Origin of the sequence: Catellatospora paridis, assembly GCF_009720365.1 — a bacterium.
Lineage (GTDB): Bacteria > Actinomycetota > Actinomycetes > Mycobacteriales > Micromonosporaceae > Catellatospora > Catellatospora paridis.
In genome coordinates, this window is the sequence record NZ_WBZD01000038.1 from 57,053 (window position 1) to 172,395 (window position 115,343).

Annotated in this window: 101 protein-coding genes, 1 tRNA gene and 1 pseudogene (1 of these 103 cut by a window edge); 63 read left to right on the plus strand and 40 right to left on the minus strand. The window is 71.6% G+C overall.

Features of this window, described 5'->3' with window-relative positions; all coding sequences use genetic code 11:
• Positions 1-41 precede the first annotated feature (41 nt).
• Both F9C41_RS36460 and F9C41_RS36465 read left to right on the plus strand, forming a co-directional pair.
• Positions 42-926 carry a hypothetical protein gene (locus F9C41_RS36460; protein ID WP_155391411.1) on the plus strand — a complete coding sequence of 295 codons (885 nt, stop codon included), beginning with the start codon at positions 42-44 and terminating at the stop codon, positions 924-926.
• 135 nt (positions 927-1,061) lie between these two features.
• Complete coding sequence (locus F9C41_RS36465) at positions 1,062-2,576, plus strand: sulfite oxidase (protein ID WP_155391412.1); 1,515 nt, start codon at positions 1,062-1,064, stop codon at positions 2,574-2,576.
• On the opposite strand, the gene F9C41_RS36470 is transcribed toward F9C41_RS36465, so the two are convergent.
• Complete coding sequence (locus tag F9C41_RS36470; protein ID WP_155391413.1) at positions 2,557-2,922, minus strand: WhiB family transcriptional regulator; 366 nt, start codon at positions 2,920-2,922, stop codon at positions 2,557-2,559. The two genes, F9C41_RS36465 and F9C41_RS36470, sit on opposite strands and share 20 nt — an antisense overlap.
• A gap of 200 nt (positions 2,923-3,122) precedes the next feature.
• On the opposite strand from F9C41_RS36470, the gene F9C41_RS36475 reads away from it, so the two are divergent.
• The gene (locus F9C41_RS36475; RefSeq protein ID WP_155391414.1) at positions 3,123-3,911 is read left to right on the plus strand and encodes a response regulator transcription factor; all 789 of its coding nucleotides are present in this window, start codon (positions 3,123-3,125) and stop codon (positions 3,909-3,911) included.
• A gap of 160 nt (positions 3,912-4,071) precedes the next feature.
• Here F9C41_RS36475 and F9C41_RS36480 read toward each other — a convergent pair whose 3' ends face one another.
• Positions 4,072-4,452 carry a DUF5319 domain-containing protein gene (locus F9C41_RS36480; RefSeq protein ID WP_120317068.1) on the minus strand — a complete coding sequence of 127 codons (381 nt, stop codon included), beginning with the start codon at positions 4,450-4,452 and terminating at the stop codon, positions 4,072-4,074.
• A gap of 184 nt (positions 4,453-4,636) precedes the next feature.
• On the opposite strand from F9C41_RS36480, the gene guaB reads away from it, so the two are divergent.
• The 3 genes from guaB to F9C41_RS36495 all read left to right on the plus strand — a co-directional run bounded on the left by guaB (position 4,637) and on the right by F9C41_RS36495 (position 8,866).
• Positions 4,637-6,127, plus strand: a complete 1,491-nt coding sequence (gene guaB, locus F9C41_RS36485) for an IMP dehydrogenase (protein WP_155391415.1) — start codon at positions 4,637-4,639, stop codon at positions 6,125-6,127.
• A 39-nt stretch (positions 6,128-6,166) separates the two neighbouring features.
• Positions 6,167-7,300, plus strand: a complete 1,134-nt coding sequence (locus tag F9C41_RS36490) for a GuaB3 family IMP dehydrogenase-related protein (protein WP_155391416.1) — start codon at positions 6,167-6,169, stop codon at positions 7,298-7,300.
• A gap of 135 nt (positions 7,301-7,435) precedes the next feature.
• Positions 7,436-8,866 (plus strand): M1 family metallopeptidase, encoded by a 1,431-nt coding sequence (locus F9C41_RS36495; RefSeq protein ID WP_155391417.1) that lies wholly within the window; start codon positions 7,436-7,438, stop codon positions 8,864-8,866.
• Positions 8,867-9,036: 170 nt separating this feature from the next.
• Here F9C41_RS36495 and F9C41_RS36500 read toward each other — a convergent pair whose 3' ends face one another.
• Positions 9,037-9,270: a hypothetical protein gene (locus tag F9C41_RS36500; RefSeq protein ID WP_155391418.1), complete on the minus strand. Its 234-nt coding sequence runs from the start codon at positions 9,268-9,270 to the stop codon at positions 9,037-9,039.
• 105 nt (positions 9,271-9,375) lie between these two features.
• Between F9C41_RS36500 and F9C41_RS36505 the strand changes: the two are divergent.
• The 9 genes and pseudogenes from F9C41_RS36505 to F9C41_RS36545 all read left to right on the plus strand — a co-directional run bounded on the left by F9C41_RS36505 (position 9,376) and on the right by F9C41_RS36545 (position 19,320).
• A pseudogene (locus F9C41_RS36505) lies at positions 9,376-10,128 on the plus strand (XRE family transcriptional regulator).
• 153 nt (positions 10,129-10,281) lie between these two features.
• Positions 10,282-11,931: an FAD-dependent oxidoreductase gene (locus F9C41_RS36510; RefSeq protein WP_155391420.1), complete on the plus strand. Its 1,650-nt coding sequence runs from the start codon at positions 10,282-10,284 to the stop codon at positions 11,929-11,931.
• 34 nt (positions 11,932-11,965) lie between these two features.
• The gene (locus F9C41_RS36515) at positions 11,966-12,451 is read left to right on the plus strand and encodes a hypothetical protein (RefSeq protein ID WP_155391421.1); all 486 of its coding nucleotides are present in this window, start codon (positions 11,966-11,968) and stop codon (positions 12,449-12,451) included.
• Complete coding sequence (locus F9C41_RS36520; RefSeq protein WP_155391422.1) at positions 12,448-13,626, plus strand: hypothetical protein; 1,179 nt, start codon at positions 12,448-12,450, stop codon at positions 13,624-13,626. Before F9C41_RS36515 ends, F9C41_RS36520 begins: the two co-directional genes overlap by 4 nt.
• A 10-nt stretch (positions 13,627-13,636) precedes the next feature.
• A complete protein-coding gene (locus F9C41_RS36525; protein ID WP_155391423.1) occupies positions 13,637-14,377 on the plus strand; it encodes a DUF3152 domain-containing protein in 741 nt (246 codons plus the stop codon).
• A 27-nt stretch (positions 14,378-14,404) separates the two neighbouring features.
• Complete coding sequence (gene guaA / locus F9C41_RS36530; protein WP_155391424.1) at positions 14,405-15,958, plus strand: glutamine-hydrolyzing GMP synthase; 1,554 nt, start codon at positions 14,405-14,407, stop codon at positions 15,956-15,958.
• A 164-nt stretch (positions 15,959-16,122) separates the two neighbouring features.
• Positions 16,123-17,082 (plus strand): NUDIX hydrolase, encoded by a 960-nt coding sequence (locus F9C41_RS36535; protein ID WP_155391425.1) that lies wholly within the window; start codon positions 16,123-16,125, stop codon positions 17,080-17,082.
• A 104-nt stretch (positions 17,083-17,186) separates the two neighbouring features.
• Positions 17,187-18,119, plus strand: coding sequence for an NUDIX hydrolase (locus F9C41_RS36540; RefSeq protein WP_155391426.1), 933 nt, complete (start codon positions 17,187-17,189; stop codon positions 18,117-18,119).
• A 295-nt stretch (positions 18,120-18,414) separates the two neighbouring features.
• Positions 18,415-19,320: a CDP-alcohol phosphatidyltransferase family protein gene (locus F9C41_RS36545; RefSeq protein WP_230690275.1), complete on the plus strand. Its 906-nt coding sequence runs from the start codon at positions 18,415-18,417 to the stop codon at positions 19,318-19,320.
• A 247-nt stretch (positions 19,321-19,567) separates the two neighbouring features.
• Here F9C41_RS36545 and F9C41_RS36550 read toward each other — a convergent pair whose 3' ends face one another.
• From F9C41_RS36550 to F9C41_RS36560, 3 genes are all read right to left on the minus strand, one after another.
• On the minus strand, positions 19,568-20,824 hold the full coding sequence (locus F9C41_RS36550) for a phosphatidylserine decarboxylase (RefSeq protein WP_155391428.1): 1,257 nt from the start codon (positions 20,822-20,824) through the stop codon (positions 19,568-19,570).
• A gap of 177 nt (positions 20,825-21,001) precedes the next feature.
• Positions 21,002-21,265 (minus strand): hypothetical protein, encoded by a 264-nt coding sequence (locus tag F9C41_RS36555; protein ID WP_155391429.1) that lies wholly within the window; start codon positions 21,263-21,265, stop codon positions 21,002-21,004.
• The gene (locus F9C41_RS36560; protein WP_155391430.1) at positions 21,262-22,575 is read right to left on the minus strand and encodes a PspC domain-containing protein; all 1,314 of its coding nucleotides are present in this window, start codon (positions 22,573-22,575) and stop codon (positions 21,262-21,264) included. Before F9C41_RS36560 ends, F9C41_RS36555 begins: the two co-directional genes overlap by 4 nt.
• Positions 22,576-22,723: 148 nt before the next feature.
• On the opposite strand from F9C41_RS36560, the gene F9C41_RS36565 reads away from it, so the two are divergent.
• The 7 genes from F9C41_RS36565 to F9C41_RS36595 all read left to right on the plus strand — a co-directional run bounded on the left by F9C41_RS36565 (position 22,724) and on the right by F9C41_RS36595 (position 30,688).
• Positions 22,724-23,959, plus strand: coding sequence for an ATP-binding protein (locus F9C41_RS36565; protein WP_155391431.1), 1,236 nt, complete (start codon positions 22,724-22,726; stop codon positions 23,957-23,959).
• Between the two features lie 106 nt (positions 23,960-24,065).
• Positions 24,066-24,725: a response regulator gene (locus F9C41_RS36570; protein WP_155391432.1), complete on the plus strand. Its 660-nt coding sequence runs from the start codon at positions 24,066-24,068 to the stop codon at positions 24,723-24,725.
• A gap of 274 nt (positions 24,726-24,999) precedes the next feature.
• On the plus strand, positions 25,000-26,616 hold the full coding sequence (locus F9C41_RS36575) for a peptide ABC transporter substrate-binding protein (protein ID WP_196280103.1): 1,617 nt from the start codon (positions 25,000-25,002) through the stop codon (positions 26,614-26,616).
• A 141-nt stretch (positions 26,617-26,757) separates the two neighbouring features.
• Complete coding sequence (locus tag F9C41_RS36580) at positions 26,758-27,666, plus strand: ABC transporter permease (RefSeq protein ID WP_155391434.1); 909 nt, start codon at positions 26,758-26,760, stop codon at positions 27,664-27,666.
• Complete coding sequence (locus tag F9C41_RS36585) at positions 27,659-28,642, plus strand: ABC transporter permease (RefSeq protein WP_230690276.1); 984 nt, start codon at positions 27,659-27,661, stop codon at positions 28,640-28,642. Before F9C41_RS36580 ends, F9C41_RS36585 begins: the two co-directional genes overlap by 8 nt.
• 8 nt (positions 28,643-28,650) lie before the next feature.
• The gene (locus F9C41_RS36590) at positions 28,651-29,688 is read left to right on the plus strand and encodes an ABC transporter ATP-binding protein (protein ID WP_155391435.1); all 1,038 of its coding nucleotides are present in this window, start codon (positions 28,651-28,653) and stop codon (positions 29,686-29,688) included.
• Positions 29,681-30,688, plus strand: coding sequence for an ABC transporter ATP-binding protein (locus F9C41_RS36595; protein ID WP_155391436.1), 1,008 nt, complete (start codon positions 29,681-29,683; stop codon positions 30,686-30,688). Before F9C41_RS36590 ends, F9C41_RS36595 begins: the two co-directional genes overlap by 8 nt.
• 236 nt (positions 30,689-30,924) lie before the next feature.
• On the opposite strand, the gene F9C41_RS36600 is transcribed toward F9C41_RS36595, so the two are convergent.
• Both F9C41_RS36600 and F9C41_RS36605 read right to left on the minus strand, forming a co-directional pair.
• Positions 30,925-31,242: a chorismate mutase gene (locus tag F9C41_RS36600; RefSeq protein ID WP_269059024.1), complete on the minus strand. Its 318-nt coding sequence runs from the start codon at positions 31,240-31,242 to the stop codon at positions 30,925-30,927.
• A 210-nt stretch (positions 31,243-31,452) separates the two neighbouring features.
• Positions 31,453-33,297, minus strand: coding sequence for a bifunctional metallophosphatase/5'-nucleotidase (locus F9C41_RS36605; protein ID WP_155391438.1), 1,845 nt, complete (start codon positions 33,295-33,297; stop codon positions 31,453-31,455).
• Positions 33,298-33,485: 188 nt separating this feature from the next.
• Here F9C41_RS36605 and pcrA point away from each other — a divergent pair, with 188 nt between their 5' ends.
• Complete coding sequence (pcrA, locus tag F9C41_RS36610; protein WP_407924772.1) at positions 33,486-35,948, plus strand: DNA helicase PcrA; 2,463 nt, start codon at positions 33,486-33,488, stop codon at positions 35,946-35,948.
• A 146-nt stretch (positions 35,949-36,094) separates the two neighbouring features.
• Here the strand turns inward: pcrA and F9C41_RS36615 are convergent, their stop codons facing one another.
• Together F9C41_RS36615 and F9C41_RS36620 are read right to left on the minus strand one after the other, a co-directional pair.
• Complete coding sequence (locus F9C41_RS36615) at positions 36,095-36,895, minus strand: M23 family metallopeptidase (protein WP_155391439.1); 801 nt, start codon at positions 36,893-36,895, stop codon at positions 36,095-36,097.
• Positions 36,896-37,169: 274 nt separating this feature from the next.
• Positions 37,170-37,877, minus strand: a complete 708-nt coding sequence (locus F9C41_RS36620) for a M23 family metallopeptidase (RefSeq protein WP_230690277.1) — start codon at positions 37,875-37,877, stop codon at positions 37,170-37,172.
• Between the two features lie 350 nt (positions 37,878-38,227).
• Here F9C41_RS36620 and F9C41_RS36625 point away from each other — a divergent pair, with 350 nt between their 5' ends.
• The 4 genes from F9C41_RS36625 (at position 38,228) to sucD (ending at position 41,933) form a co-directional block, all read left to right on the plus strand.
• Positions 38,228-38,635: a cobalamin B12-binding domain-containing protein gene (locus F9C41_RS36625; RefSeq protein WP_120317046.1), complete on the plus strand. Its 408-nt coding sequence runs from the start codon at positions 38,228-38,230 to the stop codon at positions 38,633-38,635.
• Between the two features lie 307 nt (positions 38,636-38,942).
• A complete protein-coding gene (locus F9C41_RS36630) occupies positions 38,943-39,626 on the plus strand; it encodes a hypothetical protein (RefSeq protein ID WP_155391440.1) in 684 nt (227 codons plus the stop codon).
• A 234-nt stretch (positions 39,627-39,860) separates the two neighbouring features.
• Positions 39,861-41,039 (plus strand): ADP-forming succinate--CoA ligase subunit beta, encoded by a 1,179-nt coding sequence (gene sucC / locus F9C41_RS36635; RefSeq protein ID WP_155391441.1) that lies wholly within the window; start codon positions 39,861-39,863, stop codon positions 41,037-41,039.
• A gap of 6 nt (positions 41,040-41,045) precedes the next feature.
• Complete coding sequence (gene sucD / locus F9C41_RS36640; RefSeq protein WP_120317043.1) at positions 41,046-41,933, plus strand: succinate--CoA ligase subunit alpha; 888 nt, start codon at positions 41,046-41,048, stop codon at positions 41,931-41,933.
• Between the two features lie 65 nt (positions 41,934-41,998).
• Here sucD and F9C41_RS36645 read toward each other — a convergent pair whose 3' ends face one another.
• Positions 41,999-42,232, minus strand: coding sequence for a hypothetical protein (locus F9C41_RS36645; protein ID WP_155391442.1), 234 nt, complete (start codon positions 42,230-42,232; stop codon positions 41,999-42,001).
• Positions 42,233-42,411: 179 nt separating this feature from the next.
• Entirely contained in the window at positions 42,412-42,750 is a 339-nt protein-coding gene (locus F9C41_RS36655) for a DUF4190 domain-containing protein (protein WP_269059023.1), read from the minus strand.
• 124 nt (positions 42,751-42,874) lie between these two features.
• Here F9C41_RS36655 and F9C41_RS36660 point away from each other — a divergent pair, with 124 nt between their 5' ends.
• The gene (locus tag F9C41_RS36660; RefSeq protein ID WP_155391443.1) at positions 42,875-44,602 is read left to right on the plus strand and encodes a cell division protein PerM; all 1,728 of its coding nucleotides are present in this window, start codon (positions 42,875-42,877) and stop codon (positions 44,600-44,602) included.
• A gap of 7 nt (positions 44,603-44,609) precedes the next feature.
• Here F9C41_RS36660 and F9C41_RS36665 read toward each other — a convergent pair whose 3' ends face one another.
• Together F9C41_RS36665 and F9C41_RS36670 are read right to left on the minus strand one after the other, a co-directional pair.
• A complete protein-coding gene (locus F9C41_RS36665; protein ID WP_155391444.1) occupies positions 44,610-44,894 on the minus strand; it encodes a CD225/dispanin family protein in 285 nt (94 codons plus the stop codon).
• A gap of 134 nt (positions 44,895-45,028) precedes the next feature.
• Positions 45,029-46,036, minus strand: a complete 1,008-nt coding sequence (locus F9C41_RS36670) for a hypothetical protein (RefSeq protein ID WP_155391445.1) — start codon at positions 46,034-46,036, stop codon at positions 45,029-45,031.
• Positions 46,037-46,225: 189 nt separating this feature from the next.
• Here F9C41_RS36670 and purN point away from each other — a divergent pair, with 189 nt between their 5' ends.
• A complete protein-coding gene (purN, locus tag F9C41_RS36675) occupies positions 46,226-46,831 on the plus strand; it encodes a phosphoribosylglycinamide formyltransferase (protein WP_155391446.1) in 606 nt (201 codons plus the stop codon).
• Positions 46,832-47,009: 178 nt separating this feature from the next.
• Positions 47,010-48,584 carry a bifunctional phosphoribosylaminoimidazolecarboxamide formyltransferase/IMP cyclohydrolase gene (gene purH, locus F9C41_RS36680; RefSeq protein WP_155391447.1) on the plus strand — a complete coding sequence of 525 codons (1,575 nt, stop codon included), beginning with the start codon at positions 47,010-47,012 and terminating at the stop codon, positions 48,582-48,584.
• 80 nt (positions 48,585-48,664) lie between these two features.
• Here purH and F9C41_RS36685 read toward each other — a convergent pair whose 3' ends face one another.
• The 5 genes from F9C41_RS36685 to F9C41_RS36710 all read right to left on the minus strand — a co-directional run bounded on the left by F9C41_RS36685 (position 48,665) and on the right by F9C41_RS36710 (position 54,477).
• Positions 48,665-49,705 carry an ABC transporter ATP-binding protein gene (locus F9C41_RS36685; RefSeq protein WP_155391448.1) on the minus strand — a complete coding sequence of 347 codons (1,041 nt, stop codon included), beginning with the start codon at positions 49,703-49,705 and terminating at the stop codon, positions 48,665-48,667.
• Entirely contained in the window at positions 49,689-50,720 is a 1,032-nt protein-coding gene (locus F9C41_RS36690) for an ABC transporter ATP-binding protein (protein ID WP_155391449.1), read from the minus strand. Before F9C41_RS36690 ends, F9C41_RS36685 begins: the two co-directional genes overlap by 17 nt.
• A 4-nt stretch (positions 50,721-50,724) precedes the next feature.
• A complete protein-coding gene (locus tag F9C41_RS36695) occupies positions 50,725-51,693 on the minus strand; it encodes an ABC transporter permease (RefSeq protein WP_155391450.1) in 969 nt (322 codons plus the stop codon).
• 12 nt (positions 51,694-51,705) lie between these two features.
• Entirely contained in the window at positions 51,706-52,632 is a 927-nt protein-coding gene (locus tag F9C41_RS36700) for an ABC transporter permease (RefSeq protein WP_155391451.1), read from the minus strand.
• 216 nt (positions 52,633-52,848) lie between these two features.
• Positions 52,849-54,477, minus strand: coding sequence for a peptide ABC transporter substrate-binding protein (locus F9C41_RS36710; protein WP_155391453.1), 1,629 nt, complete (start codon positions 54,475-54,477; stop codon positions 52,849-52,851).
• Between the two features lie 596 nt (positions 54,478-55,073).
• On the opposite strand from F9C41_RS36710, the gene F9C41_RS36715 reads away from it, so the two are divergent.
• The 3 genes from F9C41_RS36715 to F9C41_RS36725 all read left to right on the plus strand — a co-directional run bounded on the left by F9C41_RS36715 (position 55,074) and on the right by F9C41_RS36725 (position 57,878).
• On the plus strand, positions 55,074-55,937 hold the full coding sequence (locus F9C41_RS36715; RefSeq protein ID WP_155391454.1) for a bifunctional methylenetetrahydrofolate dehydrogenase/methenyltetrahydrofolate cyclohydrolase: 864 nt from the start codon (positions 55,074-55,076) through the stop codon (positions 55,935-55,937).
• A 124-nt stretch (positions 55,938-56,061) separates the two neighbouring features.
• Entirely contained in the window at positions 56,062-57,012 is a 951-nt protein-coding gene (mdh, locus tag F9C41_RS36720) for a malate dehydrogenase (protein ID WP_155391455.1), read from the plus strand.
• Positions 57,013-57,203: 191 nt separating this feature from the next.
• Entirely contained in the window at positions 57,204-57,878 is a 675-nt protein-coding gene (locus tag F9C41_RS36725; protein ID WP_155391456.1) for a uracil-DNA glycosylase, read from the plus strand.
• Between the two features lie 51 nt (positions 57,879-57,929).
• Here F9C41_RS36725 and F9C41_RS36730 read toward each other — a convergent pair whose 3' ends face one another.
• Positions 57,930-58,532, minus strand: a complete 603-nt coding sequence (locus tag F9C41_RS36730; protein ID WP_155391457.1) for a hypothetical protein — start codon at positions 58,530-58,532, stop codon at positions 57,930-57,932.
• 165 nt (positions 58,533-58,697) lie between these two features.
• On the opposite strand from F9C41_RS36730, the gene F9C41_RS36735 reads away from it, so the two are divergent.
• Positions 58,698-59,915: an NADP-dependent isocitrate dehydrogenase gene (locus F9C41_RS36735; protein WP_155374186.1), complete on the plus strand. Its 1,218-nt coding sequence runs from the start codon at positions 58,698-58,700 to the stop codon at positions 59,913-59,915.
• A 174-nt stretch (positions 59,916-60,089) separates the two neighbouring features.
• Here the strand turns inward: F9C41_RS36735 and F9C41_RS36740 are convergent, their stop codons facing one another.
• The 6 genes from F9C41_RS36740 to F9C41_RS36765 form a co-directional block, all read right to left on the minus strand.
• Positions 60,090-61,466 carry a CysS/YqeB C-terminal domain-containing protein gene (locus F9C41_RS36740; protein WP_155391458.1) on the minus strand — a complete coding sequence of 459 codons (1,377 nt, stop codon included), beginning with the start codon at positions 61,464-61,466 and terminating at the stop codon, positions 60,090-60,092.
• A gap of 166 nt (positions 61,467-61,632) precedes the next feature.
• Complete coding sequence (locus F9C41_RS36745) at positions 61,633-62,619, minus strand: alpha/beta fold hydrolase (protein WP_230690278.1); 987 nt, start codon at positions 62,617-62,619, stop codon at positions 61,633-61,635.
• Positions 62,620-62,629: 10 nt separating this feature from the next.
• Positions 62,630-63,658, minus strand: a complete 1,029-nt coding sequence (gene galT / locus F9C41_RS36750; RefSeq protein ID WP_155391459.1) for a galactose-1-phosphate uridylyltransferase — start codon at positions 63,656-63,658, stop codon at positions 62,630-62,632.
• On the minus strand, positions 63,655-64,410 hold the full coding sequence (locus F9C41_RS36755; RefSeq protein WP_155391460.1) for a DeoR/GlpR family DNA-binding transcription regulator: 756 nt from the start codon (positions 64,408-64,410) through the stop codon (positions 63,655-63,657). The genes galT and F9C41_RS36755 overlap by 4 nt, the downstream gene beginning before the upstream one ends.
• A 138-nt stretch (positions 64,411-64,548) precedes the next feature.
• On the minus strand, positions 64,549-65,640 hold the full coding sequence (locus F9C41_RS36760; RefSeq protein WP_155391461.1) for a glycosyltransferase family A protein: 1,092 nt from the start codon (positions 65,638-65,640) through the stop codon (positions 64,549-64,551).
• Positions 65,637-66,599 (minus strand): sulfotransferase domain-containing protein, encoded by a 963-nt coding sequence (locus F9C41_RS36765; RefSeq protein ID WP_155391462.1) that lies wholly within the window; start codon positions 66,597-66,599, stop codon positions 65,637-65,639. The genes F9C41_RS36760 and F9C41_RS36765 overlap by 4 nt, the downstream gene beginning before the upstream one ends.
• 88 nt (positions 66,600-66,687) lie before the next feature.
• On the opposite strand from F9C41_RS36765, the gene F9C41_RS36770 reads away from it, so the two are divergent.
• The gene (locus F9C41_RS36770) at positions 66,688-67,494 is read left to right on the plus strand and encodes a WecB/TagA/CpsF family glycosyltransferase (protein ID WP_155391463.1); all 807 of its coding nucleotides are present in this window, start codon (positions 66,688-66,690) and stop codon (positions 67,492-67,494) included.
• Positions 67,495-67,603: 109 nt separating this feature from the next.
• Here F9C41_RS36770 and F9C41_RS36775 read toward each other — a convergent pair whose 3' ends face one another.
• The 7 genes from F9C41_RS36775 to F9C41_RS36805 all read right to left on the minus strand — a co-directional run bounded on the left by F9C41_RS36775 (position 67,604) and on the right by F9C41_RS36805 (position 76,603).
• Entirely contained in the window at positions 67,604-68,611 is a 1,008-nt protein-coding gene (locus tag F9C41_RS36775; protein WP_155391464.1) for a glycoside hydrolase family 26 protein, read from the minus strand.
• A gap of 1 nt (position 68,612) precedes the next feature.
• Positions 68,613-69,365, minus strand: coding sequence for a class I SAM-dependent methyltransferase (locus F9C41_RS36780; protein ID WP_155391465.1), 753 nt, complete (start codon positions 69,363-69,365; stop codon positions 68,613-68,615).
• A 114-nt stretch (positions 69,366-69,479) separates the two neighbouring features.
• Positions 69,480-71,102: a lipopolysaccharide biosynthesis protein gene (locus F9C41_RS36785; protein WP_230690279.1), complete on the minus strand. Its 1,623-nt coding sequence runs from the start codon at positions 71,100-71,102 to the stop codon at positions 69,480-69,482.
• 97 nt (positions 71,103-71,199) lie between these two features.
• Positions 71,200-72,072, minus strand: coding sequence for a sulfotransferase family protein (locus F9C41_RS36790; RefSeq protein WP_230690280.1), 873 nt, complete (start codon positions 72,070-72,072; stop codon positions 71,200-71,202).
• 101 nt (positions 72,073-72,173) lie between these two features.
• On the minus strand, positions 72,174-73,430 hold the full coding sequence (locus tag F9C41_RS36795; protein ID WP_155391466.1) for a hypothetical protein: 1,257 nt from the start codon (positions 73,428-73,430) through the stop codon (positions 72,174-72,176).
• 36 nt (positions 73,431-73,466) lie between these two features.
• On the minus strand, positions 73,467-74,897 hold the full coding sequence (locus tag F9C41_RS36800; protein ID WP_196280104.1) for an O-antigen ligase family protein: 1,431 nt from the start codon (positions 74,895-74,897) through the stop codon (positions 73,467-73,469).
• Positions 74,894-76,603, minus strand: coding sequence for a Wzz/FepE/Etk N-terminal domain-containing protein (locus tag F9C41_RS36805; RefSeq protein WP_230690281.1), 1,710 nt, complete (start codon positions 76,601-76,603; stop codon positions 74,894-74,896). Before F9C41_RS36805 ends, F9C41_RS36800 begins: the two co-directional genes overlap by 4 nt.
• A gap of 257 nt (positions 76,604-76,860) precedes the next feature.
• On the opposite strand from F9C41_RS36805, the gene F9C41_RS41675 reads away from it, so the two are divergent.
• On the plus strand, positions 76,861-79,368 hold the full coding sequence (locus F9C41_RS41675; RefSeq protein WP_230690282.1) for a CBM96 family carbohydrate-binding protein: 2,508 nt from the start codon (positions 76,861-76,863) through the stop codon (positions 79,366-79,368).
• Between the two features lie 49 nt (positions 79,369-79,417).
• Here the strand turns inward: F9C41_RS41675 and cysC are convergent, their stop codons facing one another.
• The 3 genes from cysC to F9C41_RS36825 form a co-directional block, all read right to left on the minus strand.
• Positions 79,418-80,938 carry an adenylyl-sulfate kinase gene (gene cysC / locus F9C41_RS36815; protein WP_230690283.1) on the minus strand — a complete coding sequence of 507 codons (1,521 nt, stop codon included), beginning with the start codon at positions 80,936-80,938 and terminating at the stop codon, positions 79,418-79,420.
• 200 nt (positions 80,939-81,138) lie between these two features.
• Entirely contained in the window at positions 81,139-83,949 is a 2,811-nt protein-coding gene (ppc, locus tag F9C41_RS36820) for a phosphoenolpyruvate carboxylase (RefSeq protein ID WP_407924773.1), read from the minus strand.
• Between the two features lie 223 nt (positions 83,950-84,172).
• Positions 84,173-84,946, minus strand: coding sequence for an SDR family oxidoreductase (locus F9C41_RS36825; protein WP_155391467.1), 774 nt, complete (start codon positions 84,944-84,946; stop codon positions 84,173-84,175).
• Positions 84,947-85,175: 229 nt separating this feature from the next.
• On the opposite strand from F9C41_RS36825, the gene F9C41_RS36830 reads away from it, so the two are divergent.
• The 3 genes from F9C41_RS36830 (at position 85,176) to F9C41_RS36840 (ending at position 90,018) form a co-directional block, all read left to right on the plus strand.
• Positions 85,176-85,628 carry a hypothetical protein gene (locus F9C41_RS36830; protein WP_155391468.1) on the plus strand — a complete coding sequence of 151 codons (453 nt, stop codon included), beginning with the start codon at positions 85,176-85,178 and terminating at the stop codon, positions 85,626-85,628.
• Positions 85,629-85,832: 204 nt separating this feature from the next.
• Entirely contained in the window at positions 85,833-89,432 is a 3,600-nt protein-coding gene (gene mfd, locus F9C41_RS36835) for a transcription-repair coupling factor (RefSeq protein WP_155391469.1), read from the plus strand.
• 109 nt (positions 89,433-89,541) lie between these two features.
• Positions 89,542-90,018 (plus strand): methylated-DNA--[protein]-cysteine S-methyltransferase, encoded by a 477-nt coding sequence (locus tag F9C41_RS36840; RefSeq protein WP_155391507.1) that lies wholly within the window; start codon positions 89,542-89,544, stop codon positions 90,016-90,018.
• 78 nt (positions 90,019-90,096) lie between these two features.
• Here F9C41_RS36840 and F9C41_RS36845 read toward each other — a convergent pair whose 3' ends face one another.
• Positions 90,097-91,275 (minus strand): hypothetical protein, encoded by a 1,179-nt coding sequence (locus F9C41_RS36845; RefSeq protein WP_155391470.1) that lies wholly within the window; start codon positions 91,273-91,275, stop codon positions 90,097-90,099.
• 126 nt (positions 91,276-91,401) lie between these two features.
• Here F9C41_RS36845 and F9C41_RS36850 point away from each other — a divergent pair, with 126 nt between their 5' ends.
• The 21 genes from F9C41_RS36850 (at position 91,402) to F9C41_RS36950 (ending at position 109,843) form a co-directional block, all read left to right on the plus strand.
• Complete coding sequence (locus F9C41_RS36850) at positions 91,402-92,079, plus strand: hypothetical protein (protein WP_155391471.1); 678 nt, start codon at positions 91,402-91,404, stop codon at positions 92,077-92,079.
• Between the two features lie 41 nt (positions 92,080-92,120).
• A complete protein-coding gene (locus F9C41_RS36855) occupies positions 92,121-93,011 on the plus strand; it encodes a nucleoside triphosphate pyrophosphohydrolase (RefSeq protein WP_155391508.1) in 891 nt (296 codons plus the stop codon).
• A 144-nt stretch (positions 93,012-93,155) separates the two neighbouring features.
• Entirely contained in the window at positions 93,156-94,769 is a 1,614-nt protein-coding gene (locus F9C41_RS36860; RefSeq protein ID WP_155391509.1) for a DUF885 domain-containing protein, read from the plus strand.
• 89 nt (positions 94,770-94,858) lie between these two features.
• Positions 94,859-95,554, plus strand: a complete 696-nt coding sequence (locus F9C41_RS36865) for a hypothetical protein (protein ID WP_155391472.1) — start codon at positions 94,859-94,861, stop codon at positions 95,552-95,554.
• A gap of 99 nt (positions 95,555-95,653) precedes the next feature.
• Positions 95,654-96,940 carry a phosphopyruvate hydratase gene (gene eno / locus F9C41_RS36870; RefSeq protein WP_120316992.1) on the plus strand — a complete coding sequence of 429 codons (1,287 nt, stop codon included), beginning with the start codon at positions 95,654-95,656 and terminating at the stop codon, positions 96,938-96,940.
• Between the two features lie 170 nt (positions 96,941-97,110).
• A complete protein-coding gene (locus F9C41_RS36875) occupies positions 97,111-97,638 on the plus strand; it encodes an FtsB family cell division protein (RefSeq protein WP_230690284.1) in 528 nt (175 codons plus the stop codon).
• Positions 97,639-97,646: 8 nt separating this feature from the next.
• Positions 97,647-98,165 (plus strand): DUF501 domain-containing protein, encoded by a 519-nt coding sequence (locus tag F9C41_RS36880; protein WP_155391474.1) that lies wholly within the window; start codon positions 97,647-97,649, stop codon positions 98,163-98,165.
• A complete protein-coding gene (locus tag F9C41_RS36885; protein ID WP_120316989.1) occupies positions 98,158-98,661 on the plus strand; it encodes an amino-acid N-acetyltransferase in 504 nt (167 codons plus the stop codon). The genes F9C41_RS36880 and F9C41_RS36885 overlap by 8 nt, the downstream gene beginning before the upstream one ends.
• A 102-nt stretch (positions 98,662-98,763) precedes the next feature.
• On the plus strand, positions 98,764-99,663 hold the full coding sequence (locus tag F9C41_RS36890; RefSeq protein WP_230690285.1) for a Ppx/GppA phosphatase family protein: 900 nt from the start codon (positions 98,764-98,766) through the stop codon (positions 99,661-99,663).
• A gap of 70 nt (positions 99,664-99,733) precedes the next feature.
• Entirely contained in the window at positions 99,734-100,057 is a 324-nt protein-coding gene (locus tag F9C41_RS36895; RefSeq protein ID WP_155391475.1) for a PadR family transcriptional regulator, read from the plus strand.
• 90 nt (positions 100,058-100,147) lie between these two features.
• The gene (locus F9C41_RS36900; protein WP_155391476.1) at positions 100,148-101,173 is read left to right on the plus strand and encodes an HAAS signaling domain-containing protein; all 1,026 of its coding nucleotides are present in this window, start codon (positions 100,148-100,150) and stop codon (positions 101,171-101,173) included.
• Positions 101,174-101,248: 75 nt separating this feature from the next.
• A complete protein-coding gene (locus tag F9C41_RS36905; protein ID WP_155391477.1) occupies positions 101,249-101,701 on the plus strand; it encodes an LppU/SCO3897 family protein in 453 nt (150 codons plus the stop codon).
• Positions 101,702-101,922: 221 nt separating this feature from the next.
• Positions 101,923-102,327 (plus strand): LppU/SCO3897 family protein, encoded by a 405-nt coding sequence (locus F9C41_RS36910; RefSeq protein WP_155391478.1) that lies wholly within the window; start codon positions 101,923-101,925, stop codon positions 102,325-102,327.
• 195 nt (positions 102,328-102,522) lie between these two features.
• Positions 102,523-103,203, plus strand: coding sequence for a dienelactone hydrolase family protein (locus tag F9C41_RS36915; RefSeq protein ID WP_155391479.1), 681 nt, complete (start codon positions 102,523-102,525; stop codon positions 103,201-103,203).
• 47 nt (positions 103,204-103,250) lie between these two features.
• Entirely contained in the window at positions 103,251-103,976 is a 726-nt protein-coding gene (locus tag F9C41_RS36920; protein ID WP_155391511.1) for a uracil-DNA glycosylase, read from the plus strand.
• A gap of 69 nt (positions 103,977-104,045) precedes the next feature.
• Positions 104,046-104,756, plus strand: a complete 711-nt coding sequence (locus F9C41_RS36925; RefSeq protein WP_155391480.1) for a DUF4129 domain-containing protein — start codon at positions 104,046-104,048, stop codon at positions 104,754-104,756.
• 55 nt (positions 104,757-104,811) lie between these two features.
• Positions 104,812-105,429, plus strand: coding sequence for a hypothetical protein (locus tag F9C41_RS36930; RefSeq protein ID WP_155391481.1), 618 nt, complete (start codon positions 104,812-104,814; stop codon positions 105,427-105,429).
• A 2-nt stretch (positions 105,430-105,431) separates the two neighbouring features.
• Positions 105,432-106,505, plus strand: coding sequence for an AAA family ATPase (locus tag F9C41_RS36935; protein WP_155391482.1), 1,074 nt, complete (start codon positions 105,432-105,434; stop codon positions 106,503-106,505).
• 1 nt (position 106,506) lies between these two features.
• Positions 106,507-107,892, plus strand: a complete 1,386-nt coding sequence (locus tag F9C41_RS36940; RefSeq protein WP_407924774.1) for a DUF58 domain-containing protein — start codon at positions 106,507-106,509, stop codon at positions 107,890-107,892.
• On the plus strand, positions 107,889-108,434 hold the full coding sequence (locus F9C41_RS36945) for a hypothetical protein (protein ID WP_155391483.1): 546 nt from the start codon (positions 107,889-107,891) through the stop codon (positions 108,432-108,434). Before F9C41_RS36940 ends, F9C41_RS36945 begins: the two co-directional genes overlap by 4 nt.
• An 83-nt stretch (positions 108,435-108,517) precedes the next feature.
• Positions 108,518-109,843 carry an NAD(P)/FAD-dependent oxidoreductase gene (locus F9C41_RS36950; RefSeq protein ID WP_155391484.1) on the plus strand — a complete coding sequence of 442 codons (1,326 nt, stop codon included), beginning with the start codon at positions 108,518-108,520 and terminating at the stop codon, positions 109,841-109,843.
• A 144-nt stretch (positions 109,844-109,987) separates the two neighbouring features.
• On the opposite strand, the gene F9C41_RS36955 is transcribed toward F9C41_RS36950, so the two are convergent.
• Positions 109,988-111,811, minus strand: coding sequence for a hypothetical protein (locus tag F9C41_RS36955; RefSeq protein WP_155391485.1), 1,824 nt, complete (start codon positions 111,809-111,811; stop codon positions 109,988-109,990).
• Between the two features lie 135 nt (positions 111,812-111,946).
• Between F9C41_RS36955 and F9C41_RS36960 the strand changes: the two genes are divergently transcribed.
• The 3 genes from F9C41_RS36960 to F9C41_RS36970 all read left to right on the plus strand — a co-directional run bounded on the left by F9C41_RS36960 (position 111,947) and on the right by F9C41_RS36970 (position 113,763).
• A tRNA-Leu gene (locus F9C41_RS36960) sits at positions 111,947-112,030 on the plus strand.
• 541 nt (positions 112,031-112,571) lie between these two features.
• Positions 112,572-113,372, plus strand: coding sequence for a Bax inhibitor-1/YccA family protein (locus F9C41_RS36965; RefSeq protein WP_155391486.1), 801 nt, complete (start codon positions 112,572-112,574; stop codon positions 113,370-113,372).
• A 94-nt stretch (positions 113,373-113,466) separates the two neighbouring features.
• The gene (locus F9C41_RS36970; protein WP_155391487.1) at positions 113,467-113,763 is read left to right on the plus strand and encodes a hypothetical protein; all 297 of its coding nucleotides are present in this window, start codon (positions 113,467-113,469) and stop codon (positions 113,761-113,763) included.
• Between the two features lie 84 nt (positions 113,764-113,847).
• Here F9C41_RS36970 and F9C41_RS36975 read toward each other — a convergent pair whose 3' ends face one another.
• Both F9C41_RS36975 and F9C41_RS36980 read right to left on the minus strand, forming a co-directional pair.
• Positions 113,848-115,095 carry an acetyl-CoA C-acetyltransferase gene (locus F9C41_RS36975; protein ID WP_155391488.1) on the minus strand — a complete coding sequence of 416 codons (1,248 nt, stop codon included), beginning with the start codon at positions 115,093-115,095 and terminating at the stop codon, positions 113,848-113,850.
• An 82-nt stretch (positions 115,096-115,177) separates the two neighbouring features.
• Positions 115,178-115,343, minus strand: partial view of an SGNH/GDSL hydrolase family protein gene (locus F9C41_RS36980; protein WP_155391489.1) — the 3' portion only. It continues 638 nt past the right edge of the window; 166 of the gene's 804 nt are visible here — the last part of the coding sequence; the start codon falls outside the window, past its right edge — the gene reads right to left on this strand; its stop codon occupies positions 115,178-115,180.

Consider the following 115,343-nt stretch of genomic DNA (forward strand, 5'->3'; position numbering starts at 1 on the left):
CGTCCTTTGTGGCATGCATGTCGGTCGATAGGGTGCCTGGCATGACAGGGCGCGGCATGCTGCGGTACTTCGGCCTGGTGGGCCTGGCCTACCTGGTCGCGACGCTGGGCACCGGCCTGACCGACTACCTGACCGCGGCCGAGGTGAGCCGGACCAAGGCACTGGTCATCTCCGGCAGCGTCGGTCTGGTCGTGGCACTGCTGCTGGGCCTGATCGACCTGGCCAAGAGCGGCAAGTCCGGGAGCGTGGCCCCGGCGCCGGGAGGCGTCGCGACGGGCCGGGTCCCGCCGCCCGGCGGCTACACCATCCCGGCCCCGGCCGGCCGCTACCCGGTCGACGGCCCCGGTGCGGGCTATCCCGGCAACGTCGGCTACCCCCACCCCATCCCCGCCGGTGCGCCGGCGCGGCGGCGCAGCGGCCCGGGGCTGGTGCTCAGCGCGATCGTGCTGCTCGCCCTCTGCGCGGGCGGCGGCTACCTGGCGACCACGGCCGTGCAGGCCGGGGTGCAGAAGCTGAGCGAGTTGGCCACCCCGCCGTGGATCGCCAAGCGCGACGAGACTGGTCAGGAACGGCTCGCGTCGGAGGTGTCCGAGACCGGCGGGCCGCTGACCATCACCGTGCTGAGCGTCGAGGTCACCAGCCAGGCCACCAAGGTCAAGATCCGCGGCGAGAACACGGGCGGGGACGCCCTGACGCTGCCCACGTTCGGCCGGGCCCAGCTCACCGCCGCCGGGGAGACACTGCTGCCGGACCCGGGCGCGAGCACCTGGCCGGAGACCGTGCCCGCCGGCGGCGAGGCGACGGGCGTCATCGTGTTCGACGGCGTGCTCGGCCCGGACACCGACTCGGTACGCCTGTCCTTCAGCATCATCCACGGCAGCTTCGACGCCCCACCCAACATCGCCGTGGACATTCCCCTTCAGTGACCCCGCCCCGGCACAGGCAGCGCGCGTCGCGGGCGAGCGGGGCGCGCATCGGTAAGGCATCGGTAAGGCATCGGGTGATGTTGCTCGGGGTCCGATCGGAGCAGACTGGCGAGCGTGGTGAGTCGGAGCAGGGCGATGATCGCGGGAGTGGCCTCGGCTGCGGTGGCCGTGGGGCTGGGCGAGCTGGTCGCGGTGTGGACGGGGCCGCGCAGCGCGCCGCTGATCGCGGTCGGCGGCGCGGTGATCGACCTGGTGCCCGAGCCGGTCAAGGCCGCGGCGATCAGCGTCTTCGGGGTGTACGACAAGGTGGCCCTGCTGGTCGGCACGGCGCTGCTGCTCACGGTCTTCGCGGCGCTGGTGGGCCTGGCCGCGCGGCGCGACTTCCGCTGGGGCGTGGCAGGCGTCATGCTGTTCGGCCTGATCGGGGCCGCTGCGGCGCTGACCCGCCCGAACGCCGGGGCCGCCGCGTTCCTGCCCGCCGTGCTCGGCGCGGCGGCCGCGGTGGGCGTGCTGCACCTGCTGCTGGAGGTCGCCGCCCGTGTGGACCGGTTGCCCGACAGCCCGGCGACCGAGGCGTCGCGCGTGGCGGGGCGGCGGCGCTTCCTGCGGCTGAGTGTGGCCGGGTTCGGCGTGGCGCTGGTGTCCGGTTATGTCGGGCGCGCGCTGGCCTCCCGCAAGGACGTGCAGCAGGCCCGCGAGGCGATCACGCTGCCGAAGCCCGCGAGCCCCGCGCCCGCGCTGCCCGGCACGGTCGACCCGCCGGTGGCGGGCCTGTCCGAGTACGTGACTCCCGACGGGGACTTCTACCGCATCGACACGGCGCTGATCGTGCCGCAGGTCGATCCGGCGAGCTGGCAGCTGCGCATCCACGGCCGGGTGGCCCGGCCCATGACGCTGACCTACGAGCAGTTGCTGGCCCGCCCCATGATCGAGCGTTACGTCACGCTGGCCTGCGTCTCCAACGAGGTGGGCGGCGACCTCATCGGCAACGCCCGCTGGCTCGGCGTGCCGCTGAAGGACCTGCTGGACGAGGCGGGCCCGCTGGACGGCGCCGACCAGGTCGTCAGCCGTTCGGTGGACGGCTGGAACTGTGGCACGCCCACCGCGGCGCTGCGCGACGGCCGGGACGCGATGCTGGCCGTGGCGATGAACGGCGAGCCGCTGCCGGTGGAGCACGGCTTCCCGGTGCGCATGGTGGTGCCGGGCCTCTACGGCTACGTCAGCGCCACCAAGTGGGTCACCGAGCTGGAACTGAGCTCCTTCGCCGACTTCGACGCGTACTGGGTGCGGCGGGGCTGGTCGGCGGAGGGCCCGATCAAGACCGAGTCGCGGATCGACACGCCGCGCGAGGGCGGCACGGTCACCGCGGGCACGGTCACGGTCGCCGGGGTCGCCTGGGCCCAGCACCGCGGGGTCACCGCCGTGGAGGTACGCGTCGACGACGGCCCGTGGCAGCCCGCCGACCTGGCCGGCACGGTGTCACCGGACACCTGGCGGCAGTGGAGTCTCCGCTGGGACGCCGCGCCGGGCGAGCACACGCTCGCCGTGCGCGCGGCGGACACCAGCGGTCAGGTGCAGACGGAGGCCCGTGCCGATCCGGCCCCGGACGGGGCGACAGGCTGGCACACGATCAGCGTGCAGGTGCGCTGACGTCCTCGGACAGACGGGCTTCGAGCCGCTGCACGTCGACGCGGTCGCCGCGTCGGTCGGCGCATTCGCGCCAGCCCAGTTGCAACAGCTGGCTTCGCTCGTGCTCGGTGAACCCGCCCCATACGCCGTATGGCTCGCGGGTGGTCAACGCATGCGCGGCGCATTCAGAGCGGACCGGGCAGCGATTGCATACCTGTTTCGCCGCGCTTTCGCGGCGTCCCCGAGATGAGCCTCTTTCACCATCGGGGTGGAAGAACTGCAGGCTGTCACGGCCTTTGCACGCGCCGTGATGCTGCCAGTCCCAAACGTCGGCTATCGGACCGGGAAGTCTGCGGAAGTGAGCCATCTGACCTCCTAGGGGATGGGAGGCTTGAGTTCAAGCGAAGAGATTTAGGCAACGTCAGCACGTTACTCCGCGTACGTCCACTTGTCGCCATCCAGTGGATGATCAGGTAGTGCTGGACCGAGATTTCGACGGAATCCCCGGAAAGTGCGTAATGATCTGGGTGTCTCGTGGTCTTCTTCGCAGGAGAGAGGGGGATCACCGTGCAGACCGTTCTCGTATGCGTCCGCACCGCCGCGGCGGCCGCGACCATCGCCTCGTGTGCCGAGCGCCTGGGGGTGGCCGCGGGAGTGCGTACCGTGACCAGCGCCGCCGAGGCGATCGCGCAGCTCGCCGCGTTCCCGGCCGGGATCGTGCTGGCCGACACCGCGCTCACCCGGCCCGATACCGTGGGATTCACCCGAAAGGTGATGACCGCGGTGCCGCACGCCCAGCTGGTGCTGTTCGGCCCGGAGGAGCCTGCCGCCGCGCAGGCCGCCATCCGCGCCGGGGCCAGAGGGCTGATCGGCGGGACCGACCCTGATCCGGTGAGCACCGCCGCCAAGGCGCTGCTGCTGGTCAGCAGGCCTGCCACGCGCACCGCCGACGCCATCCGGCCCGCGGTCAGCGGGGTGATGGCCGGCGCCTCCCGTGCGCCTGCCGGACCCGGCCGGGCCATGCCGCCCGCCGGTCCGGGCATGTCGGTGCCGTACTCCAACCGCGGTTCGGGCACGGTGTCCTCCGCGGTGGTGCCCGCCCAGCGTGGCGACCTGCCGGGCGAGGCTCCGCCCGGTGGCGCGGTGCGCCCGGCCCGCTCGGTCACCCTGACCGAGCGCGAACTCCAGGTGCTCCGCGGGATGGCCGACGGCCAGAGCAACGCCGAGATCGGCCGCGACCTGTTCGTCTCCGAGGACACCGTGAAGACCCACGCCCGGCGGCTGTTCCGCAAGCTCGGCGCGCGCGACCGCGCGCACGCGGTGGCGGCCGGTTTCCGTGCCGGACTGGTCTTCTGAGTAGCGGCGGCGCCCGGCGCGAACCCCTCCCGCGCCGGGTGCCGCCGCCCCTCGGGCACCACGCAACAACCGCCGAGTCACGCCAGGCCGCGCTTCGGCGGCCCATCACACGAATCAGGCCGTGCCGCGGATGCGGCACGGCCTGATCGGCGTCGTTCGGTTACTCCTCGACCATGTCGTCCACGGCATCGGCGTAGCCGCGGGCGTACTCCCAGGTCACGTAGTGGTCCGGGTCGGGGTCGTAGGCGGGCTCGTGCACCCGCGGCCGGCCGGAGTCGAGCAGGTGGCGCAGGTTGCCCCGGAGCAGGTCCCAGTCGAAGTAGTGCGGCTCCCGGCAGTCCTCGCAGTCGACCACGAGGCCGCGGATGCCCTTCGGGGACAGCAGCACCTGGTAGACCTCGAGCTCGGCGAGGTCGGCGAGCAGATCGGCGCGCTCCTGGGTCGAGAGCTCGCCGTACGCGTCGCCCTCGGGGTCGTCCAGGCCGGCCGTGGGGTCGGTCGGGTCCCCGTGGAAGGGGTCAATGGGCTCGTCGTGCTGCACCCCTTCACGTTAGACCCCTGAGCGCGGGAGCGGGGGCATGAGTCCCCCGCGCGTCAGCGACAGATCTCCATGAGGTGGGCCACCCCACGCATGGGCGAATTCGGGCCAGGTGGAGCGCTGGGTACCATTCATTGGAGCCCGATCACACCCACATGCCGCGCTCCGGACCCAGGGGGACAAAAAGATGGATGCCGCCCGCGAGATTCCACTCGGCCTCACCTTCGACGACGTCCTGCTGGTGCCCGGCGAATCGGACCTGATCCCCAGCCAGGTGACCACTCAGACCCGGCTGACCAGGAACGTCACGCTGCAGATCCCGCTGGTGTCGAGCGCCATGGACACCGTCACCGAGGCCCGGATGGCGATCGCGATGGCCCGCCAGGGCGGCATCGGCGTGCTGCACCGCAACCTCTCCGTGGAAGACCAGGCGGCTCAGGTCGACCTGGTGAAGCGGTCCGAGTCCGGCATGATCACCAACCCGGTGACCTGCTCGCCCGACGACACGCTGCGCGACGTGGACGCCATGTGCGCGCGTTACCGCATCTCCGGCCTGCCGGTCACCAACGCCGACGGCACCCTGGTCGGCATCGTCACCAACCGTGACATGCGCTTCGTCACCGACATGTCGGTGAAGGCGCGCGAGGTGATGACCCCCATGCCGCTGATCACCGCGCCGGTGGGGGCGTCCAAGGAGCAGGCGCTGGCGCTGCTGCGCGAGCACAAGGTGGAGAAGCTGCCGCTGGTCGACGAGACCGGCCGGCTGCGCGGGCTCATCACCGTCAAGGACTTCGTCAAGACCGAGCAGTTCCCGCTGGCCACCAAGGACGGCGCGGGACGGCTGCGGGTCGCCGCCGCGGTGGGCGTCGGCGAGGACGGCTACAAGCGGGCCCGGGCGCTGATCGACGCGGGAGTGGACGTGATCATGGTGGACACCGCGCACGGCCACAACCGGGCGGTGCCGGAGCTGGTCGCGCTGCTCAAGAAGGAGGCCGGCGAGGTCGACATCGTCGGCGGCAACGTGGCCACCTACGCCGGCGCCAAGGCGCTCGTCGAGGCGGGCGCGGACGCGGTCAAGGTGGGTGTCGGGCCGGGCGCCATCTGCACCACCCGGATCGTGGCGGGCGTGGGCGTGCCGCAGATCACGGCCATCATGGAGGCCGCCCGGGCCTGCGGCCCCGCGGGCGTGCCGGTGATCGGCGACGGCGGCATCCAGTACTCCGGCGACATCGCCAAGGCGATCGTGGCCGGCGCGGAGACCGTCATGCTCGGACAGGCGCTGGCCGGCTGCGAGGAGAGCCCCGGCGACCTGGTCTTCATGAACGGCAAGCAGTTCAAGGCGTATCGCGGCATGGGCTCGCTCGGCGCGATGATGGCCCGCGGCCCGGCCGCGCAGTCCTACTCCAAGGACCGCTACTTCCAGGCCGACGTCACCCAGGCGGACAAGCTCATCCCCGAGGGCGTCGAGGGCCAGGTGCCCTACCGCGGCACCCTGGCCACGGTCGCCCACCAGCTCGTCGGCGGCCTGCGCCAGGCCCAGTTCTACTGCGGCGCGGCCGACATCGTGCAGCTGCGCGAGCGCGGCCAGCTGGTGCGCATCACCGCGGCGGGGCTCAAGGAGTCCCACCCGCACGACATCCAGATGACCGTGGAAGCGCCGAACTACCACTCGCGGTAGCGTCTGCGAAGCTGAAGAGAACCGCGGAGAGGATCCACTGTGCGTGACATCGTCGAGATCGGCATGGGGAAGACCGCCCAGCGCGGCTACCACCTGGATGACATCGCGATCGTGCCGAGCCGGCGTACCCGCGACGTGGACGACGTCTCGACGAACTGGCAGCTCGACGCGTACAAGTTCGGCATCCCGTGCGTGGCGCACCCGTCCGACGCGATCATGAGTCCGGCCAGCGCGGTCGCGCTGGGCCGGCTCGGCGGGCTGGGCGTGCTCAACGTCGAGGGCCTGTGGACCCGGTACGAGGACCCGCGCAAGCAGCTCGAAGCGCTGGCCGAGGCCGGCGAAGAGGAGAACCTGACCGCCCGGCTGCAGCAGCTCTACGCCGCCGAGCCGATCAAGCCGGAGCTGATCGCGGAGCGGGTGCGCGAGATGCGCGCGCTCGCGGGCGACGGCAACGTCACCGTGGCGGTGCGGGTGTCCCCGCAGCACACCCTGGCGCTGGCCCCGGTCATCCTCGACTCCGGGGTGGACCTGCTGGTCATCCAGGGCACCATCGTGTCGGCGGAGCACGTCTCCACGGTGGACGAGCCGCTGAACCTCAAGGAGTTCATCGCCGACCTGGACCTGCCGGTCATCGTCGGCGGCTGCACCAACTACCAGACGGCGCTGCACCTGATGCGCACCGGCGCGGCGGGCGTCATCGTCGGCATCGGCGCGGACCACCTGACCACCAGCGAGGCCGTGCTCGGCATCCGGGTGCCGATGGCCAGCGCGATCGCCGACGCGGCCGCGGCCCGCCGCGACTACCTGGACGAGACCGGCGGCCGGTACGTGCACCTGATCGCCGACGGCGACGTGCACACCTCCGGCGACATCGCCAAGGCGCTGGGCTGCGGCGCGGACGCGGTCATGCTCGGCGCGCCGCTGTCGCTGGCCGAGGGCATGCCCGGCAACGGCCTGTGGTGGCACCCGTCGGCCAGCCACCCGAAGCTGCCGCGCGGTTCGATCGGGCTGACCCCCGAGCCGCTCGGCTCGCTGGAGCAGCTGCTCTACGGCCCGGCCACCGATCCCGACGGCCTGCTGAACCTGTTCGGCGGCCTCAAGCGGGCGATGGCCAAGTGCGGCTACCGCGACCTGAAGGAGTTCCAGAAGGTCGGCCTGCTGCTCGACAACTGAGCACAGAAGTCTCCCGTCGAAGCCCCGCCGCTGCTGTTCTCGCAGCTCGGCGGGGCTTCGTGCGAGATGAGCGCCGAGTCGGCATCGGGCGTCGGCGACGGCGGTTAGGGTGGAGGCTCTACGGCGGGAGGTCGCATGGTCAGGCGTACGTGGGTCGCGGCGGCGGCGGTGACGGCCGCACTGCTGGCCGGATGCTCGGGCCCGGCCCGGCCCCTGTTCACCGGTGCGCAGGACCGGTTCCCCGAACCGGTGTCCGTGCCGGTCAACCTGTCGGGCGCCGGTGACCCGTACTTCCCCGGCTACGGCAACGGCGGCTACGACGTCTCCGCGTACGACCTGAAGATCAAGTATGACCCGGCGACCGACAAGCTCGCGGGCGTCGCGACGGTGACCGCCACCGCCACCACCGACCTGTCGAAGTTCCACCTCGACCTGCACGGCCTGGTCGTCGACAAGATCACTGTGGACGGCGCGGCGGCGACCTCGACCCGGCAGGGCGACGAGCTGATCATCACCCCGGCCGCCCCGGTCGGCACCGGCAAGCAGTTCGTCACCGTGGTCACCTACGGGGGCGTGCCCAAGGCGATCACCGCGGCCGACCTCGGCGTCACCGGCTTCCTGACCACTCCCGACGGCGCGTTCACCATCGGCGAGCCCGAATCGGCGACCACCTGGTTCCCGGTCAACGACCACCCCAAGGACAAGGCGCTGTACGCCATCGAGCTGACCGTGCCCGGCGACCTCGACGCCATCAGCAACGGCCTGCTCGAAGGCAAGTCCACCCAGGACGGCTGGACCAGCTGGCGCTGGAAGGTCACCTCGCCCATGGCGCCCTACCTGGCCACCTTCGTGATCGGCGACTACCGCACGGTCGAGGGCACGCACAAGGGCAAGCCGGTGCTGACCGCGGTCGCCGAGTCGCTGCCCAAGGGCAACATCGACGAGGCCATGGCGCAGACCACGGAGATCACCGACTTCCTGGAGCAGTACTTCGGGCCCTACCCGTTCGACGCCTACGGCGGCATCGTCATCGACGACGAGCGGGTGCGCTACGCGCTGGAGACGCAGACCCGTCCGGTCTACTCCGACGCCTTCTGGAGCCGCGGCCAGAACACCATCGTGGTGGCGCACGAGCTGGCCCACCAGTGGTTCGGCGACAGCGTGTCGGTGGACCGCTGGGAGCACATCTGGCTCAACGAGGGCTTCGCGACGTACGCCCAGTGGATGTGGGGCGAGAAGATCGGCGTGTCCACGATCCAGGAGGAGTTCGACTCCCGCTACCGCGACCCCGGCAGCCGGATCTGGGACATCGCCCCCGGCTCGCCCGGCGCGGACAACATCTTCTCCGGCAGCGTCTACGACCGCGGCGGGATGACCCTGCACGCGCTGCGCAAGCTCGTCGGCGACGACAAGTTCTTCGAGATCCTGAAGACCTGGGCCGCGGAGCAGCGCGACGGCAACGCCAACACCGCCGAGTTCATCACCCTCGCCGAGCGCATCAGCGGCCAGAACCTGGGTGACTTCTTCCAGAAGTGGCTCTTCGAAACCGGCCGCCCGCCGCGCTGACCCCGGCCCTCTTTCGCGGAGATCGCTGTTTCGTGTCGAAACCTCGGGTCTGACCCCAGGTCCCGACACGAAACAGCGATCTTTCGGTAGGTGAGGGAGTCTGCGGGCAGGTGGGACGGGCGCGGGTGGGCTGCGGGGTGCGAGCCATGGGCGCCACCCGCGCCCGCGTCTCATTCGGGTGTACGCCGACGGGCCTGCCTCGGGCCGGGCTCGTGGCCTCCCCAGTCCTGGTAGTGGACGATCAGTCGGCCGCCGTGCACGCGCCGGTCACAGGGATGGGGGCGGCCGCACGAGGTGCAGCAGCCTGTTCCGTCGCGCCGGTGCACCCCGAGCAGGTGGTGTCCGTAGGCGGCCTGGGCTTCGGCGTACCTGAGGAACTCCGGTTCGGCCATCGGCGTGTCCATGCGGGCACGGTATGGCGGGCCGGGCACGTCACGCGGCGTCCGCCGGGGCGTCCGTCCGGTGACATGCAGGGCGTCATTTCGGCGTCATGGGCGTATCGTGTCGGCATGACTGCTCCTAACGCGACACTGCGTGCCGTGCGCATGGGCATGCTCATGAGTCAGGACGACTTCGCCCGTGCCATCCGCGACGCCGGGCAGCGCGCCGGTGTGCCGAATGACGCCAACAAGCGGCTGGTCCAGCGCTGGGAGGCGGGGGTCATCATCACGCCCCGGCCGACGTACGCCCGTGCTTTGGAGGTGGTCACCGGGCTGCCGATCAGTGCCCTGGGCTTCTCCCTCTCGATGCCCCACCCACCCGCCGCGACCGATGGCGTGGACGCGGACGCGGAGCCCACGGTGCCGACGCAGGCACTGCCGAACCTGCCGCGCGCCTCGGCGGCGTCCGGGGTGAACCACTCCGGCATCTGGCTCAGCCGGTACGAGTACCACTCCAGCGGCCGCGAGGGCACCTTCACCGGCCTGCACCACGTGGTCTTGCTCCAGCACGGCGACCGGCTCACGGTGCGCAGCCTGCCGGGTTCTTCGGACTCCCCACTGACCATGGACCTCACCGTGGATGGCAACGTCGTCACCGGCACCTGGGTGGAGCAGACGGCGACCGACGGCTACTACCGGGGGGCCCGCTACCACGGCGCGATCCAGCTGCTGGTCGAGCCGACCGGGCGGCGGATGGCCGGCAAGTGGGTCGGCTTCGGCAAGGAGATGGACGTCAACACCGGCCCATGGGAACTGGTCTTCCAGGAGGCCTCAACCAACAAGGCCGCCATGGACCGCCACAACCGCCCCCCAGCCGCCTGACCACCTCCGCTCGCCGAGCCTTGCCGTGGAGATCGCTGTTCGCGGTCAGAACCTCGGGTCTGACCGCAGCTTTCGACCGTAAACAGCGATCATGGGCGCGCGGCGTGCGGGTGAGGGCTTCCGGGAAGTTAACTGGCCGGTAATAATCTCGGCATGCGGTACGACGTGGTGGTGATCGGCTCCGGGTTCGGCGGGAGCGTGGCGGCGCTGCGGCTGGCCGAGAAGGGCTACTCGGTGGCCGTGCTGGAGGCGGGGCGGCGCTTCGCCGACCAGGACTTCCCCAAGACCAGCTGGCGGCTGCGGCGGTTCCTGTGGGCCCCGGCGCTGGGCTGCTACGGCATCCAGCGGATCACCCTGCTGCGCCCGGACAAGGGGCACCAGGGCGCGGGCGTGCTGGTGCTGTCCGGCGCGGGCGTCGGCGGCGGCTCGCTGGTGTACGCCAACACGCTGTACCGCCCGCTGGACCCGTTCTACACCGACCCGCAGTGGCGCGACATCACCGACTGGAAGGCCGAGCTGGCCCCGCACTACGACACCGCGGAGCGCATGCTCGGGGTGACCGTCTACGACCGCACCACCCCCGCCGACGAGGCGATGCGCAAGGTCGCCGAGCGCATGGGGGTCGGCGACACGTTCCACCCCACCCCGGTCGGGGTCTTCCTCGGTATGCCCGGCCAGTCCGTGCCGGACCCGTACTTCGACGGCATGGGGCCCGAGCGGGCGGGCTGCCTGCACTGCGGCGAGTGCATGACGGGCTGCCGCCACAACGCGAAGAACACCCTGGTCAAGAACTACCTGTGGCTGGCCGAGCAGGCCGGTGCGCAGATCTTCCCGATGTCGACGGTCACCGCCGTCAAGCCGGTCGACGGGCCCGGCTACCGGGTCGAGCTGGTCAGGACCGGGGCGCGGTTCGGGCGTCGGCGTCGGGCGGCCGGCGGCGGGGTGATCGAGGCCGGTCAGGTGGTGTTCGCGGCCGGCGCGCTCGGCACCCAGCGGCTGCTGCACACCATGAAGGCCTCCGGCGATCTGCCCCGGCTGTCGGACCGGGTCGGCGCGCTGACCCGCACCAACTCCGAGTCGCTGGTCGGCGCGACGGTGCTGCCCGGGCAGGCCCGCAAGCGGGGGCTGAAGTACACCGAGGGCGTGGCGATCACGAGTTCGTTCCATCCGGACGAGCGGACCCACATCGAGCCGGTGCGCTACGGCAAGGGCTCCAACTCGATGGGGCTGCTGCAGTCGGCGCTGACCGACGGCGGGCCGGGGCGCGGGCGGCGCTGGGCGAAGGCGATGTTCCGGTGGCCGTTCGCCTACCTGCGGGCCATGTCGGTCCGTGACTGGTCCAATCGCACCATCATCGCGCTGGTCATGCAGTCGGCGGACAACTCGCTGACGGTGCGGCTGCGGCGCGGCGGGCTGCGCTCGACCCAGGGCCACGGCGCGCCGAACCCGACCTGGATCCCGGCGGGCAACGAGGCGGTGCGGCTGCTGGCGGAGGAGATCGGCGGGCTGCCGGGCGGAGCGCTGCCGGAGGTGCTCGACATCCCGCTGACCGCGCACATCCTCGGCGGGGCCGTGATCGGGGCGGATGCGGAACACGGGGTCGTGGACCCGTACCAGCGGGTGTTCGGGCATCCGGGGCTGCACGTCGCCGACGGCGCCGCGGTCGCGGCCAACCTGGGCGTGAACCCGTCGCTGACCATCACCGCGCAGGCCGAGCGGGCCTTCGCGGCGTGGCCGGTGAAGGGGGAGCCGGATCGGCGGCCGACGCTGGGCGAGCCGTACCGGAAAATCACCGCAGCGTGACCTGAACGCGATGCGCGCGCCGCAGCCTGATCGGGTGGACGAGACCGTGCGCGCGGCCCGGGGCGGGCGCGCCGACGTGGTGTATGTGCTGCTGCTGGTGCAGGTCGGCGCGGGGCTGCTGGCGATGCTTGGCGAGCTGCTGTTCATGGGCGGCAACCCGCTGTACGCACTCGCGCCGGTGACGAAGGCGGCGGTGACGCTGGTGTTCGCGGCGCTGCTGGTGCGCGGGCGGCGCGGCGCGCTGGTCGCCGTGGCGGCGCTGCAACTGCTGACGCTGACCGGTTTCGCGCTGAGTGCGCTGGCCGGGGCCCTGCCGCAGCTGGACTTCACACCGACGCTGACGGGCCTGATCACCGGGCTGGTGCTGCCGGTCGCGGTGACGATGACCTGTGTGCGCCTCCTGATCGAACCGGAGCCCGAACCGGCCGTGCCGGTGGGCCCGGCCGGGGCGGCGGTGCTTCCCCTCGCCGGACCACCGGCCATCGCCGGACCGGCCACAGCACCGGGGGTGGTCCGATGAACGCGGTGGAGTCGCTGCTCACCGGGATCGCGCCCGAGCACACCGCGGCGCTGGCCGCCGGGCTCGTGGCCTGCCTGTTCCTGCCGTTCCTGCGGGGTGGTCCGATCTCGCCGGTGTCGCGCTGGGCGTTCGTGCTGCTGGGGGCGGCGGGCGCGGTGCACCTGGCGCTGCCGCTGGGCCACCGGGACAGCGCTCTGCTGACCGTGGGTTTTCTCGGCAGTGGCCTGGTCTACGGGCTGCTGGCCTGGCTGGCCTTCACCGGCCGCCGGGGCTGGCGCACTGGAACCGTGCTGCTGGTGCCGCTGAACCTGCTCGGCTACGTGATCGTGCTGCTGCGCGGCGGCGAGGAGGCCGACCAGGTTGGCATCGCCGCGGCGCTGGTCGAGCTGGTCGCGTTCGGGCTGGCCGTGGTGCCGTCGCGGGCTCCGGCGCGACCACGCCGTCTGCTGCGGGCGCTGGGCTCGACGTCAACGGTCGCCGGGGTGCTGCTGACCGGCCTGGTGATCTGGCTGTCGACGCTCCAGGCGCACCAGTCGGCCGGGTCGGCGGCGAGCACCGAGCAGGCGCCCGCGGTCGGGCACAGCCACGCGGGTGGCCACGAACACCTGGCCCGCGCGCAGGCCGGGGTCATCATGCGGCCGCTCGGCGGCGACCATCACCCGACCGCCGCCCAGTCGGCGGCCGCCGCCCGGCTGGCGTCGGCGACGAAGGAGTCGATGCGCAGGTTCGCCCGCCTGGCCGACGCGCTGGCCGCCGGATACCGGCTGCCGATCACCGGCCGCAGCGGCACCGACGTGCACCTGGAGCACCCGGGGTTCAAGGCAGACGGAGCGGTGCTCGACCCGACTCGCCCGGAGATGCTGGTCTTCGCCATCGAGGAGGGCAAGGCGAGCCTGCTCGGCGTGGTGTTCGTGATGGAGCGCGCGGGCGCGCCGGGCCCGGAGCCGGGCGGCCCGGTCACCCGCTGGCACGCGCACAACCTGTGCCTGTCCGCGGCCCCGCCGGGCATCGGCGTCGTCTCCCCGTACGGCGGTTGCCCGGCCCTGTCCGTCGCGGTCACCGTGCCCGAGATGATGCACGTCTGGACGTCGGATCCGCCCGGTGGGGCGTTCGCCGAGGGCGTCGATCAGGTTTGGGCGCGGGACTACCTCCACAGGAGCGGTCTGCCCACATAAGGTGATCACCATGGGGAGGATCTTCGCCGCTCGTATGACGACGGTCGCCGTACTGGCGCTGGTGCTGGCCGGGTGTGGCACGGCCGAGCAGCCCGAGTTCCAGCAGGCGGCGTCACCGCAGCCGATGCCGTCGGCGGAGCCGTCGCCGTCCCCCTCGACGGTGCCGTCACCGAGGCCGACCAGGAACGCCACCGTGCTGGAGCGTGGCGAGGGCACCTTCACCACCGCCGCGGGCAGCTCGCCGGTGGTCGGCGACTCCGGCAGCCTGCGGCGGTATCAGGTGCAGGTGGAGGAGGGCATCACCGCGTTCGACCCGGACGGGTTCGCGTCCGTGGTGGAGCAGGTGCTGTCCGACGAGCACAGCTGGATCGCCTCGAAGAAGTGGCGCTTCCAGCGGGTCGCCCCGGGCGCGTCGGCCAACTTCAAGATCATGCTGTCCACGCCGGGCACCACGGACCGGCTCTGCGCCAAGGCCGGGCTGCAGACCAACGGCATCTTCTCCTGCCGGTACGGCGACAACGTCGTGATCAACCTGCGGCGCTGGACCAACGGCGCGGACGGGTTCACCGACATGGAGGTGTACCGCAACATGGTCATCAACCATGAGGTCGGTCACTTTCTCGGGCACGGGCACGTCAACTGCCCCGGCCGGGGCAGGCTCGCGCCGGTGATGCAGCAGCAGACCAAGGAGCTGCAGGGCTGCAAGCCCAACCCGTACCCGTACCCGGACGGGGTCCACTACGTGGGGTGACCTGCGTCGCACCCTAAGATTGACGTCATGACGACGCCTCGCCCCGTCCTGGTGGTTGACTACGGTGCCCAGTACGCCCAGCTGATCGCCCGTCGGGTGCGGGAGGCGCGGGTCTACTCCGAGATCGTGCCGCACTCCATGCCGGTCGAGGAGATGATGCGCAAGAACCCGGCCGCGATCATCCTGTCCGGCGGCCCGTCCAGCGTGTACGAGCAGGGCGCGCCGCAGGTCGACGCCGGTCTGTTCGAGCAGGGCGTGCCGGTGTTCGGCATCTGCTACGGCTTCCAGGCGATGGCCGCGGCGCTGGGCGGCACGGTCAGCCACACCGGCCTGCGCGAGTTCGGCGGCACCGTGGTCGACGCGCAGCCCGAGGCGGGCGTGCTGTTCGCCGGGCTGCCCGCGCGGCAGGACGTGTGGATGAGCCACGGCGACTGCGTCAGCGCCGCCCCGGCCGGCTTCACCGTCACCGCCGCCTCGGCGGGCGCGCCGGTGGCCGCGTTCGAGGACGTCAGCCGCGGTTTCGCCGGGGTGCAGTTCCACCCGGAGGTCGCGCACACCCCGTACGGCCAGCGCCTGCTGGAGAAGTTCCTGCACGAGGTCGCCGGCATCGAGCCGACGTGGACCATGGGCAACGTCATCGACGACCAGGTGGCCGCGATCCGCGCCCAGGTCGGCGATGCCGAGGTGATCTGCGGCCTGTCCGGCGGCGTCGACTCGGCGGTGGCCGCGGCGCTCGTGCACAAGGCCGTCGGCGACCAGCTGACCTGTGTCTTCGTCGACCACGGCCTGCTGCGCGCGGGCGAGGCCGAGCAGGTCGAGCGGGACTACGTCGCCGCGACCGGCATCAAGCTCAAGGTCGTCGACGCGACCGAGCGCTTCCTGACCGCGCTGGCCGGGGTCACCGACCCGGAGGCCAAGCGCAAGATCATCGGCCGGGAGTTCATCCGGGTCTTCGAGGCGGCGGCCCGCGAGATCGCCACCGCGGGCGACGTGCGCTTCCTGGTCCAGGGCACGCTCTACCCCGACGTGGTGGAGTCCGGCGGCGGCACCGGCACCGCCAACATCAAGAGCCACCACAACGTGGGCGGCCTGCCCGACGACCTCAAGTTCGACCTGGTCGAGCCGCTGCGCATGCTGTTCAAGGACGAGGTGCGGGCACTGGGCGCGAGCCTGGGCCTGCCCGAGGAGATGGTCTGGCGGCACCCGTTCCCGGGTCCGGGCCTGGCCATCCGCATCATCGGCGAGGTCAACCAGCACAACCTCGACATCCTGCGCGCCGCCGACCTGATCGCCCGCCAGGAACTCACCGCGTCGGGGCTGGACCGCGACGTGTGGCAGTTCCCGGTGGTGCTGCTGGCCGACGTGCGCTCGGTCGGTGTGCAGGGCGACGGCCGCACCTACGGCCACCCGGTGGTGCTGCGCCCGGTCTCCAGCGAGGACGCGATGACCGCCGACTGGTCGCGCCTGCCGTACGACCTCATCGCCCGGATCTCGACCCGGATCACCAACGAGGTGCGGGAGGTCAACCGGGTCACCCTGGACGTGACGAGCAAGCCGCCGGGCACCATCGAATGGGAGTGAATCCCGCTATCTGCTGATCGAGGCCTCGCCCCTACCGGGTGGGGCCTTTGATCACTTCTGGGGTAGGCCGAACGGCCGGTGCAAACCATCGCATAGTGGTGGAAACATGATCGTAAAATCGGACATCTTGTCGTGATCTTCTCGCCGGGGGAGAATGGTTTCTCGTGACCACCGCGCTGGAGCCGTTGCGGCGGATCGCCGCCTACGCCGTCATCACCAACGAGGCCGACCAGGTCCTTCTGGTCCGGGCCTCCATGCAGTCCGGTACGCCGGGCGTGTGGTCCCTGCCTGGCGGGGCAGTGGACCACGGCGAGCATCCCAATGACACCGTCGTCAGGGAGACCGCCGCAGAGACCGGGTTGAGCGTGGCCGTGACCGGGCTGCGCGACGTCCTTGCCGACATCCGGGCGCTGCCGCACCGTGGCGTCACCATCCACACCGACCGAGTGATCTACGCGGCCCGGGTCCGCGGCGGCGCGCTGCGGGAGCGCGTCGACCAGCCCACCGACCTGGTGCGCTGGCTCAGCCCCGACGAGGCGGCGAAACTGCCGCTGCGGCCCTTCACAGCGGGCGCGCTGGGCATCACCGAGGCGGCGATCGACCTGCTGCCCGACGAGGTGCCCGACTTCCCGTCCTTCTTCGCCGCACCGGGCCCGGACGGGCTGCACCGCGCGCAGCGCTTCGCGGCGTACGCCGTGGTCACCGACCGCCTGCAGCGGGTGCTGCTGACCCGGATCGCGGCCAACTATCCCGGCGCGGGCAAGTGGCACCTGCCCGGCGGCGGCACCGACTACGGCGAGCAGCCCGGCGTCGCCCTGATCCGCGAGCTGATCGAGGAGACGGGCCAGCGCGGCCGGCTCGGCGAGCTGCTCGGGGTGGCCAGCCACCGCGACCCGGCCTCGCTGGGTCCGGAGGGCTACCCCATCGACTGGCACGGCGTGCGGGCCTTCTACCGGGTCCGCGTCGACCGGGCCACCAAGCCCAAGGTGTACGACATCGGCGGCTCGACCGCCGAGGCCCGCTGGGTCACCAAGGACGAGCTGGGCGAACTCGGCCCGGAGGACGTCACCGAGGTCACCGCCGAGGCGCTGAAGGCAGCCCTGCTGGATCACCGGGCGGGCTGACCGACCGTGCCGTGGGCGCCCGATAGCCTGTCGTGGTGAGCGAGCGCAGCGAGCGAATCATGATGCTTGGTCATGCCGCCGACGAGCGCCGGCGAGGAGAAGGCATGCAGAAGCGGCGGCGCATCGGGGCCTACGGCATAGCGCACGACGAGCAGGGCCGGCTGCTGCTGGTCCGCTCGTCGGCCAGGTCCAACTTTCCGGGCGTGTGGTTCCTGCCCGGTGGCGGCCTGGAGCACGGCGAGGACCCGGCGGCGGCCGTGGTCCGCGAGTTCCGTGAGGAGACAGGGCTGACCGCCCGGATCGCGGGCCTGCGCGAGGTGACCTCTGACCTGGTCGAGTTCCCGTGGCGCGGGGTGCTGCTGCACCACGACCGGATCATCTACGACATGACCGTCACCGGCGGTGAGCTGACCGTGGAGACCGACGGCACCTCCGACCTGCCCGCCTGGATCGAGCCCGCACGGCTGGGCGCGCTGGACCTGATCCCGTTCGCCGCCCGCACGCTGGGGCTGGAAGCCACCGGCCCGGCCAGCGGGCAGCGCCCCGCGTCCCCCGATGAGGCGGGGGAGATGGGGCCGGACGGCCGCGACCTCGGCGGCGCACGCAAGGTCGCCCGCTTCGGGGCGTACGGCGTGGTCACCGACCCGGCCGGCCGGGTGCTGCTGTCGCTGATCGCGGAGAACTACCCGGGCGCGGGCAAGTGGCACCTGCCCGGCGGCGGCACCGACTTCGGCGAGACCCCGGCCATCGGCCTGGTCCGCGAGGTCTTCGAGGAGTCGGGGCAGGTCGGCGAGGTGACCGAGCTGATCCGGGTGAACTCGACGCACAACCCCGCCGCGATGGGCCCCGAGGGCGAGCCCTACGACTGGTACGTCGTGCGCGCCGTGTACCGGGTGGTGGTGCCGGAGCCCACAGTGCCGTCCGTCACCGAGGCGGTCGGCGGGTCCACCGCGCAGGCCCGCTGGTTCACCACCGCTGAGCTGGTCGATATTCCGCTGACCGAGTCGGCACACCGAGAATTGCGACATATTTCCTGATTGCCGCTGTCGGGTAGACTCGGACGCTGACAAGACGAACAGCCCCCGGAGCGCTGCTGCCCTCCGGCGGGCCGATTGCCCCCGTCAGCAGGGACGGCGCGTGAAGATCGCGCCGGGTATCGCCAAGGCACACGGACGTGTGCGATGGTGTAGGCCGCAAAAGCCGGTCGGTCCGCTGAGGCGGCGGAAAGGAACCGAAACCGGTATGGAGGGACGACACGTGCCGAGAGCCTTATGGCGTCGGCGTCGCTTGACGGACAGCCCGCGCCCTGCGGGCCGCCAGTGGACCGGCCGCTTGCGTGCCGGTGGCTCCTTCGCCCGGCAGATGCTGCTGGTGCCGGTGGGCCGCCTGCGCAAGGCTGATCACTCCGTTGCGACGAGCACCGCGCTGCCTGGCCTTGACCCGGTCGAACTGCGCGCCATCGAGCAGGCCGCCACGGCCGAGCCGGTGGAGCAGCCGACCCCGACGACGATCCCGCTGCTGCCGGGCGAGCGCACGCTCGACCGCCGCATCAAGTTCGCCCTGGTACAGGCCTGCACGCTGAGCAGCCTGCTGCTCGGCATGACCGCGATCTTCCTCGCGATCCTCGGCCGGCCCGACGGCCGCGCGCCCATGTACGGCGCGCTGTGCCTGCTGGCCTGCATCACCTTCGACGGCCTCGACGGCGCCCTGGCCCGCAAGTTCGGCGTGGCCAGCCCGTTCGGCGTGCAGATGGACTCGCTGGGCGACATGACGTCGTTCGGCATCGCCGCGCCCGTGGTCGTGTTCGCCACGCTGCGGGGCTCCGTGCCCACGCCGGTGCTGATCGCGGCCTGCGCCATGGTCGCCTGCTGCGCGGCGGTCCGGCTGGCCCGGTTCAACGTCTCGCCGAAGGACGGCCGCTTCTTCTGCGGCGTGCCGACCACCATGGCGGCGACCGTGCTGGCGGTGACCGTGCTGCTGAAGACCACGATGGGCAGCGCGCTGCCGGCCGGGGCGATGGTGTTCGGGGTGGTGCTGCTGGCCATCGCGATGGTCTCCAGCTTCCCGTACGCCAAGCTCGCGAAGGTGGTCAAGCTGCCGCCGACGCTGTTCCTGCTGCCGCTGGTCGGCCTGGTCTGGAACACGCAGGTCACCTTCGGCCTGCTGGTGCTGGTCTACCTGCTCAGCGGCCCGGTCATCTGGGCCCGGCAGCGCCGGACAGCCGCCCGCATCGCCTGACCATAGGATCCACAGAGCGCCACCCCGGTCCACTGGGGTGGCGCTTCTTGTGCCTCCACCCCGGCCGCTTCGCGCCTTGCGCGCCCCGCAGGGCGCTCGGCGGGGGCGCTCCGCCTTTAATAGACCTTGGCCTATCTGGTTGAGTTTGATCTCTTTTTTCTCATCCAGATAGGCCAACGTCTATTAAAAAACGGACCGGGGCCCGCGCCGCGAACGGCAGGGGCCCCGGTCCGGGAGGGTGGACGGGTCAGCGCAGGCGGGCGATGACCGTGGAGCCGCCCGAGACGCGGTCGCCGGGGGCGACCAGGGCCTCGGCCTTGTCGGCGGGCAGGTAGACGTCGGTGCGCGAGCCGAAGCGGATCAGGCCGAACCGCTCGCCCTTGGCCAGCAGCGCGCCGATCGGGGCCCGCTGCACGATGCGCCGGGCGATCAGGCCGGTCCGCTGGGCGACCACGACCCGGTTGCGGTCGGGCGTCTCCAGCACGGTGTACGCGGCCACGTTGTGCTCCGCCTCCGGCTTCATGGCGTTGGCGTACCCGCCGTCCTCGACGAAGTAGTCGACGACCTTGCCGGCCACCGGGGCCCGGTTGACGTGCACGTCGAACACGGACAGGAACACCGCGATGCGCAGGAACTCCTCGTCGGCGAAGCGCTCGTCGTAGATGTGCTCCACGCTGAGGACCCGGCCGTCGGCCGAGGCGACGACCGCGCTCGGGTCGGCGGGCACCTCGCGCTCGGGGTCGCGGAAGAAGGCGGCCACGGGGGCGGCCAGCAGCGCCGGGAGCACCCACGCCTTCGACTTCGGCCGGGTGGCCTTGAGGAACGCGGCCGCGCCCAGCGCGATGCCGGCCGCCGCGACGCCGTTGGAGTCGATGTTCATGGTGCCGTAGAGCGGCACGCTGGACGGGCGGAAGGCCGGGCCCAGCTTGGCAGCCACGGCCGGGTCGACGTCGGTGAAGCGCAGGCGGTGCACGCGTACCGGCGGGGTGTTGCGCAGCACCAGGTCGGAGCCGACGCCCTGACGGGCCGCGATGCGGTCGAGCTCGTCGGTCGCGCCACCGGACAGGCCGGGCAGCGCCACCGCGGCGATGATCAGCAGACCGCCCTCGGCGACGTACTTGCTCAGCTGCTCGACGGTGTTGCGCGCCTCCTCACCGGAGCCGACCACGGGCTCGGCGACGATGACCAGCTCGGCGGCCTCGGCGGCGGCGAGGTCGTCGACGACCTTGACCCGCTCGGCCAGGAAGCTGCCCAGGGTGGCCAGGTGGCCCGCGACGCTCGCGTCGGCCGCGACCACGGTGAGCTTGTCGCCGGGCAGCAGCGCGTCCAGCGCCTCGGCCAGCACCAGCGAGTCCGCGGACGCGCCGACCAGCAGGGCCGTCTTGGGGCCGGCGTGGCGGGCCAGTTCGGTGGTCAGGGTGCGGGCGGCGCGGTCGCCGATGCGGATCTGGCCGAGCGGGCCCAGCGCCGGTGTGCCGGGACGATCGGTCGGGTGTTGGCTCATGCCCGCTCCTCGCTGCGCTCGTCGCGTGCCCGAGCTGACCTGTGCTCCACGATTCGCTCGCTGCGCTCGCTCATCTGAGGTTGCTCCTCGTCGTCGTCGACCGGTGGTTCACCGGTCAGCATAGAGCGCCCCCCACCGCGGGCTCGCGCGGTGAGGGGCGCTTGGTGAGGTCGGTGCTCAGTCGGCGCGCTCGGGCTCCGGCTCGGCGGCGGCCGCGGCCGCCTCCGGGGCGGGCTCGACCGCGGCCGGGTCGCCGCCCCGCCGGGGTGACAGCGCCCCGAGCACGGCCAGCACCCCCAGGATGATCAGGCCACCGGCGATGAACCAGCCCAGCGAGGGCAGCTCCACGTCGGTCACCTCGCCGACCAGGAAGGCGCCCGCCACGAGCAGGAAGACGAGACCGAAGAACAGCGAGACCGAATCGGTGCGGTGGTTCTTCACCGGATCACCTCCGCGTGACCGAGATTGACGTCGAGTTCGAGGTGCAGCTTGCCGGGGCCCGGCTTGCCGTCGTCGCCGAGGCTGGTCTGGGTGTCGCGCTGCCCGGCCCCGCTGATGCTGCGGCCGAAGACGTCGGCGTCGGCGAGGTTGACCCGGGTGACGACGGTGACGTCGACGTCCGGCGGCACGATGACCTTGAGGCCGCCGCCGGTGATCTGCGCGGTCACCTGGACCTCCTGGCCGGTCAGGTCGAGCCCGGTCAGGTCGAGGGTGGCCTCGCCGAAGCGGTGCTCGTACCGGTCGTGCAGCTCCTCCATGGAGGTCGGCATCCAGGTCACGCTGCCGGCCTGGGTGCGCTCCCGGCTCCAGTCACCGGTCGCGGCGACCATCGGCAGCACCAGGGCGAGCACGATGCCGATCAGGATGTAGCCGCGGGCCCGGCCGAACCAGGCGCCGATGACCAGTCCGAGGCCGACCACGCCCAGCGCGGCGGCGACGTAGGTGCTGCCCGGCATCGAGATGCCCGCCATGTCGGCCATGGCCAGGCCGCCGAGCACGACCATGGCCAGCCCGAAGATCAGCCGACCGAGCCGGGACGGCTCCCGCTTCACCTTGGGCGCCTTAAGCGGAGGCGGCGGGGGCGGCGGGCCCGCGGGGGCGTACGGGCCGTGCGGGGCGAACGGCGGCCGGTAGCCGGTGGGCTCCACCGGCGGCACGGGCACGGTCACCGCGGTGGGCATCGGCGCGGCGGCCGGCACGGTGACCGGTGCTGCCGCGTAGTCCGGGGGCAGGTAGGTCGCGCCGGGCCGGCTGCGTGGCGGCTGGCCGCCGGCCGTGTTGCGGCTCACCACGAGCGCGGCGATGACCAGCCCGATCGCGGCGATGACGGCGACCTCGAAACTGTTGGTCACCGCACCGATCATGATCACCGTGAGTACGCCGATCACCAGCGTCAGCGTGGACGAAGTGCCCGAGTAGCCGCGGCCGAACAGCGCCTCGACCGGCGAGGAGCTGTCGCCCTCGGCCGGGGTGAGCAGCCAGGCCGCCAGGTAGATGACGATGCCCACGCCGAAGACGGAGAGCACGCCGATCAGCACCCGCCACAGCAGCGGGTCGGTCTTGGTGGCGCGGCCCAGCGCGCCGCACACGCCGGCCAGGTAGCGGCCGTGGCGCGGCCGGATCAGGCCGTACGGCGCCGCCCAGGAGACGTAGGGGGACGACTCGCCCGGGGGAGGGGGTGGAGCCTGTGCCGCGGGCGGGGCCTCCGCGGAGGGCGCCGCGCCGGGGGGCGTCGGGGTCTCATCGCTCATGCTGTCGATAGTCCCGCTGAGCAGGCCTGACCTGCCTCAGGCGGCGACCCTGAGCGGACCCTGAGAATGTGCGGCGGCCCATCTCCGGGGCCTCACCCGTGGGCGATGGCGTCCACCTCGTGAAACCATCGACCCTGTGCAGCCCTCCGTGCCCGAGTCCCCCCGCCTGACCCGCTCCCGCTCCGACCGCCTGGTCGCCGGGGTGGCCGGGGGCATCGCCGCGAACGTACGGCTGTCACCGACGCTGATCCGGATCGCCTTCGTCCTGCTGCTGCCCATCAACGGCCTCGGCGCGCTCCTCTATGCCGCCTTCTGGGCCGTGCTGCCGGCCGGGCCGGGGGAGACCCGTCCCCGCTCGCTGTGGCGGCTGGCCCCCTTCGTGCTGGCCGGGCTGGCGCTGATGACGGTCAGCACGCTGATCAACCACAACGGCGGGATCGGGATGACCGTCGGCTGGCTGGTGGCTCTGGTCGCCGTCGGCGCGGGCATCATCTGGCACCAGAGCGACCCGGACCGCCGCCAGCGCTGGTCCGACGAGTCGCCGTCGGCCCCCTGGCTGGCCGCCCTCTCCGACGGGGACCGCCGGATCTACCTGCTGCGCTTCCTGGCCGGCGGGGTGCTGGTCGCGGTGGGCATCCTCGGCCTGGTCTTCCTCTACTCCCCGGTCGCCAACGTCTCCTGGGCCGACATGTGGCGGGCGATCGCGTTCGCGCTGGTCGCACTCGCCGGCGTCGGCCTCGTGGCGGCGCCGGTGCTGTGGCGCACGCTGACCGCGCTGCGCGCCGAGCGCGAGGGCCGTATCCGCGAGCAGGAACGCGCCGAGCTCGCCGCGATGGTGCACGACCAGGTGCTGCACACGCTGGCGCTGATCCAGCGCAACGCGGCCGATCCGGCGGCCGTGCAGCGCATCGCCCGGGGCCAGGAGCGCAGCCTGCGCAACTGGCTCTACCAGCCCACCGGCTCACCGACCGAGCATTTCGCCGCGGCGCTCCAGCAGGCCGCCGCGGAGGTGGAGGACACCTACGGCATCGCCGTGGAGGCGGTGGTGGTCGGTGACCGCCTGGTGGACGACAAGGTGTCCGCGATCGTCGCCGCGGCGCGCGAGGCGCTGGTCAACGCGGCCCGCCATGCCAAGGTCAAGACCGTGTCGTTGTACGCCGAGGCGGAGCCGACCATGCTGAGCGTGTTCGTCCGCGACCGCGGCACCGGTTTCGACCTCAACGGTGTCGAGGAGCGGCGGCACGGCGTCCGTGGTTCGATCATCGGGCGCATGTCGCGGCACGGCGGCCACGCGGAGATTCGCAGCGAGGTCGGCGAGGGCACCGAGGTCAGGCTGACCATGACGGTCACCTCGCCGAAGGAGCCGAAGGAGACACCGGCATGAGCGGGCGACGGCACACACGGCAGACATCGGGCATGAGTGGACGGACCGGGAAAATCATGTTGCACGGTTCGGCTCAGGCACGTGACGAGCGCAGCGAGGAGCGGGCATGAGCGAGGACGTGGGCGGGCAGCGGTTGCGGGTGTTCCTGGTCGACGACCACGGGATGTTCCGGGCGGGCGTGCGGGCCGAGCTGGGGGGCCACGTCGACGTGGTCGGCGAGGCGGCGACGGTGGCCCAGGCCGTGTCGATGATCGGCTCGGTGGTCCCGGACGTGGTGCTGCTGGACGTGCACATGCCGGACGGCGGCGGCCGCGCGGTGCTCGACGCGGTGCGCAAGACCCAGCCGCAGGTGCGCTTCCTGGCGCTGTCGGTCTCCGACGCGGCCGAGGACGTGATCGGCCTGATCCGGGCGGGCGCGCGCGGCTACGTCACCAAGACGATCTCCCCGGACGACCTGGTGGACGCGATCCGGCGAGTGGCCGACGGGGACGCGGTCTTCTCACCCCGGCTGGCCGGATTCGTGCTGGACGCCTTCGCCGCGCGGCCGGACGCGCCGGTGGCCGACCCGGAGCTGGACCAGCTGACCAACCGGGAACGCGAGGTGCTGCGGCTGCTGGCGCGGGGGTACGCGTACAAGGAGATCGCCAAGGAGCTGTTCATCTCCATCAAGACGGTGGAGACCCACGTCTCCAATGTGCTCCGCAAGCTGCAGATGTCCAACAGATATGAATTGTCGCGTTGGGCCGCAGATCGACGCCTCGTGTGACTCTCGGTATCGCCCACAGGCTGGGATGCCAGTTACCATCGTGTTTCGTTCCTCGATCAACTTCATGATCAAACGGTGCTATATCCGCTGGTCAAAAAGCTACGTCGAGATGTGAAGGATTTCTTGACGGGATATCGGCGTCGTCCCGTCTCGGTAACGGGTTGGTATCAGGCCCTTCCGGCGCGTGCACACGGGGTGCGAAAGTGTGGCCACCTCACACCCCCTCGTGAGCGCCTGAGGAGGCACACGCATGCGTGGGATTACCCCATGGAAGGTGACAGTCGGTCTGACCGCTGTCGCCCTGGCCGCAGCTGGTTGCACCAGCACGCCTGAGCCGGAAGCACCCAAGAACGACGGCTCGTTCATCATCAGCTGGAGCGAGCCCCAGAACCCGCTGGTGCCGGCCGGTACCTCGGAGACCCAGGGCGGCGTGGTCATCGACGCGCTCTTCACCGGTCTGACGAACTACGCGGCTGCCGACGCCAAGACCGAGATGGCGAACGCCGAGTCGATCACCTCCGCTGACGGCGGCACGACCTGGACCGTCAAGCTCAAGTCGGGCTGGAAGTGGCACGACGGCACGCCGGTCACCGCGAAGAACTACGTGGACGCGTGGAACTACGCGGCGTACTCGCCGAACGGTCTGATCAACGGCACGTTCTTCGGTGACATCAAGGGCTACAGCGACGTTGTCAGCGAGGACCCGGACGGTCCGGACAAGCCTCAGGTGGCCCCGAAGCCGGCCAAGGACAAGCTCGACGGTCTGAAGGTCGTCGACGACAACACGTTCGAGGTGACCCTGGGCGGCCCGTCGAACCTGTGGCCGATCAAGGTCGGTTACTCGGCGTTCATGCCGCTGCCGGACGTGTTCTTCAAGGACCCGGCTGCCTTCGGCCAGAAGCCGATCGGCAACGGCCCCTTCAAGCTCGACTCGTGGACCAAGAACGTCGAGCTGAAGGTCACCCGTAACGACGACTACCAGGGCACCGACAAGCCGAAGGTGAAGGACGTCGTCTTCCGCGTCTACACCGACGACGCCGCCGCCTACGAGGACGTCAAGAACGGCACCATCGACTTCCAGCAGCAGGTTCCGTCGGCCAAGCTGGTCGGCGACCTGTACAAGACGGACTTCGGCGCGGACCGCTCGAGCAACAAGCCGGTCTCGTCGTCGGCCTTCATCGCGCTGCCGACCTGGCTGCCGGGTTACAACGACCCGAAGGTGCGCCAGGCGATCTCGATGGCGATCGACCGCAAGCTGATCGTCGAGAAGATCTTCAACAACACGCGCATCCCGATGAACGGCTGGGTCAACCCGAACATGGCCGGTTACAAGGACGGCTCGTGTGGCGAGTTCTGCACCTTCGACGCCGCCAAGGCCAAGGCGCTGTACGACTCGGCGACCACCAAGCCGAAGGAGATCTCGATCGCCTACAACGGTGACGCCTCGCACAAGCCGTGGGTCGACGCCGTCTGTAACAGCATCGCGACCGCCCTGTCGGTGACCTGCACCGGCAAGCCGTTCCCGACCTTCGGCGAGTTCCGGACCCTGGTCACCACCCAGAAGATGACGGGCATGTCCCGCGCCGGCTGGCAGGCTGACTACCCGCACATCGAGAACTGGCTGAACCCGCTGCTCAAGACGGGTGCCTCGTCCAACGACGGCAAGTTCTCGGACGCGGCGTTCGACGCCAAGCTGAAGGAGGCCGACGGCACTGCCGACCTTGCGGCCGCCGAGAAGCTGTACCAGGACGCCGAGGCGATGCTGCCGGCTCTCATGCCGACCATCCCGCTGTGGCACTCGTCGCAGCAGACCGTGTGGTCCGCGAAGCTCGCGACCGTCACCATCAACACCTTTGGCGAGCTGGACCTGGCCACCGTCACGGTCAAGTGAGCTAGGCACCGGATATGAACCGGCGTGCCGTGCCCGCGAGGGCCCGACACGCCGGCGGGTCCGACCCCAGGTGACGCGGCGGGTGACCGCCGTGGCATGTGGGGTCGGCCCTATCTCGGCGAGGCTCAGTGAGGAGTAGTCATGGGGCGATATGCCCTCCGCCGTTTGCTGCAGGCGATCCCTGTCTTCATCGGCACCACCTTTCTCATCTGGTTCCTGGTGTGGGGACTACCAGGTGATCCTTTTGCGGGACGCTGTGGCGAACGGCAGTGCCCGCCCGCGTACGTCCAGTTCATGACCGACAAGTTCGGCCTGGACGACCCGCTGCCTGTGCAGTACCTGAACTACCTGACCAACCTGCTACGCGGCGAGTTCGGCCAGACCTTCAACGGCACCGAGATCGGCGACCTGCTGGCGCAGGCCTTCCCCGTCTCGATCAAGCTCGCGCTGGTGGCCGTCGCCGCCGAGGCGCTGATCGGCATCACCGCCGGCGTGCTCACCGGCCTGCGCCGGGGCAGCTTCATCGACAACCTGGTGCTGGTGTCGACCCTGGTCCTGATCGCAACGCCGATCTTCGTGATCGGCCTCGTGGCCCGCTACTCCCTGGGGCTGGCGTCGGTGTCGCCGGAGGCGCCCCTGGTGGAGCTGATCATCCCGGGTCTCATCCTGGGCAGCGGCTCGCTGGCGTACATCACTCGGTTGACCCGGGTGAACCTGGTGGAGAACCGGCGTGCCGACTACGTGCGGACCGCGGTTGCCAAGGGCCTGGCCCCCAGCCGTGTCACGGGTGTGCACCTGCTGCGCAACTCGATGATCCCGGTCGTCACCTGGCTCGGCCTCGACCTCGGCTCGCTCATGGGCGGCGCCATCGTCACCGAGGGCATCTTCAACATCCGCGGCATCGGCGGGCTGCTGTTCGACTCCATCAACCGCAGGCAGTCCGGCGTCGTGGTGTCGATCGTGGCGATCCTGGTGCTCGTCTACCTCATCGTCAACCTGATCGTCGACCTTCTGTACGGGGTCTTGGACCCGAGGATCCGCTATGAGTAGCCCGGAAGTGGCCACGCCCACGGCCGAGGCCGCCCCGATGCCGGTGACCCCGGCGGTCGTGGAGTCGGCCCCCAAAAAGGACAAGCCGCGCAGCCTGTGGACGGACGCCTGGTACGAGCTGCGGCGCAAGCCGCTGTTCGTGATCTCCGCGATCATGATCACGATCTTCGTGCTGATGGCCGCGTTCCCGTCGCTGTTCAGCTCCGTCGATCCGCAGGCGGCCGACCTCAACAGGAGCCTGACCCCGCCCGACTTCGGCAGCTGGTTCCAGTTCGGCAAGCAGGGCCAGTTCGGGTTCGACCTGCAGGGCAAGGACATCTACGCCCGGACGATCTACGGCGCCCGCGCCTCGATCGTGGTGGGCCTGTCGGCGGTCCTCGGTAACATGCTGCTGGGCGGGACCTTCGGCATCCTGAGCGGCTACCTGGGCGGCTGGACGGACACGCTGCTGGCGCGGTTCGGCGACATCTTCCTCGGCCTGCCGTTCGTGCTCGGCGCGCTGGTCATCCTGTCGACCTTCGCCCCGGTGCAGGACAGCCCGAGCGCGCTCCGCATCACCAGCCTGGTGATCATGACGTTCATCGCGCTGGGCTGGCCGTCGTTCGCCCGCATCATGCGGGCGGCGGTGCTGTCCACCAAGCAGCTCGACTACGTGCATGCCGCGCAGGCGCTGGGCGCCCGGCCGGGCCGGGTCATCTTCCGGCACGTCCTGCCCAACGCCATCGCTCCGATGGTGGTCGTCGGCACGATCACGCTCGGCGGGTACATCGGCGCGGAGGCGACGCTGTCCTTCCTCGGCGTCGGCCTGCGGGAGCCGGTCGTCTCCTGGGGCATCATGATCGGCGACGGCCGCAACTACATGGAGACCGCGCCCTACATCATGGCGTTCCCCGCCGCGTTCCTCGCCATCGCGGTGCTCAGCTTCGTCATGCTCGGCGACGCCGTGCGCGACGCACTCGACCCGAAGCTGCGCTAGGAGGCGTCGTGAGTGACATCAAGGTGAAAACGGCGCCGGTGCAGGGCGTCAACGGCGGCTCCGCGAGCCACCTGCTCGAGATCGAGAACCTGCACGTCGAGTTCCGCACCCGGGACGGCGTGGCCAAGGTGATCAACGGTGTGTCGTACCACGTGGACGCCGGTGAGACGTTGGCGGTGCTCGGCGAGTCGGGCTCCGGCAAGAGCGTGACGGCGCAGACCATCATGGGCATCCTCGACACCCCGCCGGGCTTCGTGACGGGCGGTTCCATCCGCTTCCGCGGCAAGGATCTGCTCACCATGGGCAAGGATGAGCGACGGCTGGTCCGCGGCGAGGGCATCGCGATGGTGTTCCAGGACGCGCTCTCGGCGCTCAACCCGGTCTTCACGGTCGGGTTCCAGATCGCCGAGCTCTTCCGCAAGCGGCGGGGCATGAGCCGCGCCGACGGCTACAAGCGCGCGACGGAGCTGCTGGACCTGGTCAAGATCCCGGCGGCGAAGGCGCGCCTGAGGGACTTCCCGCACCAGTTCTCCGGCGGCATGCGCCAGCGCGTCATGATCGCCATGGCGCTGGCTCTCGACCCCGAGGTGCTGATCGCGGACGAGCCCACCACGGCACTCGACGTGACGGTGCAGGCCCAGATCATGGACCTGCTGGCGGAGATCCGCCGCGACCGGAACATGGGCATGATCCTGATCACCCACGACCTCGGCGTGGTCGCCGACGTCGCGGACCGGATCGCGGTCATGTACGCGGGCCGGATCGTGGAGCAGGCCGACGTGCACAACCTGTATGGCAAGCCCTGCCACCCGTACACGCTGGCCCTGCTGGACTCGCTGCCGCGCCTGGACCTCAAGGGCCAGGAGCTCAACACCATCAAGGGTCTTCCGCCCAACCTGCTGCGCGTCCCCTCGGGCTGCGCGTTCCACCCGCGGTGCCAGATGGCGCGTGACATCTGCTCGACCCAGCGCCCCGCGCTGATCGAGCTGGGTGGCGTCCGGTCCAGCGCCTGTCACTTCGCAGAGGAGCTGTACGGCCGTGAGTGAAGTGATCCTCGAAGTACGCGACCTGGTCAAGCACTTCCCGATCCGCCAGGGCATCGTCTTCAAGCGGACCATCGGGCAGATCAAGGCCGTCGACGGCGTCTCGCTCGACCTGCACAAGGGCGAGACCCTGGGCATCGTCGGAGAGTCGGGCTGTGGCAAGTCGACGCTGGCCAAGCTGCTGATGAACCTGGAGAAGCCGACCTCCGGCGAGGTGCGCTACCAGGGGCGGGACGTGCTGCGGCTCAACCCGGCCGACCAGCGCCGGCTGCGCCGCAACATCCAGCTGGTCATGCAGGACCCGTACACCTCGCTCAACCCGCGGATGACCGTGGGCGACATCGTCGGGGAGCCTTTCGAGATCCACCCCGAGGTCGCGCCCAAGGGCGAGCGGCGGCGCAAGGTGCAGGAACTGCTGGACGTGGTCGGCCTCAACCCCGAGCACATCAACCGCTACCCGCACCAGTTCTCCGGCGGACAGCGCCAGCGCATCGGCATCGCCCGTGCGCTGGCCCTCAAGCCCGAGGTCATCGTCTGCGACGAGCCCGTGTCGGCACTCGACGTGTCGATCCAGGCGCAGGTGATGAACCTGCTGGACCAGCTGCAGAACGAGTTCAACCTGTCGTACATCTTCATTGCCCACGACCTGTCGGTGGTGCGCCACATCGCCGACCGGGTGGGCGTGATGTACCTCGGCAAGATGGTCGAGGTCGGCACCGACGACGACATCTACATCCGGCCCACGCACCCGTACACGCAGGCTCTGCTGTCCGCGGTGCCGGTGCCGGACCCCACGGCGCGTCAGCGCAAGGCGGTCATCCGGTTGGAGGGCGACGTCCCGTCGCCGGCCAACCCGCCGTCGGGCTGCCGTTTCCGTACCCGGTGCTGGAAGGCACAGGAGATCTGCGCGACGGAGCCGCCGCTGCTGCAGATCCGCCCCACCTCGGGGCACCCGAGCGCATGCCACTTCGCGCAGGAGCGGGACGTGGTGCACGCGGGGTAGGAGTGTCTCCCGGTGGCGAACGGTCAGGTGGGGTTGAGCCTCCGGCCGGACCGCCCGCCACCGGGTCAACATAGAGCAGGGCACCGTCCGCGTAGCGGGCGGTGCCCTGTGCATGTGGGCTGGATTGCGTCAGCCTGGTGAGGAGGTCGTCGTCGCCCGCGGTAGCGGCCGCTCGGCGTCAGCTGGAGCGCAGCGGAAGATGACGTCGATTAAGGCCGCGGTAGCCGGCGAGCATGTCACAGCGGACCGCGGCCGGCGCGGAGGATGAGCAGGGCGAGCTGGGTGCCGTCGGGGCCGAGTTCGGCGCGGAAGCGGTCCATGATCTCGCGCTCGCGGCTGAGCACCAGGCGGGTGCCGCCGGAGGCGACGCGGGTCTTGCCGACCTGCTGCGAGATCGCGGCACGCTCCTTCCACAGCGCGATGAGGGCGGCGTCGATCTGGTCGATGCGCTCACGCATCGAGCTGATCTCCGTTGCGGCCTCCGGCGCGGTGGTGCCGGTCTCGTGGGCGATGGCGCTCATGTGGGACTCCTCAGTGGGATTGTCGCTCACCAGTGGCCGGGACAAAGGCGAAAGCCCCGGGCTCTGGGAGCCCGGGGCTTTCGTGAGGTCTGTGTGCTCAGGCGCGACCTACGACTGCCGGGTTCCCGGAGCCATAGGTAAAGTAGAACGCCTGGTTGATCACGTTGCCAAGTATGCCATGGATACCTCGCCGCGCAAGCACGTCGACCATCATGTGAGACCTCGATCTATCCGAGTGGCGGGTCAGCCGAGCTTGGTGATGCGGTTGGCCGGACCGGGGGTGACCGGTCCCGTGGCCAGGTGCGCCACCAGCGCGTCGACGTCGAACCCGGGCGCGTAGACCCGTCCCGTGCCCGCGGTCAGCGCCGTGAAGTTGTCGCCGCCGTTGGCCAGGAAGTCGTTCGTCGTCACCTGGTAGGAAGCCGCCGGGTCGATCGGCGTGCCGTTGAGCGTCAGGCCGGAGACCCGGCTGCCCAGCGGCAGGGTGCTGTCGTAGGAGTAGGAGAAGCCCGCCGAGATCTGGAGGATCTTGGTGGTGTTCTGCCCGGCGTGGCCGGCGAACTGCTGCTCCAGCACCGCGTCGAGCTGCGCCCCGGTCAGCGACTGGGTCACCACCAGGTTGTTGAACGGCTGAACGGTGAACGCCTCGCCGTAGGTCACCTGGCCCGCGGCCTCGCCACCGGGCGAGTTCGCGTACGTGATCGCCGCCCGGATGCCGCCCGGGTTCATCAGCGCGAGCTGTGCTCCGGCCGAGGCGGTCCAGGCCAGCTGGGCGTCGGCGATGACGTCGCCGAGCGGGCTCTCGCCGCTGGGCACGACGTCGCGCACGATGTCGGCGGAGATGCTGCCGACGATCCGGTTGGCCAGCGGCGCCACGGCGGTGCGGTACTTGTCCGCGATCGTCTTGGCGGCCGGGTCGGCCAGGGCGGGGTTGCGCACGAACACGCCGGGCGCGGTGGTCTGCCAGGTGCCGTCGGCGTTGCGTACGCCGTTCTCGACGACGACGTTGTGCGCCTCGATCGAGGTGAAGGTGCGGCTGCGGCGGTCCATGTTCAGCGTGATGTCGGTGACCAGCTGGCCGTTGGTGCCGGCGCTGGTGACCACGACCGGCTTGCCCGACTTGTTGGGCAGCGAGCACGAGTAGAAGCGGTGCGTGTGGCCGGAGACCACGACACCGATCTCGTCGCGCAGCCCGGCCACGATCGGGGAGATCACGCCGGTGAACCCGTCGCAGGTGGAGATGTTGCCGGTGGCGCCCTGCTGGCCGCCCTCGTGCAGCAGCAGCACCTGCGCCTTGATGCCGAGCAGGCGCAGCAGGCCGCTCCACAGGTTCGCGGTCTCGACCTCGTCCCGGAAGTCGACCTTGGTGATGCCGGCCGGGTTCACGATGCCCGGGGTGCCCTCCAGCGTCATGCCGATGAAGCCGACCGGCACGCCGTCGATGATCTTCACGTCGACCGGCGGCAGGATGGGCAGCTTGGTGCGCTTGTCGGTGACGTTGGCGGCGAGGTACTGGAACTCCGCGCCCGCGAAGCCGTCACCGGCGAAGCAGCCGTCGACCGGGTGGCAGCCGCCGTGCTGCATACGCTGGAGCTCGGTGACGCCCTCGTCGAACTCGTGGTTGCCGACCGAGCTGACGTCCAGGCCGAGCTCGCTGAGCAGCTCGATGGTGGGCTCGTCGTGGAACGCCGCGCTGACCAGCGGGGTGGCGCCGATCATGTCGCCCGCGCCGACGGTCACGACCTCCTGGCCCGCCGCCTCGCCCTCGGCGCGCAGCTGCTTGACCCAGTGGGCCAGGTATTCGACACCGCCCGCGGGGGTGCCCAGCACCGCCGCACCGCTGCCGGTCGGCGCGTCGATCGCGCCGTGGAAGTCGTTGAACGCGAGCAGGTTGCCGTACGCCGCGTGGTCGGCCGGAGCCGCCGCGGCCATGTTCACCGACACGGGCGTGAGAGGGGTCCACGCGGGGGTCGAGGAAGCGCTCGATCCGCTGCTCAGCGGGATCGTGGCGACGACGGCCAACGCCAGCGCCGGTAGCGCCAGGTGCCGCATCGTGCCTGCCCAGCCCCGAGAACGGGGGTGATTCATGGGGGGCCTCCAGAGTAGGCATCGCGCGGGGGTGCGCGATGATTTATGAAGGCATCCTTGCGTATGCGTTTCTGTCGCGCCACCGTGCATCGGTGACACCTGCGCGACCGTCGCGCTACGGGCCGGTTTCGCGCTCACCGGTGGCGGGCTGGGTCGATGTCGGTGGGGGCGCATAGACTCTCCAGACGATGCATGCGCTCTTCGATCTCCCCGAGATGACACCGTCCGAGACGGCGCCCGGGGGGACGCCCGCCACCGTGAAACCGCCCGCCGAGAAGGCCTCCGGCGGCTCCTGGCCGTCCCAGGGTGACCGGGCCCCCACCGACTCCGGTCCGCGTATAGCGGCGCTCCTGGAGGGCCTCAACGAGCCCCAGCGGGCGGCGGTGACCCACGAGGGCACGCCGCTGCTGATCGTCGCGGGCGCGGGCTCCGGCAAGACCCGCGTGCTGACCCAGCGCATCGCCTACCTGCTGGCTGCCCGCGGCGTGCACCCCGGCGAGATCCTGGCCATCACGTTCACCAACAAGGCCGCCGGTGAGCTGCGGGAACGGGTGGCGCACCAGGTCGGCAACCGGGCCCGGATGATGTGGGTCTCCACGTTCCACTCGGCCTGCCTGCGCATCCTGCGCGCCGAGCACGAGCACGCCGGCCTCAAGTCGACCTTCTCGATCTACGACGCGGACGACTCGCGCCGGCTGATGCAGCTGGTCTCGCGCGAGCTGGACCTCGACCCCAAGCGCTACCCGCCGCGCAGCCTGGCCGCGCAGGTGTCCAACCTCAAGAACGAGCTGGTCGACCCGGAGGCGTTCACCCCGCACGGGCCCGCCGAGCGAGTGCTCGCCGAGGCCTACACGCTCTACCAGCAGCGGTTGCAGCAGGCCCAGGCGCTCGACTTCGACGACATCATCATGCGCACCGTGCACCTGCTGCAGGCCAAACCCGAGGTGACGGAGAAATACCGGCGGCGCTTCCGCCACGTGCTCGTCGACGAGTACCAGGACACGAACCACGCCCAGTACACGCTGGTCAAGGAGCTGGTCGGCGACACCGGCGAGCTGTGCGTGGTGGGTGACGCGGACCAGTCGATCTACGCGTTCCGCGGCGCGACCATCCGCAACATCCTGGAGTTCGAGCGGGACTACCCGCAGGCGCGCACCATCCTGCTGGAGCAGAACTACCGCTCCACGCAGACCATCCTGTCGGCCGCCAACGCGGTCATCGACCGCAACAGCGACCGCAAGCCCAAGCGGCTGTGGAGCGACCAGGGCGCGGGCGAGCAGATCGTCGGATACGTCGCCGACAACGAGCACGCCGAGGCCGACTGGGTGGCCCGAGAGATCGACCGGCTCACCGACGCCGAGTCGGCCCGGCCCGGCGACGTGGCGGTGTTCTACCGCACCAACGCCCAGTCCCGGGTCTTCGAGGACATCTTCATCCGGCTCGGCCTGCCCTACAAGGTCGTCGGCGGGGTGCGCTTCTACGAGCGCAAGGAGGTCCGCGACGCGCTGGCCTACCTGCGGGCGGTGTCCAACGAGGACGACACGGTCAGCATGCGCCGCATCATCAACACCCCCAAGCGGGGTCTCGGCGACCGCGCCGAGGCTGTCGTGGAGGCGCTGGCCGCGCGTGACCGGGTCTCCTTCGGGGCCGCGCTGCGCCGGGCCGCGGAAGCGCCGGGCATCTCGACCCGCGCGGTCAACTCGATCGGCGACTTCCTGGCCATGATGGACTCCGCGCGCGAGCTGGCCCGCACCGCGCCGCCGGAGCAGGTGCTGGAGCTGCTGCTGACCCAGTCCGGCCTGCTCTCGGAGCTGGAGGAGAGCCTCGACCCGCAGGACGAGGGCCGGGTCGAGAACCTGCAGGAACTCGTCAGCGTGGCCCGGGAGTACGCCGAGCGCACCGCCGCGGCCGACGAGACGCCCACCCTGGCCGGCTTCCTGGAGCAGGTCGCGCTGGTGGCCGACGCCGACCAGGTGCCTGCGTCGCCTGGCACGGCGCCCGAGGGCGCCGGCGTGGACGAGCCGAGCTATCAGGGCGTGGTCACGCTGATGACCCTGCACACCGCCAAGGGCCTGGAGTTCCCCGTGGTCTTCCTCACCGGCCTGGAGGACGGGGTCTTCCCGCACCTGCGGTCGCTGGGTGAGGTCAAGGAGCTGGAGGAGGAGCGGCGGCTGGCCTATGTCGGCATCACCCGCGCCCGCCGCCGGCTCTACCTGTCCCGGGCGGTGACCCGCTCGGCCTGGGGGCAGCCGCAGTACAACCCGGCGTCGCGCTTCCTCGAGGAGCTGCCGCCGGAGCTGCTCGACTGGAAGCGCACCGAGGGGGCGTACACCTCCTGGGGTTCGCGCGGCGGCGGCATCGGCGGCCGGGAGCGGGCGCAGGAGCGGGGGAGCGGCACCTTCGTGGGCGGCACCGCGCGGGCCGCGGCGCTCGCGAGCAAGATCGGCATTGACCCGAGCAAGCTGGCCACCGCGAGCGATCTCGCCGGGGCGCCGTCGCTGTCGGCCGGCGACCGGGTCAACCATCAGCGCTACGGCCTGGGCCGGGTGCTCGCCGTGCAGGGCGCGGGGGCGCGGGCCCAGGTGCAGGTCGACTTCGGCGACCAGGTCCTCTGGCTGGTCCTCCGCCACGCCCCCCTGGAGAAGATCTGAGCCCACGCCGATCATCGGCGTGGCGGCGGTGGGTGGATACACGTGTGGGCCCGGATCTGGTGATCCGGGCCCACACGTGTCGGGGGGTGGGGTTTCCGCTGGGGGACGCCGGTGCGCGGTGGCGCACCGACGTCCGGGAGTGCGGGTCAGCAGTTGATCGGCACGCCGCGGGCCTTCAGCCACGCGCTCGGCTCGATCTGGTTCCACATGCCCTTGTGCACCTCGAAGTGCAGGTGGGGGCCGGTGGAGTCACCGGTGGAGCCCTCGTAGCCGAGCAGGTCGCCGGCCTTCACCTTCTGGCCGATCTGCACCGCGTCGCGGCTCATGTGGGCGTAGTGGGTGAAGTAGCCGTCGCCGTGGTCGACGACCACGGAGATGCCGTAGCCGCTGTAGGCCCAGCCGTTGCTGAACACGGTGCCGGGGCCGACCGCGCGGATCGGGGTGCCGGCGGGCTCGGCGAGGTCGACGCCGGCGTGCAGGACGCCCCAGCGCTGACCGAAGCAGGAGGTGACCGGAGCGCCCGGCATGGGGCTGCCCCAGGTGGGGCGGACCTGGACCGGAGCGGCGGCCTTGGCCTTGGGCACCGAGGTGCCGGCCTTCGCCTTGCTCTCCGCGGGCTGGGCCGCCTTGGGCGTGACCGCCTTGGGCGCGGCCTTCGGCGCCGCCTTGGGAGCGGCGAGCTGGGTCTTCGCCGTGGTGCGCGCGGAGCGGTCGGCGCGTTCCGCCGCCGCCTCGCGGCTGACCGTGGACGTCGCCGCCACGGGGGTGACCTCGGTGGGTCCGTTGTCGATGTTGGCTGCGACCAGGCCTACAGACGCGATGCCGGCCAGTGCCGCGACGGCCACGACATGACGCGAGCGGCCGCGGAGGCCGCTTCGGATCTTGTCACTGACGATGTCGTACTGGGCGCGGGCTGCCTTGAGGAGTTCGGTACTGCTGCCTTGCATGAGGTGGGAACCTCCGGGTCTACGTTGACACGGGCTCGAGCTATGTTGCCTGGTCAAAGCAGGTATGGCCAGCCCCGCCAAAAGCCGGATCGGACATGCGGGCGGGTACCACTCGGGAGTTATGTCCCCTTTACGTACCCGGGCCCACCCTGAGTCCCGTCAGGGTCGAGTGACGTGCGCCACCGGATTCCGGTGACCGGGGCCACCGCCGGGCGCAGCAGAACACGACAAAGCCGCCCGGATCTCGCGATACCGGGCGGCTTTGCGGAGGAAATCAGCTCACCGAGCCGTCGTAGGCCTGTTCGATCTCCAATTCGAGGTCGACGCCGTGCGACTTGAACCACGGGATGGGGTTCACCGCCACGTCGTTCACGTGGATCTCGAGGTGGACGTGCGGACCGGTGGAGTGGCCTGTGCTGCCGGAGATGGCGATGATGTCGCCCGCCTTGACCCGCTGGCCTTCCTTGACCATGACGCGGCTGTTGTGCCCGTACGTGGTCTTCAGGCCGTTGCCGTGGTCGATGATCACGTGGTTGCCGTAGCCGCCGTTGTAGCGGGCCAGCACGATGATGCCCTCGTGCATCGCGGCGACGGGCGTGCCCTCGGGCACGGCGATGTCGACGCCCTTGTGCGCTTTGCCCCAGCGCTGACCGAACAGGGAGGTCAGGCGGTAGTCGTGGTTCGGCAGGACCCAGGCGTTCGGGGACTGGGCGATCGAGGTGCTGAGCGAACGGTCCTCGCCACGGCCTGCGCGTTCGGCGGCTTCGAGGCGGGCCCCGCTGAGTTCGGAGGCGGCGGTGTCGCCGACGAGAGCGTCGGTCTTCGCGTCCTTGATGCCGGCTCCGGCACCGAAGGCGACAACCCCTGCACCGACGAAAGCGGTCGTGACTACAGCAAGGTATCTGCTGCGGGGCGGGGCGGGAGCCCGTCGGCGGCCGCGGTAGCGGTCACCCTCCCGTAACAGTGTTGGCCTGTATTGCACGTACAGCCTCCGTCATCGGTGGCGCCGCTGGTTGCCGCGACGCTCTGTCACCCATTTTTGGATGGCACATCTTCGGGTTTTGTCCTTGCGCTGCGGCACAACTTAACCAACCCGTAGGGGTAGGCACAAGCTCCTGTCCGGCATCTCTTCGCTATGTGTGCGACTGTCCGGCCCGACTTACCCGATAGCAACACTATTTGTCGGGAATGCGAGACCTACGGAGAGTAGTGATGCGCGGGGCAGCGCGTATATATAGGTGTCGCGGACAGAGACCGCTGGACCGCTGGCAGTGAACGCCGGTGGGTGGGTTACCGTTCGTTAAGGTCAGTACGGCGGAGAGGTGAGCACTGATGGGCACTCGTATTCGCGTGGTCGTCGCCAAGCCCGGGCTCGACGGGCACGACCGGGGCGCGAAGGTGGTGGCCAGAGCCCTGCGCGACGCGGGTATGGAGGTCATCTACACCGGCCTGCACCAGACCGCGGAGCAGATCGTGGAGACCGCGATCCAGGAGGACGCCGACGCGGTCGGCCTGTCCGTGCTGTCCGGCGCGCACATGACCCTCTTCCCGCGGGTCGTCGAGCTGCTGCGCGAGCGCGGCGCCGGCGACATGGTGGTGTTCGGCGGCGGCATCATCCCCGACGCGGACATCCCCGAGCTGGAACGGCTCGGCGTGGCCAAGGTGTTCACGCCCGGGGCGACGACCCACGCCATCGTGGACTGGGTGCGGGCCAACGTGGCGACCGCGCAGCCTGCCTGACCTCATACCCCTGATAAATCCGCACCCCCGCGCCGGACCGGCTCGGGGGTGCGTGCGTGCTCCGGACGACCTCACACGGATACGCAGAAAGGGAGGAGCCGGACGCACCCCTCACACGTCCGGCTCCTCTATGCACGATGCCCCGCCGCCACCCCTCGACCGACAGGGCATCGGCCGTTTGTGTCATCCTGCCTCGGCCGTTCCGGCCTCAGCTCTCTGACATCAGACTCAACGACGGCCGGTGGCCGGGGTTACGGGCATGCACAGGGTCACCGAAAAGAGTGACGGGCTGCTAGGTTCACGCGCCATGACCAGCCCTGACCCCACGGCGGGCACCCCCGCCCCCGCAGCCGTCCCGACGTTGCGGCAGCTCATCCCGGCGGGCCTGCCGGTGACGGTGCAGCTCGCCGGCACCTGGCGGCATCTGCTCGCGCACCGCCGCGGCGAACTCGTGTTGATGATCCTGCTCGCCCTCTTCATGCTCCCCACCGGGACGTACCTGCTGCTGCACGCCCAGGAGACGGTGCACAGCGCCAAGTACGGCGACGTGAACAGCGGCATGCTCGGGCTCGGCGCGCTCGTGCTCGTGCTGGGCCTGCTGGCGTGGCTGCCGATCTCGGCCGGGCGCCAGCTGCGCCCGGTGCAGCTCGCCGCCGACGCCGACGGGGTGTACGTCAGGCCCTTCCTCGACAAGGCCCGGGTGCTGCACCTGCCCTGGGCGGACGTCGAGTCGGTGTACGTGCGCAACTGGCACGGCCCGCAGCTGTGCGTGAAGCCCCGCGACGCCCGCATCGAACCCCAGTTCAACCTCGCGAAGCAGGGCAACGTGGAGAACCGGGCCGGTACCGCCGTCGCACAGCGGCGGCGGATGAAGAAGCTGGGCACCAACATCCACGTGCCGGTCGCCGCGGCCCCGGGCACCCCGGCCGAACTCCTGGCCGCGCTGCGCTACCAGGCCGCGGGCCGGGTGCCGGTCGAGATGCTCGGCTGAGCCCCCGCCGACGCGCCGTCCGGCGCCGCACGGCGGCATTCGGGCCGGGCCGGGCCGGCGGCGGACGGCGCCCGGTGTGCAGTTGGGCACACCGGGCGGTCGTGCCGATACGTTGCGCTGACCGACCGTTAGGCTGCGCGGAAGGCCCAGCCAGCGGAGGATGGGCAATGGTCCCTACGCGTCGCAGCGGGCGTCCAGCCCGCGACGCCATGGGCTGGACACGAAGAGGTATCGGTGGACCTGTACGAGTACCAGGGGCGCGATGTCTTCGAGAAGCACGGTCTGCCCGTGCTCGCCGGTGGCGTCGCCGAGACCCCGGAGGAGGCCCGCGCCATCGCCGAGCGCCTGGGCGGCCGGGTCGTCGTCAAGGCGCAGGTGAAGGTCGGCGGCCGCGGCAAGGCCGGCGGCGTCAAGCTCGCCGCCGATGCGACCGAGGCGTACGACCGCGCGAACGACATCCTTGGCATGGACATCAAGGGCCACACGGTCCACAAGGTGATGCTGGCCGAGACGGCCGACATCGTCGAGGAGTACTACTTCTCCTACCTGCTGGACCGGGCGAACCGCACCTTCCTGTGCATCGCCAGCGTCGCCGGCGGCATGGAGATCGAGACCGTCGCCGAGGAGCAGCCGGACAAGGTCGCGAAGATCGCGATCGACGCCAATCGCGGCGTCGACGAGGCGCTGGCGCGTGAGATCGTCACCGCCGGCCACTTCCCGGCCGAGGTCGCCGACCAGGTCGTGGACATCGCGATCAAGCTGTGGCAGACCTTCCGGGCCGAGGACGCGACGCTGGTCGAGGTCAACCCGCTCGCGAAGATCAGCTCCGGCAAGGTGCTGTGTCTGGACGCGAAGGTGACGCTGGACGAGAACGCCGGCTTCCGCCACGCCGACCACGAGGCGCTGGAGGACAAGGCCGCGGTCGACCCGCTGGAGCAGGCCGCCAAGGCCAAGGACCTCAACTACGTCAAGCTCGACGGCGAGGTCGGCATCATCGGCAACGGCGCGGGCCTGGTCATGTCCACCCTGGACGTGGTCGCGTACGCCGGTGAGCAGTTCGGTGGGGTCAAGCCCGCGAACTTCCTCGACATCGGCGGCGGCGCGTCCGCGGAGGTCATGGCGAACGGTCTGGAGATCGTGCTGTCCGACCCGGCCGTGAAGAGCGTGTTCGTCAACGTCTTCGGCGGCATCACCGCGTGCGACGCGGTCGCCAACGGCATCGTGCAGGCGCTGGCCATGCTGGAGGGTCGCGGCGAGTCCGTGACCAAGCCGCTGGTCGTACGCCTCGACGGCAACAACGCCGAGGCCGGTCGAGCGATCCTCGACAGCGCGAACAACCCGCTCGTGCAGCGGGTGGACACCATGGACGGCGCCGCCAAGCGCGCCGCCGAGCTCGCTGCGGCTGGGAAGTGATCTGACATGGCTATCTGGCTCACCAAGGACTCCAAGGTCATCGTCCAGGGCATGACCGGCTCCGAGGGCTCCAAGCACACCCGCCGCATGCTGGCCGCGGGCACCCAGATCGTGGGCGGCGTCAACCCGCGCAAGGCGGGCACCTCGGTCGACTTCGACGGCACCGCGGTGCCCGTGTTCGGCTCGGTGGCCGACGCGATGAAGGAGACCGGCGCGGACGTCACCGTCATCTTCGTGCCGCCGGCGTTCACCAAGGACGCCGTCGTCGAGGCGATCGACGCGGGCATCGGCCTGGCCGTCGTGATCACCGAGGGTGTGCCGGTGCACGACACCGCCGCCTTCTGGGCGCACGCGGTGGAGACCGGCAACAAGACCCGGATCATCGGTCCGAACTGCCCCGGCGTCGCGTCCCCGGGCGCCAGCAACGCGGGCATCATCCCGGCCGACATCGCCGGCTCCGGCCGCATCGGCCTGGTGTCGAAGTCCGGCACGCTGACCTACCAGCTCATGTACGAGCTGCGGGACATCGGCTTCTCGACCGCCGTGGGCATCGGCGGCGACCCGATCATCGGCACCACGCACATCGACGCGCTCGCGGCCTTCCAGGACGACCCGGAGACCGAGGCCATCGTCATGATCGGTGAGATCGGCGGCGACGCCGAGGAGCGGGCGGCCGAGTTCATCAAGGCGCACGTGACCAAGCCGGTGGTCGGCTACATCGCCGGCTTCACCGCCCCGCCCGGCAAGACCATGGGCCACGCGGGTGCGATCATCTCGGGCTCGTCCGGCACCGCCGACGCCAAGAAGGCGGCGCTGGAGGCGGCCGGGGTCAAGGTCGGCAAGACGCCGTCGGAGACCGCTCGCCTGATGCGCGAGGTCATGTCCGGCCGCTGAGGCCGTACGCACGTGAAACGGTGGGCGTCCTCCCAGGTCGGGAGGACGCCCACCGTTCGTTTGGGTCAGTAGCCGCGGTGGTTGTACATGTTGCCGCTGAACGCGCCGGCGACGCAGGCCAGGATCACGCCGATCACCGCCAGCGCGGTGAACGCGATGCCGAGCCAGAAGGCGACCTTGCCCAGCGTCTGGTCCGCGCCCCGTTCCCGGGCCTCCTTCATGGACAGCCAGCCGAACAGGATGCCCAGCGGCGCGCAGCAGAACACGGCGACGACGATGCCGATGATTCCGTAGATCATCGCCAGGTCCTTGCCGCCGCTCGGTCCCGGCGTCACGCCGTACGGCGGAGGCGGAGGCGGAGGCGGCGGTGGCGGTGGCGGCGGGTTGAGCGGCGGTGGCGCCGGTGGAGGGGTCACCGGCGGCGGCTCATAGGGCGGCAGCGGGTCGTTCGTCATGGGTTTCCCCTATCCCGACTAGTTCAGTTGAACTTCATCCCGCCGCTGGAGTAGCGGATGCCGTAGATGATGTTCCAGATGATGCCGATGACACCGACGGCCATCGCGATGTAACCCAGCGTCGGCTTCTTGCCGACCTTCTGCGCCTCCTTCACCGACAGCCAGCCCAGGACCAGGCCGATGAGGCCGCAGCAGCAGAGGCCCAGGACGATGCCGAGCACGCCGTACAGCGTCACGCGGTCGCCGCCCTTGCCCGGCATGCCCGACGGCGTCCCGTAGGGCGGCGGGCCCGGTGGCGGTGGCGGCACCGGCGGCGGTGGAGGTGGCGGCGGCACTGACGGCGGTGGCGGTGTGTAGGTCACGACAAGCCTCCTCGATGAACGACCTTGTTCGCAGCGTATCCCTCCTAACTCGCATATCGGGTCGAAATGGCCACGGGGTAGGGTTCATCGTCAACCCGGCTCGTTTGTGGTTAGGTAGCGCCTGATGACGGAGCAAGGTGAGTCCCTCGGCGTGCAGCCTGAGCTGCGGCCCGCTGCGCCCGGCGAGGGTTTGGACGCATATTCGCGGTCGTCTGGGGACGGCTCGCGTCCCGCCGCGCCGCAGACCCGCGCGTCCGGCCCGGCTCCGTCCGAACACGATGCCGCCGCACCGGAGCGCGCCCCCCGCGACACGCCCGGCGGCGCGGCCGAAACGGACACCGACGCGAGCCCCGGCGCCCACGCCGCCGAAACGGACACCCCCCGCCACCCCGTCGCCCCCGCTGCGGCCGAGGACGCGAGCCACCGCGATGCCGCCGACGCGGATCCGGGCTCCGGCGGGTTCGCTGACGATCCGGCGCTGGGCACTCGGGACACCGTCAAGATCGATCTGGCGCAGCTGGCGGCGCGGGAGACGGTCAAGATCGACGTGAGCCGCCCCGTGCCGCGGGAGCCGCTGGACGACGAGATCGCCACCATGGAGACCGTGCTGCTGCCGCGCGGCCGCCCGGCCGGCATGCTGCGCCCGCGGGGGGCGCCGCTGCCGGTGGCGGCGCTGGTCAACACCGGCTGGGCGACCTTGCTGGTGCTCGGGCCGCTGATGCTGCTGACGGTGGCCGCGCGGGCCGCCGAGGGAGCCGTGGACTGGGGGCTGTCGCTGCGCCTGGTGCTGTCCGCCTGGCTGCTCGGGCACGGTGTTCCGATCACCGTGCCGGTCAACGGTCAGCTGGGCACGATGGAGCTGGCGCCGCTGGCGCTCACCGCGTTCGCGCTGTGGCGGGTCAACCGGGCCGGGGTGCACACGACCCGGGCGATGGGAGCCCAGGGCAGCGGGTCGATCCGGCACGCGGTGCTGGGCACGCTGGCCGTCGCGGCGGTGTACGGCTGCTTCGGGGTGCTCGCCGCCGCGCTGGCCGACGGGCCGGGACTGTTCGTGACGCCGTGGCGCGCCGGGCTGCACTTCGTGGTGCTGGGCGCGGTGGGGGGCGCGGTCGGGGTGCTGCGCAGCGGCGGGGTGCTGCGCCGGCTGGCCCGGCGCACGCCGGTCGTGCTGCGCGACGGCGTACGGGCCGGCGTGGTCGCCGCACTGCTGGTGCTGGCGGTCGGCGCGGGCGCGGTGGGCCTCGCGGTGGCGATGAACGGGACACAGGCCACCCACGACCTCGCCGGGTTCTCCACCGGCGTGTTCGGCCAGGCCGGGCTGACCCTGCTGAGCCTGGTGTACGGGCCGAACTTCGCCGTCTGGGCGGCTTCCTACCTGCTGGGTCCGGGGTTCGCCGCGGGCACCCTGCCGCTGACCCACCTGCCGGTGTTCGCCGGGGTGCCGACCGGCCCGCTCCAGGGGCTGGGATGGCTGCTCACCGTGCTGCCGCTGCTCGGCGGCGTGGCCGCGGCGGTGCTCATGGCACGGCGGCGGCTGCGCCCGCGCCGGTCCCGGCTCGGCGACGTGCTCACGCCGCAGCCTCGATGGCTGCGCCTGTGCGGCTCGACGCTGACCGCCGCAGTGGTGGCCGGGGCGCTGCTGGCCGCCGCGGCGTACGCGTCCGGCGGGGTGCTGCCGGTGACCGGTCCGGTGCGCACCGGACCGGTGGTGTGGCAGGTCGCGGCGATGGGGGCGCTGGTGGTGGCGCTCGGTGGTCTGCTCGGGGTCGCCGGGTCCTGGGCGGTGCACGGTCTGCGGAAAGAGACCGACGGGCGGCCCGCCGTGCGGACCGCCCGTCAGCTGGTGCAGTGACGGCTGGTCACATGCCCGCGGCGCCGTTGGCGCCGAGCACGAAGACCTGCAGGGCGCAGCAGACGCAGCCGAGGGCCCAGCCGATGCCGCCGATGATGAGGGCGAGCTTCGACCACTTCTTGGACTCGGCCGCTGCGGCCTGGGCGCCCGCGTAGTCGCCCGCCTGCAGCAGCGGGTTGACCTTGTTGGCGTTGATGATGGCCGGGATGGCCAGCGGCCAGAACAGGAAGATCGAGACGATCGACATCGTCAGGTTGTTGTCGATCTGCGGCTGCTGGGAACCGTAGGTCATGGAGACTCCAGGGGTGTCGGGGTGGTGGCTCGGAGTGAGCCGTTGCCAAACGTGCGGAGTCTAATAGCAAGCTGTGACGGATGTGACTGGTGGGACAGCTGATAACAGCTGTCCCACCGGTCGATACGAGTGGATCAGTTGAACTGCTGGTACTGGTCGTAGATCCGGTCCTGCCAGCCGGTCGCGATGCCGCAGATCGCGGCGATCATGGCGATGACGCCCAGCGCGATGGCGACCCAGCCGAGCCACGACATCGATGCCGCGCCCTTCTTCACCTTGTTGAGGTGCATGGCGCCGAGGATGACCGCCGGGATGCCGCCGAGGAACGGGGCGCCGTTGATCCAGGGACAGCAGCAGCAACCGGTGCCGATGATGCCGCAGGCCAGCGCGATCCAGCCGAACAGGTTGTTCTGCCCGCCCGCCTTCTGGTAGACGGTGCCCTGGGCGGGACCCAGCGGCGGTGGCGGCGGCGGTCCCCCGATCGAGGGCGGCGGCGGTGGTGGTGGCGGCAGCGGGGTGCCGGACGAGCCGTACACCGTCCCGCCGCCCGAGCCGTAGGGATCGGGCACCGGCGGGGGAGGCGGCACAGGCGCCGGGTACGGCTGCTCCGCGGGCTCGGGCCAGCCCGGCGGCGTGGGCGTGCTCGCTCCGATCGACGGCGGAGGGGGCACCGGCGGCATCGGTGGCGGCGGGCCGGGCGGCGTGGGCGGCGACGGCGGGATCGGCGGCGTCGGCGGGGTGGGCGCGGTCGGGTCGCTCATGGCGGCCGGTGGCGCGAACTCCGGCGCGGGCGGCGGGTTGAACGGGTTGTCCACGCTGGTCGGCGGCTCCGGGCTGGCCGGGGGCTCCGGCCAGACCCCGCCCGCGGTGCCCGGTGCGCCGGTCGACGGCGCGGCGGGTTCGGGCGCGGACGGCGGTTCCGGCTCGTACGCCGGGCCGGCGGCCGGGGAGACCGGTTCGGGCTCGGGCCGCCAGGTGGCGCCTTCGGGGGGCGCGGGAACCGGTTCGCTCGGCGGCGACGGCACATCGGGCGAGGGCGGAGCGGGCGGCTGGTCCTCGCGCGACGGCGGCTGCGACGGCGGCTGCGGCGGCCAGGACGGCGGCTCCTCCGGCGTCTCCGGTGGCTTCGGCGGTTGCGTCAAGATCGGCTCCTCGCGTTCGGCAGAGCGTGCGGGGCGACGGCGCCCGGCTGGCCGGGCGGGGTCGGCACGTTCTGGAATGCAGTTCTTCGCCCAATATCTACTTTATTTGCGGGTTTGTCGGGCAAAACGCCGTAAGTGCGCGCCGCACCCGGCGCGAGCAGCGCCGCGGCTGCCCGATAGGGTGCAGAGGTGACCGCTCGCCTCGTCGTCCTGGTCTCCGGTTCCGGTACCAATCTCCAAGCCCTGCTCGATGCCTGCGCCGACCCCGCATACGGGGCGGCCGTCGTCGGCGTCGGCGCGGACCGCCACGGCATCGCGGGCCTGGCCCGTGCCGAGGCCGCGGGAGTGCCCACCTTCGTCGCCCGGGTCCCGGACTTCGCCACCCGCCAGGAGTGGGACGAAACCTTCACCGACCTGACCGCGGCGCACCAGCCCGACCTCGTCATCGGCGCGGGCTTCCTCAAGCTGGTGGGCAAGGTGTTCCTGGACCGGTTCGGCGGACGTTATGTCAACACCCACAACGCGCTGCTGCCGGCCTTCCCCGGCATGCACGGCCCGCGCGACGCCGTCGAGTACGGGGTGAAACTGGCCGGCGCGACGCTGCACTTCGTGGACGGCGGTGTGGACACCGGGCCGATCATCGCGCAGGTCGCGGTACCGGTGCTCGACGACGACACCGAGGACACCCTCTCCGAGCGCATCAAGGACGCCGAGCGCGGACAGCTGGTGGAGTACGTCGGCCGCATGGCCCGCCACGGCTGGACCGTCAACGGCAGGAAAGTGATCGTCGGCTGAACGGCCGCATCCCGCGCCGTCACCGGCCGGGACGGCGGGACCGCGTACGACGAGCCGACCACGGGGCCGGCGGCTCAGGCCGGTCCCGAACGTAGCGAGGAGAAGGCATGAGCGAGCCTGGCGAGCGAATCATCAGGCTGGTGGCTCATGCCTTCGACGAGCGGAGCGAGGAGAAGGCATGACCACGGGTGAGCGCAAGCCCATTCGACGCGCGCTGATCAGCGTGTGGGACAAGACCGGGCTGGAGGCCCTCGCCGCGACGCTGCGGCGGCACGGTGTCGAGATCGTCTCCACCGGCAGCACGGCCCAGCAGATCGAGACCACCGGCTCGCCGGTCACCCGGGTCGAGGAGCTCACCGGCTTCCCGGAGACCCTGGACGGGCGGGTCAAGACGCTGCACCCGCGGGTGCACGCGGGCCTGCTGGCCGACGTGCGCCTCGACACGCACCGCGCGCAGCTGACCGAGCTCGACATCGAGCCGTTCGACCTGCTGGTGTCCAACCTGTACCCGTTCACCGAGACGGTGGCCTCGGGCGCGTCCGCGGACGAGTGCATCGAGAAGATCGACATCGGCGGCCCGGCCATGGTGCGCGCGGCGGCCAAGAACCACGCCAATGTCGCGGTGGTCACCTCGCCCGCCGACTACCACCTGATCGCCGCGGCCCTGGAGTCCGGCGGCTTCTCGCTGGGCGAGCGCCGTGCGCTGGCGGCCCGCGCCTTCGCCGACATCGCCGACTACGACATCGCGGTGGCGAACTGGTGCGCCCAGGAGCTGGCCCCGGCCCCGGCCGAGGGCTTCGCCTGGCCGGAGTACGCCGGGCTCGGCCTGTGGCGCAGCAACGTGCTGCGTTACGGGGAGAACCCGCACCAGGCGGCGGCGCTGTACATCGACCCGTCCGCCGCGCCCGGCCTGGCCCGCGCGCAGCAGCTCGGCGGCAAGGAGATGTCCTACAACAACTACATCGACGCCGACGCCGCCTGGCGCACCGTGCACGACTTCGAGGGCGTGCACGCCGTCGCGGTGATCAAGCACGCCAACCCGTGCGGCATCGCGGTGTCCGCGGTCTCGGCCGCCGACGCGCATGCCAAGGCGCACGCGTGCGACCCGGTCTCGGCGTACGGCGGCATCATCGCGGTCAACTCCGAGGTGACCGCGGAGCTGGCCAAGCAGATCGCCGAGATCTTCACCGAGGTCGTGGTGGCCCCCGCGTACGCGCCGGAGGCGGTGGAGATCCTGACGGCGAAGAAGAACCTGCGCGTGCTGCTCGCCCCGCCGTTCCGGCCGAACAAGGTCGAGCTGCGGCAGGTGTCCGGCGGCATGCTCGTGCAGACCCGCGACGACTTCGGCGCGCCCGGCGACGACGCGGCCAACTGGCGGCTGGCCACGGGCGAGCCCGCCACGGCCGAGCAGCTCGACGACCTGGAGTTCGCCTGGGGTGCGATCCGGGCCGTCAAGTCCAACGCCATCCTGCTGGCCAAGGACGGGGCCAGCGTGGGCGTGGGCATGGGCCAGGTCAACCGGGTCGACTCGTGCCGCCTGGCGGTCTCCCGGGCCGGTGACCGGGCCCGCGGTTCGGTCGCCGCCTCGGACGCGTTCTTCCCGTTCGCCGACGGCCTGCAGATCCTGCTCGACGCCGGCGTGACCGCCGTCGTCCAGCCCGGCGGCTCGATCCGCGACGAAGAGGTCATCGCCGCGGCCAAGGCCGCCGGCATCACCCTCTACCTGACCGGCTCCCGCCACTTCGCCCACTGACAAGACGAAGGAAGGGCACCTTCTCAACTTCCGTTGAGAAGGTGCCCTTCCTTCGCTTTAGCCCATGCGGGGCGGAGGCGTCAGCCGACGACCTGCCGCAGCTCCGCGAAGTGGCACGCGCTCGGGTGCGGTTCCACGCCGCGGCGGATGAGCAGCGGCTCCTCCACCGAGCAGCGCTCCTGCGCCTTCCAGCAGCGGGTGCGGAACCGGCAGCCCGACGGCGGGTTGGCCGGCGACGGCACGTCGCCGACGAGCCGGATCACGTCGCGGTGGGCGCGGGCGTCCGGGTCCGGCACCGGCACCGCCGACAGCAGCGCCTGGGTGTACGGGTGGGTCGGCCGCTCGTAGATCTCCGCGTCGGTGCCGACCTCGACCATCTTGCCGAGGTACATGACGCCGACCCGGTCGGAGATGTGCCGCACCACGGACAGGTCGTGCGCGATGAAGATGTAGGACAGGTCCAGCTCGCCCTGCAGCTTCTCCAGCAGGTTGATGACCTGGGCCTGGATCGACACGTCCAGCGCGGACACCGGCTCGTCGCAGACGATGATCTCGGGCTTGAGGGCCAGTGCGCGGGCGATGCCGATGCGCTGGCGCTGTCCGCCGGAGAACTGGTGCGGGTAGCGGTTGATGTGCTCGGGGTTGAGGCCCACGAGCTCCAGTAGCTCCTGCACCCGGCGCTGGCGGTCGCCCTTCGGTGCCACCTCGGTGTGGATCTCGTACGGCTCGCCGATGATGTCGCCGACGGTCATCCGCGGGTTCAGCGAGGTGTACGGGTCCTGCATCACCATCTGGATGTTTCGGCGCATGCGGCGCAGCTCGGAGCCGGACACCTTGAAGATGTCCTTGCCCTTGAGCATGGCCCGGCCCGCGGTCGGCGTCTCCAGCCGCATCAGCAGCTTGGCCAGCGTCGACTTGCCGCAGCCCGACTCGCCCACGATGCCCAGCGTCTCGCCGCGGTGCAGCTCGAAGCTGACCCCGTCGACCGCCTTGACCGCGCCGACCTTCTTCTTGAAGAGGATGCCCTGGGTGATCGGGAAGTGCTTGACCAGGTTCTCGACCCGCAGCAGCGGCTCACCGGCGGGCCGGGAGGCCGTGACGTTCTCAGCGGAGTGTGCCATCGAGCATCTCCTTAGCGAAGTGGCACGCGCTGGTCCGGCCGTGGCCGAGGTCCAGCGAGCGGGGTGTCTCGGTGGTGCAGACCGCCTTGGCGTACTTGCAGCGCGGGTGGAACGCGCAGCCCGTCGGCGGGCGCATCAGGTTCGGCGGCAGGCCCTTGATGGTGGCCAGCTCGGTGCCCTTGGAGTCGAGCCGCGGGATCGAGTCGAGCAGGCCCTCGGTGTAGGGGTGCGCCGGGTGCTTGTAGACGCTGCGCACGTCCGCGTGCTCGACGATGCGGCCCGCGTACATGACCGCGATGCGGTCCGCGACGTCGGCGACCACGCCCAGGTCGTGCGTGATCAGGATCAGGCCCATGTTGAGGTCCCGGCGCAGGTCGCCCAGCAGGTCCATGATCTGGGCCTGCACGGTCACGTCGAGCGCGGTGGTCGGCTCGTCCGCGATGAGGACCTTGGGGTCCATGGCCAGCGACATCGCGATCATGACGCGCTGGCGCATACCGCCGGAGAACTGGTGGGGGTAATCCTTGATCCGGGCCTTGGCCGCCGGGATCTTGACCAGGTCCATCAGCTCTACGGCCCGCTTCAGCCCGTCCTTGCGGGACATGCCGGCGCGGGTGCGCAGCGACTCGGAGATCTGCCAGCCCACCGGGAAGACCGGGTTCAGGGCGGAGAGCGCGTCCTGGAAGATCATGGAGATCTCCTTGCCGCGCACCTGCCGGCGCTTCTCCTCCGACATGGCGAGCAGGTTCTCGCCCTTGTAGAGGATCTGCCCACCGGGGATCTTCGCCGGCGGCATGTCCAGGATGCCCATGATCGCCTGCGCGGTCACCGACTTGCCGGAGCCCGACTCACCCAGCACGGCCAGGGTCTCACCCGGGTCGAGATGGTACGAGACGCCGTTGATCACGCGGGCGACGCCGTCGCGGGTGTGGAACTCGACGTAGAGGTCCTTCACCTCAAGCAGGTGGCGACCGCCGCTGCCGGTGGGGGAGGAGCTGACGTGGATGTCGGTCATGGTGTCACCGCAGCTTCGGGTCGAAGGCTTCGCGGATCGCGTCGCCCAGGATGATGAAGGCGAGCACGGTCAGCGCCAGGAACGTCGACGGCACGATCAGCGGGACGGCGTTCTCCCGCATGTAGAGCCGCGCGGTCGAGATCTCGATGCCCCAGGACTGGGCCGGGGGCCGCAGGCCGATGCCCAGGAAGGACAGCGTGGCCTCGGCGGCGACGAACGAGCCCAGCGCCATGGTGATGATCACGATGAACGGCGCCAGCGAGTTCGGCAGGATGTGCCGCCACATGATGCGGCCGCTGCCCGCGCCCAGCATCTTCGCGGCATGCACGTAGTCCTGCTGCTTGGCGGTGATCACCGAGGAGCGGATGACGCGGGCCGCGGTGGTCCAGCCGAGCAGGCCGAGGATGGCGATCAGCGCGAGCAGGATGGCGGTCTGGCCGCCACCGGCGTTGGTGACCCGCTTCATGAACACGATGCCGGCCAGCAGCAGCGGCAGGCCCAGCACGATGTCGATGATCCGGGAGACGACGCCGTCCCACCAGCCGCCGAAGTAGCCGGAGGTGATGCCCAGCACCATGCCGAGGATTCCCGCCAGCAGGGCGGCACCCGTGCCGACCAGCAGCGAGTTCTTGGTGCCGTAGATGGCCTTGGCGAACACGTCGCAGCCCTGCACGTCGTACCCGAAGATGGCCGCGCCGGACGGGGCGCCCATGCGGTTGCGCAACGCGCACGTGGTCGGGTCGGCCGAGGTGAACAGCGACGGGAAGGCGGCGATCAGCAGGATCAGCGCGACGATCACGAGCGCGATCCAGAACAGCGGCCGGCGGCGCAGCTCGCGCCAGGCGTCCGCGCTGGCGCTGCGGGGCTTGGACACCTCAAGGGTGTGCGGCTGGCCGGGCGCGTTCGGATCGCCGGCCGGTCCGGGGGTGGCCGTGTGCAGCTCGGTTGCGGCCACGGACTCGAAGTCGGTCATGTCAGGAACCTCTTACTCGTACCGGATGCGCGGGTCGAGCACCGCGTAGAGCAGGTCGACGATCAGGTTGGCCACCAGGAAGACGATCACCAGCACGCTGACGATGCCGATGACCAGCGGGGTGTCCTCGGTCTTCAGGGCGCGGGCGAGCTGGAAGCCGACGCCCGGGACGTTGAAGACGCTCTCGGTGACGATCGCACCGGCCATCAGGCTGCCGAGCTCGACGCCGAGGAAGGTCACGATCGGGATCAGCGAGTTGCGCAGCACGTGGATGCCGATCACCCGGCGGCCGGGCATGCCCTTGGAGCGGGCGGTGCGCACGAAGTCGGCGCGCAGGTTCTCGCTGACCGAGGCGCGGGTAAGCCGCATCGCGGTGGCGACGGACAGCGAACCCAGCACGATGCCGGGCAGCAGCAGCTCGTACCACGTCGGGTTGCCGCTGGCCGTGGTGGGGAAGAGCTTCCACTGGATGGTGAAGAGGTACTGCGACAGCGGCGCGAGCACGACCGAGGGGATGCCGATCACGATCAGCGTCAGGACCAGGGTGGCGTTGTCGAAGATGCTGCCGCGGCGGATGCCCGCGATGACGCCGGCGGTGACGCCGAAGATGATCGTGACGAGGATGGCGATGAGCGCCAGCTGCATGGTGACCGGCCAGGCGTCCAGCAGGATGTCCTTGATCGAGCGCCCGGTCAGGGTGGTGCCGAAGTCAAGGTGCAGCAGGTCGGTCAGGTAGTTCCAGTACCGGACCAGGAATGGCTGGTCCAGTCCGTACTTCACGGTCAGCTGGGCGCGCTGCAGGTCGGTGACCGGCTTTTCGCCGGCCAGGGCCTGGATGGGGTCGCCTCCGGTCAGGTACATCAGCGAGTACACGATGAACGTGGTCGCGATGAATACCATGATCATCTGGAGGAAGCGCCGCACAAGGTAGCGGAACATCGTCGATTTCTTCTCTCACCAGGCAGCCCTATTGGCACGAAATATCCGTGTTCTTCGTACCATGGGGCCGCGGTCGACGTGGTGGTGGTGCGCCTGGTCCGGTCAGGGGCGCCGGGGGCGAGGGGTCTGGGCGCGGTGGGGGGGGGGGGGGGGGGGGGGGGGGGGGGCGCCCCCCCCCGGGCCCCCCCCCCACCACCGTCAGTCGACCGTCAGGGTTCAGCTGACAATCTGGATCTTGTTGAGGTCGACCCGGTTGAACAGGTCGATGTGAACGTCCTTGACGTTGGTCGAGTGACCGAAGACGTTCTGGCCGAAGCGCAGCGGAAGGACCGGCATTTCCTGGGCGAGGATGTCCTCGGCCTGCTGGTACTTCTTGATCGCCTCTTCCTGGGTCGGCGCGGCCGAGCCCTCCTTCAGCAGGTTGTCGAAGGTGGGGTTGCTGTAGCCGTAGTAGTTCGAGGAACCACCGGTGGAGTACAGCGGGCCGAGGTAGTTCTCCATGGACGGGTAGTCCATGACCCAGCCCATGCGGAACATGCCGATTTCCTTCTTCGCCTTGGCCTTGGTCAGCAGGTCGGCGAACTTGGCCTCGGGGGTGCCCACGCACTCGACGCCCAGGTTGGCCTTGAGCTGGTTGCAGGTCGCGTCGACCCACTCCTGGTGGCCACCGTCGGCGTTGTACGTGATGTTGATCGACTTCGGGCCGTCGTTCTCCGTGTAGAGCTTCTTGGCCTCGGTCGCGTTGAACTCGCACGCCGCGCCACAGGTCTTGTCGCGGTAACCCGCGACGACCGGGGAGACGAAGGAGTAGGCGGCCTTCTGCGAACCCTGGAAGACCTTGTTCGCGATCTCCTCGCGGTCGATCGCCATGGAGATCGCCTTGCGGACCTCCGCCTTCGCGAAACGCTTGTCGAAGGTCGGGAAGGCCAGCACCTGCAGGGTCGACGCCGGGCTGGTCATGTAGCGGTCACCCAGGTCGCCCTGGGCGGTCGACAGCGCGGCGGTCGGGATCTGCTTCACCACGTCCAGGTTGTTGGCCTGGAGGTCGGCGTACTCGGCGTCGCTGTTCTGGTAGATCTTGAACAGCGCGCCGCCGACGGTCGGCTTGGTGCCGGCGAAGCCGTCGTACTTCTCGACCTCGACCTGGGCGTCGTGCTGCCAGGTGCCCTTGATCTTGAAGGGGCCGTTGCCGACGGGGGCGTCCTCGTAAGCCTTGGCGATCACCAGCGGCGAGGCGGTGATGCTCTCGAACGCGGAGTTCGGCAGGGGGTAGTACGCGGTGTAGCCCAGCTGCGACTTGAACTCGCTGAACGGCGCGCTCAGGGTCACGGTGAAGGTCTTGTCGTCGACCTTCTTGAGACCGGTGAGGGTGGTCGCCGTGGGGGTGGTCTTCGCGTCGGCCGGGTTGAGGTCCTTGTAACCCTCGACCTTGTCGAAGAAGTAGTTGTTGTCCTGGGCGTTCGGGCCGTAGGCCGCGTAGTTCCAGGCGTTGATGTAGCTGTCGGCGGTGACCGGCTCGCCGTTGTGGAACGTCCAGCCGTCCTTCAGCTTGATCGTCCAGGTCTTGTTGTCGGTGGTGCTGATCTCCTGCGCGGCCACCTCGAAGGGCTTGTTGGCCTCGTCGAAGTCCACCAGGGGGGCGAACAGCGCCGCCAGCACCTGGGAGCCACTGGTCTCCGAGGTGTTGGACGGGATCAGGTGCTTCGGTTCGGCGATGCCGATGGAAACCACACCATTGGGGTTGGCGCCACCCGAGTCGCTGCCACCGCTCTTGCCACAGGCCGACAGGCCGAGAGTGACAACCAGCGGGAGAGCAGCCCAGGCTGCGAGCCTACGGACCTGCATTGAGCCTCCTCATCTCCTACGTCACACCTCACGACGGCAGGCTGACCAGCCGTTGTCACGCAGTGCAACGTCCGGCAAAGGTAGGACGAAGCCGGGCCCGGCACCAAACCCACGAGTTGCAGATTCGCAACAGTCTACGGGTGGAGTACTTGCGGATCCTGTCCCGACTCTGGTATTAGAGAGCAGCCTGCCATATGGGCGGAACTAAGTCAGTATGCCCGATTCGGCACGTGACCAGGGCAATAGTCGTCGGTCACATAGTGGGACTGTCGGCAGCCCGATTTAGCCCGTTATGGCGTCCCGGATGCTGGAAGATCCTGCAACCAAGGCCACGCGGTGATCTATCCCACTGTTACCCAGAGTTAGTTGCGCAGCTAAGGGGCCAAATGATCGACCGCGGTCATCGCAGCCGCTAGCCCCCAGTGCGCCATGATCCTCGAATTTGCCTGGCAAACGGGCGTATCGCCGCGGCACATACGCCCCATTGCCCGGCAAGTCGGTCGATCATGCGAGGCGCTCGCGGGCAGCGGCTCGGCCCGTCCGGACGGGATGTCCTGGTTTCAGGTGATCGAAGCGGTGATGGCAGGATCGACGGCATGACGGCGACGATCCTCAACGGCACCGAGACCGCGGCGGCGATCAAGGCGGATCTGCGGACGCGGGTGGCCGCGCTGCACGCCCGCGGCATCACCCCGGGTCTGGGCACGGTGCTGGTCGGCGACGACCCCGGCTCGCGGTGGTACGTCAACGGCAAGCATCGCGACTGCGCCGAGGTCGGCATCGCCTCGCTGCGCCGCGACCTGCCCGCCGACGCGAGTCAGGCCGATGTGGAGCGTGCGGTCGCCGAGCTCAACGCCGACCCCGCGTGCACCGGCTACATCGTCCAGTTGCCGCTGCCGAAGGGCCTGAACGAGCAGCGGGTGCTGGAACTGATCGATCCGGACAAGGACGCCGACGGGCTGCACCCGATCAACCTCGGCCGGCTGGTGCTGGGCGTGCACGCGCCGCTGCCCTGCACCCCGCGCGGCATCGTCGAGCTGCTGCGCCGGCACCACGTGCCGATCTCGGGCGCCGAGGTCTGCGTCGTCGGCCGCGGCGTCACCGTGGGCCGCCCGCTGGGCCTGCTGCTCACCCGGCGTACCGAGAACGCCACGGTGACCCTCTGCCATACCGGCACCAAGGACCTCGCCGCGCACACCCGCCGGGCCGACATCGTGGTGGCCGCGGCGGGGGTGCCCGGCATCATCACCGCGGACCTGGTCCGTCCCGGCGCGGCCGTGCTCGACGTCGGCGTGTCGCGGGTGGAGGGCCCGGACGGAAAGAAGCACATCGTCGGGGACGTGCATGCGGACGTCTTCGACGTGGCCGGGTTCGTATCGCCGAACCCGGGCGGGGTAGGGCCGATGACCCGCGCCATGCTGCTGACCAACGTGGTCGAGAAGGCCGAGTCCGCGCTCTAGCCCACATCGGCCGCACCCGACAGGCCGTCGATAGACGGTGCGGACTATGGTGCGGATCGTTACACCTTCGTCACAGGGCTGTGCTGGTTACCACCAGACATCCGCCAGCAGGGAGTATGTGCCAATGGGCAAGAAGGTCACCGTCGTCGGCGCCGGTTTCTACGGCTCGACCACCGCGCAGCGCCTCGCCGAGTACGACGTCTTCGAGACCGTCGTGCTGACCGACATCATCGAGGGCAAGCCCGAGGGCCTCGCCCTGGACCTCAACCAGTCCCGCTCCATCGAGGGCTTCGAGACCAAGGTCGTCGGGGCCACCACGGGTGTCGACGGCTCGGGCTACGAGGCCATCGCCGGCTCCGACATCGTCGTGATCACCGCCGGCCTGCCGCGCAAGCCCGGCATGAGCCGCATGGACCTGCTCGGCGTCAACGCCAAGATCGTCCGTGGGGTGGCCGAGCAGGTCGCCAAGCACGCGCCCAACGCCGTCGTCATCGTGGTGTCCAACCCGCTCGACGAGATGACCGCGCTGGCCCAGATCGCCACCCAGTTCCCGAAGAACCGGGTCATCGGCCAGGCCGGCATGCTGGACACCGCCCGCTTCACGCACTTCGTCGCCGAGGAGCTGAAGGTCCCGGTCGGCTCGGTGAAGACGCTGACCCTGGGCTCGCACGGCGACACCATGGTGCCGGTGCCCTCACGCTGCACCGTCAACGGCAAGCCGCTGTCCGAGCTGCTGCCCGCTGACAAGATCGAGGAGCTGGTCACCCGTACCCGCAACGGCGGCGCCGAGGTCGTGGCGCTGCTGAAGACCGGTTCGGCGTACTACGCCCCGTCGGCCGCCGCCGCCCGCATGGCCAAGGCCGTGGCGGAGGACTCCGGCGAGGTCATGCCGGTCTGCGCGTGGGTCGACGGCGAGTACGGCATCGCCGGCGTCTACCTGGGCGTCGAGGCCGAGATCGGCGCCACCGGCGCGCGCAAGGTCGTCATCACCGACCTCACCGAGTCGGAGCTCGCGGGCCTCAACGAGGCCGCCGAGGCCGTCCGCGCCAAGCAGGCCGACGTAGCCGGCCTCTGACCAAGTCAAAGGAAGGGCACCTTCTTAACGCTCCGCGTTATGGAAGGTGCCCTTCCTGACATCTGCCGCCGGGGCGAGCTGTGGCTTCGCGGGCGGCGGGTTCGCGGGCGTGGTTTGGGGCCGCGCGGCGGTCCGTGGGACCCGCGGGCTTGCGCGCGCGGGTGTCGGATGTGGGCGTTAAGGTGTCCGGCATGGCATTGGACCTGCTCGAACTGCTGCCCGCTGAGTGGCGCGACGTGATGAAGCCGCACCTGGACCTCGACGCCACGGCGAAGCTGTCCTCCTTCGTGGAGGCCGAATACGCCGCCGGTCCGGTCTTCCCGCCGCAGGAGGACCTGTTCACGGCGTTCCGGCTGACCTCACCCGCGCACACCCGGGTGCTCATCCTGGGGCAGGACCCCTACTTCAAGCCCGGCCAGGCCCACGGCCTCAGCTTCAGCGTGCGCCCCGGCGTGACCGTGCCGCCGAGCCTGCGCAACGTGTACAAGGAGCTCAAGGACGACCTGGGCGTCGAGCCGCCGCGCAACGGCGACCTGACCGGCTGGGCCGCCCAGGGCGTGCTGATGCTCAACGCGGTGCTCACCGTGCGCTCGGGCACCCCGAACAGCCACGCCAACCAGGGCTGGGAGGCGTTCACCGACGCCGCGATCAAGGCCGTGAACGACTCGCCCTACCGGGTGGTCTTCGTGCTGTGGGGGTCCTACGCCCGCAAGAAGGCCGTGCTGGTGCGCAACCCGCAGCACGTCGTGCTGCAGGCCGGGCACCCGAGCCCGATGAACCAGAAGGGGTTCCTTGGGAGCAAGCCGTTCTCGCAGATCAAGGCCGCGCTGCAGGACGCCGGCCGCGGTGAGATCACCTGGGGCTGAGGCATCCCGCGCCGCGGCGAAGCCGGTTTCCGGACGCCGCGGCGCGGCAGGTCAGTGCCGGAGCAGCGCCACCGCGAGCCCGGCGACGGCACCGGCCGCCGACCCCACGGCCAGCATCCGGCGATACTGCGGGGTCACGTCGAACAGGCTGGGCACGATCGGTCCGCGCTGACCGCGCGACCGCCGCCAGGCCCAGTGGGCGACGATGAACAGCAGCGCCCACACCGCGATCCCGGCGAGCGCGCCCATGGCCCCTTCCGACAGCGCCTCACCCGCGGGGGTGTGGCTCGCCGCCCGGTGCTCCGGTGACTCGGGCCGGTATCGTCCCCGGTCCAGCGGGCGGTGGCGGCTGGTCAGGACGGCCAGCTGCGCGACGGCGAGCAGGATCCCGGCGGAGGCCAGGTGGCCCCACGGTCGGCGCAGCGGGCGCGCGGTCACCGCGAACGTGCTGATCGCCAGGCACAGGGCCGGGAACGCGACGACCGTCCAGGCGAGCACCAGTGTGATGGTGGTCGGCACGTCGGCCAGGGCCCACGTCTGCGCGGGCAGCAGCAGGTCGCGCAGCAGGTAGAACAGGCCCAGGGTCGCCAGCACGGCGACGCCGGTCAGCCACATCGCCGGAGTGGGTGCCGAAGTGCGTTCGTCGGTCGTCACGGCGGGCAGCGTAACGGTGCGGCTCAACTCGCGCGGTCCCGTGAGGTGGGGCACCGACCCTGGCAGTTGCGGCAGGTCGATCCTGCAGTACGCTCGTACTGCTAGACGAGACCGCCGCCCGGCCTTCCGCGCCGGACGCCGAAGGTTTTAAGGAGCGCCCTCGCGATGGCGAAGATCAAGGTAAACAACCCGGTCGTCGAGCTCGACGGCGACGAGATGACCCGGATCATCTGGAAGCAGATCCGGGAGCAGCTGATCCTGCCCTACCTCGACGTGGAGCTGGAGTACTACGACCTGGGCATGGAGCACCGCGACGCCACCGACGACCAGGTGACGATCGACTCCGCGAACGCCATCAAGCGGCACGGCGTGGGCGTCAAGTGCGCCACCATCACCCCGGACGAGGCCCGCGTCGCCGAATTCGGCCTGAAGAAGATGTGGAAGTCGCCGAACGGCACCATCCGCAACATCCTCGGCGGCGTCGTGTTCCGCGAGCCGATCATCATGAGCAACGTGCCGCGCCTGGTGCCGGGCTGGACCAAGCCGATCGTCATCGGCCGTCACGCCCACGGCGACCAGTACAAGGCCACCGACTTCGTGGTCCCCGGCCCGGGCAAGGTCACCATCACGTACCAGCCGGCCGACGGCTCGGAGCCGATGGAGCTGACCGTCGCCGACTTCGCCGACGGCGGCGTCGCCATGGGCATGTACAACTTCGACGAGTCGATCCGCGACTTCGCGCGCGCCTCGCTGCGGTACGGCCTGGCCCGCAACTACCCGGTCTACCTGTCGACCAAGAACACCATCCTCAAGGCGTACGACGGCCGGTTCAAGGACATCTTCGCCGAGGTCTTCGAGGCCGAGTTCAAGGCCGACTTCGAGGCCGCCGGCATCTCCTACGAGCACCGCCTCATCGACGACATGGTCGCCGCGGCCATGAAGTGGGAGGGCGGGTTCGTCTGGGCCTGCAAGAACTACGACGGTGACGTGCAGTCCGACACCGTGGCGCAGGGCTTCGGCTCGCTCGGCCTGATGACCTCCGTGCTGATGACGCCCGACGGCAAGACCGTCGAGGCCGAGGCCGCGCACGGCACCGTCACCCGGCACTACCGCCAGTGGCAGAAGGGCGAGAAGACGTCGACCAACCCGATCGCGTCGATCTTCGCCTGGACCCGTGGCCTCGCGCACCGCGGCAAGCTGGACGGCACCCCGGCGGTCACCAACTTCGCCGACACGCTGGAGCAGGTCATCATCGAGACCGTCGAGGGCGGCGCGATGACCAAGGACCTCGCGCTGCTGATCTCGCGCGACGCGCCGTGGCAGACCACCGAGGAGTTCATGAACACCCTCGACACCAACCTGGCCCGCCGCCTCGGCGCCTGATTTCCGCCGGAGCCGTCTCCTGCCTCGCCTGCGATCGTTTGACCAGGTGAAACAGCAGAAGAGTCCCGCCTGAATGTCCCTTCCCAAACAGTGCCGGCCCGCAGTCCGCGGGTCGGCACTGTTTTTACGCCCAGAAGGTGGGGTCGGACCGTATTTTTTGACACGGGACATCGGTCAAGCCGCGGGCTTCGCATCGCCGAGGCTGTGCTGCTGCCAAGGGAGTCGGCGCAGGTCGAGTTTGGGGGTGTGGAGCCAGACGGGGCCGTCGGGGGTGTCGCGCAGTTCGATGGAGGCGGCGGTCAGGGCGTCGCGGACGCGGTCGGCGGTGGCCCAGTCGCGCTGCTCGCGGGCCTTCTCGCGAAGTCCTATCAGCGCCTCCACCAGCGGGGTGAGCAGTGGGGTCGGGTCGCCGCCGTCCGCCAGCGCACCGAGCCGCACGATCATGCCCCGGAGCAGGCCGTGCGCGTGCTCGCCGGAGTCGGAGGTGAGCGTGTCCGCACCCCAGTCGGTGATCGCCTGCTCCAGTTCCAGCACCGCCGCGACGCAACCGTCGACGTCCCGCTCGGCCAGTGCCGTGGAGAAGCGGGCCTCGGCCTCGTCGGCCGCCTCCCGCAGCGTGGCCGCCGTGCCGACGGATCCGCTGCCGCCCGCCGCGACGCCGGCCGGCGCTTTGCCGCCAGCGCCGATCGGGCCCCTAGCGCGGGGAACGCCGCCGCCGCTCAAGGTGCCGCCGGCGTTAAGAAGGTGCCCTTCCTCTACGTATTCCGTTAAGAAGGTGCCCTTCCTTTCCTCGGTGGGGAGGGGGAGGACGGTGCCGGTGGGGTAGACGGTGCTGCGGCCGCGGCGGCGCAGGGTGACGGTGCCGTTGCCGAGGACGGTGGCGGTGCGGGCGTCGAGGTCGCAGACCAGGGCGGTGTGCTCGTCGACGCCGATGATCACCGTGTCGTCGGGGAGCTCGCGTTCGAGGTGGGCCAGGCGGGGTTCGCCGAGGTAGCAGAAGCGGGTGTCGTGGTGGCCGCCCTCCGCGTTGTCGTAGTGCGGGATGACCACCGCCGGCACGCCGGTGAGCTGTTCGAACAGGTTCAAGCCGGGTTCCCAGCGCGGGTCGGCGCCGGCCTTGTAGATCTCGTACACGGGGATGGTGTGCGAGCCGAGGGTGAGTGCGGCGGCGCTGGCGAAGACGAGCACCTCGGCCTGGACGAGCAGGGACGGCAGCTCGGTGTCGCGCCACTGGCGCAGGGCGTACGTCGGCGAGCCCGGACCCGCGAAGATCCAGTTCGCGCCGCGCAGGGCGGCCAGCGCGCGTTCGCGGTCGAGGCCGGGCGCGGGGGTGCGGCGCCAGGAGACCACGTCCACGGCGCGGCCGACGCTCTGCGCGAAGTAGCCCACCGCCCGCGCGCTGATCTCGTCCGCGTTGAGCTGGAATCCGTACGGCGTGTCCAGCAGGGCCGCCCGCGCTTCGCCGCGCAGCGCGTCGAAGAACTGCCGGTGCGGCTTGATCATGGTGGGGGTGGTCTCGCCGGACCCCATGACCACGAGCAGCTTCGTCACGCCGTCTCCTTCCGCCGGCCGCGGGGGTGGGCCGGGAATCGCGTCGATCGCGAGGTCGCCGCCCGGGTGGGGTGGTGCCCACGCGAGCGGTGAGCAGGTCTGCCGTGACCGCGGCGGGTCATCGGGCGACCAGGCCGAGCAGGTCTGCCGTGACCACGGCGGGTCATCAGGCGACCAGGCTGAGCAGGTCGGCGGCGATCATGTCCGGGTGCTGGGCGTGCAGGTCGTGGTCGCCGCCGGGATACCAGCGCACGGTCGCGTCGGGCAGCGCCGCCGCGGCCCGGCGCACCTGCTCGGCGCGGTCGTCCTGCGGGCCGAGCGCGGGCAGCAGGAGGGCGGGCACGGCGACCAGCGGCAGGTCGGGGCCGGGCGGGCCGTCCCACATCGAGCGCAGGATCTCCAGGTGGTTCGGGATGGTCAGCCGCCGCTCCACGGTGCCGTCGGGCCTGAGCCGCATGTTCGCCAGCGTCGCCTCCCGGGCCGTGTCCGACCAGTCGGGATGGCCCGACGCCAGCCACTGCCGCATGGCGGCGGCGGGCCTGCCGTCGATGTCGTGCGGACGCAGTGCCTGCTCGCAGGACTGCCAGTCGGGGAAGGTGGCGTGCAGGTCGATCCAGCCGCCGTCGACCAGGCCGATCGCGCCGGGCAGCTCCGGGTGCTTGGCGGCGAGCCGGACCACCACGTTGCCGCCCCACGACTGCCCCACCACCACCGGCCGGGCCAGGCCCAGTGCGGTGATCACGGCGGCCAGGTCTGCGGCGGCGGTGCCCGTGTCGTATCCGGACTCCGGCGCGTCGGACTCGCCGTGCCCGCGCAGGTCGACCGCCCAGCTCGGATGCCCGGCGGCGGCGAGTGCGGCCGCCACCTCGTCCCACAGCCGGGCGTTCGACGACAGCCCATGGACCAGCAGGAAGGGTGTCGGCCCGGATGCCCGCGTGCCGGGTCCGGCCGTGCCGTGACCGCTCAGGATCGCGCCGGTCGTGCCGGGCCTGCTCACGTCCTGACCGGCGGAAACCGTGCCGGGCCTGCTCCGGCCTCGACCGGCCGAGGCCGTGTCCGTCGTGCTGGGCCTGGTCGTGGCACGGTGGCGCAGGCTGAGCCGGACGCTGGGTTCGACCTCGACCTCGACTTGGCGGACCTCGGTGTCGTTCACATGTACGAACTTAGAGGGAAACCGCCCTGAGCGCAGCAGCCGCCTGCTCCGGCGCGATGTCGTTGACCCACGCGCCCATCGCCGACTCCGACCCCGCCAGGTACTTCAGCTTGCCCGGCGCGCGCCGGGAGCTGATCAGGCGCAGGTGCAGGTAGCCGAGGTCGCGGTCGGCGTGCACGGGGGCCTGGTGCCAGCCCGCGATGTAGGGCATGGCCAGGCCGAACAGCCCGTCGAGCCGTTGGGTGATCTCCGACCAGAGCGGCGCGCAGGCGTCCAGCTCCGCCTCGGTGAGCGCGGCCAGGTCGGGGACCTGCCGGTGCGGGGCGAGGTGGATCTCGTACGGCCAGCGGGCCGCGTACGGCACGAACGCGGTCCACAGCTCGTTGGACGCGACGACCCGCGAGCCGTCCTCGCGCTCGCGGGCCAGCAGGTCGCCGTAGAGGTTGCCGCCCTGTTCGTCCCGGAACTTGCGCGCCGCCTCCAGGTAGCGGCGGGTGACCGGGGTGACGTACGGGTACGCGTAGATCTGCCCGTGCGGGTGGTGCAGCGTCACGCCGATCTCGACGCCCCGGTTCTCGAAGCAGAACACCTGCTCGACGCCCGGCTGGGCGGACAGCTCGGCGGTGCGGTCGGCCATCGCGCGCAGCACGGTGCGCACCCGCGACACGGGCAGGTCCTTGAACGACGCGTCGTGCTGCGGGGAGAAGACGACCACCTCGCAGCGCCCGGCGTCGCCGGAGAACGAGGGGAAGCGGTTCTCGAACACGACCACGTCGTAGTCGTCGGCGGGCACCTCGCTGCGGAACGCGCCCCGCGTCGGGCAGAGCGGGCACTCCTCGGTCGGCGGCAGGAAGATGCGGGTCTGCCGGTGCGCGGCGACCGCCACCCACTCCTCGGTGAGCGGGTCGAAGCGCAGCTGCGCGGGCGGGGGCGGCGGGGGCAGCTCGCGGTCGTCGACCATGGCGCGTACGGCGTCGTCGTGCTCGTCGAAGTAGATCAGTTCGCGGCCGTCGGCCATCGTGGTGCTGGTGCGTTTCATGGGGTCATCTCCACAACGGTGAGCTCGCTGACGTCCACCGGCGGCTCCGCGTCGGTGATGAGCAGGTCGACGGCACTGAGCGGGACGATCGACGCGATGCCGAGCGTCTCCCACTTGGTGTGGTCGGCGAGCACGACCAGGCGGCGGGTGGCCGCGATCAGGGCCCGGTTGGTCTCGGCTTCGAGCAGGTTCGGCGTGGTCAGCCCGGCCTCCACGCTGAGCCCGTGCACGCCGAGGAACAGCTGGTCGACGTGCAGGTCGCGCAGCGAGGCGACGGCGATCGGGCCGACCAGCGCGTCGGAGGGGGTGCGGGTGCCGCCGGTGAGCACGACGGTCTGGTCGGGGCGGCCCGAGCGGTAGAAGACGTCGGCGACCGGGATGGAGTTGGTCACCACGGTCAGCCCGGGGATCTCGACCAGGCGCTGGGCCAGCCGCACCGTGGTGGTGCCCGCGGAGAGCGCGATCGCGCTGCCGGGGGCGACGTGGGCGGCGGCGGCCTCGGCGAGCTTCGCCTTCTCCGTACGCTGGCGTTCGGCCTTGGCGGCGAAGCCGGGTTCGTCGGCGACGCCGGACGGGGGTGAGGTCGCCCCACCGTGCACCTTGACGACGAGGCCGCGCTCGGCGAGCACCTCGAGGTCGCGACGGATGGTCATGTCGGAGACGCCGAGCTCGGCGACGAGGTCGGCCACGCGCACCCCGCCGGAGCGGCGTACCTGGGCGAGGATCGCCTGCTGGCGTTGCGGGGCGAGCATCCCGTCTCCTCACCTGTCGGCCCCCGGAGGAGCCTAAGTCACCGAAATCCAACAAGGTTCAACACCGTATCGTACGCGGACGCGCACGGGCAACGGTGGAACGTGGTGATCGGTGCAGGTGTGACTGTGCGAACGCGTTCAGATGCCGTGCCCGCGCCGGTGCAGCGCGGTCAGCACCGTCTCGACCTTGACCGCCCCGGTGAGGGCGGCCAGCGCGATCGCGGCGCGCGGCTCGCGCCAGTTGTTGCGTACCGTCTCGCGGGTCCAGCGCCAGGCCTGCCGCTTGTCCCCGGCCGCCGCCGACCAGCAGGCCAGCTGGCCGTAGACCCGGGCCGCGCCCGGTCGGCAGCCGGAGATCTCCGGGTGGCGGGCCATCATCCAGCGCAGCGAAGAGATCTTGGTGGAGTACTCGTACGCGTAGAAGCTGCTGCGGCCCCAGAGCACCCGCACCAGCGGCTCGTCGACGTGCACGATCGGGTGCCGGCGGGCGGCCCGCAGCAGCAGGTCCCAGTCCTCGTTCTGGCTGCCCGGGGCGTCCTCGGAGACCGGGCCGATGACGCCGGACTCCAGCAGCGCCTCGCGCCGGGCCAGGAAACCCGACGAGTGCAGCATCGACATCCGGGAGCGGGCCAGGTGCTCGACGGTCACCGCGTCGGTGCCGGCCAGCCGGGGGTGGGGAACCCCCTCGAACTCCACCTCGATCGCACATGTCGCGAACTCCGCGTCCGGCGTACGCACCAGGGCGTCGACCTGGCGGCGCAGCTTGCTCGGGTGCCAGAGGTCGTCGTCGTCGCAGAACGCCACCAGCTCGGTGTCCAGCGCCGCGATGCCCGTGTTGCGGGCCCCGGCCAGGCCCAGCTGCCGCCAGTTGGCCAGCACCAGCACCGGCCGGTGGTCGGCGGTGGCCAGCTGCAGGTCGGGCTCGGCCTGGTCGAAGACCACGATGACCCGCAGCGGGCCGGGGTAGTCCTGCGCGCGTACCGCGTCGAGGGCCTTGCGCAGCAGTTCCGGGCGGTTGCGGGTGGGGATGACCACGCCGACCGCGGGCCAGTCGCGGCGCTCCGCCGACGTGGCGTCCGCGGCCGCGCCGCCTGCCGTCGGCCTGCCTGCCTGCGCGCCGGCTGCCGCCGGCCGGCCGGCCCGCGTGTTGACGGCCGTGGTGCTGCCTGCGGCGACGGGTCGTGCGCCGCGGGTGCCGTCGAACCGGCCGGTGTTGAGCTTGTACTTCATCGGTGCGCTCCCACGATCTCAGCGGTGCTGCTCAGCGGGTAGCCGTACGCCCGCAGCAGCGGCGCGCACACGGCCCCGACCAGGGCGCGCTGGCGCGGCGGCAGCTGCCGGCGCCAGGCGTCGTCGCGGCGCAACTCGATGCGCCCGACCGTGAACCGCATCGGGTTGCCCGCGGCGCTGTGGCCGAGGGACAGCTCGACGGCGTCGCCGGAGACGAAGCCCAGGTCCATCACGGACGGGTCCAGCCCCATGAACGCGGCGATGCGCTGCACGCTGTTGCGGGGCCGGGCCAGGAACTCCTCATAGCGCACCCGGCGCACGGCGACGCCGCGCCGGCGCAGCAGCCCGAAGGCGGCGTTGTGCGCGTTCCACAGCAGCGCGCTGCGGGTGGGGGCGTAGCGCGTCATCTCCTCGGCGCCGTCGGTCTCCGGGCGCGCCACCGTCTTGGTCCACGAGTAGGCCACCCCGCGGGCGTCGCGCACCACGTGCAGCACCCGCAGATCCACCGCGTCCGACCAGCGCAGGCAGTGCGCCAGCGCGCTGTGCTTGGAGGAGTCGATCACCACGCGCGCCCCGGACACCTCGGCGGCCGCGGCGTAGATGCGCGCGTAGTAGTCGGCGTACTCGGTGACCAGCGCGGTGAAGTCCTTGGCCAGTCGGCTCGACCCGGCCAGCCGGGGGATGTGCCGGGTGCGCTCGACCAGGTCGCGCAGCGCCAGAATGCGGTGCACGTCCACCCGGTGCCAGCCGCCGAAGGCGGCGATGCCGACCCGCTGCCAGAAGTCGCAGCCGCTGAACCGCTCCCCGCAGCCGCAGCGCTCGTCGTCGCGCAGGTCCCGCTGCCAGAGGTGGACGATCTCGCCGAGAGCGCACACACCGGGCAGCTCGCCGAGCACGCGCTCGATCAGGGTCGTGCCGCTGCGGCCGAGCCCACCGACGAATAGAACCCTGGTCGTCATACATCCCCCACTGCGGCGTGCCGGTCCGCGACTCGCCTCGTGCGGTATAACGACCGAACAGAGTTATTGGTCTGTATTGTCTGAATTCATGGCTTTTACGGGGACAGTTTATGGGCGAAAGGTCCACCTCGCCGGCACCTGGTTCGACGCCGTCACCGAGGAGGCCGTGGCCGAAAGAGTGATCGCCGCCCTCGATCGCGGCGACGGCGGACGCATCCTCACCCCGAACGTCGACATCATGCGGCTGGCCTCCGGCCGGGGCGTGCGCGCCGCCGAGATCCGCGGCTTCCTCGAGGACGCGACCATGGTCGTCGCCGACGGCATGCCACTGGTCTGGGCCAGCAAACTGTCTCGTACCCCGCTACCCGAACGGGTGACCGGCTCCGGTCTCATCTGGAGCCTGTCCGCCGCTCTCGGCCGCGCCGGCCGCTCGGTGTACCTGCTCGGCGGCACACCGCCCGACGAGACCGGCACCGACGGCGCGGTCAAGGCCGCGTCGGTGCTCGCCGCCGGCTGCCCCGGGCTGCGCATCGCCGGCCAGGTCGCCCCGCCGTTCGGCTTCGACCTGGACCCGGACCGGTGCGCGGAGGTGTACACCGACGTCATCGAGGCCAAACCCGACTTCGTCTTCGTCGGCCTCGGCTTCCCCAAGCAGGAGCGCGTCATCTCCGACCTGCGCGCCGAGCTGCCCTTCAGCTGGTTCATCGGCTGCGGCGCGGCCATCGGCTTCGTCGCCGGCGAACTGCACCGCGCCCCGATCTGGATGCAGCGCAGCGGCCTCGAATGGGCCCACCGCCTGGCCCAGGAACCCGGCCGCCTCGCGGGCCGCTACCTCGTCCGCGACCTCCCGTACGCCGCCCGCCTCCTGGCCACCGCCGCCCTCCGCCGTAGGTAAGGAAGGGCGCCTTCCCATCGCACCCAGGTGATCATGAAGTTGTGGCCGCGACGCGCCGTCGAGCCGTGCCATAAGTTCATGATCAACGCCGAACTCGGCGGCCGGCTCGTCAGCGGCGGAAGTGGGGGTCGTGGGCGGTTTCGCGGAAGGCGGTGAGGGGGGCCCGGTCGGGGCGGAGGGCGAACTCGCCGGCGGGGGTGCGGTTGTCGGGGTTGGACTCGAAGTAGAGGACCGCTTTGATCTGGGTGTTGCGGCGGAAGACGGTGGTGGCGTCGCGGAGCCAGTCGGCGCGCTGGGCGGCGGTCCAGGCCCGGGAGACGCCGTACTCGCCGATCATGATGGGGTGCGGGCGGGCGGCGGCCCAGCGCAGGAACGGTTCCAGCAGCGTGCCCAGGGGGACCAGCTCGGAACCGGCGTACACGTCGACGCAGGTCCAGTCGACCTGGTCGTCGCCGGGGTAGAAGTCCTGGGCGCGGCCCGCCGCGAAGCCCTCCTCGGTCGGGCACCACACCCAGGACACGTTGTCGGCGCCCTCGGCCGTGAACAGGGCGCGGGTGTGCCGCCAAGCGGCCACGTACTCCTCGGGTGAGCCGACCTCGGCGACCAGGTTGGGCCGGTCCATCTCCCAGCGCAGCCGCAGCAGCACCGGCACGTCCAGGTCCCGGGCCTGGCGGGCGTGCTCGCGGATCTCGTCGTCGTGGTCGCCGAGGACCACCTCGGCACTGGGCCCGCCGGTCCAGCTGAACATCAGCGTCGTCCCGGAGTCCAGGAAGGTCCGGTCCGAGCTGGTGCCGAACTCCTCGCGCAGGCGGCGGTACGTGTTGACGACGTCGAGCCGGCGGCCCAGCTCCTGCTCGAACTCGGCGACACCGGCGACCCGGCCGGCCTGGGTGAGGCTGTCCGGGCGGACCCAGGCGCCCAGCAGCGCGCCGGTCGCGGGGGCGGCGACCGGCCCGCCCGCCGCGACGGGCGCGACGGGGGAGCCGGGCGGCGGGGACACCGCGATGCCGCGGTCGGCCGGGGGCGGGGAGCCGCACGTGGCGAGCGTGGCGACGGCCGCCACCCCGGTCAGGATGCGCAGCAGGCGGGCTGCGGCGCTGGGCCGGCCGGCCGGCATGTCAGTCGACTGGCCGGGTGCGGCGCGCCACGTACAGCACGTTCACGGCCCAGGTGCCGCCCCAGCCGGTGCGGGCGACGAAGTCGTCGACGAGCTTGGCCAGCGTGCGCAGTCCGCGCCGGCCGTACCAGCCCTGCGTGAACAGGGCGAAGCCGCGCTGCTCGACGATGGTGAAGCCGTGCCGGTCGAGCAGTTCGGCGACCTCGGTGTGGTCGAGTTCGGCGAACCAGGGCGAGCCGGTGTGCCGGGCGTGGCGCAGGTGGCGCAGCGAGTGCCGGTTGCCGTGGTTCTCCACCACGAGCAGGCCCGCATCGTAGTTGGGCAGCACCTTCGCGGAGAACGCGATGGCCCGCTCGCGGACGTCGTTGTCCACGTTGAGCAGCAGCCGGAAGATGGTGACCAGGGCCGGGACCTCGGTCGGCACGGGGTCGGGCACCTCCCCCTCGGCGGCCACGTGGTGCAGCTCGGCGTACGCGCCGACCTCCTCGGCCTTGGCCAGCATTGCCGCCGACGTGTCGTAGCCGTGCGCGCCACGGACCAGTCCGTGCAGGATCCGGATGGCCCGGCCGGTGCCGCAGGCGAAGTCGTGCTGCACCGGGCGGCGGTAGGGGAAGGCCCGTTTGGCGAGTCGGCGCAGGTAGGCGCGTTGGCGCCGATTTATCGCCGAGGCGTAGCTGTCCGGGGCGTATACGACGTGCTCGTACTTCTCGACCGTCGCCTCGTCCTGGAAGATCTCGGTGTAGTCGGCGCGCATGCGGTTCGTGTTCCTTTTCTTCTCTGAGTGGTGCTGTCGGTGCTCCCGCTCCGCTACCTCTGCGGAGCTCCGCTGGTGAGTCGTCTCGGCGGCCCGCCGAGGGCTCTCGGAGTACTACTCACCAGCGGCCTTGACGTTGTTGCGGCGGCCGGGACGGGCCGCGGCGAGCAGGGCCGGGATGCCCAGCCGGTCCTGGAAGCGGCGCAGCCCGCCGAGGTAGACCCCGGCGGCCAGCACCAGGGCGGCGCCCGCGCCGATCGGCTGGCTCGGCACCACCAGGCGCACCAGCCAGGGCAGCACGCCGAAACTGCCGGCGGCCAGCGCCATCGCGGTGCGCGTGCCGGAACCGAACGGGTGCAGCCGCAGCGAGGTGGCGAGCTGGGCCAGCGGCAGCAGGTTGTTCACCGCGACCGCGGCGGCCAGGCCGATCGCGGCGCCCACCACGCCGAGCCGGGGGATCGCGACCAGGTCGATGGCGACCATGGTGACCAGGGCCAGCAGCACGTTCATCAGGTTCCAGGTGGTGCGCCCGGCCATGGACAGCACCATGTCGACCATCCCGCAGCCGGTGCTGATCAGCATCGCCGCGGCCAGCACCCGCACCGCGGGGGCGGCGGCGGTGTAGGACGGGCCGAACAGCCCCAGGTACAGGTCGGCGTAGCAGGCCACGACGAGGTGCAGCGGCCAGCTGATCATCACGAGCCAGGCGGTGGCCGTCTGGTAGAGCCGCAGCGCGCCCTCCTGGTCGCCGACCGACAGCGTCTCGGCGAGGCGGGGCTGCACCACCTGCGCGATGGAGCCGTTGGCGAGCTGGCCGAGCACGACGAAACGGCCCGCGACGGCGTACGCGGCAGCCGGGGCGAGCCCGGCCAGCCCGGCGACCATGAGCACGTCGATCCGCTGCAGCGCGGTCTGCGCGGCGTTGGCCAGCGCGCGGGGGGCGGTGTAGCGCCAGAACGCGCGCCCCACGGTGCGCCCCTCGATCCGGGCGGCGGCGCGGTCGCGGCGGGTCAGCGTCGGCTCGGAGTGCCAGCGCCGCCACACCAGGAAGCCGGCGATCGCGGCCCCCGGCACGTACGGCAGCACCCAGGCCAGCGCCCAGGTGGACGGCGGGGAGATGATGTCGGACAGGGCCAGCACGGCCAGCGAGCCCACGCACAGCAGCTGGGTGGCGGGCCGCATGATCTTTTCGAGCAGCACGGTGGGCCGCATCATGCGGTAGCCGCGGGTCGCCGCGAGCAGCGCCTCCGACAGCGCCGCCACCGGCAGGAACAGGGCGAGCATGGTGAGCGGGCCGGCGTACTCGGGCACGAAGCGCGCGGCGGTGAGCCATACCGCGACGCCCAGCACGAGGCCGAGCACCGCGACCGGAACCAGCCCGCTGCGCAGGCACGGCCCGATCAGCTCGGGCCGCCCCTGGGCCCGCAGCCGGGCCGGCCAGTAGACCAGCGCCGTCGTCGTGCCCAGCCGGGCAACGCCGCCGACCAGCACGAACGCCGAGGTGGCGGCGAAGAAGGAGCCCGCCGCGGCCGGACCCAGCCCGCGCGCGACCAGCCAGGTGACCCCGACCCCGGCCACCGCGGCCAGCGCCGCGCCCGCGAGGTTGGCGACCCCGCCCCGGGCGAACCCGGACATCTCGGTGGCGGCACGGTCCGTCGCCGGCCCGGCCGTCGCCTGGGGCGGGACCGTCTGGTGGGGTGCGTTCGCGCCGGGCGGCGCGGTCAGCCGGCCGGTCACGGCCTGCCCTCGCGACGCGGGCGGGCAGCGGGAGAGGCGGCGGGTGCGCCGTGCCCGCTGACGCGGTGCGGCGGCCCGACCCGCGCCCAGTGCGCCTTCATGCGCGCCAGCTCGGCGTACGTCCCAGCCAGGTGGCCAGTTCGGCATCGTGTGGCGCGTAGTGGGCGGTCAGTTCGGCGCGCAGCCGGGCCGGCATGGGTGCGCTGCGGGGCCGGGCGTTGTGCTGCTCGAACTCGGGGTAGCTCAGCTGCGGCAGACCGAGGAACGCGAGCACCTCGTCGTAGGTCGGTCGGGGGTCGGCGAAGAAGCGCTCGCTCTCGACCACCAGGATCCGGTCGCGCCCCACCTGCTCGGCCAGCCGTCGCAGGTAGACGGCGTACTCGCCGCGGGAGCGGTAGCCGTGGTGCTGGTGCGAGAAGGAGTAGGCGTGGTGGTCGGCGAGCAGCCGCTCGCGCTGCCCGCGCAGCCGGGCCGGTTCCAGGTCGAGCGCCTGCGAGAAGTCGGTGACGGTCTCGAAGCCCCGCGCGACCTCGTGCGCGTGCTGGGAGTAGGCCCGCTCCACGGGGTCGCGGACCAGCACGATCAGCTTGACGTCGGGCAGGTCGCGGGCGATGCGCGCGCCCGCGTGCGGGTGGTAGAGGTAGTACGGGCTGGACTCGAAGGTCTGCGGCGGCACGCCCAGTTCCCGCTCGACGCGGGCGGCGGTGCGGCGCAGCGGGAAGTGGCCCTGATACCAGGCCCGGCCGCGGTGGTAGCTGGTGTCGAAGTAGTGCACACCTTTGTGCAGCACCGCCTTGAGCACGGCGGGGTGCGCGGCGAGCGCCCGGTACAGCGAGGTGGTGCCGCACCGCTGGCCGCCGCAGATCAGGAACGACGGCAGCATGCGCGCGCCCGAGGTCATCCAGCCGACCGAGCGGGAGCCGATGTGGACCACCCGCTTGACCGACTCGGGCACGTTCGACGTCTTCACTGGCTCTCCATGGGCGGGTTGGCGCGGGGCCTGCTCCGGATCTGGTGCGGCGGGCGCCGCCGGGGCGACGTCGACCGCACGGGATCCGGAACGGGGATCATCTAGAGGGACCGGACCTTGCGGATCAGGACCGGCAGCAGCCAGGTGCCGGTGACGCCGAGGCGGGCCCCGGCTTCGGCCTGGCGGTCGCTGAGGTATCGGGTGGCGAGGTCCACCAGGTACAGCAGGGCGACGATCTCGGCGCTGCCGGGCGCCACGTCGAACGGGGCGAGCAGCGCCGGGGCCTGCCGCACCGTGGACTCGACCGCGGTCTGCGCGTCGACCCCGTCCTGGATCTGCCGCTGCAGCTCGAAGTGGACGGCGTCGAAGCCGAGCGGGACGCCGGGGGTGAAACGTTCCCAGTCCCAGATCAGCAGCGCCCCGGCGACGTTGGCCATGTTCCAGGGGGCCCAGTCGCCGTGCCACGCGCCGTAGCGCAGGTTCAGCTCGGCGGCGTGCTCGACCAGCGTGCGCGCGGCCTCGAACAGCTGCGAGACCTCGGTCGCGGCCCGGCCCGAGCCCTCGGGCGTGTCGGCGACGAGCTGGCACAGCCGGTTGCGCAGGTCCGCCCAGTACGGGCTGGTGGCCAGCCAGCCCTGGGTGAGCCCGCAGGCGCCCGCGACCTCGGCCATGGCGCGCTGCAGCCGGACGCCGGACAGCGGCACCCGGGGCTCCCACACCGGCAGCGCGGACTGCACCAGCACCTGCATGCCCCGCCACTGGCCGGCGTGCAGGATGCTCGGCACCACGATGTCGGGCAGCCGCACGTGGGACAGCGCGGACAGAGCCGCGGTCTCGGCGCGCACCAGCCGCCGGGTGAGCGGCCCGACCCCGAACTTGGCGAAGCCGATGGTGCGGCCCCGGGGGTCGAGCAGCTGCAGGACCGGCTTGCGGTTGGCGCGTGCGGGTCCGATATGGATGCTGACCTGCAACGGAGTGCCCAGCGCCGTGGACAGGAAGTGGTCGACGGTGTCCGTCGCGCCGTCCGGCGAGGTCAACCGGACCCGGTCGCGGACCAGGGCCGACCACGCGCCGGAGTGCAGAGCCATGGCGACGGCGTCGCGCTTGAGCCGGCCCAGCCGCCCCTGCGGCTCGCTGAAACGGCGCACCGCGGCGGCGGCGACCCGGCGTGAGCCGGCGGGCACCAGCAGCTTGCACCGGCGGGCGTCCGGGATCGCGAGGTACTCGACCACGCGGCGGCCCTCGGCGGCGGTGGAGCAGCCCGGGTAGAGCAGTTCCAGCACCTCGCGCAGGTACTGTCCGCGCAGCTGCGCGTCGCCGGTGGCGACCTGCCCCGCGGCCGTGTCGATCGCCGTCACGGGGTGTGCCCGTCTTCGCGCTCGCTGCTTCGCACGTCAGTTCCTCCGCTGGTGTCCGTTATGTCCCACGGACTCAACGGAGCTGGACGCGATCTGGAAGCGGGAGTTGCGCCACAGCACCACATATCCGAGGAAGGTGAAGGCCAGGGGCGTGACGAGCGAGTTGTACCAGAGCGCGGCGATGAACGAGCCCGCGATCGCGGCTGACGCGGCCAGTCCGATCGCGGAGCGGTCGCGGCGGAAGCGCCACAGTGCGTACCCGAAGAAGGCGAAGTAGGTCAGCGTGCCGGCCAGGCCGTGCGCGTACAGCAGCTGCCACAGCTGGCCGTTGCCGCCGACGGTGAAGTTGCCGCAGCGCTCGCAGGCCGCCGACTCGCCGACCGCGATCGACTGCCGCCCGCCCTGGGTGCTGCGGGTCGAGCCGAAGCCGAGCACCGGCGACTCGACGACGCCCGACACGGCCCGCTCGGTGAGGAACATGCGCACCCCGTTGGACTTGCCGTTGTCCAGGCGGCGCTCGATCACCCCGCCGAGCGGGGTGGTGGCCAGCGCGACGGCCAGCCCGGCCAGCACCACGCCCAGGGCGACCAGCGCCCGCAGCCGCCCCGCGAGGGCCTGGCGCACCGCGATGAAGACCGCCGTCGCGCCCAGGCCGATCCACAGCCCCCGGTTCAGCGAGTGCACCACCGGCACGACCGAGACGGCGAGCAGTCCGACGGCCAGCACCCGGGTGCGCGGCCGGCTCGGGTAGGCGAAGACGGCCGCCACGAACCACACCACGAGCAGGCAGAAGTTGTTTCCCCAGGTGTTGGTGTAGCCCCACGGCGCGGCCGGGCGGGGCAGCGGGTCGCCGACCAGATCCATGATCTGCGCGGCGTACGGGTGGACCAGCGACTTCACGAAGCCCTTGCCGCGGACCCCGTCAGGCAGCAGCAGCTCCACCGGCGAGGTGAACTCGAAGTGCCCGGCGAACGTCCCCAGCAGGCCACCGGCCACGGTGACCGCGAACATCCACGCGAGCAGGTTCACCAGCCGCCGCTGCGGCAGCGCCGTCACGGACAGGTTGCCCGCGTACACCAGCAGCACCGTCAGCGCCAGATGCTGGACCAGCTTGTAGACGGGCGCGGTGATCCGCTCCGCGAAGGTCGCGGTGATCGTGCCCGCCGGGTCGACGTCGAGCACGCCGAAGCCGACCACGGTGACCGTGCAGAAGGCCAGCCAGATCCAGAACGCGGGCGGCAGCCGGACCGGCAGGCCCTGCGCGTGCCGGCGGTAGAGCTGCCACGCCATCGGCACCGCCATCAGCGGGAAGATCAGCACCCCGAGGCCGAGCGCCCACCACAGCGGGTAGAGCGCCAGCAGCGAGGTCAGCGGCCAGGCGGGCCCGAACAGCAGCCGGGGGCGGGCCGTCGCGGTGGCCGGCGCGGCGACGCCGCCCGAAACGCCGGCCCGTAAGGCGAGGCTCATTGCCGGTGGGCCTCGTCCAGCTCGGTCAGGGCCGAGGCGTCCAGCGGGGCCAGCATGATGGTCTGCTCGTCGGCGTGCGGCTTGTGTCCGTTCGCGACCGCGTCGACCGGCTCCGCGTCGTCGCCGAGCAGCGGCCGGCCGGCCGGCTCGACGGGCGCGGTCTCGCCGTCGGTGCTGGACGTGGTGCGGCGGGCCCGGTGCGGCAGGCGCGGCATCATCACGCCGCCCAGCAGGGGAGTGCCGACCCGGCGCAGCTGCTCGGCGGCGTCGGCGACCTCGGGGCGGCTGGTGCGCCGGGTCTCCACCGCGAGGATCGCGGCATCGGCGAGGCTGGCCAGGCTCTGCGCGTCGGCGCTGGCGGAGGTGGAGGGGGCCTCGACCACCAGGTAGTCGGCGTGGGCGCGCAGCGTGGTGATGATGTCGCGAAGCGCGTGCGACTGCAGCATGCCTGCCGCGGTGGCGGTGCCGCCGGTGGTGATGACGTGCAGCGAGGGCGTACGCGCGGCGCGCTGCGTCGATTCGGCGAGGCTGACCCGGCCGGCCAGCACCTCGGACAGTCCCGGGGTCGGCGCGACGCCGACGAGCCGGGCCAGCGGCGCTGCTTCGGTCAGCGAGTCGGGCAGCTGCGCGCCGATGAGCACGACCTCCGCGCCGGTGCGCGACAGCGCCGCGGCGAGGTTGGCGGCGACCAGGGTCGCCGCCGGGCCGCGGCTCGCGCCGGTGACCACGACGACCTGCTCGCCGGGGCGGAACGCCGCGACGACCTCGTTGCGCAGCCGGTTGAAGGCGCGCCCGCCGGGGCTGAACGGGGTGAAGATCTCGGTGCAGCCGGCGCCCTTGCCGGGCACCGCGCCGAGCACCGCCACGCCGCTGCGGACCAGGTCTCGGCCGGCCCGCACGCGGCGGTCCAGGCGCTCGCGCAGGGCCGCCACGCCGAGCCCGGCCAGCAGGCCGAGCAGCGCGCCCGCGGCGTAGTTGACCGCCGCCGTCGGCTTCACCGGTCGGCTCGGCACGCGGGCCTCGCGGATCACGGTGCCGGCGCTGACGGTCTCGGTGGCCAGCTGGTTCACCTTGTTGTTGAGCTGGTTGATCTGGGTCACCGTGGTGTCGCGCTGGCTGTCCAGGGTGGCGTAGTTCGAGCTCTTCGGGTTCGCGCCGGAGAGCTTGCCGTTGATCTTCGTGAGGTCCTCGGTGAGGTCCTTGATCTTGTCCCGCAGCGCGGCTGCCTGCCGCTCCAGCTCCGCTTTGGCGTTGCCCTCGCGGTTGGCCAGGTAGGACTGCGCGAACGCCTTGGCCCCGGCCTGCGCCTGCGCTGGCTCCGACGCCGCGTAGTTGATCTGGAGCACGGCGGTGTTCGGCGGCACCTCGACCGAGACCGCCCCCGCGAGCACGTCGACGTCCTCGCGCTGGAGCACCTTGGCGGCCCCGGCGACGACGGCGGTGGAGCGCATGAGCTGCGCCTCGGTGTCCAGGTTGATCTCGTCGCGGGTGCGGCCGCCTGAGACGTTGGCGTCGAGGCCCGCCGGCCGTACCAGCACCGACGCCGTGGAGACGTACTCGCGCGGCAGCGATTCGTTGTACGCCGCGCCCGCGGCGGTGCCTGCCAGTGTCAGCAGGACGGCGATCCACCAGTGACGGGCGATCAAACCCAGGTAGTCGCTCATGTCGTACGACGAGGGGGGTGGCCCGGCGTATGTCGCGTCCACGGCGTGTGGCCCTTCTCCGGCGTTGTTGCGTCCGGTGAGGTCAACGGTCCGGCGGTAACGACGTAACTAGGCATATCGGCCGATACACCACGAACTACTGTTGATGCAGGTGAGAGGCCCTGGAAGGAAGTAAGCGTCAGTAAGCGCGTTCTTTGGCGAAAAGCTCGCAAACAAGACACAACGGTTATGATGCCCTTGAGGGTACGCAGAATCGGACAGAAATCTGAGTGCCTACTTTCGGGGGAAGGGGCGACCTGATGAACAGGACGCGTTTCGGCATCGCGGTCACCGTCACCATGTCCACGCTGGCCTCGGCCGTGCTGCTGGGTCTGGTGGCTGGGCGGCTGTCCGCGCCACCGACGCGGGTCACCGTGTCCGAGGACTCGTACACGATGAGCACCGAACCCGGCGTCACCGCGGGAAGCCGGCTCACCCTCACCGCGGGCGGGGTGGGCGGCGGCGCCGCGGTCAGCTACCTCAAGTTCGACGTCAAGCTGCCGACCGGCCGCCAGCCGAAGAAGGTCTGGCTGTGGCTCGGCCGGCACAGCGGTCCGCTGCCGCGGCTGGTCGAGCTGACCAGCGTCCCGGACACCCGCTGGCGGGAGGGCACCCTCACCGCCGCCACCGCGCCCCGGCTGGGCAACGTGGTGTCCAGCGTCGCGCCGGGCCGCTTCGACCGCGCGGTCGCCTTCGACGTCACCCGCGTCGTCCGCCGCTCCGGCCGGTACGCCTTCGCGATCACGGCGCCGAGTGGCACCGAAGCCGCCCAGTTCGTGGCCGGCGAAGCGGGCCTCGAGAGCACCACCACCGGCCCGCCGACCATCACCTTCGAATGGAACGAGCCGGCCTCGCCGACCCTGCCGCCGCCGGTCGACCGGCCCACGATCGCGCCGAGCCCGTCCGGGACGCCTGAGCCGGAGCCCACCGTCACCCCGTGGCCAGGCACGACGTTCGACCCGAGCGCGACGCCCATGCCGTCCACCGCGCCCGCGCCGTCGACTGCGGCCGACCCGGTGACCGACCCGAGCCCCGTGCCGACGGGAACCTACGCGACCGACCCGGTCTACGAACCCGACCCCGAGCCGAGCCTGCCGGACCCGAGCGACGCGCCGGTGGACCCCGGCCTGCCCGGTGACCCGAGCCCGTCGACCGAACCCGGCCCCGAGCCCGGTGCCGAACCGGGCCCGAGCACCGAACCCGGCCAGCAGCCCAGCCCGGACCCGGCCACCGAGCCGAGTCCCGACCCGGACCCGGCCACCGAGCCCAGCCCCGACCCGGGCACGCCGCCCGGCGAGCCGAGCCCGGAACCCGGGCCCGGCACCGAGCCGGGCACCGGTCCCGAACCGGGCTCCGAGCCGAGCGCGGACCCCGGTCCCGGCAGCCCGCCGAGCCCTGACCCCGGCACCGAGCCCGGTCCTGCTCCCGGCCCCGACCCCGGTCCCGGCCAGCCCGATCCCGGCACCCAGCCGGGCCCCGAGCCGAGTCCCGGCGTCCCGCCGGTCAGCGAGCCGACCGAGCCGCCGGCGACCGACCCGGGCCTGCCGCCGGTGATCGACCCGAGCCTGCCGCCGGTCACCGACCCGAGCACGCCGCCCACGACCGACCCGGGCCAGCCGCCCGTCACGGACCCGAGCCTGCCGCCGACCACGGACCCGAGCGCGCCGCCCGTCACGGACCCGAGCCTGCCGCCGACCACGGACCCGAGCGCGCCGCCCGCGACCGACCCGAGCGCGCCGCCGTCGACCGACCCGAGCGCGGGTCCGACCGTGCCGCCGACCTCGCCCTCGCCGTCGACCGACCCGAACCTGCCGGTGGACTGCGTCATCGGGCAGGCGCTGGTGCCGACCTGCGGGGCGCTCTGGGGCGTCGCGCCGGGGGCGCACACCTCGCAGAACCGCATTCAGGCGCTGCACGAGTTCGAGCGGCGCACCAACCGCCAGCAGGTCGTCTACCACGCGTACCACCGCGGCACCTCGCTGTTCCCCACGGCGGACGAGCTGTCCCTCGTCAGGGACCCGCTGCACAAGCGGGTGCTGTTCCTCAACTGGAAGCCGCAGGGCGTCAGCTGGGCCGGCATCGCCCGCGGCGACGGTCGCACCGAGGCCTACCTGGACCGGCTGGCGTTGCACATCCGCGGCTCGCTGCAGGACCAGTTCTTCTTCACGATGAACCACGAGCCGGAGAACGACGTCAACCCGCGGCCGGGCTCCGGGATGACCGCGCAGGACTACGCCGCGGCCTTCCGGCACGTCGTCACGGGGCTGCGCGCCCGCGGGGTGAGCAACCTGGTCTCGGTGATGTGTTACATGGCCTTCGTGCCGTGGAACGTCAAGAACTGGTTCGAGGACCTGTACCCCGGCGACGACGTGGTGGACTGGGTGGCCTGGGACACCTACGCCTACAGCGACCCGGGCTACGGCTACGGCGACTTCGCGGAGATGATGAACCGCAAGTCGGGCAGCCGCAAGGACTGGCCGGGCTTCTACAACTGGGCCGCGACGTCCTTCCCGGACAAGCCGCTGATGCTCGGCGAGTGGGGGGTGTGGCACTCCCGGTCCAACCCGCAGCACCAGGCGAGGTTCTTCGACTCGGCCCGGCTGCAGCTGGAGCTGTTCCCGCGGTTGAAGGCGCTGGTCTACTTCGAGTCACCGGCCGCCGAGGAGGGCCGCAGCTCGATGATCGACATGACCACGACCGGGCTGTCCTCGTTCCAGCAGTTCAGCCGGCACCCGGCCTTCGACATCGTGACCGGCCCGGCCTACTGAGCAGAGCACGGATCGCGACGGCCCGCCCCGCTGGCGGGCCGTCGCGCTGTCAGCTGCGGGGGTTGATCCAGCCCTCTTCGCCCAGGAACACCAGCACGGTGTCGACGGCGTCGTCGATGGAGCCCTCCGAGGTGTCGAGCACCAGCTCGGCGTCGGTGGGCACCTCGTACGGGTCGTCGACGCCGGTCATCCCGGTGATCTGGCCGGCGCGGGCGCGGGCGTAGAGGCCCTTGCGGTCGCGCTGCTCGCAGACCTCGATCGGGGTGGCCACGTGCACCAGCACGAAGTCGGCGCCGGCGGCGGTGGCCATGGCGCGGGCGTTGGCGCGGGCGCTGGCGTACGGCGCGATCGGGCAGCAGATGGCCATGCCGCCGTGGCGGGCCGTCTCCGCGGCGACCCAGCCGATGCGGCGGATGTTGAGGTCGCGGTCGGCCTTGCTGAACCCGAGCCCGGCGCTCAGCTCGCGGCGCACCACGTCGCCGTCGAGCACGGTCAGGCTGCGCTCGCCGGTCTCCAGCAGCGCGTCGGCCACGCCGCTGGCCACCGTGGACTTGCCGGAGCCGCTGAACCCGGTGAAGAACAGCACCACGCCGCGCTGGCGGCGGGGCGGGCGAGCCTTGGACAGCTCGCGGGCCACCGCGGGCGGGGTGTGCCACTCGGGCAGCGGCAGGCCGTCGTCGAGCAGCCCGGCGATCTCCTCGTCGGTGAGCGCGATGCGCTCGAACCGCTCGGGGACCTCGTCGCGGTCGCGCCACTGGCCGTCGCGGCTGTCGTAGACGAGCTCGCGCGGGATCAGCACGCGCGGCCCGCCGCCGGACATCGTGGCCGCGGTCCCGAGCAGGTGGGTGACGCCGTACGCGGCGGCGACCCGGGCCCGGACCAGGGTGTCGGTGACCTCGTCGCCGCGGCTGGTCAGCGGGATGGCCACGATCACGGGCTCGTTCATCCGGTCGCGCGCGGCGAGCACGCAGCGGACCAGCGACTCCGAGGTCAGGCCATCGGGGCCGGGGTGGCCGACCGGCACCAGCACCACGAGCTGCGCGTTGAGCTGGCGGGCGGCGTGGTTGAGCTGGGCGAGCTGCGGGCGGTGCAGCGGCCGGTCGGCGAAGTAGCCGAGCACCCGCTGCGCGGTGAGCTGTTCCCGGACGTGCTGGGTGGGCACCCGCAGCCGGTCGAACGGGGCCCGCCCGCCGTCGCCGTACGCGGTGACCGGGCCGGCGACGCCGCACCAGCCCTCACGCGTCGGCCACACCTCGGCGACGTCGAGCCGCGCGACGGGCGCACCTTCGGCGTCGGTCAGCACCAGCGGCGGCGCCTCGGCGACGTCGATGCCGTCCAGCATCCCGGCCGGCACCTCCAGCTTCACCTGCAGCGGCCAGGGGCGACCGTCGACGAGCCGGGAGGTCGCGGCCACCGACCGGAGGTCGTCCCGGCCCAGGAAACCGCCGAGCGGCGCGTATGCCCCGGCCAGCAGCAATTCGAGGTCGGACAGCTCGGTCGGGTTGGGGGTCCACGTGGGGGCACCACGCAGCGCCTCGTCGCCGATCACCCGTTCGCTCCGCTCGCTCACGTCTGCTCCTGCCTCCCCCGAGCCGGCACCGCAATCGCGACGCTCCGCTGTCGCCCATGACCGACAGGTGACAAGTGTGGCAGCAGCGCGCACCGCGGTCGAGTGCATCATGCCCATGATGAGATCGTGCCGCGGTTTCGGCGAAGTAACGCCCACCAATATGTCCGGTAGGCGCAACTTCGCCGAAACATTCGGTCCGGTCAGCCCGTGTTGCGCATCCCGGCCGCGATGCCGTTGACGGTCGTGAGCAATGCCCGCTCGAGAGTCGGGTCGGTGGTGGGCGCGCGGCGGCTGCCCGGCGCGGTGACCCCCGCCCGGCCGGCCAGCCCGGCGTCGCGGTACTGCCGCAGCAGTGCCACCTGCAGGTGGTGCAGCGGCTCCAGGTAGGAGTCGCGCACCCCGAGCGTACGGTGCAGCACCGGCTGCGACTCCAGCAGCGCGGACTCGCCCGTGATCGCGAGCACCTCGGCCACGCTGCGCTCGTACTCGTCCTCGATGCTGTCGAAGATGGGCAGCAGCGGCTCGGGCACCAGCGACTGCACGTAGCCGCGGGCGATGGTGAGATCGGTCTTGGCCAGCATCATCTCCACGTTGGACAGGAACGTCCCGAAGAAGTGCCAGCGCTCGAACATCTCCCGCAGGTCGTCGCCCAGGCCCGCCTCGCGGGCGGCACGCAGGCCGGTGCCGACGCCGAACCAGCCCGGCACGATCTGGCGGGACTGGGTCCAGCCGAACACCCAGGGGATGGCGCGCAGGCCGCCCAGGCCCGCGCCGGAGTCGGGCCGCTTGGCCGGGCGGGAGCCGATGTTCAGCGCGCCCAGCAGCTCGGTCGGCGTCGCCGCCCAGAAGTACTCCGGCAGCTGCGGGTTCTCCACCAGCTCGCGGTACTTCACGAAGGCCGCGTCGGAGACGACCGTCATCGAGCTGTCCCACTTGGCGAGCGCCTCGTCGGGCTGGCGCGGGGTGGTGTGCAGCAGCGTCGCCTGCAGCACCGCGGCCACCGTCAGCTCCAGGTTCTCCCGGGCCAGCGCGGGCAGCGTGTACTTGTCGGAGATGACCTCACCCTGCTCGGTGACCTTGATAGCGCCGTCGAGCGTGCCGTACGGCTGGGCCAGGATCGCCTCGTGGGTGGGGCCGCCGCCGCGGCCGACCGTGCCGCCCCGGCCGTGGAACAGCCGCAGCCGCACACCGTGCTTGGCGGCGACGTCGCGCAGCGAGCGCTGCGCCTTGTGGATGGCCCACTGGCTGGTGGTGATGCCCGCCTCCTTGTTGGAGTCGGAGTAGCCCAGCATCACCTCCTGCACGTCGCCCCGCGCCCGCACCAGCGCCCGGTACGGCGCCAGGCTCAGCAGCTCGTCCAGGATCTGCCCGCCGGCCCGCAGCTCGGCGACCGTCTCCAGCAGCGGCACGAAGCCGATCGAGGCACGGGGCGCGTGCGGGTCGACCAGCCCGGCCTCGCGCGCGAGCACGGCCGCGGCCAGCACGTCGTCCACCCCGCGCGTCATCGAGACGATGTACGACTCGACGACGTCCTCGCCGAAGCGCTCCTGCGCGGCGCGGATGGTGCCGAACACGTCGTAGGTCTTGCGGGCCGAGTCGGTCAGCGGGCTGTCCGCGCTCGACAGCGGCCGCCGCCCGGTCAGCTCCTTGGCCAGCAGCGCGATGCGCTCCGCCCGGCTCAGCGAGGCGTAGTTGGTGACCTCGCCGACCTGGGTGTAGAGCTGCGCCAGCACCGCGTGGTGCGCGTCGGCGTGCTCGCGCACGTCCATCGTCGCCAGGTGCAGGCCGAACGCGCTGACCGTGCGGATCACCGAGGCGAGCCGGCCCACCGCGGTGAGCTGACCGGCGTTGCGGGCCAGCGAGGCCCGCATCAGCTCCAGGTCGGCGACCAGGTCGCGGGTGCCGCGGTAGTCGCGGCCGGGCACGTGCTCGGTGCCCTGCGCCAGCCGGGTGCGGGTGTTGGCGAGCTTCGCCCGGATGCAGCGGGCCTTGAGCCGGTACGGCTCCTCGGCGTTGACGCGGCGGAAGCGCTCGTTCACCTCGCCCAGCGCGTCGAGGTCCTTGGCCAGGCTGGCGGACAGGTCCAGGGAGACCCCGCGCAGCCGGCGCGACACCGACACCTCGTTGATCAGGTGCTCCAGCGCGTTCTCCACCGCCCGGATGCCGTGCTCGTGCTGCAGCAGCAGCACGTCTCGGGTGACCGTCGGGGTGACGTACGGGTTGCCGTCGCGGTCGCCGCCGATCCAGGTGCCGAACGTCAGCGGGCGGGTGGTCGGCGCGGTGTCCACGCCCAGCCTCTTGAGCGTCTCGGCGAGGTCGTCGAGCACCTGCGGGGCCGCGTCGTCGTAGAGGTCGCGCAGGTAGTAGACGGCGTTGCGGGCCTCGTCGGTCGGGTCCGGCCGGTCCAGGCGCAGCTCGTCGGTCTGCCACAGCAGGTCCAGCAGCTCCGACAGGCGGCGGTCGTTGAGCGCGGTCTCGCCGTACAGCGCGGACGCGGCGAACTCGCCGTCGAGCTGGTCGGCGACGCCGCGCAGCTTGGTCAGGATGGAGCGGCGGGCCGCCTCGGTGGGGTGCGCGGTGAACACCGGCCGGATCGCCAGCCGCCGGGCGGCCGCCGCGATCTCGCTGGCCGGCACGTTGCGCTCGGCGATCAGCTTGGCGGTGGAGTCCAGCCAGCCGCCGTGCACGGCGCGGCGGCGGCGCAGTTCGCGGGCCCGGTGCACCTGCTCGGTGATGTTGGCCAGGTGGAAGTAGGTGGAGAAGGCCCGCGCCAGCAGCGTCGCGGTCGACACGTCGAGGCTGCCGAGCTTCACGGCGGCCGTGTCGGCGTCGCTGCGTACCAGCGCACGCACCTCTTCGACCAGGTCGAGCAGGCCGCGGCCCTCCTGGCGGGCCAGGGTCTGGCCGAGCAGGCCGCCGAGGCGGCGGATGTCCGCCCGCAGCGCGGCGTCGGCCCCGTCCGCGTCGCCGGAGGCACCGTCGACGTCGGGGTGATAGGTCAGCTCGCTCACCGCGCTGTTCCTTCCGTGGGTACGAAGGACGGCGCTGTCCTGCGCTGGATGCTACTGCCCTGATGACCTATGCGGCGGTGTGACGCGGGCCATCCCATTATTCGCGATCATCTCCGCCCCACCCTCTCGATCGCCCGACTTGCCCGGCACCTGTGCGTATCTTGAACGCGCATTCGCCCAGGTGCCTGGCAAGTCGAGCGATCACCGACGGGGCGGGGCGGAGTCAGGCGACGTGGGTGCCCCAGCCGCCGGCGGAGTCGACGATCTGGCCGGTGATCCACTCGGCGTCGGGGGAGCAGAGCCAGCCGACGAGTTTCGCGGTGTCGGCGGGGGTGCCCCAGCGTTTGGTGGGGAAGCGGTCGCGGACCCAGGCGTGGGTCTCGGGGTCCGCCCAGCCGGTGTCGTTGGGGCCCGGGTTGACCGCGTTCACGGTGACGCCGCGCCCGGCCAGCAGCACGGAGAAGTCCCGGGTCAGATACTCGATCGCGGCCTTGCTGGCGGCGTACGCCAGCTCGCCGGTCATCGGCCCGAGCCGCTGCCCCGAGGTGAACAGCACGATCCGGCCCGGCCGGGCGTCGTCGTGCGCCGCGGCGTACGCCTGCACCAGCAGCATGTTGGCGCGCACGTTCACGGTCAGGTGCCGGTCGATCTCGGCGGCGGCCAGCTCGCCCAGCGGCGTGTGCGTGGAGTAGGTGTGGCAGGACACCAGCGTGTCGACCCCGCCGAAACGCTCGACGGCGGCCGTGACCAGCGCCTCCGGCCCGCCCGGCGCGGCCAGGTCGAACGGCTGCCAGTGCACGTCCGGCCCCAGTTCGTCGGCCAGCCCGGCCGGGTCGCCGCCCGACAGACCCTGCTCGGCGTCGTACGCCGGATGACCGGTGATCATGACGCGGTAGCCGTCGGCGACCAGTCGCCGGGCCACCGCCGCACCGATGTTGGCGGTCCGCCCGACTCCGGTGACGAGAGCGACAGGCCGATATACAAGATCATTACTCATCGGCCAGACGATAATGAGACCGCGGAAACCGGTGCAAGTGACAATTCGCGGTGGTGAGTGTTTCCACAGGTGGGGGAGTGTACGGCAGTGTTTCGGCAGCGTACGGCAGCAGGTGCGCGGCGGTTCGGCAGCGCGATGCCGCAAGATCGTCGTCGTAACCCGCCCCGACCGGTTGCCGCCTGCGCGGACGGTTCGAGGGCGAACTTTCCGTGCGAGAAAGAGGAACCCTATGCGTCGTGTGCTCGCGGCCGTCTTCCTGAGCGGTGCGCTGCTCGCCACCGCCGCCTGCGGCGCCGAGGCCGAGCCGGAGGCCGCGGCCCCGGACTACTCGGCCAACACCAAGACCGTCTGCACCGCGCTGGAGGAGGTGCTCTCCGGCAAGACCCTGGAGAAGCAGACCTCCGACGCGCTGGCGGCGGCGCTCAAGGACAAGAAGACCGAGGCCGAGATCGAGAAGGCCTCGATCGAGGTCATGCAGGGCATCTTCACCGACTGGGCGGCCGGCATCGAGGCCGAAGGGGCCAAGGCTGAGGACCCGCAGCTCAAGGCCGACGTCAAGGGCTTCGCCGACGCGCTCAAGGCCGAGGTCGCCAAGATCGCGAAGCTGGACGACGCCGACAAGGTCATGGACGCCGCGACCGTCACCGCCGCCGGCGAGAAGCTCGACAAGTACTGCGCCTGACGGCCACGCCAGGCCCGCGCCGGGCGGCGCCGCCGTGAACCGCGCCCGTCCGCACGTGGACGGGCGCGGTTTCGCGTCCGCCGGGGCAAGACCGTTCCCGGCGGACGCCGCGCGTCAGGGGCGTAAACCGGTCGGCGGGCAGGAGTAGGCTCGACGACGAAACCCCGTACCTGCCTGGTTGCGGGGCTTTCGCCGTGGCTTGCCATGGTCCGTGCCTACCGGGCGGGAAGGCGCTTACCCGTGAACCTCACCGGACTCCTCCAAGCGGCGTCGGCCGATCCCGCGCTGGCCCGGGTCACCGAGCTGGCCCGCACCGAACCCCAACTCGATCTGACCGCCCCCGCCTCCGCGCGCCCGTTCCTGGTGGCCAGCGCGGCCCGGCAGCGGCCCGTGCTGGTGGTGACCGCGACCAGCCGCGAGGCCGAGGATCTGACCGAGGCGCTCGGCGAGTTCCTCGACCCGGCCACGGTGGCGGTGTACCCGGCATGGGAGACGCTGCCGCACGAGCGGTTGTCGCCGCGCTCGGACACCGTCGGGCGGCGGCTGGCCGTGCTGCGCCAGCTCGCGCACCCCGAGGGCCGCCCGCTGCGGGTGGTCGTCGCGCCGGTGCGCAGCATGTTGCAGCCCCAGCTCAAGGGCCTCGGCGACCTGGAACCGATCGACCTGCGCCAGGGCACGGTCGCGCCGCTGGACGAGCTGACGCACACGCTGCACGATCTCGCGTACGCCCGGGTGGATCTCGTCACCAAGCGCGGCGAGTTCGCGGTGCGCGGCGGCATCCTCGACATCTTCCCGCCGACCGACGAACACCCGTCGCGGGTGGAGTTCTGGGGCGACGAGGTGGAGGACATCCGCACCTTCGCCGTCGCCGACCAGCGCACCATCGCCAAGGTCGACCGGCTGTGGGCCCCGCCCTGCCGCGAGCTGCTGCTCACCCCGGACGTGCGGGAGCGGGCCGCCCAGCTCGCCGCCGAGCACCCGGGCCTGGAGGAGATGCTGACCAAGCTGGCCGAGGGCATCCCGGTCGAGGGCATGGAGTCGCTGTCCCCGGCCCTGCACGAGGGCCGGGACTCGATGCAGCTGCTGCTGGACTGCGTGCCGGGCGACTCGCTGGTGCTGCTGGCCGACCCCGAGCGCATCCGCACCCGCGCCCACGACCTGTTCCGCACGTCGGAGGAGTTCCTGGAGGCGAGCTGGGCCGCCGCGGCCGAGGTGGCCGGGGTCAAGGCCCCGATCGACCTGGGGGCCGCGACCTTCAAGACCCTGGCCGAGGTACGCGGGCACGCCGCGTCGCTGGACATGCCGTGGTGGACGGTGTCCCCGTTCGGCCTGGTGGCCACCGAGAAGCCGGTCGACGAGCCGTGGCTGGACACCCCCGAGGTGCAGGTCGCGCCGGACACCGGAGCCGTGCTGACCTGGTCGGCGATCCAGCCGCCGGCGTACCACGGGGACACCGCGAAGGTGATCGCCGACGTGAAGGGCTGGCTGGCCGAGGGCTGGCGGGTGGCGCTGATCTTCGAGGGCCACGGCCCCGCCCAGCGCTCGGTCGAGGTGCTGCGCGACGCGGGCGTCGGCGCGGTCCTGGCCGAGCAGATCGCGGAGCTGCCCGAGCCGGGGCAGGTCGTGGTGAGCTGCGGACAGCTGCGGCTGGGCCTGGTCGACGAGGCCGCGAAGTTCGCCGTGTTGACCGGGGCGGAGATCTCCGGCGGGCGCGGCACGGCCAACCGCGAGCTGGGCCGCATGCCTTCGCGGCGGCGCAACACCATCGACCCGCTGGAGCTGCGCGCGGGCGACTTCGTGGTGCACGAGGCGCACGGCATCGGCAAGTACGTCGAACTGGTCCAGCGCAAGGTCAACGGCGCGGATCGGGAGTACCTGGTCATCGAGTACGCCGCCACCAAGCGCGGCCAGCCCGGCGACCGCCTGTTCGTGCCCACCGACGCCCTCGACCAGCTGTCCCGCTACGTCGGCGGCGAGCAGCCCACCCTGCACAAGATGGGCGGCGCGGACTGGCAGAAGGCCAAGGCGCGCGCCCGCAAGGCGGTCCGCGAGATCGCCGCGCAGCTGATCCAGCTCTACGCCGCCCGGCAGGCCGCGCCCGGCCACGCCTTCGGCCCGGACACCCCCTGGCAGCGCGAGCTGGAGGACGCCTTCCCCTACCAGGAGACGCCCGACCAGCTGTCCGCGATCGAGGAGGTCAAGTACGACATGGAGAAGCCGGTCCCGATGGACCGGCTGATCGCGGGCGACGTCGGCTACGGCAAGACCGAGATCGCGGTGCGGGCGGCATTCAAGGCGGTGCAGGACGGCAAGCAGGTCGCCGTGCTGGTGCCGACCACGCTGCTGGCCCAGCAGCACTTCAACACGTTCTCCGAGCGGATGGCGCAGTTCCCGGTGGTGCTGCGGCAGCTGTCGCGGTTCGCGACGGCGAAGGAGGCCGAGGAGACGCTGAACATGGCCGCCGAGGGCCGCGCCGACATCATCATCGGCACCCACCGGCTGATCCAGAAGAGCACCCGGTTCAACAAGCTCGGCCTGGTCATCGTCGACGAGGAGCAGCGCTTCGGCGTCGAGCACAAGGAGCGCCTCAAGGAGATGCGCACCAACGTCGACATGCTGTCCATGTCCGCGACGCCGATCCCGCGCACCCTGGAGATGTCGATCACCGGCATCCGGGAGATGTCCCAGATCACCACGCCGCCGGAGGAGCGCCACCCGGTGCTCACCTACGTCGGGGCGTACGACGACAAGCAGGTCGCCGCCGCGATCCACCGCGAGCTGCTGCGCGACGGGCAGGTGTTCTACCTGCACAACCGAGTCGAGACGATCGACAAGGCGGTGCGCCGCATCCGCGAGCTGGTGCCCGAGGCGCGGGTCGTGGCCGCGCACGGGCAGATGGGCGAGGACGCGCTGGAGAAGGTGATGATCGGCTTCTGGGAGAAGGAGTACGACGTCCTGGTCGCCACCACCATCATCGAGTCCGGCATCGACATCCCGAACGCGAACACGCTCATCCTGGAGCGGGCCGACCTGCTCGGCCTGGCCCAGCTGCACCAGATCCGGGGCCGGGTGGGCCGCGGCCGCGAGCGCGCGTACGCGTACTTCCTCTACCCGCCGGAGAAGCCGCTCACCGAGCACGCCCACGAGCGGCTGGCCACCATCGCCCAGCACACCGAGCTGGGCGCGGGCATGTACGTGGCGATGAAGGACCTGGAGATCCGTGGCGCGGGCAACCTGCTCGGCGGCGAGCAGTCCGGCCACATCGAGGGCGTCGGCTTCGACCTGTACGTACGCATGGTCGGCGAGGCGGTGGCGCAGTTCAAGGGCGGCGGCGCGGCGCAGGAGGAGGCGCCCGAGGTCAAGATCGATCTGCCGATCGACGCGCACCTGCCGCACGACTACATCGACTCCGAGCGGCTGCGCCTGGAGATCTACCGCAAGCTCGCCTCGGCCCGCGACGAGGTCGCGCTGCAGGAGGTCGTCGCCGAGCTGACCGACCGCTACGGCGAGCCGCCAGCCCCGGTGGCCAACCTGGTCGCGGTCGCCAAGCTGCGGATGACCGCCCGGTCGTACGGCCTGACCGAGATCTCGCTGCAGGGCAAGCACGTGCGGTTCGGCCCGCTGGAGCTGGCCGACTCCAAGCAGCTGCGGCTCAAGCGCTACCACCCCGACTCGGTCTACAAGACGGCGAACTCGCAGGTCAGCGTGCCGACGCCGATGACCCGCCGGGTCGGCGGCGAGCCGCTGCGCGACCAGGCGCTGCTCGACTGGTGCGCCCAGCTGCTGAAGGGCGTGCTGGGCTGATGAGCGGGCGCGGTGAGCGAATCGCGGGGCTCAGGTTGTCTCACGACGTCGGCGAGCGAAGCGGGGACGAGCGAACCAGGGACGAGCGGAGCGAGGAGACGGCGTGAGCGTGCGGTGGACCGTCGTGGACACGCCGATCGGGCCGCTGAGCTGCGCGATCGACGACATCGGGCTGTGCGCGCTGCAGTTCGGCGCGCTCGAGGTCGTGCAGGACGTCGACCCGCTGCTCGACGACGTCGCCGGGCAGTTGCGCGCCTACTTCGCGGGGGAGCTGGTGGAGTTCACCATGCCCGTTTCGGTGCGCCGGGGCAGCGACTTCGAGCGGGCGGTCTGGGCCGAGCTGTCCCGCATCCCGTACGGGGAGACGCACACGTACGGCGAGGTGGCGCGGGCTGTCGGCGAGCCGGACGCGGCCCGTGCGGTCGGCGTGGCCTGCAACCGCAACCCGGTCGCCGTCGTGGTCCCGTGCCACCGCGTGGTCGGCGCGAACGGCAAACTCGTCGGCTTCGGCGGCGGCCTCTCGCGCAAACGCCAACTCCTCGAACTCGAAGCCCGCGTCCGCATGGAACACGACTGGCTCGCCTGACCCGCGTTGCGGGGCGTGGAACGGCGAAGGGGCGGCGCGGACGGTGTCCGGGCCGCCCCTTCGGGCGTGCGATGCGGGTCAGGCCCGGTTGCGGTTGGTGACGACGGCGATGGCGGCCCAGCCGGCGGCGAGGACGGCGAAGCCGTAGCCGAAGGCCGGGTAGTCGATCGGCGGGGCGCCGATGAAGAAGTCCTGCGCCCAGGTCGCGCCGACGGTGGCGGCGGTGGCGACCGCGGCGCCGAATACGGCGGCGACCAGGGCGAGGGCTAGTCCGGACGAAACCCTCGCGGCGCGGACGCGCTCGGGGCCGGTCTGCTTCGGGATCGGGTTCTTCGCACCGCGGGACACCGCGAAGGCGAGGAAGACCAGGTCGATCGCGACCGCACCGCCCAGCAGCAGCAGCGGCGGGATGGACTTCGGGAAGCCCGTCCCGGCCAGCAGGCCCCAGACGACCACGCGGTATGCCAGGTAGCTGGCGGCGATGGCGGTGGCCGTGAAGCGTGCGCCGACGAAGGCACGAGCCGCGACCAGGGTCAGCAGGGCCGCGCCGGTGATCCAGGCCGGGTAGACCCAGGCGTCGACCGGCAGCGCGAAGCCCTGCACCGCGATGTCGTCGACCGGGCGGCCGATCTGGTCCGCGGCGAACTTGAGCAGGATCGGCTCGGCGGTCGGCGCGCCGGCCCGCCACGACTCCAGCGAGAGCACGCCGTACTCCTGGTGCTGGCTGGGGAACAGGACGTTCTCCAGGAAGAAGCCCCAGATGAAGGCGCTGATCACGGTGCGGGTGCGGCCGGGCGGGGTGGAGATCCAGTAGCCGCGGGCGACGCCGAGCAGCATGAACGCGGTGCCGATGTACAGCAGGGCGTGGCTGGCGCTCCAGGCGGTGATGTCCAGCCCGTTGATCTTGTGGTTCAGGATGTCGATCGGGATGGCGACCAGGAACGTCGCCGTGCCGCCCACCATCAGACGCTTCGCGAGTTTGTCGACACCCACGTTGTGGTATGCCTGGAACAGCACCAGGGCCACCACGATGACCGTGCCCGCGGTGTTCAGCAGGTGTGGCGGGGCCAGGTCGTCTCGCAGCCACTTGAAGTGCCACGACATGTCCCAGGTCGAGCCCAGCATCTTCAGTGCGAAGGCGACCAGCCAGAGCCGGTAGACGGCGGCGACCACCGTGGGGCCCTGGGCTGCGTCGGGCCCGCTGCGGGCCAGGCCCACCCAGCCCGAGGTGGTACGAGGAAGCGTCTGCGTCGTCACGGGCGGAATTCTGCCGTGTCGAAGGGGGTCTACGCGTCCTTCGAACACCTGAATCCACCCTGAGATCTCCCGGAGTCGCCGTTCATGAGAGAGTGGCGGCGTAAGCGCCTGTCACTGGAGGATTCCGTGCGCCGTCTGACCGCCGCGGCCGGCATCGCCGTCGCCCTGCTGGCCCTGACCGCCTGCCGGTCGAGTCCGAGCGTCGCCGCATACGTCGGCGACCAGTCGTTCACCGAGGCCAAGGTCGACCAGCTCGTCAAGCAGGCGGCGGAGACCCAGCAGACGGCCCAGCCGGGCGACGAGGCAGCCGTCCGCACGCACGTGGTCCAGCTGCTCGTCTACAACGCGCTGTGCAAGCGGATCGCGACGGAGAAGGGCATCAAGCTGCCCGCCGCCGCGGCCGGCCCGAGCGAGTACGCGACGCTCAACCAGGAGACGCAGGCCTGCGTCCAGGCGCTGCCGCTCGACCAGATGAAGCCGTCGGACGAGGACCTCCGCAAGGTCTACGACAACGGCGTGGAGATCGGCGTGCTCGACCCGAAGCAGCCGTTCGAGGAGGTCAAGCCGCAGCTGGCGGGCGACCCGCAGGTCGCCGGCGCGATCGCGGTGTACCGGGTGCTGACCGACGCCGCCAAGGCCGCCGACGTGACGGTGAACCCGCGCTACCGCCCGCTGGACCTGCCGGTGTTGACCGCCGGGGAGCGCGGGGCCGTGCTCAGCGCGCCGTTCGGCCAGTACGAGTCCGGCGTCTCCGAGGCTGAGTTCCCGGCTCAGACGCCGGACGCGCCCCAGCCCCAGCAGTGACGGCCACCCGCCGGATCGTTCTGCTCGTCACCTCGCCCCGGATGCCCGCGGGGCTGCTCACGGCAGCCGCGTGGGACGTGGTGCGGGCACATCCCGTGCTGGCCCCCGCGGAGAGCGAGCAGACCACCGCGCTACGTGCCGCGGGCGCGGCGGTCACCGTCGTTCCGGCGGCGACGGCGGCGACCCTGCTCGACGCCGCGCAGCCGGTGGCCGTGTGGCTGGCCGGGCCGGGCGGGGACGAGTTCCTCGCCCGCGAGCTCGGCCTGCGGCTGGCCCGCGAACCCGGTCTGGCCGAGCTGGAGCTGATGTACGGCTCCTGGGACCCGCCCGGCGCGCGTCTGCTCGACGCGGTGGCGGTCACCGACCGGCTGCAGAGCAGCGACCCGTGGCGGCGCGAGCAGACCCACCGCACCCTGGCGAAATACCTGCTCGAAGAGGCGTACGAGGCCTACGACGCGATCGTCGCCGGAGACCACGCGGCGGTGCGCGACGAGATGGGCGACGTGCTGCTGCAGGTGCTGTTCCACGCCCAGCTGGCGCAGGAGCTGCCCGAGGACGAGCGCTGGAACGTCGACGACGTGGCCGGGGACTTCGTGGCGAAGATGGTGCGCCGCAACCCGCACGTGTTCGCGGACACACCGGCCGAGGACATCGAGGAGATCATCGCCACCTGGGAGCGCGTCAAGGCCGAGGAGAAGGGCGGCTCGCGTGCCCCGCTGGACGGGGTGACCTGGTCGCTGCCCTCGCTGACGCTGGCCGCCAAGCTGCTCGTCCGGGCCCGCCGCCACGGCCTGCCCGAGCCGGTGCCGTCCGACACCCTCGGCGGCCGCCTGCTGGCGCTGGTCTCCGCGGCGGGCGAGGACGCCGACGCCGAGGCCGCGCTCCGTGAGGAACTGCACCGCTACGCCGACTCCGTCGCCGACAAATCCTGAGCGGCCCCGCCGCGCTCACGTGCTGCCCGCCGCGCGCCTTGATCGTTCGACTTGCCCGGCAAGTGGGCGAAAGGCCGGTCGAGATACGCACACCTGCCCGGCAAGTCGAGCGATCATGAGGGCGCCGGGTACGTTGAGCCGATGATGCTGGAGTTCGCCCCGCTGGCGGAGCACATCGCCGACGCCCTGCTGGAGTCGTCGCCCGAGCTGGCCGCCTCGGCCGGGGACCACCGCTTCGACGACCGCCTGCCGGACCTGTCACCCGACGGCACCACCGCCGACGTCGGCATGCTGCGCGACGCGGCCGATGCGCTGTCCCAGGTGGACGCGGCCCTGCTGGACGACGAGGAGCGGGTCGACCACGCCATCCTCAGCTCGCTGGTCGACCGGCAGCTGTTCGAGCTGACCGAGGTGCGCTCGCACCAGTGGAACCCGCTGCGGCACAACCCGGGCGCGCTGCTGCACGCGCTGATGGCACGGCCGTTCGCGCCGGTGGAGCAGCGCCTGCACGCGCTGGCGGGCCGGCTGCTCCAGGTGCCCGACGCGCTGGCCACGGCACGCACGGTGCTGCGCGACGCACCGCGCATCCACCTGGAGACCGCGGCCGGCCAGTTCGCCGGCACCGCCGCGCTGGTACGCGAGGAGCTGCCGCGCCTGCTGCTGCAGGAGCCGGGGCTGGCCGAGCAGATGCAGCTGGTCGCCGCGGAGGCGGTGCTGGCGCTGGACGACTTCGCCGCCTGGTGCGCCACCCAGGCCGAGCGGGGCGAGGGCCGCGACCCGCGGCTGGGCCGCCGGCTCTGGGAGGCCAAGCTGTGGCACACCCTGGACACCGAGCTGGGCGCGGCGGAGGTGCTCAAGCGGGCGCAGGAAAACGTCGAGCGGGTCACCGCGGAGCTGCGCGAGGTCGTCGTCGAGCTGGTCGGCGGCAAGGCCGACGACGAGACGGTGCGCCGGGCGCTGGACCTGATCGCCGCCGAGCACCCGGACAACACCTCGATCGTCGGGCTGGCCTACCACGCCGTGGAGGAGACCACCGCGTTCGTACGCGAGCACGACCTGCTCACCCTCATCGACGACCCGCTGGTCATCGAGGAGATGCCGGAGTTCTCGCGGGGCGTGGCGGTGGCCTACTGCGATCCGCCGGGCGCGCTGGAGACGGCGGTGGTGCCCACGTTCTACTGCATCGCGCCGACCCCGGCGGGCTGGCCCGCGCCGCGGGTCGAGTCGTTCTACCGCGAGTACAACGACCACGCCATCCGCAATCTCACCGTGCACGAGGCCATGCCCGGGCACTTCCTGCAGCTGGCGCACGCCCGCCGCTACCGGGGCAGCACCCGGGTGCGGGCGCTGGGCCGCTCGGGCACCTTCACCGAGGGCTGGGCCGTCTACGCCGAGCAGGCGATGGTCGAGCGGGGGTACGGCGGCCTGCCGGTGCGCGCGACGCAGTTGAAGATGCAGCTGCGCTCGAGCATCAACGCCATCCTCGACCAGCTCGTGCACTGCGAGGACCTGAGCGAGGCCGACGGCATGGCGCTCATGCTGGACCGCGGCTTCCAGGAGGAGGGCGAGGCGGCCGGCAAGTGGCGGCGCGCGCTGCTGTCCTCGGCACAGCTGTCGACGTACTTCGTGGGCTGGGCGGAGGTGGCCGAGATCGCGCGGCTGCGGCCGGCCGGGGTCACCCCGCGGGAGTGGCACGACCGCATGCTCTCGTACGGCTCGCCCGCACCCCGCCACCTGCGCACACTGCTCGGCCTGTGAGGGTTTGCGCCACACCGGGGCGATGGGGGAGGCTGTCGCCCATGCGAAACACGGCTCGTCCCGGCACGCCGCGTGCCAAGCGGCCTCCCGTGTTCAGGCGCGCCGTGCTCGCCCCGCTGCTGGGCGCGCTGCTCGTGCTCACCGGCTGCCAGGCCATCACCGACGACGGGGTCGCGCCCGGTCGCACCCGGCTGATCAGCGACATGGCGGCGCAGCTGCAGCGCGCCTCGCAGCGGCCGTATCACGCGGAGTATCTGCTGGCCGAGGGGACCCGGGGCGAGATCTCGCAGCGGACCGGCCCGGCGCGGGCGGTGTACGCCTATCCCGGCGGGCGGCTCATGGTCGACCCGAACGGGCACACCTCCTGCGTGACCGCGGTGCGCCCGGCGCGCTGCCAGATCCGGCCGCTGCCCGGCCCAGGCCCGGCCGCGCTCACCGGCTACAGCGAGGTGACCCGGCACGGCCTGGTCACCGCGCCGATCGTCACCGACCTGCTGCAGGCGGCACAGCTGCAGTCGCAGGCCGAGGTGGAGGCGCACGACGTCACCCTGGCCGGCCAGCAGGCCACCTGCCTGGAGGTGTCGGGCCTGTCCGATGCCGAGGCGGGCGGGTTCAGCGTCTGCGTCACCGCCGCGGGCGTGCTGGCCAGCTTCGCGGGCGTCGTCGGCGGGGTGGTCATCGACCAGGCGCTGACCCGGGTTTCCGGGTCGCCCCCGGCGGCGGTCTTCGAGCTGCCCGAGGGGGCGCGGGTGGTGGACCACCGGCCGAAGACCCCGGCGCCGTGACGGGTCGATAGGCTGCCTTTGTACGCACCGGCCGCTCCGGCCAGGGGATGTCATTGCCGACGACCATGCCAGTGAGCGCACACGAACGAGGGAGCACACGTGGCCACCATTGAAGGCTTCGTAGCCCGGGAGATCCTCGACTCCCGCGGTAATCCGACCGTCGAGGTCGAGGTCGGTCTCGACGACGGCACCATCGCCCGCGCTGCGGTGCCCTCCGGCGCCTCCACCGGCGCCTACGAGGCGCTGGAGCTGCGCGACGGCGACAAGAGCCGCTACCTGGGCAAGGGCGTCGAGAAGGCCGTCGCCAACATCGAAGACCAGATCATCGACCAGCTCATCGGGTACGAGGCCAGCGAGCAGCGCCTCATCGACCAGAAGATGCTGGAGCTGGACGGCACCCCGGACAAGTCCGTGCTGGGCGCCAACGCGATCCTGGGCGTCTCGCTCGCGATCGCGAAGGCTGCCGCCAAGAGCGCGGAGCTGAGCCTGTTCCGCTACCTCGGCGGCCCGAACGCGCACCTGCTGCCGGTGCCGATGATGAACATCATGAACGGCGGAGCGCACGCCGACTCCAACGTGGACATCCAGGAGTTCATGATCGCGCCGATCGGTGCGCCGAGCTTCCGTGAGGCGCTGCGCTCCGGCGCGGAGGTCTACCACGCGCTCAAGAGCGTGCTGAAGAAGAAGGGCCTGTCCACCGGCCTGGGCGACGAGGGCGGCTTCGCGCCGAACCTGCCGACCAACGCCGCGGCGCTGGACCTGATCGCGGAGGCCGTGCAGGCTGCCGGCTACACCCTGGGCAGCGACATCGTGCTGGCGCTGGACGTGGCCGCGACCGAGTTCTTCGACAACGACGTGTACACCTTCGAGGGTGTCGCGAAGTCGCGCGAGGAGATGATCGCGTACTACGCCAAGCTGGCCGAGTCGTACCCGATCGTGTCGATCGAGGACCCGCTGGCCGAGGATGACTGGGCGGGCTGGAGCGCGATGACCGCCCAGCTCGGCGGCAAGATCCAGATCGTCGGCGACGACCTGTTCGTCACCAACCCGACCCGCATCGCCCGCGGCATCGCCGAGAGCGCGGCCAACGCGGTGCTGGTCAAGGTGAACCAGATCGGTTCGCTGACGGAGACGTTCGACGCCGTCGAGCTGGCCCACCGCAGCGGTTTCCGCACCATGATGAGCCACCGCTCGGGCGAGACCGAGGACACCACCATCGCCGACCTCGCGGTCGCGATGGGCTGCGGCCAGATCAAGACCGGCGCGCCGGCCCGTTCGGACCGCGTCGCCAAGTACAACCAGCTGCTGCGTATCGAGGAGGAGCTGGCCGACGCGGCCCGCTACGCCGGTGCGGCAGCATTCCCGCGGTTCACCGCCGGAAAGTAAGCAACAGCCGGATTTCAAGCGACTGCGCGGGTCCGTGACGGTGTCCCGTCACAGGGCCTAGCATGTGATCGAAGCTCCTTTCATCCGACACGTACGGCGTGGAAGGGGCTTCGATCATCGCGCAGGGGGGAGGGGTGATGCAGCGGCGACAACCTGGAGGACAGGGGCCGGTGCGTCGCTCCCAGGGCGGCGCCCGCGGCGCTCGCGGCACCGCCGCCGTCCGCACCCGTGAGGGCGACCGCTCGCTGAGCCGCCCCGCCGCCGCCCGCCGCGCCGCCGCCGCCGGAGCGGCCAAGCGCACCAGCGCCCCGAACCCGCACGGCCTGACCGGCCGGGCCACCGCGCTGCTGGTGATCCTCGCGGCGCTGGCGCTGGGCTACGCCTACCCGGTGCGCGTCTACCTCACCCAGCTCGCCGAGATCGACGCGATGCGGCAGTCACAGCTGGAACAGCAGGAGCGCATCGCGGGGCTGGAGCGGCAGGCCGAGAAGTGGAAGGACGACGAGTACATCAAGGCTCAGGTCCGCCGCCGCTTCTTCTGGGTCTACCCGGGGCAGACCCCGCTGATGCCGATCTGGGACCCGGACGGCAAGACCGACCAGGACCAGACCCCGAAACCGCCGCCGCCCGCCGAGCCCGACAGCTGGTACGGCAAGCTCTGGACCCGTCTGGACCCGGAGCAGGAGCAGAAGAACTAGGAGCACAGATGGATCGCGACCTCGTGCCCGCGCCGACGCGGCAGGAGGCGACCGAGTCCGATCTCGCCGCGGTCCGGGCCCAGCTCGGCCGGCCCACGCGCGGCACCCGGGCGGTGGCGCACCGCTGTCCGTGCGGCAAGCCCGACGTGGTGGAGACGGTGCCCCGGCTGCCCGACGGCACCCCCTTCCCGACGCTGTTCTACCTCACCTGCCCTCGGGCGACCGCGGAGTGCAGCCGGCTGGAGTCGGCCGGGCTGATGAAGGAGATGAACGAGCAGCTGCGCACCGACCCGGAGCTCCGCGCGGCCTATCTGAAGGCGCACGAGGACTACCTGACCCGCCGCGAGGCGATCGGGCACGTGCCGGAGATCGAGAACGTCTCCGCGGGCGGCATGCCCGACCGGGTGAAGTGCCTGCACGTGCACCTGGGCCACGCGCTGGCCGCCGGTCCCGGGGTCAACCCGTTCGGCGACGAGGTCATCGCGCTGGTCGAGCCGTGGTGGACGGCGGGGCCGTGCGTTGAGTGAGCTGACCGTACGCAAGGCCCGCACCGCCGACGTGCGCGGCATCCGCCGCCTGATCGACACGTACAGCGGCGAGCGCCGGCTGCTCAGCAAGGCCACCGTCGCGATATACGAGGACGTGCCCGAGTTCCGGGTGGCCGTCGACGACGACGGCGTGGTCGTCGGCTGCGGCGCGCTGCACGTGCTGTGGGAGGACCTCGCCGAGATCCGCACCGTCGCCGTGGACGCGACCTGGCGCGGCCGCCGCGTCGGCCACCAGATCGTCGAAGCCCTCCTCGACGACGCCCGCGAGCTGGGCGTACGCCGCGTCTTCGTGCTCACCTTCGAAACCCGCTTCTTCGCCTCCTTCGGCTTCACCGAAATCGACGGCGCCCCCGTCCCCCCACCCGTCTACGAGCAGCTCCTCCGCTCCTACGACGAGGGCGTAGCCGAATTCCTTGGCCTGGAACGCGTCAAACCCAACACCCTCGGCAACACCCGCATGCTCCTCCACCTGTAAAAGGAAGGGCATCGTCGGCTCGCGTCAGCGAGACGAGCAGCAGCTCTGCACATCGCTCTGTGTAGCGGAAGGTGCCCTTATCAACGCCTGTAGGGTGGTGACGTGGGAGATGCCGTCGCCGCGATCGACTGTGGCACCAACTCGATCCGCCTGCTGATCACCGAGAACGGCCGCGACGTCGAACGCCTGATGCGCATCGTGCGCCTGGGCGCGGGCGTGGACCGCACCGGCCGCCTCGACCCGGCCGCGATCGAGCGCACCCGCGTCGCGCTGGCCGAATACCGGGGGCTCATCGAGTCGCACGGGGTGACCCGCATCCGCATGGTCGCCACCAGCGCCACCCGCGACGCGGCGAACGCGGCGGACTTCCACGACATGGTGCGCGCCACGCTGGGGCAGCCCGCCGAGATCATCAGCGGCGACGAGGAGGCCGCACTGTCCTTCGCCGGCGCCGTGACCGGGCTGGACGGCAGTGGGCCCTACCTGGTGGTGGACATCGGCGGCGGGTCGACGGAGTTCGTCCGGGGCCGCCGGACGGTGGACAGCTCGATCAGCATGGACATCGGGTGCGTACGCATGACCGAGCGCCACCTGCCCGCCGACCCGCCGACTCCCGCGCAGCTCGATGCGGCGACGCGCGACATCGACGCCGCCGTGGCGCAGGCCCTGGCGCACGTCGGCACCGCCCCGGCCACGCTGGTCGGGGTGGCGGGCACGGTCACCACGCTGGCCGGCATCGCGCTGGGCCTGGACCACTACGACTCCGCCCGGATCCACCACTCGGTGCTGCCCGCCGTGACGGTCGAGCGGCTCGCCGCGCAGCTGTCCGCGATGGACCACGACGCGCGGGCGGCGATCCCGGTGATGCATCCCGGCCGCGTCGACGTGATCATCGCGGGCGGGCTGATACTGCGGGAGATCATGCGGCAGTCCGGCTTCGGCGAGATCGTCGTCTCCGAACACGACATCCTCGACGGCATCGCCGCCTCCATCCGCCACTGAGCAGGACATTCCACATCGCAAGCTAGCACGCTGCTTGTGGTACTGCGCATCGCACACTACTGTGCTGAGCGTGGATACCACCCAACTGCTCAAGGGGGTGCTCGACCTGGCCGTGCTCGCCGTGCTGCGCGACGACGACGGCTACGGGTACGACATCCTCCGCCGGCTGCGCACCGCCGGGCTGACCGAGATCGGCGACGCCTCGGTGTACGGCACCCTGCGCCGGCTGTTCGCGGCCGGCTATCTCACCACCTACGTGGTGCCCTCCGAGGAGGGCCCGCACCGCAAGTACTACGCGCTCAACCCGGCCGGGCGGACCCAGCTCAAGCAGGGTGGCGAGGTCTGGCGCGAGTTCGCCTCCACGATGAACACCCTGCTGAGGGAGCCGGCATGAGCGAGCACCGCGAGGAGAGGGCATGAGCGAGCACCGTGAGCGAATCATGAGCTTGGGAGATGCCGTCGACGAGCGCAGCGAGGAGAGGGCATGAACGTCGAGATCGCACAGTATGCGGCGCAGGTCGGCGCGGCCCTGTCCGACCTGCCGGAGCACGCGCGCAACGACCTGCTCGAGGACCTGCCGGCGCACCTGGCCGAGGTGGCGGCCGAGATCGAGGCCGAGGGCGGCGGCGCGACGCTGGCCGAGCGGCTCGGGCCGCCCAGCGCGTACGCCGCCGAGCTGCGCGCCACGCTGGGCCACCCGGGGGGCCACAGCCGGACGCCGGCCTGGGCGGGGCGGGCCGTGGCGCGCGTGCGGGCGCGCTGGGACGCCCTGGACCGCCGGCTCGGTCCGGTGATCGGCTACGAGCGCCTGGGCGAGTTCCTGGCGTTGCTACGTCCGGCCTGGTGGGTGATGCGCGGCTGGCTGGTCGCGATGCTGGTGGCGCAGCTGTGGCGGGACGGCGACGGGCTGGGCCTGCTGCCGCGCTTCGAGGGCAGCACCCTGCTCGGCCTGCTGGTGCTGATCGCGTTCGTGGTCGGCTCGATCTGGCTCGGCCGGCGCACCGCGGCCGCCCCGCCGGCCCGCCGCCGGATCCGGCTGGCGCTGCGCGCGGCGACGGCGGTGGTGGCGGTGTTCGGCCTGGGCCTGTGGGCCGCGGCGGACGATCGGCTGATGGGGTCGTACTGGCACGAGTCGTCGCCCGCGTCCTGGGTGAACGACCCGTACAGCCAGGTCAACGACATCTTCGTGCTGGGTCCGGACGGGCAGATCATCCAGGGGGCGCGGCTGGTCGACCAGGACGGCAGCCCGGTGGTGCTCGGCTACTGCGCGCAGCGCTTCGGCTGGGAGGGTCCGGGCGGGGGCGGCCGGGGCTGGGAGTGGCGGGTCGTGTACCCGTCCTGTCCCGACCTCAGTGCACCGCAGCTGCCGTGGGTGGCGGTGTCGCCGGCACCGCTGCCCTGGGGCACGCCGTCGCCGTCCGCCACGCCGTCGCCGTCCGGCTCGGCGATGCCGTCCCCGTCGGTGACACCGTCCCCGAGCGCGTCGGCGGCGCCGACCCCCACGCGCTGAATTGAGGGACAGCGAGGGGTGAGCGGCTGCGACACAATGTCCGCACCGCCCACCCCTCGATCGTGAAGGCTTCCCATGTACGAGCAGCCAGGCCCGCAGGTGCCCGCCGCCTACTACGCGGTACCGGGACCCCCGCCGCGCAGGACCGGCCGGACGATCGCGATCGTCGTGGCGGTGCTGCTGCTGTTGTGCTGCTGCGGTGGCGGGCTCTTCGCGGCCCTCAAGCCCGACGCCCTGGGCGGCTTCGCCAAGGACATCGTGGATGCCGTGAACAGCGATGTGGCCAATGCGGAGCTGGGCGACTGCGTCAACGACTTCGCGAAGGTGGAGGACGCGCGCGTCGTCGACTGCGCGTCGACGGACGCGGCCAACAAGGTCGTCGGTGTCGTCGACGACGTGCGGGAGTCCGAGTTCGACGCCAAGCAGCAGACGCTGTGCGAGGCATTTCCCACGTGGGAGCAGATCGTGTGGATCGGCCGGAAGGGCGGCAACGGCGACGTCTGGTGCCTGGCGCCCCTGAAAAGCTGAGCCCGTGGCGGTGCGCCGGTCGCTGTACGGCTGAGGTCGCGGTGCTGATTCGGCGGTCCTGCGCGCCCGTCCGGATGGCATGCGAACGGGGCTCATCTGCGGGGTCGCGAAGACTCTCAGCTAACGCTAAGGTGACGCGGTCTCCGTGACGTTACGTGAGAAGAAACGCCCCCGCCGCGACTCGTTCCGGACGAGGGCACCCCTCGGAAGGAAAGAACCACATGAGCGAGCAGGTAACCCCGGCGGTGCAGGAGACTGCGGAGCCCGCGAAGGCGAAGTCCGCCGCGGCCGGCGTCGGCAAGAAGATCCTCGGCTACGGCGTCGGCCTCGCGGTCGTCGCCGGTGGCGGTCTGGCCTGGCAGTACCTGTCCGGCGACCTGGCCATCGCCAAGGTCGGCGACTGCGTGAACAACTTCACTGTCGTCGACGACGCCAAGGTCGTGGACTGCGCCTCCGCCGACGCCGCCAACAAGGTCGTCGGTGTCATCGACGGCGTTTCGGAGTCGGACTTCGACGCCAAGCAGCAGACGCTGTGCGAGGCGTACCCCACGTGGGAGCAGATCGTGTGGATCGGCAAGAAGGGCGGCAACGGCGACAGCTGGTGCCTGGAGCCCATCAAGAAGTAAGCCGGTGCGCCGTGACGTGAGGTGAACTCGCGGCCGGTATACCACCTGCGCGGCGGCGTGGTGAGTTACGACCATAAGTCGTAACTTTCGCCACGCCGCCGCTGTCTTCCCCGGTACCGTCCGGTGTGGTTGGCTACCCGGAACGCCACGACTGTGCGACCAGCCAATGACGACTGACCGTCAGGAGGACGACCGATGGGTGAAATGGTGGATTACCCCAGCAACGGGGGGACCAGTGAGGGCTACCTCGCGCTGCCCAAGAGCGGCAGTGGACCTGCGGTCATCGTGATCCAGGAGTGGTGGGGGCTCGTCCCGCACATCATCTCGCTGGCCGACCGGTTCGCCGAGGCCGGATTCGTGGCGCTCGCGCCCGACCTGTACCACGGCGCGCACGCCACCGAGCCCGACGAGGCCGGCAAGCTGATGATGGGCCTGGCCATGGACCAGGCCGCGAAGGACATCGCGGGCGCCGCGTCATACCTGGCCGGACGGCCGGAGACCACCGGCGGCGTGGGCGCGGTGGGCTTCTGCATGGGCGGCAGCCTGGCGCTGTGGTCCGCCACGGTCAGCGACGAGATCACGGCCGCGGTCGGCTTCTACCCGGCCCTGCCGTGGGAGCGCATGGCCCCGCAGTGGTCGAACTACCAGGGCAAGACCGCGATGATCCACTGCAGCGAGGAGGACGGCACCTCCGCCGCTCCCGGCATCAAGACCGCCCGGGCCGCCATCGAGGAGGCCGGCGGCACCTGCATCGTGCACGACTACCCCGGCACCCACCACGCGTTCGTCAACGACGACCGGCCCGAGGTGTACAACGCCTCGGCGGCGGCCAGCGCCTGGGCGCGCACGGTGGAGCTGCTACGCACCACGCTGTGACCTCGGCCGACGGCTCGTCCCGGCGGCCTGCCGGGACGGCCCGCGGGCTGTCCGCGAGGGCGGCCGAGCTGGCCGCGCTCGATGCGGAGATCTCCCGCTGCCGCCGCTGCCCCCGGCTGGTGGCGTGGCGGGAGGAGGTCGCCGCGACCAAGCGGGCCGCGTTCCGCGACGAGGAGTACTGGGGCCGCCCGGTCCCCGGGTTCGGCGCGGCCGACGCCCGCATCCTCATCCTCGGGCTGGCCCCGGCCGCGCACGGCGGCAACCGCACCGGCCGTATCTTCACCGGCGACCGCAGCGGCGACGTGCTGTTCGCCGCGCTGCACCGGGCGGGCCTGGCCAACCAGCCCACCAGCGTGTCCCGCGACGACGGGCTGCACCTGGCCGACGTGCGGATCGCCGCGGCGGTGCGCTGCGCGCCCCCGGACAACAAGCCGACTCCGGTCGAGCGCGACACCTGCGCCCCGTGGCTGCATCGCGAGGTCACGCTGCTGCGACCCACTCTGCGAGTGGTGATCGCGCTCGGCGCGTTCGCGTGGGCGGCGTGGTGGCCTACGCTGTCCACGGTGTACGGCGTCAAGCCGCCGGTGCCGCGTCCCAGGTTCGGGCACGGGGCCGTCTTCCTCCCGGAGGGCGGCGCCGGCAGCCCGGAGCGGGGACCGGCGCTGCTCGGCTCGTACCACGTCAGCCAGCAGAACACCTTTACCGGGCGGCTCACACCCGCCATGCTGGACGACGTGCTGAGCCAGGCCCGGCACCTCGCCGGCCTCGACTGAGTCGACCTCGACCGCGTCGGGCCGCCGACCTGGCGCCGGTGGTGACAGCGATATTCGGAGCGGGGAACAATGGGAGCGTTGCGTCGCTGGTGGCCGTTGCTGGCCGTGGCCGCGCTGCTGATACTCGCGGCCGCGACGGCCTCGGTCTCGGTGCTGCCGATCGGCCGGGCCGCGCCGGAGCAGTCAGCGTCTGCGAACCCCACCCCGACCGCCTCGCCCTCGCCGTCCCCGCGGTCGCCGTCCCCGTCGCCGTCGGCGGCGCCCGAGGACACCGCCGACTCCGGCTGGCTGGGCGCGGTCGGGCTCGGCGTGCTGCTGGTCATCGGCGCGGCCGTGCTGATGGTGCTGCTCAAGGCGGCCGCGAAGTCCACCACGAAGTTCCGCCGCCGGGCCATCCGGGAGAAGCCGCCGGTGCGCATCGCGCAGCTCACCGACGAGGAGGAGGTCGTCGCGGCGCTGGACGCGGGCCTGCTCGACCTCGACGACGACGCCGCCGATCCGCGTACCGCCGTCATCGCCTGCTGGGTGCGCCTGGAGCAGGCCGCCGCGGCCGCGGGCGTGCCGCGCCTGCCCGACGACACCGCCACCGACCTGGTCGTACGCATGCTCCACCGCCGCCGGTTGGACGCCGGGGTGCTCAACGGCTTCGCCGACGTGTACCGCCGCGCCCGCTACGCCACCCACCGCGTCGACGACGACATGCGCCTGCAGGCCAGGGCATCCCTGCACCGGCTGCGCGACGAGCTGACCGCCGGCACCCGAAGCGAGGCCGGGGCATGAGCGAGCGGGTCATTCGCTTCGGGCATGTCCTCGACGAGCGCAGCGAGGAGGGGACATGAGCCAGCATCGGGAGCACGACGACTTCGTCGACGGCGACGTCGACGACGGCGCGACCCTGCACGACCTGCTCGGCGGGTTCAGCCGGCCGGAGCAGCCGGTCGCGGCCCGCCCGCCCCGCCCGAAGGCGACGCGCTGGCTGAGCCTGCTCGGGTTCACCATCGCCTGGACCGCCGCGGGCTGGCTCACGCTCCAGGTGTTCAGCCTGAGCATGCCGCTGCCGCTGGTCTTCGCGGTGGCGCTGACCGTGGTGGGGGTGTGGCGGATGGCTCGCTCGCTCAAGGCCCCGCTGCCGCCCCGCCGCGCGGGCCGGGCCGTCGCGGACGACCAGTCCGAGGTCACCGACGGTCTGCGGCTGGCGGTGGCCCGCTGGGAGACCATCCTGGAGTGGAGCCACACCGACGCCGCCCGCTTCCAGCGCCGCGTGCAGCCGCGCCTGGCGGAGGTCGTCGACGAGCGGCTGCGCCAGCGCCACGGCGTGAACCGCGCGACCGAGCCGGAACGCGCGCGTAGGCTGCTCGGTGATCCGCTCTGGACGCTCCTCACGGTGCCGGCCAAGCGCCCACCCAGCCCTCGCGAACTCGATGTGATCGTCAATGCCTTGGAGAAACTGTGAGCATGCAACCGATCCCCGCCGCTGAGGTGGGCCGTCTCGCCCAGCAGGTGCTCGACCGGGTCGGCACCGTGATGGTCGGCAAGCGCGACTCGCTGGAGCTGGTGCTGGCGGGCATTCTCGCCGGCGGCCACGTGCTGCTGGAGGACCTGCCCGGGCTGGGCAAGACGCTGACCGCGCGCACCTTCGCCCAAGTGCTGGGCCTGGACTTCCGCCGCCTGCAGTTCACGCCCGACCTGCTGCCCGCGGACGTGACCGGCTCGTTCCTGTACGACCAGCGCACCCACGACTTCACCTTCCGGGCCGGCCCGGTCTTCACGAACCTGCTGCTCGCCGACGAGATCAACCGCACGCCGCCGAAGACGCAGGCGGCGCTGCTGGAGGCGATGCAGGAGAAGCAGGTCTCCGTCGAGGGCGTGACCTACCGCCTGGAGGCGCCGTTCCACGTGCTCGCCACCGCCAACCCGATCGAGTACGAGGGCACCTACCCGCTGCCCGAGGCGCAGCTGGACCGCTTCATGCTGCGCGTCTCGTTCGGCTACCCGGAGGCCGACGAGGAGCTCAACGTGCTGCGTCGGCGTATGGTCCGCCGCCAGGAGGAGTCCGAGGTCGAGCCGGTCGTCGACGCGCCCACGCTGCTGCGCATGCAGGCCGGCCTGGAGCAGATCGAGGTCGAGGACTCCATCTGCCGCTACCTGGTGTCGCTGGCCGCGGCCACCCGCGAGCACCCCGCGGTGCTGGTCGGCTCCTCGCCGCGCGGCTCGCTGGCCCTGCTGCTGCTGTCGCGGGCACGGGCGGCGCTCGCCGGGCGGGACTACGTCATCCCCGAGGACGTGAAGGGGGTCGCGCTGCCCGCGCTGGCGCACCGGATCACGCTGCGGCCGGAGATGTGGCTCAAGCGCATCGATCCGGTCTCGGTGGTGGCCGAGGTGCTGTCCGCGACGCCGGCCCCGGTCAGCGGCGCGCTGCCGAGCCACGCCGCGGCCCCGGGCCGGCAGCCGACCCCTGGTCGCCGGCTCGCGGAGTTAGAGGACGAGCTGCTGGAGCCGCCGTACCGGTCGACCGGGCTGCGAGGCTGACGTGTCCCAGGGAGCCTCCCCCGAGGGCGACCTGGAGCCCGTCGCGTCCACCGACACCGGCGACAACTGGGCGCCTACCCGGGCGCTGGGCCGGGCGGTGCTGGTGGCGGGCCTGCTGCTGGTCGCCGCCGTGCTGCTGGGCCGTACGGACCTGGTGATCCTCGCCGCGCCGCTGGCGCTGAGCGTGGCGTTCGCGCTGGCCAAACGGCCGCGAACGCTACCGGGGCTGCGGCTGTCCACGGTCGAGTCGTTCCCGGTCGAGGGCGGTGACCTCGGCGCGACCGTCGAGGTCGAGAACCGCGACGTCACAGGGTACGACCTGACCGTGGTGCAACTGCAGCACTCGCCCTGGCTGCGGCTGGAGGGCGGGGCCGCCGACGCGGGTCCGTCCCGGCGCGGCGGCAACCGTCCGTACGTGACCCTGGTGCCACGCGGTGTGGCGACCGCCGTCGAGCTGGCCGGACCAGCCGTGCGCTGGGGACGGCACTGGCTGGGCCCGGCGTCGGCACACGCGGTCGCCGGGGACGGGCTGCTGGTCAGCCGGGCCGTGGTGACCGGCGCGCTGGGTGTGAAGGTGTACCCCCTGACCGACCCGTTCAAGGCCGACGAGGCGATGCCCCGGGCGGCCGGCCTGGTCGGCCAGCACCGCTCGCGGCGGCCCGGCGAGGGCGGCGAGCTGGCGGGCGTACGCCAGTTCGGCCCCGGCGACCGGCTGCGCCGCGTCGACTGGCGGGTGTCCCTGCGCACCGAGCGCCTGCACGTGGCGGCGACGCTGTCCGACCGTGACGCCGAGGTGGTGGTCCTGCTCGACCTGCTGGCCGACGCGGGCCGGTCCGGCGGCATCGGCGGCGCCTCCTCGGTGCTGGACCGTTCCGTGCGCGCGGCGGCCGCGATCGCCGAGCACTACCTGCACCGCGGCGACCGGGTCTCGGTCCTGGAGTACGGCGCGCAGGCCCGCCGGCTGCGCCCGGCCAGTGGCCGCAGGCAATACCTGACCGTGCTGGAGTGGCTGCTGGACGCCCACCCGAGCCCGACCGCGCAGGAGCGGGGCGGTGCGCAGCTCGCCGCGGGCATCTCCGCGGCGGCGCTGGTCGTCGTGCTCACCCCGCTGCTGGACGCCCGGTCGGCATCGATGCTGGCGGGCCTGGCCCGCTCCGGGCGCTTCGTGGTGGCCGTGGACACGCTGCCCTCCGACCTGACCTCGCCGCCGGTGAACACCTGGAGCGACGTGTCATACCGGCTGTGGAAGGCCGAACGGGAGAACACCATGGGGCAGCTGGGCGAGCACGGCGTGCCGGTGGTCGCCTGGGCGGGCGCGGGCAGCCTGGACGCCGTGCTGCGGGACGTGTCGCGGCTGGCCGCCGCGCCGAAGGCGGTGCTGCGGTGAAACAGCTGCTGACGCAGGTTCGCGACCTGGGGCGGATCACCGGCGGCCCGCTGCTGGTGCGCGGGATCGTCTTCGTGGCGGCCGTCACCGGCCTGCTGCTGGCCGCGCCGGGCGGGCTGCCCGCGCGGATGATGCTCGGCTTCCTCGTCCTGGCCGCCGTGCCCGCGATCGCGCCGGGCGGGGTGGCGGTGACCCTGGTGATGCTGGCGACGGTCGCGATGTGGCTGGCCGACACGATGCTGTTCCTGGCCGAGCCGTCGATGGGGCGGCTGCTGGGCACCGCGGCGGCGCTCTACCTGCTGCACAACGCGGCGGCCCTGGCGGCCGTGCTGCCCTACGACGCGATCGTGGACAACCAGGTGCTGCTGCGCTGGGCGGTGCGCTCGGCGCTGGTGCTCGGGGCGGCCGGGGGGCTCACCATCGTGCTGGTGACGGTGCTGCCGGGCATGTACATCACCACACCGACGGTGGCGCTGGTGGTCGGCCTGGCCGTGGTGGCGGCCGCCGTGGCGCTGCTCACTCGGCTGGGCAAGCGGCCCTGATCAGGGGGCGTGACGGCCGTCGCTGTCCGGGATCACAGGCATCGGCGCTGATCAGGGCGATGCCACGGCGGTAGCGTGAATGTGTGAAGCCTGTACGGATCCTGGTGGTGGGTGCCGGCCACGTCGGCCTCTATGCCGCCCTACGCCTGTCCAGCAAGTTGCGCTCGACCGAGGCTGAGGTCACGGTCGTCGACCCGCAGCCGCACATGACCTACCAGCCGTTCCTCCCCGAGGCAGCGGCAGGCAACATCTCCCCCCGGCACACTGTCGTGCCGCTGCGCCGGGAGCTGCGCGACTGCAAGATCGTGCACGGGGCGGTGACGAAGGTCGAGCACTCCCGCAAGGTCGCCACGGTGCAGCCGGTGGTGGGTCCGTCCCGGGAGATCCCGTACGACCACATCATCGTCGCGCCCGGCAGCGTCTCCCGCACGCTGCCGATCCCGGGCCTGCGCGAGCACGCGGTCGGCTTCAAGACCATCGGTGAGGCCATCTGGCTGCGCAACCACGTGCTGGAGTGCCTCGACATCGCGGCCGCCACGACCGACCCGCAGACGCGGCAGCGCGCGCTGACCTTCGTGGTCGTCGGCGCCGGCTTCGCCGGGGTCGAGGCGCTGGGCGAGATGGAGGACATGGCACGCGACGCGCTGCGCTACTACCCGGAGCTGAAGGCCGACGACATGCACTGGGTGCTGGTCGAGGCGACGCAGCGGGTGCTGCCCGAGGTCGGGCCGCAGATGGGCGCGTACACGGTCGAGGCGCTGCTCAAGCGCAACATGGACCTGCGCCTGGGCACCCGGCTGGAGTCCTGCGTCGACGGCGTGGTGAAGCTGTCGGACGGCGGCGAGTTCGCCGCGGACACCATCGTGTGGACCGCGGGCGTCAAGGCGCACCCGATGATCGCCGCGACGGACCTGCCTCGCAACGCCCAGGGCAAGCTCACCTGTGACCCGACGCTGCGGGTCGTCGACGGCGACCAGGTCGTCGAGGGCGCGTGGAGCTCCGGCGACTGCGCGGCGGTGCCCGACCTGACCGCCGCCGCGGGCGAGATGTGCTCGCCGAGCGCGCAGCACGCGGTGCGCCAGGCGCGCCTGCTGGCCGACAACCTGATCGCCACCGTGCGCGGCAGGGGCATCCGGGAGTACCGGCACAAGCACGTCGGTTCGGTGGCCAGCCTCGGCCTGCACAAGGGCGTGGCGCACGTGTACGGCTTCAAGGCCAAGGGCTGGCCCGCCTGGTTCATGCACCGCACGTACCACATGAGCCGCATTCCGTCGCTGAACCGCAAGGTCCGTGTGATCGCCGACTGGACCCTGGCCCTGTTCCTGAAGCGCGAAGTCGTCTCCCTGGGCGCCCTGCACCAGCCCATGGACCCCTTCGCCCAGGTCACCCAACCCACCCAACAGCCGTAACATGGCGCCCGCCTCCGCGGGCGCGGGCATCCGGCCTTGAAGCCGGGCTGTGCTCGCCGGTCGCTCGTCCGCTGCGCGGACTTCCGCTCCTGGCGAGCGCGCCCGGCGGCCGGATGCCGGTTGGTGGCCGCGCCTAAGGCATCGTCACCAGGTGCGGGGCCAGTAGAGGACGTCGGCGGACGGGGTGCCGGGGCCGAGGAGGGCTTCCAGGGTGCGCTGGAGTTCGGCGTGGCGGGGGTGTCCGGGGGTGAGCACCACGCACGCGGCGTTCCACATGGTGAGGTCCTTGCGGGCGTCCAGGCGGTGGTCGTCGTTGATCGCGGGCACCACCCCGGTGCGCGCCACCTCGGACAGCACCCAGGACGTCGTCCGCTTCTGGATGCCCATGGTCGCCTTGCCATCCGGCCCGTGCGGGCCGATGAAGAAGCCCTCGGGCAGGGCGAACGCGGTCAGCGCCGAGGTCGCGTAGCGCATCGGCAGGGGCTGCTCCGGGGTCGGCAGCGGCACCGGGACGATGACGTCGCCGTCCGTGGCGCACTGCCGCCACAGGCCGTCGGCGAAGAACACCGGCACCGCGGGCCGGTCCTTGGTCGGCAGCGGGGTCGGGAACAGCGGCAGCAGCGCCGCGGCGACCAGCGCCGGGACGCCGACCCGCACGCCGCGCAGGTCCGACCGCGCGGCCTGCCGCAGTGCCAGCACCAGCAGCACGGCCAGCAGCGGGATCGCGGCCAGGGCGAAGCGCATCGGCAGCGCGCCGTCAACCACCGGCAGGTGCATGAGCAGCCGGTACGGGCCCGGCAGCGGGGTGCGCTCGTGCTGCAGCGTGACCTGCGGGCCCAGCGCCAGCGCGCTCATCGCCAGCGCGCCCGCGCCGCAGGCCGCCGCGAGCGCGTCACGGCGCAGCCAGACCAGCAGCCCGAGCGACAGCAGCACCAGCGGCCAGCCCAGGAACGTGTTGTATTCGGCCGGGCCGGTGGTCAGCTTCGCCGCCGTGTCGTCGCCGGCCAGCGTGAGCGGCGAGAACGCGGTGAACCCGGCCAGGTCGGCGGAGAAGTAGTGGGGGCTGAACACCCCGTCGGAGACCGACTGCGGGCCCTTGAACTGGACCCACAGCGGATACGCCAGCAGCGCGACGGCCACCGCGACGGCGAGGGACAGCCCGGCGGCGAAGCGGGCCAGCACCGCCCGGGGCGGCCGGACGATCGCCACGTAGGTCACGGTCACGATGGCCAGCGCGAGCGCGGTGAGGAACAGGGTCTCCTCGCCGATGAACACCTGCAGACTGACCAGCACGCCGAACAGCACGCCGCACGCGATGAACCGGCGCGGCCGGGCGGTGCCGGAGCGGGCCGCCCGGGCCAGCTCGACGACGCACCACAGCATCGGCGGGATCAGCCACTGCGCGGTCATGTGCAGGTGGCTGTTGGACTGCGAGACCATGCCCGGGGCGAAACCGCAGAACGCCGCGCCCACGGCGGCCGCGATCCGGCTCGCGCCGAGCGTGCGGTGCAGCAGCAGATACCAGGCGATCGCGGTGCCGGCCAGGTTGAGCGCGACCAGCAGCGCGAACGTGGTGGCCGCGCCGTATGCGGCGGTGACCGGGGCGAGCAGGCCGCCGAGCAGGATGACCGTGGTGTTGGCGAGCAGGTTGACCCCGTACGGCGCGTTGAGGCGGTCGGTGACGAGGGAGAAGTCGCCGCTCCACAGCATCGTGTCGTGGGCCAGGAACCACTCGTAGAGGATCTGGTCGGGCGGGTTGAGGGCGAGCGTGCGGGTGTCCGGGTCCGGCCAGAGTCCGAGGGTGAGCCAGCCGGCGAGGGCCAGGAAGGCCAGGCAGGCGAGGACGTCGCGGGTCCACTCGTGCCGCCGGATGGGCCGCCCTGCCGCGGACACGTCCGTACCACCCCGTTGGCCAGGCAGTACGGCGTCTTCCGGGGCGGTGGTGAGGGCGGGCGCGGTGCTCGTCACGCGCTTGACCCTAGCGCTTCGGGTACGCCCGCGGCCTGTCGGCCGCTGTGCTCACGTTCTCCGGATAGCGACAACGGGCGTGCTTCGAGCCGGGGGGAACCGCTACCGTGGCAGGGCACAGCTACGCGTACACGCGCCCGGGTGGTGGAACGGCAGACACGGTTGCCTTAAAAGCGACTGCCGAAAGGCGTGCGGGTTCGACCCCCGCCCCGGGCACCAGCAGGACCTCGGTGATGCGCGCCGGCGTGTACGAATGGCATCGGCGCGGGCCGGTCGCCGAGCGCGCGAATGGCGTGGCGAAAAGCTTCAGAAATAGTGACGCGCTCCGATCGCCTGCCACGGGGGAAGCGGGCGATTGGAGCGCGTTGTGGACGACTATAGCGAGCGTCCGGCGGTCTGTCACCCCTTGGTTGCCTGCTTTTCGCGCCGATTTTCCCGCGGCGTGGTATCGGTCGATGGCCGCACTGTGGTGACGCGAATTCGCAGGCCTTCTATTAGGTTTCATTAAGGATCGGGCGCGGCGATTGTCCCGCCCCGGCATCGGTCCTGTCGCGAGCGTGTCGATGCGGTACCGGCACGCAGCCGGCGGAAGAAGCCGGGTCGCTCGGTGGAGCCGGGCGACCCCCGCTCCGCCCAAGGTGATCTCCGACACCACGGCGGCGGCCGCCGCCTGCAAAACGGTCCGAAAACTGTGATCTCCGCGCGTGCGCTGATCCGCTACTCTGTCGGCACATTCCCTGTGGAGGAGGCGAGACCCGCTGTGAAGAGTTCCAACCCGGTGCTCAGCCGCATCAGTGCGGCGGCGCAGCAGCCCCGGTATACCGTGCCGGGCCAGGGCGCCCCGGCGGGTTACCCGGCGGACGGCGGTTACCCGGAGGTCGTCCAGTCCGGACACGTCGACCGGATGACCCTCGATGACGTGGTCGTCAAGACCGTGACGCTGATCGCGCTGACCGCGATCTCCGCGGCGATCTCGGCGGCCGTCGTGCCGTGGGAGGCGCTCTCGCCGGTCTGGTACACCTCGATGTTCGTCGGGGTCGCGATCGGCCTGGTCATCTCGTTCGCCCAGGTGACCAACCCGATCGTGATCTGCGCATACGCCGTCATCGAGGGCGTTTTCCTCGGCGTGGTGAGCAAGCTCTACAACCACGTCTTCGAGGGCATCGTCACGCAGGCGGTCATCGCCACGCTCGGGGTGTTCCTGATCATGGCTGCGCTGTACAAGCTCAAGATCGTGCGGGCCACCCCGAAGTTCATGAAGGTGGTCATCGGGGCCGCGGCCGGTCTGGCCATCGTCATCGTCGCCAACTTCGTGATCAGCATGATCACCGGCGTGGCGGGCCCGCTGCGTGACGGCGGCGGCATCGCGATCATCTTCTCGCTGGTCTGCATCGTCATCGCCGCGCTGATGTTCGTGGTCAACTTCAAGCAGATCGAGGACGGCATCGCCGCCGGGCTGCCCCGCAAGTACGGCTGGCTCGGCGCGTTCGGCATCCTCGTCGAGCTCATCTGGCTCTACCTGGAGATCCTGCGCCTGATCTCCTACTTCTCGGAAGACTGACCGGTGCGCCCCGAGCGGGGCGCACCCGACCACCGCCGCCCCGGGGACTGCCCCGGGGCGGCGGTCCGTTTTCCCGGCCGGGACAATCGGTGGCGTGAGCATCGAGCAGCTGGCGCGCGCCGTCGACCTCCTGGACAACCAGGTCGGACACTGGACCCCGGCGCGCTGGCGCGACCAGGGCGAACCGTTGCACAAGCTGATCCAGCGCCTCGCCGACCAGGCCGCGGACCTCTCCGGCGCCCCGCGCCGCGACGTGCCCCGGCTGTCCGATCTGGCCCTGCCCGACCAGCTCAAGGTCGTCGTCGCCGACCTCGCCGCCGCGGCCCCACCCGACGAGATCACCTCAGCCGCCGCCGACGAGATCGCCGCCCTCCGCCACACCCTCACCTGACGAAGGAAGGGCACCTTCTTAACGGAATCCGTGGAGGAAGGTGCCCTTCTTGACAGCCCACCGGGCGTGGGGTGCGGGGGTGGGTCAGGAGAGGCGCTCGATGACCATCGCCATGCCCTGGCCGCCGCCGACACACATGGTCTCCAGGCCGATGCTCTTGTCGTGCCACTGCAGGTTGTTGATCAGCGTGCCGGTGATGCGGGCGCCGGTCATGCCGAACGGGTGACCGACGGCGATCGCCCCGCCCATCACGTTCACCTTCTCCAGCGGCAGGCCCAGCTCGCGATACGACGGGATGACCTGGGCCGCGAAGGCCTCGTTGATCTCGGCGAGGTCGACGTCGTCGATGGTCATGCCGGCCCGCTTGAGCGCCTGGCGGGTCGCCTCGACCGGGCCGATGCCCATGATCTCGGGGCTCATCGCGGTGACGCCGGTGGACACGATCCGCGCCAGCGGGGTGAGCCCGAGCTCGCGGGCCCGGCTGTCACTCATGATCACGACCGCGGCCGCGCCGTCGTTGAGCGGGCAGCAGTTGCCTGCGGTGATCCGGCCGTCGGGGCGGAACACCGGCTTCAGCCCGGCGGTGCCCTCGAGCGTCACTCCCGCCCGGGGGCCGTCGTCCTGGCTGACCACGGTGCCGTCGGGCAGCGTCACCGGGGTGATCTCGCGGGCCCAGAAGCCGTTCTTGATCGCCTGCTCGGCGAGGTTCTGCGACCGTACGCCGAAGGAGTCCATGTCCGCCCGGGTCACCCCGTGCAGTTGGGCCAGGTTCTCGGCGGTCTGGCCCATGGTCAGGTAGATGTCGGGCAGCTCGCCGGCCTCGCGGGGGTCGGTCCAGTCCTGGGTGCCGGCTCCGGCGCGCTGCACGGAGCGGGCCTGGGCCGCGTCGAAGCGCGGGTTGTTCCAGCTCCCGCCGACGGCGGCCGCGGCGTCCGGGGGCAGCCAGTCGGAGTTGCCCCGGGCATACCGGGACACCATCTCGACGCCCGCCGAGATGAAGACGTCGCCCTCGCCCGCCTTGATCGCGTGGAACGCCATCCGGCTGGTCTGCAGCGAGGACGCGCAGTAACGGGTGACCGTGGCGGCGGGCAGCGAGTCCAGGCCGAGCAGGGTGGAGACCACCTTGCCCATGTTGAAGCCCTGCTCGCCGCCGGGCAGGCCGCAGCCCAGGTAGAGGTCGTCGATCTCGGCCGGGTCCAGGGCCGGGATCTTGTCCAGGGCGGCCTGGATGATGGTGGCGGTGAGGTCGTCCGCGCGCAGGTCCTTCAGGGAGCCCTTGCCGGCCCGGCCGATGGGGGACCGGGCGGTGGCGACGATGACAGCATCTGACATGAACGAACGTTAACTCGCCGGTAACTTGCCCCACCAGACCGGGTGAGAAAGTCATCAGCCTGCCGCGGAGCGCGACCGCGGGTCAGGGCAGGCGGGGGATTACTCCGGCGGCGTGGGCGACGGCCGGGAGCAGGGCGTACGCCCACACCCGGTAGCCGTCCGCGGAAGGGTGGTAGCGGTCGACGGACAGCGTGTTCGGGTCGGCGCGGAACACCGGGCCGGTCTCGGCGGCCAGGTCCACCACGGCC

Coding starts and splice junctions, on each gene's coding strand:
- F9C41_RS36830 (WP_155391468.1), top strand. CDS start 85,176: ATGCGTCGTGTGCTCGCGGCCGTCTTCCTGAGCGGTGCGCTGCTCGCC.
- pcrA (WP_407924772.1), top strand. CDS start 33,486: ATGCATGCGCTCTTCGATCTCCCCGAGATGACACCGTCCGAGACGGCG.
- F9C41_RS36915 (WP_155391479.1), top strand. CDS start 102,523: ATGGGTGAAATGGTGGATTACCCCAGCAACGGGGGGACCAGTGAGGGC.
- F9C41_RS36460 (WP_155391411.1), top strand. CDS start 42: ATGACAGGGCGCGGCATGCTGCGGTACTTCGGCCTGGTGGGCCTGGCC.
- F9C41_RS36495 (WP_155391417.1), top strand. CDS start 7,436: ATGGTCAGGCGTACGTGGGTCGCGGCGGCGGCGGTGACGGCCGCACTG.
- F9C41_RS36510 (WP_155391420.1), top strand. CDS start 10,282: ATGCGGTACGACGTGGTGGTGATCGGCTCCGGGTTCGGCGGGAGCGTG.
- purH (WP_155391447.1), top strand. CDS start 47,010: ATGACCACGGGTGAGCGCAAGCCCATTCGACGCGCGCTGATCAGCGTG.
- F9C41_RS36900 (WP_155391476.1), top strand. CDS start 100,148: ATGAACGTCGAGATCGCACAGTATGCGGCGCAGGTCGGCGCGGCCCTG.
- F9C41_RS36700 (WP_155391451.1), bottom strand. CDS start 52,632: ATGTTCCGCTACCTTGTGCGGCGCTTCCTCCAGATGATCATGGTATTC.
- F9C41_RS36465 (WP_155391412.1), top strand. CDS start 1,062: ATGATCGCGGGAGTGGCCTCGGCTGCGGTGGCCGTGGGGCTGGGCGAG.
- F9C41_RS36615 (WP_155391439.1), bottom strand. CDS start 36,895: ATGCAAGGCAGCAGTACCGAACTCCTCAAGGCAGCCCGCGCCCAGTAC.
- F9C41_RS36735 (WP_155374186.1), top strand. CDS start 58,698: ATGGCGAAGATCAAGGTAAACAACCCGGTCGTCGAGCTCGACGGCGAC.
- F9C41_RS36500 (WP_155391418.1), bottom strand. CDS start 9,270: ATGGACACGCCGATGGCCGAACCGGAGTTCCTCAGGTACGCCGAAGCC.
- F9C41_RS36935 (WP_155391482.1), top strand. CDS start 105,432: ATGCAACCGATCCCCGCCGCTGAGGTGGGCCGTCTCGCCCAGCAGGTG.
- F9C41_RS36695 (WP_155391450.1), bottom strand. CDS start 51,693: ATGACCGACTTCGAGTCCGTGGCCGCAACCGAGCTGCACACGGCCACC.
- F9C41_RS36710 (WP_155391453.1), bottom strand. CDS start 54,477: ATGCAGGTCCGTAGGCTCGCAGCCTGGGCTGCTCTCCCGCTGGTTGTC.
- F9C41_RS36605 (WP_155391438.1), bottom strand. CDS start 33,297: ATGAATCACCCCCGTTCTCGGGGCTGGGCAGGCACGATGCGGCACCTG.
- F9C41_RS36825 (WP_155391467.1), bottom strand. CDS start 84,946: ATGAGTAATGATCTTGTATATCGGCCTGTCGCTCTCGTCACCGGAGTC.
- F9C41_RS36880 (WP_155391474.1), top strand. CDS start 97,647: ATGGATCGCGACCTCGTGCCCGCGCCGACGCGGCAGGAGGCGACCGAG.
- F9C41_RS36540 (WP_155391426.1), top strand. CDS start 17,187: ATGCAGAAGCGGCGGCGCATCGGGGCCTACGGCATAGCGCACGACGAG.
- F9C41_RS36715 (WP_155391454.1), top strand. CDS start 55,074: ATGACGGCGACGATCCTCAACGGCACCGAGACCGCGGCGGCGATCAAG.
- F9C41_RS36755 (WP_155391460.1), bottom strand. CDS start 64,410: ATGCTCGCCCCGCAACGCCAGCAGGCGATCCTCGCCCAGGTACGCCGC.
- F9C41_RS36925 (WP_155391480.1), top strand. CDS start 104,046: ATGGGAGCGTTGCGTCGCTGGTGGCCGTTGCTGGCCGTGGCCGCGCTG.
- F9C41_RS36975 (WP_155391488.1), bottom strand. CDS start 115,095: ATGTCAGATGCTGTCATCGTCGCCACCGCCCGGTCCCCCATCGGCCGG.
- F9C41_RS36690 (WP_155391449.1), bottom strand. CDS start 50,720: ATGACCGACATCCACGTCAGCTCCTCCCCCACCGGCAGCGGCGGTCGC.
- F9C41_RS36910 (WP_155391478.1), top strand. CDS start 101,923: ATGAGCGAGCAGGTAACCCCGGCGGTGCAGGAGACTGCGGAGCCCGCG.
- F9C41_RS36775 (WP_155391464.1), bottom strand. CDS start 68,611: ATGCCGGCCGGCCGGCCCAGCGCCGCAGCCCGCCTGCTGCGCATCCTG.
- mfd (WP_155391469.1), top strand. CDS start 85,833: ATGGTCCGTGCCTACCGGGCGGGAAGGCGCTTACCCGTGAACCTCACC.
- F9C41_RS36645 (WP_155391442.1), bottom strand. CDS start 42,232: ATGATCTACGGAATCATCGGCATCGTCGTCGCCGTGTTCTGCTGCGCG.
- F9C41_RS36685 (WP_155391448.1), bottom strand. CDS start 49,705: ATGGCACACTCCGCTGAGAACGTCACGGCCTCCCGGCCCGCCGGTGAG.
- F9C41_RS36470 (WP_155391413.1), bottom strand. CDS start 2,922: ATGGCTCACTTCCGCAGACTTCCCGGTCCGATAGCCGACGTTTGGGAC.
- F9C41_RS36860 (WP_155391509.1), top strand. CDS start 93,156: ATGCTGGAGTTCGCCCCGCTGGCGGAGCACATCGCCGACGCCCTGCTG.
- guaA (WP_155391424.1), top strand. CDS start 14,405: ATGACGACGCCTCGCCCCGTCCTGGTGGTTGACTACGGTGCCCAGTAC.
- F9C41_RS36800 (WP_196280104.1), bottom strand. CDS start 74,897: ATGAGCCTCGCCTTACGGGCCGGCGTTTCGGGCGGCGTCGCCGCGCCG.
- F9C41_RS36770 (WP_155391463.1), top strand. CDS start 66,688: ATGGCTTTTACGGGGACAGTTTATGGGCGAAAGGTCCACCTCGCCGGC.
- F9C41_RS36660 (WP_155391443.1), top strand. CDS start 42,875: ATGACGGAGCAAGGTGAGTCCCTCGGCGTGCAGCCTGAGCTGCGGCCC.
- F9C41_RS36905 (WP_155391477.1), top strand. CDS start 101,249: ATGTACGAGCAGCCAGGCCCGCAGGTGCCCGCCGCCTACTACGCGGTA.
- mdh (WP_155391455.1), top strand. CDS start 56,062: ATGGGCAAGAAGGTCACCGTCGTCGGCGCCGGTTTCTACGGCTCGACC.
- F9C41_RS36520 (WP_155391422.1), top strand. CDS start 12,448: ATGAACGCGGTGGAGTCGCTGCTCACCGGGATCGCGCCCGAGCACACC.
- F9C41_RS36550 (WP_155391428.1), bottom strand. CDS start 20,824: ATGAGCCAACACCCGACCGATCGTCCCGGCACACCGGCGCTGGGCCCG.
- F9C41_RS36570 (WP_155391432.1), top strand. CDS start 24,066: ATGAGCGAGGACGTGGGCGGGCAGCGGTTGCGGGTGTTCCTGGTCGAC.
- F9C41_RS36765 (WP_155391462.1), bottom strand. CDS start 66,599: ATGACGACCAGGGTTCTATTCGTCGGTGGGCTCGGCCGCAGCGGCACG.
- F9C41_RS36760 (WP_155391461.1), bottom strand. CDS start 65,640: ATGAAGTACAAGCTCAACACCGGCCGGTTCGACGGCACCCGCGGCGCA.
- F9C41_RS36780 (WP_155391465.1), bottom strand. CDS start 69,365: ATGCGCGCCGACTACACCGAGATCTTCCAGGACGAGGCGACGGTCGAG.
- galT (WP_155391459.1), bottom strand. CDS start 63,658: ATGAAACGCACCAGCACCACGATGGCCGACGGCCGCGAACTGATCTAC.
- F9C41_RS36625 (WP_120317046.1), top strand. CDS start 38,228: ATGGGCACTCGTATTCGCGTGGTCGTCGCCAAGCCCGGGCTCGACGGG.
- F9C41_RS36725 (WP_155391456.1), top strand. CDS start 57,204: ATGGCATTGGACCTGCTCGAACTGCTGCCCGCTGAGTGGCGCGACGTG.
- F9C41_RS36580 (WP_155391434.1), top strand. CDS start 26,758: ATGGGGCGATATGCCCTCCGCCGTTTGCTGCAGGCGATCCCTGTCTTC.
- F9C41_RS36855 (WP_155391508.1), top strand. CDS start 92,121: ATGCCCGCGGGGCTGCTCACGGCAGCCGCGTGGGACGTGGTGCGGGCA.
- guaB (WP_155391415.1), top strand. CDS start 4,637: ATGGATGCCGCCCGCGAGATTCCACTCGGCCTCACCTTCGACGACGTC.
- F9C41_RS36585 (WP_230690276.1), top strand. CDS start 27,659: ATGAGTAGCCCGGAAGTGGCCACGCCCACGGCCGAGGCCGCCCCGATG.
- F9C41_RS36665 (WP_155391444.1), bottom strand. CDS start 44,894: ATGACCTACGGTTCCCAGCAGCCGCAGATCGACAACAACCTGACGATG.
- F9C41_RS36630 (WP_155391440.1), top strand. CDS start 38,943: ATGACCAGCCCTGACCCCACGGCGGGCACCCCCGCCCCCGCAGCCGTC.
- sucD (WP_120317043.1), top strand. CDS start 41,046: ATGGCTATCTGGCTCACCAAGGACTCCAAGGTCATCGTCCAGGGCATG.
- F9C41_RS36560 (WP_155391430.1), bottom strand. CDS start 22,575: ATGAGCGATGAGACCCCGACGCCCCCCGGCGCGGCGCCCTCCGCGGAG.
- F9C41_RS36930 (WP_155391481.1), top strand. CDS start 104,812: ATGAGCCAGCATCGGGAGCACGACGACTTCGTCGACGGCGACGTCGAC.
- F9C41_RS41675 (WP_230690282.1), top strand. CDS start 76,861: ATGAACAGGACGCGTTTCGGCATCGCGGTCACCGTCACCATGTCCACG.
- F9C41_RS36525 (WP_155391423.1), top strand. CDS start 13,637: ATGGGGAGGATCTTCGCCGCTCGTATGACGACGGTCGCCGTACTGGCG.